We start from the raw sequence: 110,826 nt of genomic DNA on the forward strand, positions 1-110,826 counted from the left end.
CCATGGCGGCGCGGGTGTCGAACAAGGTGGGGCTGGAGTCCAACCCCCACAACTTCCTGCTGATGCACGCCATGGGGCCCAACGTGGCCGGCGTGATCGGCTCGGCGGTGGCCGCGGGCGTAATGATCAAGTACCTGGGCTGAGGCCATCGCCGCTCGAGACACCGCACGGCGCGGCCCGGTTGCTGGCGACTCAGGCGCCGAGGCCGCTCTCGCGCAGCAGCTGGTCGATGGAGCGCTCGGCGCGGCGCAGGCCGGCGCCCTCGACCATCAGCTCGGTCTCGAGCGCGGCGAGACCCTCGGCCACCAGGCGTTCGAGCAGTTCGGTGCGCGACAGCCCGCAACGCTCGGCCAGCCGGTCGAGGCGGATCTCCTGGTCGCGGGTCAGGCGCAGCAGGTGGGGCATGGGCATGACGGTCTCTCCTCTGGGGGATAACGGGAGTCTCGCACCTCGCCGTGACAGCCCCATGACGTCGAGCGACATTGGCGTGCCGGATCCGGACAGTCGGGCGACACGCGGCGATAGGCCGACTAGGCCAGTCCCCGCTGCTGCATGATGTCGAGGATGATCGGCACCGGAGTCATCAGGTGCTCCCGCATCATCGCCCGCGCCCTGCCGGCGTCGCGAGCCAGGATGACCTCGACCAGGGCCGCGTGCTCCCGGCGCTTGCGCTCCAGGGCCTCCTCCGAGAACACCGTGGCCTGCAGCCAAAGATGGCGATAACGCTCGACCTGGTCGAACAGGCTCTCGCGCAGCTGCATCAGGTGTGGCGAGTTGCAGCCGGCGGCGATGGCGGTATGGAACGCCTTGTGGCGGGCATCCCAGATATCGAGCATCTCGTCCGGGGTCCTGACTTCCATGACCTTGGCCAGAGTATGGGCCTTGGCCAGGATCTCCGCCTCCCAGCTGTCGTCGCCGCGCTCGATGGCCAGTTCCAGCACCAGCCCCTCGAGTTGGGCCCTGGCGTCATAGAGATCGGCAAGCTCCTCGCGGGACATGGGCGCGACCCGATAGCCCCGTTGGCTGATGGCCACCACCAGCCGTTCGGCGACCAGCTGCGAGAGCGCCTCGCGCAGCGGCCCGATGCCCAGATCGTAGCGCTCCTTGAGCCGGCTCATCAGCAGCTTTTCGCCCGGCTGGAAGATGCCGCGGATGATGTCGTGCTTGAGCCAGGTGTAGGCGCTGATGCCGAGGTTCTGTTTCGGGGTGCTGTCCATGGTACTGCCGTTCCCTGAAGTAGACGCCCATGATACCCGATCATCGTCAGGCCCGATAATCGTCGTCACTTTCTGAGGATACTCCGCATCCTGGCAAATGATGGACATTGTTCGCGCCCGTCCCTGCGCCGGACCAGTACCCTGTAGCATCAGCGCTTGCCAGCCCCCGAAACAGGGCACTAGAGCCGCAGGGACGCCCCGCGGACCGGGGTCAGTCGGCCATGGTCGATGATCGGGCCGGTCGGCTTGCCCTCGGGGGCGCCGCCCGCCGGCTCGACGCTGACCGCCAGGTCGGCGTCCATGAGCTGCTCGCGCAGGGCCGCCCCCGGCGACAGGATTCGCTCACCGGACGCGGGCAGCAGCCCCAGGGAGGTCGGGGTGCCATCGGCGATCAGCCACAGCTCGCCGGTCTGGTCCTTGCCGACCTGGCGTGGCTGGACGGCCTGGACGTAGAGCTCGCCGCGATCGGAGGCCCGGATGATCCAGCCCGGCGTGCGGGACTCGCCGAGCACCACATAGACGGCCGCCTCCGGCGGGGGATCGCCGAGGGGCGACCACCAGAGCAGGCCCAGCGCCAGGGCCAGCGTCGCCAGGGCGCCCGAGAGGGTGCGCCACAGGGGCAGCGAGCGCCACCAGGAGGTGTCGCCGCCGGTGCGTGCGGCGATCGCCTGCCAGACCCCGGGTGGCGGGGTGACGGGGGCGAGACGGTCGTTGAACAGCTGCAGGTGCTCCTGCCACTCGGCGAGTTCGCGCTGCAGGTCGGGGCTGACCGCGAGCAGCGCCTCGAAGCGGACGCGTTCGCTCGCGCCCATCACCCCCAGGGCGTATTCGCCCGCGGCGAGATGGCGCTCCTCGGGCTGGCTCAGGTCCCACTGGTCAGGCATGCCTTCAACCTCTCGAGTCCGCGTCGAATCCAGCTCTTCACTGTGCCGAGCGGCTGCACCACCCGCTCGGCCAGCTCGCCGTGGGTCAGGCCCTGGAAGTAGGCCAGTTCCATGACCTGGCGCTGCTCGGCGCTCAGTGTCGCCAGGCAGTCGTGCAGGGCCGCGTCACGCTCCGCCGCCAGGCTCTCCGGTTCCGGGGCGCGGCCGCCGGTGAGGCTCTCGAGGCCGTCATCGCCGTGTTCGGCATCGGGACGTCGTCGCCGCAGCCAGTCGATGCCGATGTTGCGCGCCAGGGTGGAGAGCCAGGTCATCGGCTGGGCACGGTTCGGGTCGTACTGGCCGGCGGCCTGCCAGGCCCGCACATAGACCTGTTGCAGGCAGTCCTGGGCGGCGGCCTCCTGCCTGACGATACGCAGCAACTGGGCATACAGACGCGGACTGGTGGCGCGATAGAGGTGCTCCAGGGCGCGGTGCTCACCGCGGCCACAGGCCGTGAGGGCATCGATCAGGCCTTGAGTGGGATCGCTCATGCCGCTTCCTTGCGCTTGCCGAGAGAGGCCCTCCCATGGTGTCGAGGCCACCTCGGGGAGTAAAGCGCCGCTCTCAACGCAATCCGCTGCATCCAATCGTCGATCGGCCGCGTATCTCTGCCTGAGCCTTCCCCACGGAAGGCATGTCAATTCCGACAGGAGAGATCGCCATGAAGACCAGAACCCTTTTCCTTGCCGCTTGTCTCGGCGCTGCCACCCTCGCCATCGGCCAGGCCCAGGCCGCCCACGGGCCCACCGATGTCGGCGGCGCCACCATGCTGCCCGAGCGCAACATCGTCGAGAACGCCGTGAATTCCGCCGACCACGAGACCCTGGTGGCCGCGGTACAGGCGGCGGGACTCGCCGAGACCCTGCAGGGCGAGGGCCCCTTCACCGTCTTCGCCCCGGTGGATGCCGCCTTCGAGCGGCTGCCCGAGGGTACGCTGGCCTCGCTGCTCGAGCCCGGCAACCGGGGCCAGCTGCAGAAGGTGCTGACCTACCATGTGGTGCCGGGGCGGATGACCCGCAAGGACCTCCAGGAAGCGGTCATGGAGCGCGGCGAGGCCGCGAGCTTCGCGACCGTCCAGGGCGAGCGGCTCACCGTGATGCGCAACGGCAACAATCTGGTGGTGATGGATCCCCAGGGCAATGCCGCCAACCTGACGGTGGTGGATGTAGGCCAGTCCAACGGCGTGATCCACGTCATCGACCGTGTGCTGATGCCCTGAGCCTGATCCGTCATCTTCGCGACGAGGCCGGCCCGGGTGCCGGCCTCACTGCGTCGGTCGGCGCAGTTCGGTCCACGCCGAATAGGTGCTGAGAAAGACCCGCCCGGCGAGTGCATCGAGGAAGTCGCTCTTCTTGAGCTGGTCCATCACCGGGCCCTTCACCTCGGCCAGGTGCAGGGTGACCCGGGAGTCCTTCAGCCGGGCATTGATGGCGTCCAGGCTCTCCAGGGCCGAGGCATCGATGAGGTTCACCGCGGAGCAGATCAGCACGACATGCTCCAGTTCGGGGCGGCTTGCCACCAGGGCATAGAGGGTGTCCTCCAGGTAGCGGGCATTGGCGAAGTAGAGGCTCTCGTCGATGCGCAGCAGGGCCAGGTGGCTGACCGTCTCGGTGTCGTGGCGCACTACGCTGCGAAAGTGCTCGGTGCCGGGGATGCGCCCCACCAGGGCGCTATGGGGACGGCTGGTGCGATACAGGAACAGCATGATCGACAGCAGCACACCGCTGATGATCCCGGCCTCGACCCCTTCCACCAGCGTCAGCAGCATGGTCACCGCCATGGCCGAGAAGTCGCTGCGCGAATAGCGCCAGGTCTGGCGGATCAGCGGGATGTCGACCAGGGTCAGGATGGCCACGGTGATGGTGGCGGCCAGGGTCGCCACCGGCAGGTGGTAGAGCAGGGGCGTCAGGGCCAGCGTGACCAGGCCGATGCCGATGGCCGCGAAGAGGCCGGCCATGGGCGTGCGCGCTCCGGATTCGTAGTTGATGACGGTCCGCGAGAGCCCACCGGTGACCGGCATGCCGGCGGAGAAGGCCGCCGCGAGGTTGGCGCCGCCCAGCCCGATCAGCTCCTGGTTGGGCGAGATGCGCTCGCGGCGCTTGGCGGCGAGCATCTGGGCCATGGAGATCGATTCGACGAAGCCCACCACGCTGATCAGCAGTGCCGGCACCAGCAGCTCCCGCCATAGCGACGCCTCGAAGCGGGGCAGGGTCAGCGGCGGCAGGCCGGCCGGCACGCTGCCGACCACCGCCACCCCCCGCTCGGCGAGCCCCAGCCACCAGCTGATCAGGGCGGTGGCGATGACCGCGAAGACCGGCCCGGCCCGGGTGAGCAGCCCGGAGAGGCCCTTGGGCAGCCCCAGGCGCGACAGGGTCGCGCGCCCCAGGTGTCGCACGCCGACCAGGAAGGCCAGGGTGCCGATCCCGACGGTCAGGGTCGGGCCATGCAACTCGGAGAGGTGTCGCGCCAGGCTCGCCAGCAGGGTCAGGGCATCGTAGCCGCCGGCATCGATGCCCAGCAGGTGGGAGAGCTGGCTGGTGGCGATGAGCAGGCCCGAGGCGGACAGGAAGCCGCCGATCACCGGGTGGCTCAGGAAGTTGGCGAAGAAGCCCATGCGCAGCAGGCCCATGATCGCCAGCATCGCCCCGGAGAGCAGCGACAGCACCAGGGCGGCCTGCAGGTAGGCCGGCGAGCCCGGGGGCGCTACGCCGGCCAGGGCCGCGCCGGTCATCAGGGCGATGATGGCCACCGGCCCGACCGCCAGGGTGCGGCTGGTGCCGAGCAGGGTGTAAGCCAGCAGCGGCAGGATGCTGGCATAGAGCCCGACCACTGCCGGCAGGCCGGCGAGGATGGCGTAGGCGAGCGACTGGGGAATCACCATGACGGTGACGATGGTGCCGGCCAGCAGGTCGGCGCCGCACAGGCGGTGGTTGTAGTGGGGCAACCAGGTCAGAATCGGCAGGTAGCGTTTGAGCATCCGGGCCTTTCGTTGTCAGGGGTGGACGGGGCGATGCCAGACTAAACGATATTGGTGGTTCCGATCAGTCTTGGCTAGCATCGGGGGTTGGCCTCAACAATCCGACTCGCAAGCAAGCGCAAGGAACCGTCATGAAACCCGAGACCCTCGCCCTTCACCACGGCTATGCTCCCGACGACCAGCATGCCGTCGCCGTGCCGATCCACCAGAGTACCTCCTTTGCCTTCGATAGTGCCCAGCACGCGGCGGACCTGTTCGACCTCAAGGTCGAGGGCAACATCTATTCGCGGATCATGAACCCCACCTGTGCGGTGCTCGAGCAGCGCCTGGCGGCCCTCGAGGGCGGGATCGCCGGGCTGGCCGTCGCCTCGGGGATGGCGGCGATCACCTATGCCATCCAGACCATCGCCGAGGCCGGAGACAATATCGTCTCGATCAGCGAGCTCTACGGGGGGACCTATAACCTCTTCGCCCATACCCTGCCGCGCCAGGGCATCACGGTGCGCTTCGCCGACAAGGACGACCTCGAGGGCATCGCGGCGCTGATCGACTCGCGCACCAAGGCGGTGTTCTGCGAGAGCGTGGGCAATCCCTCCGGCGGCGTCGTCGATCTGGCGGGCCTGGCCGAGGTCGCCCACCGACACGGGGTGCCGTTGCTGGTGGACAACACGGTGCCCACGCCCTTTCTGTGCCGCCCCATCGAGCACGGCGCGGACATCGTCATCCACTCCGCGACCAAGTACATCGGCGGCCATGGCACCACGGTCGGCGGGGTGATCATCGATTCCGGACGGTTCCCCTGGGCCGACCATCCCCTGCGCTTCGCGCTGCTCAACGAGCCGGACCCGTCCTACCACGGCGTCTGTTACACCCGCGACCTGGGCGAGGCGGCCTTCATCGGCCGGGCGCGGGTGGTGCCGTTGCGCAACATGGGGGCGGCGCTCTCCGCGCAGTCGGCCTGGAACCTGCTGCAGGGCCTGGAGACCCTGGCGCTGCGTATCGAACGCGTCTGCGACAATGCCGTGACAGTGGCCCGCTACCTGGAGGCCCATCCCCGGGTCACCTGGGTTCAGTATGCCGGGCTGGAGAGCCACCCGGACCATGCGCTGGCCCAGCGCTACATGGACGGTCGGGCGTCGGGCATCCTCAGCTTCGGGATCCAGGGAGGCCGCGAGGCCGGCGCTCGCTTCTATGACGCCCTGGGGCTGGTGCTGCGCCTGGTCAACATCGGCGATGCCAAGAGCTGCTCGTCGATTCCCGCCGCCACCACCCATCGCCAGCTCAACGACGCGGAGCTGAAGGCGGCCGGCGTCACCGCCGACATGGTGCGCCTGTCGATCGGCATCGAGCATGTCGACGATATCATCGCCGATCTCGACCAGGCCCTGGCGGCCGCGCTCTAGGGCGCGGGCGGCCCGCCTCGGCGGTAGCCGGCCAGGAAGCGGGCATCCAGCCAGCGCTTCCAGAGCATGGCGAGCCGGCCGCCCCACCAGCGCCGGCCACGGATGGCCAGGGCCTGGCCCTGGCCGAGGTTGAGGATGGCCAGGGCGCGAGGCTGGGGGCGATAGGCCTGCAGGGGGCCTCCCATCAGGTGGGCGGCGATATTGGCCCGCAGCACCGGTGCCTGGCGGACGCCGTAGACGCCGAGGCGGGGCAGGCGCTGGTGGAGCATCGCGGCACAGTCCCCCGCGGCGAAGGCCCATGGCGCCTGGGGGCTCTGCAGGGTCTCGGTCACGGCCAGGCCCCGCCCGGCCAGGGTCGGCAGTCCCAGGCAGTCGAGCACCGGTGGAGGTGCCAGCCCCGCGGCATGCACCACGTGGTCGGCCTCCAGGTGGCGGTAGCTGTCCTCGCCCCAGGGCTGGTCGAGGGAGGCGACCATCAGGCCGCCGGCGGCATGGCCGCGCACCTCGAGACTGGTGGAGACACGGATCCCGCGGCGCGCGAGGTAGCCCGCCAGCCAGCTCACGGCGCCCCGGGGCGCGCCTTCCAGCAGCCGCTGGCCACGGGTCACCAGTCGGATATCGACCTGGCCCCGATGATGGCGTGCCTGGGCCCAGAGGTTGCAGGCCACCTCGACGCCGCTGGCGCCGCCGCCGACCACCACGATGCGCGGCTGACGCCCCGCCTCGAGCTCGCGCGTCAGGCGATGGCGCAGGGCCACCAGGCAGGGAATCGGCTTCACCGGCCAGACGGCGGGCCCCTGCGGGTGGGGAGCGGGACAGGGCGTCCGCGAGCCGAGGTTGAGCGACAGCACCGAGAAGGGGAGGCGTCGGCCATCGTCGAGCAGGGCCTCGCGGCGCCCGACATCGAGCCCGCTCAGACGGCCGCGCAACGCCTCGACCCCATGCCGGCGAGCCAGGCGCCTGGGGTCCAGCCGGTCCTCGCCGGGCGAGTACTGGTGGCCGAGGACCCCGGTGGCCATGCCGGAGTACCAGAAGCCGCCCGGATCGACCAGCATGACCTCCGCGGCCGGCAGGCGTTGGCGCTGCTGGATCAGGTGGAGGTGGGCATGACCGGCGCCGATGAGCAGCACCGGCCCCCGGTCGACGGGCGAGACAGCGTGAGTCATGGCGCGATGGTAGCGGAGTGGTTCCGGCCAGGCGAGCCCGGCGTTGTCTGCCAGTTGAATGCCTCGAGGTTGACGCCTGGCGGGGCTCCCCTTTTGATGGAAGGCCTGTCAACGAGGGGATAGTGGGTGTGCGGCGAGGGAGAGGGACGGCAACACGCGTGAGGCTCGGGCCGCGCGGCATGTGGTGGCTGGGGCTGCTGGTGTTGCTGTTCGGCGCCTGGCCGGCCCTGGCGGCAGCGCAGGCGCCTCCGGCGCGCATGCTGGTGCTGGCTTCGTACCACAGCGGCAACCCCTGGACCAACGAGCTGGTAGAGCGCATCGACGCGGCGGCGGAACGCCTGGCGCTCCCGGCCCTGGACGTCGACTACCTGGATGCCCGCCGCCTGGGCGAGGCCGAGGCCTTCCGCCTGGAGCTCAGCCGCCTCGAGGGGCGTCGCGCGGTGTCGCCGGCCGATCGCCTGCTGCTGCTGGACGACGCCGCCGTGCGCTTCTATCTGCAGCATGTCGATGCCCTGGGCGAACCGTCCCGGGTCGTGGCGCTGGGCGTCAATGATGACGCCCTGCGTCGCCGGGCGGTGGCCCGCGGTGTCAAGCTGATTCTCTATCCGGACCTGGCCAGCGAGTCGCTGCGCTTCCTGGCCGATGCCTTCGGCGGTCCCCTGCCCGTGCTGGTGCTGGGGGATCGCACCCCGGTGGGCGTCGATCTGACCACGGACTTCCTGGCGAGCCTGTCCCGCGCCGAGGCCGCGCATGCCGTCGACGTGCTGTGGGACTGGACCCCGGCGTCGGTGACCCGCGCCCTGGCGGACCTGCCAGCGGACACCCGGGTCTACCTGGTGGAAGGGCAGACCACCGGCGCGGGTGACCTCGATCTCCGGCGACGGGGCTGGCTGCCGGATCTGCAGGCGAACGGGATTCCCGTGTTCTGCCATCTGCCCTACCAGGTCGCGCTCGGCTGTAGCGGTGGGGCCATCCTGGATACCCGCCGCCTGGGCACACTGGCCGTCGAGGCCCTGGTCAGCCCCGCCTTCGCGCGGCTGCCGGCGCGACAGGCAGTCGGTGCAGGGCGACGCGTCCTCGATGCCCGCTGGTCCGGCCGCGTGCCGGCGCGCCTGGCGTCGCGGGTCGAGTGGCTGGCGGTGGGGGCGACGCTGCAGCGTGCCGAGCTTTCCAGCCAGCGACTGCTGTGGGCCAGCGTCGGGGTCGGCGGGGTGCTGGCTGGTAGCGTGCTGGTGCTGGCCTGGTCGCGGGGGCGCGCCCAGCGCGCCCGCCGGCAGCTGATGGTCGACCGCCTCACCGGCCTGCCCACCCGTCAGGTGCTCGAGAGCGACTTCGACAACGCCCAGGCGGCCCGGGATGGCTGGATGTTCGAGCTGAGCTCGCCGATGCTTCGCGATTATCGGGTGCGACTCGGACTCCCGGCAGCCCAGGCGATGTTCCTCGAGCAGCTGGCGCTGATCCGCGAGGCCATGCCGCCGCACTGGTCGCTCTACGCGGGCAGCGGGTTCAACCTGCTGGGTGTGATCCCTGACGGCCAGGACGTGGCCAAGGGGGAGCAGCACTTCGATGCCATGCTGGCACGGCTCGATGGTCTGCTGCGCACCGACGCCACCCATCGCCTGGCCTGGCATGCCAGCCTGCTGCGGCTGGGCGGTCACCGGGCGGATGTCACCCAGTGCTGTGCCGCCCTCGACGACGGTCTGGTGCGCCTGGAGCGCCAGGGCTGGCGGCAGCCGGTGATGCCGGTCGAGCCCCTGGCTGCCCAGGCGGCCACCCGTTTCCGGCGCCTGGCCGATGCAATCGAGACGCTGATCGCTGCGCCGGAGGCCCAGTGGCGGCTGGTGCTGCAGCCCAAGGTCAGGCCGAGTGACCACGCCCTGCTCGGAGTCGAGGCGTTGATCCGCTGGCGGCATCCGCAGCTGGGCGACATCGCGCCGGGAGAGTTCCTGCCGGTGGTCGAGAGCCTCGGGCACTCGGCGAGGCTTGATCGCTGGGTGATGGAGACCAGCCTGGCCTGGCTCGAGGCCCATCGCGATCGGCTGTCGACGCTGCCCAGCCTGGCCATCAACGTCAATCTCGCCACCCTGGAAAGCGAGGGGTTCCTGCTGGCCCTGGCGGCCCAACTCGAGGCGCGGGGCCTGCCTCCGCAATGCCTCGAACTCGAGGTCACCGAGCATGCGGACTTCAGCGACCTGACCCGGGTCGAGGCGGTGCTGGACCGGCTTCACGACCTGGGGGTGCGGGTGGCGTTGGATGATTTCGGCACCGGCTATACGGCTTTCCAGCTGCTCCAGCGCCTGCCCTTCGACGTGGTCAAGCTCGACCGGACCCTGTTGCTGGCGGCGGGGGAGCACGGCCGGGCCTTCGAGGCCTACGAGGCCATGGTGCGCTTCTGTCGTCAGCTGGGTCTGGACGTGGTGGCCGAGGGGGTGGAAACGTCGGCCCAGGCCACCTGGCTGGCCGGCCAGGACATCCAGGCCCTGCAGGGCTTCGGGCTCGCCCGTCCCCTGGAGCTCGACGACTACCTGGCCCGCTACGCTGGCGGCGGTCGCTGAGCCATACGCTCAGGCGCCGGCGGCCTGCCGCGGGCGCCCCTGCCAGGCCGACCAGGAGTACAGGGCCAGGCCGATCCAGATCAGGCCGAAGGTCGCCAGCTGGACCGAGGTCAGCGGCTCGCGGAACACCAGCAGGGCGATGAAGAACTGCAGGCTCGGGTTCAGGTACATCAGGAACCCCAAGGTCGCCAGGCGAAGGCGTCGCGCCGCCCCCGCGAAGGCCAGCAGCGGCAGGGCGGTCAGCACCCCGCTGGTCACCAGCAGGACAGTGGTTCGGCCGTCGTCCAGGAAGTGGGACTGCCCGGCCTGGCCGAGCCAGGCCAGCGCCAGCAGCCCGAAGGGCAGCAGCAGCAGGGTCTCGACGAACAGGCCGGACAGGCCGTCCAGGGGGACCTGCTTGCGCAGCAGCCCGTAGGTGCCGAAGGACAGCGCCAGGGTCAGGCTGATCCACGGCAGCTCGCCGAGCATCGCCAGCTGCAGGGCGATGGCCACGCCGGCCAGCACCACTGCCAGGGCCTGGAGGCGCGCCATGCGCTCGCGCAGCACCAGCATGCCCAAGGCCACGTTGACCAGCGGCGTGAGAAAGTAGCCGAGGCTGGCCTGGAGCACCTGGCGGCTTTCCACCGCATAGATATACAGGCCCCAGTTGAGGGCGATCAGCAGCGCGCAGCCGAGCACCCGGCCGAGCCGCCTTGGCTGGGCCAGGGCCTGGCGGACCGGCGACCAGCGGCGCAGCAGGACGATCACCCCGGCCAGGAAGAGGCACGACCAGAGGACCCGATGGACGAGGATCTCGTAGGCCGGCACGCCCTCGAAGAGGGCGAAGAACAGCGGGAAGCAGCCCCACATCAGGTAGGCGGCAAGGCCAAAGCCGACCCCCTTGGCGGCCTCGGCGTCGGTGGCAGTCGGGATCATGCTTATCGTCCTAACAAAACGCCTAGGCTAGCACACACCGGCCGCGGTGTGCCGAGGCGGTCATCGAGGTGATCTCGGGATAGTGGCCGGTGCCGCGGCGTTTGACCTTGCAACCGGCGGATAGAAGGGAGGGTAGATGCTGAAGGTAGCCGCTGGCCTGCTGGCCGCATATTCCCTGGTGCTGCTGTTGGCCTGGGCCTTCCAGGCACGCCTGCTCTACCTGCCCCATGTGGGGCGCGAGGTCATGGGGACGCCGACCGACATCGGCCTTGACTGGGAAGCGGTGAGGCTGCGGACCAGCGACGACCTCACCCTGGCGGCGTGGTGGATACCGGCCGAGCCGGCGCGCGCCACGCTGCTCTTCTTTCATGGCAATGCCGGCAACATCTCCCACCGCCTGGCGTCGATCCGCCAGTTTCACCGCCTGGGGCTCTCGGTGCTGATCGTCGACTACCGCGGTTACGGGGAAAGCGAAGGGCGCCCGTCAGAGGAAGGCACCGCGCGGGATGCGCGGGCCGCCTGGCAGTGGCTGGTTGAGGAACGCGGCCTCGCCGCCGAGGAGATCGTGCTCTTCGGCCGCTCCCTCGGGGCGGGCGTGGCCGCGGAACTGGCCGCTTCGTTGCCGCCGGGCGAGGGCCCGGGGGCGCTGATCCTGGAGTCGGCGTTTCGCTCGGTGCCCAAGCTCGGCCAGCGACTCTATCCCTTCCTGCCGGTTCGCTGGCTGTCGCGTTTCGAATACGATGTCGAGCGCTACGTGACCCAGCGCTCGGCGCCGCTGCTGGTGATCCACAGCCGGGAGGACGAGATCATTCCCTTCGGCGAGGGCAAGGCCGTCTATGAAGCCGCCCGCGAGCCCAAGGAGCTGCTGGTCATCCACGGCGGCCACAACACCGGCTTTCTCGACAGCGAGCCCGAGTATTCCGCCGGCATCGCCGCCTTCCTGGACGAGCACCTCGAGACGTGGCGTCCCTGATCCCCGACGAACCCAGCGAGTGGCGGGTGCAGATAAGGAACCGCCCATTCCATACCGTCCCTCGATGTCTTGCCTGCTGGCGATGCTGCTCACGCCGGTGATGCGCAACAATCGCCTGGTGGCGGCCTAGCCGTCGCCGGTGGGGGGAGTATGGCCGTGGCCGGTGGGCAGGAAGTGCAGGAGGCGGCCTCCCGCTCCCTAAAGACGGCCTTCTTCGTCGCCGTCGGGCTGATGGCGCAGTTCCGGGTCATTCAGTTCAACAGCCTCTACCATGCGGCGCTGGTGCTCGCGGTGATCATCTATTCCACGGTGGGCATGCTGCTGAGGCTGCTGGCCAACAGTGAACCTTTCGGCATCCTCATGGGGGGCATGGCCATCATTGCCCTGGCGGGAAGCGTGGTGAACAACATTCCAGCAGGCGGTCTCGCACCAGGAGGGTCGTAAGGTGCGCGGTGGCCAAGAAAACTCGCTGGTAGCACTGACTCGCCGTCAACCGGGTGGTTCAGGAGGCAAGGGGGGCTTGCCCAGTATCAGGTCGGCCGCCTTTTCCCCGATCATCAGGGCGAGCGCATTGGTATTCGCCGCCGGCATCGTCGGCATGATGGAGGCATCGGCCACACGCAGTCCCTGCACGCCGTGAACCCGCAGCTGGTCATCGACCACGCTGTCCGTGCGCTTCGCTGGCCCCATGCGGCAGGTCCCGATCGGATGATAGGTGGTATTGCCGGTGTGGCGAGCATGGTCGAGCAGTTCAGCATCGCTCTGTGCCCGGTTGCCGGGCCAGACTTCCTGTTCGACATGCCGCGAAAAGGGGAGGCTGCCGATCAGCTGGCGGCCGAGACGCATGGCGGCGAGTAGGGCCAGACGATCCTCCTCCTCGGCCAGGTAGTTCGGCTGGATCTCGGGTGGTGCGAAGGGGTCGGCCGACAGGGCGCGGACATGTCCCCTGCTGGCCGGTCGCTGCTGCCAGCAAGCGATGGTCGCGCCGGGAAGCTTGTCCAGCCCGTTCCAGATTCCCGCCGGATAGCTGGCGGGAGTGAAGGAGACCTGGATATCGCCGTGGTCCGATTTCCAGAAACAGTAGACCAGGGTCGGAGTCAGGGCCAGGGCACCGCGCCGGCTGAAAGCGTAGCGGGCGACTTCCCTCACCAGCTTGAGCCCGCGCACGCGCTCGTTGATGGTTTCGATGCCACGAATGCGCATCACCAACCTTGCCGCATAGTGGTCGCATAGATTCTCACCGACCCCGGCGAGGGAGTGAACCAGAGGTACGCCGATGTGCTGCAGCAGGCTCGGGGCCCCGATGCCCGATAGCTGTAGCAGGTGTGGTGATGCGATGGCGCCGCCACAGAGGATCACTTCCCGGTTCGCGAGTACCACCTGGTCACGGCCGCCCCGGTGGTAGCGCACACCGACGGCACGCCTACCCGCCAGGAGAACCTGCAGTACTCGGGCCCGGGTTCGTACCTCGGTGTTGCCACGCTTCATCGCTGGATAGAGGAAGGTCCGTGCAGGGCTGACCCGACGCCCCCGATGAATGCTGCGCTGGACGTAGGCGATGCCCTCCTGCGATGCACCGTTGTAGTCGGGGTTGCGTGGAATGCCGAGTGACTCCGCCCCGTCCATGAAGGCATCACAGAGTGGATCAGATTGATCGATATCGGTGATGGTGAAGGGGCCGGCCCTCCCCCGATAGCGGTCATCGCCGTCGCCGATACGCCGTTCGCAGCGCTTGAAATACGGCAATACCTCCGCATAGCTCCAGCCGCGGTTGCCCATCGCTGCCCAGCGGTCGAAGTCGGAGCGGTGACCTCGGGTGTAGACATGTCCGTTGATCGATCCCGACCCACCAAGCGTCTTACCGCGCGACTGGATGATGCAGCGTCCTCCCGTCCCCCAACTGGGTGCCGTGCGGTACATCCAGTTGATGCGGGGATTATCGAGGGTATGCACCACGGCGGCCGGCACATGGATGGACGGGTGACAGTCTCTTGGGCCGGCTTCGAGCACGCAGACCGAGCCCTGCCCCGATTCCGATAGCCTACCAGCGACTACCGAACCGCCGCTGCCCGCGCCAATGACGACATAATCGAAGCGATCAGTCATGGTTAGAGGCGGATGCCGACATTCTTGGTCTGAACATAGCCGAGCAGGGCTTCCTGCCCCTTCTCCCGGCCATACCCCGACCGCTTGGTGCCACCGAAGGGGGTCTCTACGCCACCCGTCCACCATTCATTGACATAGACTTGCCCGGCGACCAAACGGTCGGCCGTCCAGTGGGCCAGCCTCAGGTCGTTGGTATATACCCCGGCCGCCAGGCCGTAGTCTGTGCCGTTGGCAACGGCGATGGCCTCCTCCGGCGAGTCGAAGGGGAGGACCACGATCACCGGGCCGAAGAACTCCTCCTGGGCGATCCGCATCTCGGGACGCACCTGGGTGAAGATGGTGGGCGCCATGAAATGTCCTGGCATGCCGGCGATACGTGCCCCCCCGGTGACCAGTGTCGCGCCCTCCGAGACTCCGATACGGCAGAGGGACTCGACCCGATCAAGTTGCCGCGCGGAAATCAGGGGACCCATGTCGCAGCCGTCGATGCCCGGACCGACGCTAAGCGTTTCGGCCTCGTCCTTGAGCCGTGCCACCAGCTCGTCATGGATCGAACGGTGCACGATCAGGCGAGAGCCGGCCGAGCAGATCTGTCCGGCATGATGAAAGATTCCCCGCGCGGCGCTTTTTGCCACCTGCCCCAGGTCCGCATCCGGATAGACGATCCCGCCCGACTTGCCGCCCAGTTCCATGATGCAGGGGACGATCCGTTCCGAGGCGGCCCGCAGCACGCTTCGGCCGGTTTCGACGGAACCGGTGAAGACGATGTGGTCGATATCGCCATGCGCGGTCAGGCTGGCGCCGGCATCATGCCCGTAGCCGCAGATGATATTGACGGCCCCCCGAGGGATGCCGGCCCGCTCGCACGCCTCGGCAAACAGGAACAGGCTCAACGGGGAGTCCTCCGGTGACTTGAGGACGACGGTATTGCCCGTGAGGAGAGCGCAGGTGATGGAGCGCACCCCCACCGGAAGCGGCCCGTTCCACGGCACGATCTGGGCCGAAACCCCGAATGGCATATGGGTGGTGTAGTCGAGCACCCCCTCGCCCAGAGGGATCTGGCGGCCCTCCAGCTTGTCGGCCATGCCAGCGTAGTAGTTCAGGTAGCGCTGAGCCAGGGTGACATCCTCGTATCCCCCCTTCAGTGTCTTGCCATTGTCGAAGCACTCGACGTTGGCGATCTCGTCAGCCAGTTCACCGAGCCGGAGGGACACCTCCCGCATCATCTCTCCCCGCTGATGAGGCGGTATCTCGGCCAGGTTTCGATTGTCGAAACAACGTCTCGCAGCTGCCACGGCCCGATCCACATCGGCGGGCATGGCGCGGGCGACTTCGGCAATGGGGTCGCCGGTCGCCGGGTTGGTGATGACGAGGCGCTCGTTGCTGGCGCCATCCGTCCATTCGCCATCGATGAAATTCTTCCAGTATGGCCTGATGGTGGTCACTGTCTCCCCCATGGTACTCGTCTGTCCGGCACAACTGTCGAAACGGGTCACTGAAGACATCATTGCGAGTCGGCGTACCCTTGGCGAATGCCGGTTCGGGATCGAATCATGCGTGATTTGCATGCCTACCGCAGTCGGGCCATGATCGGTGTTCAATGGGCTGATTCGGCCTGGCCATGCCGGAGTCTCCTGCGATGGAAATCAAGTGGCTGATGGACTTCCTGTCCCTGGCGGATACGGGCAACTTCTCGCGCTCGGCCGAGTCTCGTGCCACCACCCAGCCCGCCTTCAGCCGGCGCATCAAGGCACTGGAAGAGTGGGTGGGCGCACCACTGTTTGATCGTGGCAAGCAACCCATCACGCTGACGCCGGCGGGCGAACGCTTTCATCCGGTTGCCGAGGGTGTGCTGCGTCGGCTCTTCCAGGCACGTGACGAGATTCGCCAGATCGGTCAGTCGAGCGAGAACACTATCTCGTTCTCCTCCACCCACAGCCTGTCCCTGACCTTTTTCCCCGACTGGATTCGACATATCGAGGAGCGAGCCGGCGTGTTGCTGATCCGTCTGGATTCCAATCAGGTGGGCAGCTGTGTGCAGTCGCTGTTGCGTGGTGAGTGCCACTTCATGATGTGCCATACCCACCCCTCGGTGGATATCCCGCTGCCCGAGGACCGTTACCAGTCGGTGAAGGTCGGTGAGGACCGTCTGCTGCCGGTCTCGGCACCGGACGAGCAGGGGCGGCCATCGCAGCCGCTGCCAGGTTCGACGGCATCGCCACTCGCGTATCTGGCCTATGCGGAAACCTCCGCCATCGGGCGCGCAGTGGATTTCATGCTGGCGCACCATCCCGCTCGCCCGGTCATGAAGCGGGTCTTCGAAACCCACCTGGCGGCCGTACTGAAAACCATGGCCCGCGACGGGCGAGGCCTGGCGTGGCTGCCCGAGAACCAGATCCTTGCGGAGCTGGAGGCGGGAACACTGGTGCTATCCGGAGACGCCTCCTGGTGCATTCCCGTCGACATCCGAGTGTTTCGCTCCCGGGAGCCCCTCCCTCATGCCGCGGAAGAGTTCTGGGCGGTGCTCGGTGATACCGCTACGGCATCGGACTAGGCCGAGGTAGCATTGGGGGCCCGGGAAAGGTCCCATGTAAGCTGTAATCTCCATCAGAAGGGGATTGATCAGATGACGGGGACGTATTCGCGGCGTGTCGCCATCCTGGGCCTGATGCTCGAAAGCAACCGTTTCGCGCCGGTGACCACCGAGGATGACTATCTCAACCGGGTCTATCTGGCGGGTGATGAAATCCTGGCAGACCTGAGCAGTTCCGACCCCAAGCTGCCCGCGGAGATCCGTGGCTTCAGTAGTACCATGAATTCACGCTGCGACTGGACGCCTGTCCCCATCCTGGTGGGCCTGGTGGAGGCCGGAGGCCCCCTGGATCATGCCTTCTACCAGGCGACTCGCGATGAGATGAAGCGCCGTCTCGAAGCCGCCATGCCGCTCGACGCCGTCTACATTGCCAATCATGGCGCTATGATCACCACCGAAGTGTATGATCCGGACGGCGATATGTTCGCGATGGTCCGCGCCATCGTCGGTTCCCATCTGCCTGTCGTGGCGACCCTGGACCTGCACGGCAACGTCTCCGAGCGCATGGTCGAGGCGGCCGACGTCATCGTCGCCTATCGTACCAATCCGCATGTGGACATGCGGGAGCGCGGGCGGGAGGCGGCGGGTATCCTGTTGGAGATGTTTGCCGGCATGCATCCTGAGATGGCCTTCATCCGCTTGCCACTGACGCCTCCGACGGTGACTCTGCTGACCGAGTCCGGACCCTATGCCGACATCATCGAATACGGTCAGACCTTCATCACCGCGAAGATCGCCAATGTCTCCATTCTCGGTGGCTTTGCCTTTGGCGATACACCAAAAAACGGGATGGCCATTCTCGTGACCGCGAGGGACGATGGCGAGGCAGCCAGGGCAGTAGCTCGCCTGATCGCCAGCAAAGCGTGGGATGACCATGAGCGCTATGTGCCGCACCTGACCTCGCTGGAGGAGACCGTAGCCCGGGTCGTGGAGGCGGGAGAACAACCCCGTCTGCCGGCTCTCATCCTGGCCGATGTGGCCGACAACCCGGGTGGCGGGGGGCGAGGCAACACGATGTGGATTCTCGAAGCCCTGCACAATGCCGGGGCCACGGGGGTGATGGTCGGTGTGATCCACGACCCCGAGCTGGCCCGCGAGGCGCATGACCTTGGGGTTGGGGCAACATTCAGCGCTGTCTTCAACCGGGTCGAGCCCGATCATTTCTCGCTACGGTTCCAGGGACCTGCCAGAGTGGCATGTCTCAAGGACGGGGACTGCGTCGGTCGTCGGGGTTTCTATGCCGGACGACGCATGAACCTGGGGCCGACGGCCCTCCTGGACCTGGGCGGAATTCAGGTTGTTGTGATATCGATTCGCACCCAGTGCGCCGATCCGGTCTTCCTGGAGATGATGGGGCTGGACATCGCCAGTGCCCGCGCCGTGGTGGTTAAGTCACGAGGCCACTTCCGGGCTGGCTTCGACGAATTCTTTGGCCCTGACCAGGTCATCGAAGTCGATGCCCCAGGCTTGACTTCGCCGATCCTGACGAGGTTCGATTTCAGGAATCTTCCACGCCCTGTCTTTCCCGTCGATAGCCGGGTCGATTGGCAACCGCCGGCATGAGCATGCCCTTGAACGTAGCGTATGTTCGCGATCACTTGATCAGAATCGCTGATTATTTCGTCGTATCTATACGCCAGCGGTATTGACCTATCATGTCTTTGCATTCGCCCTGTGACCATAAAGCAATTAACCTGTAATTGTGACTGAAAGACCCTCTTATCTACAACAAATAGTGGGGATTAATATGAATATGTTTGTGAAGTGGGCCATGGCGGCCACCACCGCAGCAGTGGTGTTGGGAGCAGCAGGTCCAGTGATGGCCACCACCATCAAGTTCGGTATGAATGCCCCCCAGGGTGACAACCCTGAATGGAATGCATTGGTTGCCTTCAAGGATCACGTCGAGTACAAGACCGAAGGCGACATAACGGTCCGGCTGTTCCCGAGCGCCCAGCTGGGAGCCGAACGCGCATGTGCCGAACAGGTGCAGCAGGGTGCTGTCGAGGTGTGTCTGGTGGATACCGGTGCCCTGGCCGGTTTCTATAATGATATCCAGGTGCTTTCGATTCCCTATCTCTTTAAATCTTCGGCACATGCCTGGGCCGTTTTCGATAGCCCGTTCTTCAAGGATCTCGCCGAGAATATGCGACAGGATACCGGTATTCGGGTCATGTCTTGGGGAGAGAATGGGTTTCGCGACTTCACCAACAATGTTCGACCGATTCGCACGCCTGAGGATCTCAGGGGGTTGAAGATGCGAGTAATGGAAAGCCCTGTTTTCATTCGTTTTGTGGAGTCATTTGGGGCTGCGGCTACGCCAATGCCAGGCTCCGAGATTATCATGGCTGCCAAGCAGGGCGTCATTGATGGGCAGGAAAACCCCGCCCAGGTTAACTATGATTACAACTTGATGGACGTACAGAAATACATGTCCACCGACGAGCATATTCTTGGGGTTCACGCCTATATCATCAACGACGACTTCTTCAATGGCCTGAGTGACGATGAGAAAGCGGTGGTGCTGGAAGCAGCAACACTGGCTGCACGCATTGAGAACACTCAGAAGCTGGCAGGGGCCAAGCGATATATTGACCTGATCAGGGATAAAGGCGTCGACATCCATATGACCACCATGGCAGAGAAGGCCGCTTTCGCGGAAGTGTCGCAGGAGCCGGTGCTGGAATACCTGAGGGAGCAGGTCGGCGAGGATCTGGTCCAGGGCTTGCTGGATACTGCTGCATCCCAGGAGCCTGCTCTCTACGGACGATAGGAAGGTAACAGGGAGCATGTGAATCGATGGCCAGCTGGGGCGGGAGGCAGGCACTGCCTTCCCCCTCTCTTGTTGCTGAAGGTGTCGATACCGAAATGATGGATGATCCCGTTTCGCCAGTCGCCCCAAGTACTCGTCAACATCATCAGGAGAAATCCAGCATGAGGGGACGCGTATTCAATCTTGCCATGGGGCTTACCCATGCGACGGAGGCCATCGCTGCCATCCTGCTGGTCGCCATAATCCTGATGAACGTGGCCCAGGTCTTCTTCCGCTATGTGCTGGTGGACCCTCTATCGTGGAGTGAGGAGACCATGCGCTACTCCACCACCTGGATGGTCATGCTGGCCGGCAGTGCCGCCCTATTCCGGGGCGAGCATATGGTAATCAGCCTGTTCACGAGTGTGCGCTCGCCACTCTTCCGTCGTCTGGTTCACCTCTCGGTGCTGACCTGCATCGCTGGCTTCTGTCTGCTGCTGATATGGGAGGGCTTCCCGGCGGCCATCAACAACATGCGGCAGGTATCGCCTGCGACCCGGATCCCGATGACCATTCCCTACATGGCCATTCCCGTGGGGGCTTCACTGATGCTGGTCAAGGTCCTGTGCCTGATGATACTGCCTGAGGATGCGCTGCAGCGAGAAGAAATCGAGGAGAACCGACCATGATCGCGATGTCCATCGCCTTCGTCATCATGCTCACCATTGGCGTACCGATCGTGTTTGCCTTGGGCATCGCGGGTGCCATTGGCCTGTGGTCCCTCGATCTGAACCTGATCTCGGTGCCCACGCGGCTGTTCACCGGCATGGACAATTTCGTCCTGCTGGCCGCCCCTTTCTATATCTTCGCCGGGGAAATCATGAACCGGGGAGGCATCACGACACGGCTGATACGGCTGGCGGGACTGGTCACCCGGGGTGTGCCGGGTGGCACGGCCTATACCAATGTCTCCTCGTCGGTCCTGTTCGCGGGGATCTCGGGCGCTGCCGTCGCCGATACCGCTGCGCTCGGACAGATCTTCATCAAGGGGATGCCGGAGGAGGGCTACGACAAGCACTATGCGGCGGCCGTCACGATCGCCTCCTCGATCATCGGGCCCATCGTCCCCCCTTCCGTCATCATGATCATCTATGCCGCCGTCACCCGCCAGTCGGTGATCGACCTGTTCATCGCTGGGATCGTCCCTGGCCTGATGCTGGCCGGCGTCATGTGGCTGGTGATCTGGTGGCAGGCACGTGGCGAGCGACTCCCTCGCTCCAGCTACAAGGTGGAGAGGCATGAGATCGCCACCCTGGTTCGGGACGGGGTGTTGGTGATGGGGCTGCCGGTCCTGATCGTCGGCGGGACGCTGCTGGGGGTCTTTACCGCCACCGAGGCGGGTGGCGTGGCCGTCGTCTATGCACTGCTTATCTCCTGGTTCGTCTTCAGGACCATGGATCTTGCCAGCCTGTGGGACGCGCTGAAGCGCAGTGCCAGGGTCACGGCCACCATCTACCTGATCATCGCGGCCGCGACGGTGGTGTCCTATGTGCTGACCATTGGCGGGATCGGTGGCTGGGTCCAGGGGTTTGCACTGCAGTTTGCCGACAACCCCACCTTGTTCCTCATGGTCCTCGTCGGGGTCCTGTTGTTGATCGGGACCTTTCTCGAGCCGGGGGCTGCCATCGTGCTGATCGTCCCCATGCTGATGCCGGTCACGGCGACTATGAATATCGACCCGATGCAGTTCGCCATGATCGTTATCCTGCCCCTTACCCTGGGACTGATTACCCCGCCGGTGGGTGTCTGCCTCTTCGTAGCCTGCCGAATCGCTGAAAGCCCCGTCTTTCCCATTTTCCGTGCCGTGCTCCCGTTCCTGGTGGCGGAAATTGGGGTCGTCATCATGCTGGTGCTCATTCCCGGCCTGTCTTCCTTCCTGCCGACGCTCCTGCGCTGAAGCACGTAACAAAGGGACCCGAAGATGCTTGTGATTTCAGAGAGTCTTGCCCGCGAGCTGGTGAGCGTCGAAGACGCGATCAGAGAGGTGGAGCGTACCTTTGCCGCCATGGCGAGAGGGGAGGCACGGAACTACCCTGTCGTGCGTGAAGAGGTCGGATATCTGGATGCCGTTTATGGGGTGAAGTCCGGTGGGGACGTGATGACACCGATTCTCGGGCTCAAGGCTGGTGGATACTGGCCGAACAATGCTGGGAAGGGCCTGGGTAACCACCAGTCCTCGACACTGCTGTTCGACCTGGAAACTGGACGAGCCACTGCTCTGGTCAGTGCGAACTACCTGACCGGCGTCAGGACCGGGGCGGTGAGCGCCATCGCAACCCGTTACCTCTCGCGCGAGAATGCAAGTATTGTCGGGATCATTGGTACCGGGGTTCAGGCCGAGTACCAGCTCAAGGCCACCATGGCGGTGAGACGGCTGGAGCGGGTCCATGCCTGGGACCCTACGGAGCAGAGCCTGGCGACCTTCAGGGAGACGATCGCCGGGTTCGGGCTGGAGTGCATCACCGAGCCTAGTTGTGAAGCCGTGGCCCACGAGGCGGAAATCCTGATCACGGCAACGCCCTCCCGCAGGGCCCTAGTGGAACAGGGGTGGGTGCGTGCGGGCACCCATATCAGTGCCATGGGGTGCGATACCAGGGGCAAGCAGGAATTGGATCCGGAACTGGTTGCTGCCAGCGCCCTGTTCGTGGATGAGGCCGAGCAATCCATCAGCATCGGCGAGTTCCAGCATGCCTACGCCAGCGGCTTGATTACCAGGGAGAGTCTTCGCGGTAGTATCGGTCAGGTCATCGAAGGACACCGTGAGGGCCGGCGCGATGCTGATGAGATCACGATTTTCGATGGTACCGGGGTGGCCTTGCAGGACCTGGTAGTGGCAGCGCTGGCCGTACGCCTGGCGAAGGAGCTCGGCCACGCTGTGGCGGTGGATTACTGACTTCCCCTCCTGGTTCAAGAGGGGCCCAGGGCGCCCCTCTTGAACCAGCCTTCACCATCCGTTGACTCGTGGCCAGGTGGCGATGACCTCGCACCCGTCACCCTTGTCGCTGTCGACGAGATGATAGTGGTTGTACATGGCCGCCGTCATGCAGACATGGTTGGGATAGACGCGAAGTCGCGTCCCGACCGGCAACTCTTCGTACGATACGCCTTCTACCAACGGAACCTGGCCGTGCTCCTGATAGACTCTGGCCACCTTCATCTTATGCTTGAGGAGTTGTCCTCTTGCATCGGTCACCAGTCCGAAGCCGACATCATTTGGCATGTTCTCCGTACTGCGGTCCTTGGACAGGGCCAGTGCCCCGGCGTTGATCAGTAACCTGTCCAGCGAGGCGTGATGGCTGCAGACCTCGGTGATCACGGAAACGGCCAGGTCATCGACACCGCAGGAGTTGATCTGTGCCTGGAACATGTCGCCGAACATGTAGACCCCCGGACGTACTTCCGTCACGCCATCCAGCGAGCGAGCATGGAGCGCTGTCGGGGTGGAGCCAATGCTGACCGTGGCGCACGGGATGCCATGGTCACGGATTCGTTCGGCTGCCCTGACCGCGGTAGAACGCTCCACTTCGGCGACCTTCTCGATCTCGGCAATCGAGCGACACTGGTAGGAATGGCCGGCATGGGTCATGACGCCAGCAAAGCGTGCATGAGAGGCCTCGTGGGCAAGGCGGGCGATCTCGATAAGCTCCTTACTGTCGGGAAAGACGCCCGAGCGGCCTTCCCCACAATCCAGTTCGGCCTGTACCAGGAAGTTCGCGCCGAGTTCCTTGCCCCTCTCGCAGATCGCTCGGGTAACCGCAACGCTGTCGGTGATCAGGGTGAGATCTGCGCCCTGTTGCTGAATGCTGGCGACTCGCTCCAGCTGATCCGGCAGGATACAGACGGCATACTGGATGTCCATGATGCCATGACTGGCGAAATACTCGGCCTCTTTCAGCGTGGATACAGCGACGCCACCGGCTTGTCCTTCCATGGCCAGGCGTGCCACATCAATGGACTTTGCGGTCTTCAGGTGGGGACGTAGTGCGACATTCTTGCTCCTGGCCGCATCGGCCATTCGCTGGATGTTCCTCACGAGTTTCGCTCGATCGAGAATCAGGCTGGGCGTGGGAATGTCAAATATGGTAGTGGGAGGCATGGGGGCTTCGAGACCTCTTCGGTCGCATCAATGAAAGCATCTGACTGTTTCATTGCTACACTATGCAAATTGCGATAAGCCGGCCAATGCCGCTTTCTCCTAGTACGATGCCCAAGACGAAAGATGTGGAGTAACGTCGCGGCAATCCGAGACCGATGACAGTACGCAAGGCGCGTGAGGCGACTTCGCGCGGAGTTTGGATTTGCCTCAAAAATGGCGCCAAGGTGTCATGATGTCGGCTATCATCAGGTGAATCGTCGGAAGGCCTCAGGACAACCGCAGCGAGCAGCGTATCACAGCGCTCGCCCTGTGCCGTCGATGGCTGCGTGGCACGGCCGTCTCGGTTAGGCTGGGGAGATTACCCCTGCGCCGATGGAGACCCCGATGAGCGAACTTCGAACCACCCTGGTGCAGTGCGACCTGCGCTGGGAAGACCCCGAGGCCAACTGCCGGATGCTCGAGGAGACCCTTGGTGACCTCGGTGGGGCCGAGACGGACCTGATCGTGCTGCCGGAGATGTTCGCCACCGGCTTCACCATGAATTCCCGGGAGATGGCCGAGCCGATGGCCGACAGCGCCAGCGTGGCCTGGCTGCAGGACCAGGCGCGGCGTCGCGGCTGCGTGATCACCGGCAGCGTGGCCGTGGTGGAGGACGGCGACTACTTCAACCGGCTGGTCTGGGCGCGTCCCGATGGCAGCCTGGTGCACTATGACAAGCGCCACCTGTTCCGCATGGCCGGCGAGCATGAGCGCTATGCCATGGGCCATGAACGGGTGATCGTCGAGCTGAAGGGCTTCCGGCTGCTGCTCAGCGTCTGCTATGACCTGCGCTTCCCGGTCTGGCTGCGTCAGCAGCCGGCCCCCGGCGAGCACTTCGAGTACGATGCGCTGCTGTGCGTGGCCAACTGGCCGGCCCCCCGTCGCCACCCGTGGCGGGTGCTGCTGCAGGCCCGGGCCGTCGAGAACTTGTGCCCGGTGATCGGCGTCAACCGGGTGGGCGAGGACGCCAAGGGCATGGCCTATGCCGGCGACTCCATGCTGGTGGATGCCAAGGGCGAGCCCCTGATCGACGAGCCGCGGGACACGCCCTTCGTCAGGACCGGCCGCCTGTCGCTGGACGAGCTCGCCGCCTTCCGCGAGAAGTTCCCGGCCTGGCGTGACGCCGACCACTTCGCTCTGGCCGACGGGGTGGGGAGCTGATGCGCCTGGACCGTTTCCTGTCGGAGAGCACCGAACTCACCCGGGGCCTGGCCAAGCGGGCGCTGTCCCGCGGCGAGGTGACCGTCAACGGCGAGCCCGAGAAGAAGGGCGCCAGGCATGTCGGGGACGAGGACCGCGTCACCTGGAACGGCATGCCCCTGGCCCTGGTGGGGCTGCGCCATATCATGCTGCACAAGCCGGTCGGTGTGGAGTGCACGGCGCGCCGTGGCCTGTATCCCCGGGCGGTGGACCTGGTCGAGGCGCCCAAGGCGGAGCGGCTGCAGCCGGTGGGGCGGCTGGATGTCGAGACCACCGGCCTGCTGCTGCTGACCGATGACGGCCAGTGGTCCCATCGGGTCACCTCGCCGAAGCGGGCCTGCGCCAAGGTCTATGTGGCGACCCTGGCGCGCCCCTTGGCGGAAGAGGAAGCCGAGCGGGCGGTGGCCGCCTTCGCCGAGGGGCTCTGGCTCGAGGGCGAGGAGGCCGTGACCCGACCCGCCGAGCTCGAGCTGCTCGATGCCCGGCAGGCCCGCCTGACCATCACCGAGGGGCGCTATCACCAAGTGCGGCGGATGTTCGCGGCCATCGGCAACCATGTCGAGGCCCTGCATCGCGAGTCGGTGGGGCCCCTGCGTCTCGACCCGACGCTGGCGCCCGGCGAGTGGCGGGAGCTCACCGAGGGCGAAGTGGCGCTGTTCTGAGCCGGCGTCAGGCGTAGACGTGAGTGCGTCCCGCCCCCCGTGCTTGGCGGCATACAGGGCCTTGTCGACGAGCCCGACCAGGGTCAGGGGCTCGTCGGCATGGGACGGGTAGGAGGCGATGCCGCAGGAGACGCTGATTGGCCCCAGGGTCGCATCGCGGTAGTGATAGACGGTGCCGGCCAGCCGGGCCATCAAGGCATCGACCCGGCGCCGGGCGGCGTCGGCATCGGCGCCGGTGAGTAGCATGACGAACTCCTCGCCGCCCAGCCGGCAGACCACGTCGGCCTCGCGAAAGTGCTGGACCAGGCAGCTCGCGACCCCGGCCAGCACCGTGTCCCCGGCCTCGTGGCCGAAGTCATCGTTGAAGTGCTTGAAATGGTCGATGTCGATCATGATCAGCGTCAGGGCATGGCCGTGGCGCCTGGCCTGGGCGGCTTCGTGCTCCAGCAGCTCGGCGCGTTCCATCAGCTTGACCTCGCCCCACAGGCCGATGTCGGTGTAGTCGGAGAAGACCCGGAAATACAGGGACCGGCCGGCGAAGTCTTGAGGCAGTTCGATCATGTGCCAGGGCCAGCCGGCGAAGAGGCCCTCACCCTCGGCATCGAAGGAGCCATGGCGGTAGATCCGCTGGCCGTCGAGGTAGGCCTCGACGTTCAGGTCGACGCTGTAGATGTAGAGCACCGGATCCCGCCAGGCCCCGTCGGGCAGCGGGACGCGGAACCAGACATGCTGCCGGTCCCGGCGATCCGGTGGGTTGGAGGGGAAGGCGATCGGCCGCCAGGCGGCCTCGCCGGCACCGGGCCTTGTCCAGGCCGGAGTGCCGTCGGCGAGCCGGGGCGAATCGCCCCAGCGGTATTCCCATCCCGTCTCGAGGGGCTGCGCCGAGGCCAGGGCCGGCGCCATGGGGGCCACCGACAACAGCCACAGCAGGGACCAGCAGAACGAGAGCGAGGTTCGGCGCATGGATCCCTCCAGGGCGGTGCCGACAGGAGCCCAGTATAGGCCAGGCCGGAGCATGCCGCCCGGCGGCAGGCGTCGTGGGGCTAGGCGGGGCAAGACCGTCAGGCCTGTGACGGCGCTGTGGCTGCCTGGCCAGGCCATCGCCGAGGGGACCGGGGCGTCGTGCACGTCCGGGATATTTATACCGTTATCTTGCGGCCTTGCCGAGCGTCATGTGCGGCTACCGTGACAACGGGCCGGGCGTCATCACGCCAAGCCCGGGCATGTCTGTCGGCCCTGCGCGCCTGGCGCAGGATGCCGGCGGTGGCCTCGCAGGGCACGGAGGAAAGGGCGGTGGCGCGAACCCAGCCGGGTGACCTTGGCCCCTCAGGCCCGGACGGGCGTCAAGCCGGCGGCCTCCACCAGGGCGCGAGTGTAGTCGGTGGCAGGGTGCTCCAGGACCTCCAGGCAGTCACCGCTCTCCATGACCTCGCCGTCCTTGAGCACCAGGATGCGGTGGGCCATGGCGCGGACCACCGCAAGGTCGTGGCTGATGAACAGGTAGCTCAGCCCGCGGCGCCGCTGCAGCTCCCGCAGCAGGGCGACCAGCTGCTTCTGCACGGTGCGGTCCAGGGCGGAGGTGGGCTCGTCGAGGACCAGCAGCTCGGGTTCGAGGATGATGGCCCGCGCGACGGCGATGCGCTGGCGCTGCCCACCGGAGAACTCGTGGGGGTAGCGGGCGGCACACTGCTCCGGCAGGCCGACCTCGCGCAGGGTGTCGCGGACCCGACGCTCGACCTCCTCCCGGGACAGCTCCGGGTGGTGGAAGCGCAGGCCCTCGCTGACGATGTCGGCCACGGGCAGGCGAGGCGACAGCGACCCATAGGGGTCCTGGAAGACCACCTGGAGGCGCCGACGGCGTCGGCGCAGGGCGTTGCCGTGGAGCCGGTCCAGGCGTTCGCCGTCGAAGTCGATCTCGCCCTGGCTGCCGGTCAGGCGCAGCAGCGCCAGCGCCAGGGTGGTCTTGCCCGATCCCGACTCGCCGACGATGCCCAGGGTCTCGCCGGGGGCTACCGTCAGGTCGAGGGGCTTGACGGCCTCGAAGGCCGGGGGGCGGCGACGGAACAGGCGCTTGGGGCGCTCGAAGCGCACCCCGAGGCCCCGGGCGCTGAGCAGCGGCGCCTGGGCGCCGACGGGCTCGGGGCGTCCGGCGGGCTCCGCCTCCAGCAGGTCCCGGGTGTAGGGGCTCTGGGGCGCGGCGAAGACGCTGGCCACCTCGCCGCTCTCCTGGAGCCGGCCATGATGCATGACGCAGACCCGGTCGGCATGGCGGCGGACCAGGTTGAGGTCATGGGTGATGAACAGCATGCCCATGCCATGGGCGTCGCGCAGCTCGGCGAGCAGCGCCAGGATCTCGCGCTGGACGGTGACGTCCAGGGCCGTGGTGGGCTCGTCGGCGATCAGCAGCCGGGGGCGGTTGGCGATGGCCATGGCGATCATCACCCGCTGGCGCTGGCCTCCGGAGAGCTGGTGGGGCCAGGCCTCGAGGATTTCCTCGGCGCGGGGCAGCCGGACCTGCTCGAGCAGCTCTCGGCAGCGTCGCCGGGCCGCGGGGCCCGACAGGCCCTGGTGCAGGCGCAGGGTCTCAGCGATCTGCTTGGCCACGGTCTGCAGGGGGTTCAGCGAGGTCATCGGCTCCTGGAAGACGAAGCCCACCTGGCCGCCGCGCAGCGCCTGCCACTGGCGGCGTGTCAGGCGGGCCAGGTCGGTGTCGCCGAGGTGGCGCCCGCCGCGCACCTCGGCGTTGCGGGGCAGCAAGCCGAGGGCGCCGAGGGCCGAGACCGACTTGCCGGAGCCGGACTCGCCGACCAGGGCCAGGGTCTCGCCAGGGTGCACGGCCAGGGAGAGGTCCTCGACCACCGGCGAGCCGTCGAAGGCAATGGTCAGCGCATCGAGGCGGAAGAGGGGCGTATCAGGCATCGCTTGGCGTCCTTTGGCGTGCGTCGCCGGCATGCTGGATATGCCGCGGGTCGAAGGCATCGCGCAGCCCCTCGCCGATGAACACCAGCAGGGACAGCATCACCGCCAGGGTCAGGAAGGCGGTGATGCCGAGCCAGGGGGCCTGGAGGTTGTTCTTGCCCTGGGCCACCAGCTCGCCGAGCGAGGGCGAGCCCGGCGGCAGGCCGAAACCCAGGAAGTCCAGGGCGGTCAGGGTGGTGATGGCACCGGTGAACAGGAAGGGGATGAAGGTCAGGGTGGCGACCATGGCGTTGGGCAGCACGTGGCGCCACATGATCAGGCGCGAGGGCAGGCCCATGGCCCGGGCGGCGCGCACGTATTCCAGGTTGCGCGCGCGCAGGAACTCCGCACGCACCACGTCGACCAGCCCCAGCCAGGAGAACAGCAGCATGATGCCCAGCAGCCACCAGAGGTTGGGCTCGACCAGGCTCGCCAGGATGATCAGCAGGAAGAGCACCGGCAGGCCGGACCAGATCTCGATCAGCCGCTGGCCGATCAGGTCGACCTTGCCGCCGAAGTAGCCCTGGACGCCGCCGATCACCACCCCGAGGATCATCGAGCCGATGGTCAGCACCAGGGCGAAGATTACCGAGAGGCGAAAGCCGTAGATCACCCGGGCCAGCACGTCGCGGCCCTGGTCGTCGGTGCCCAGCCAGTGCCGGGCGTCCGGCGGGGAGGGCGCCGGATGCGACAGGCCCATGTCCAGGGTGTCGTAGGCGAAGGGGATGGGCGGCCAGAGGATCCAGCCCTCGGCCTCGATGGTCTCCTGGATGTAGGGATCCCGGTAGTCCGCGGGGGTGGGCAGGAAGCCGCCGAACTCGGTATCGGGGTAGTCGACGAGCAGAGGGACGTACCACTGCCCCTGATACTGCATCAGCAGCGGCCGGTCGTTGGCGACCAGCTCGGCGCCGAGGCTGACCACGAACAGGAGCAGGAAGACCCACAGCGACAGCCGGGCGCGACGGTTGCCGTGGAAGGTGGCGAGGCGGCGACGGGCGATCGGCGACAGCCGGGCGGAGAGGCGCGTCATGGTCAGGACTCCCGGGTCTCGAAGTCGATGCGCGGGTCGACCCACACGTAGGTCAAATCCGAGATCAGCTTCAGTACCAGCCCGATCAGGGTGTACAGGTAGAGAGTGCCGAAGATCACCGGGTAGTCGCGCTGCATCACCGCCTCGAAGCCGAGCAGGCCGAGGCCGTTGAGGGAGAAGATCACCTCGATCAGCAGCGAGCCGGTGAAGAAGATGCCGACCAGCGCCGAGGGCAGGCCGGCGATGATGATCAGCATGCCGTTGCGGAACACGTGGCCGTAGAGGACCCGGCGGTCACTGGCCCCCTTGGCCCGGGCGGTCAGCACGTACTGCTTGTGCACCTCGTCGAGGAAGCTGTTCTTGGTCAGCATGGTCAGGGTGGCGAAGCTGCCTATCGCCGAGGCCACCACGGGCAGGGTGATATGCCAGAAGTAGTCCTTCACCTTGCCCCAGGGGCCGAGGTCGGCGAAGTCCGGCGAGGTCAGGCCGCGCAGCGGGAAGACGTCCCAGTAGCTGCCGCCGGCGAACAGCACGATCAGCAGGATGGCGAACAGGAAGCCGGGGATCGCGTAGCCGACGATGACCAGCCCCGAGGTCCAGACGTCGAACCGCGAACCGTGGGTCAGGGCCTTGCGGATGCCCAGCGGGATGGACACCAGGTAGACCAGCAGGGTGGTCCAGAGCCCCAGCGAGATCGAGACCGGCAGTCGGTCGAGCATCAGGGTGGTGACCTTCTGGCCGAGGAAGAAGCTCTCGCCGAGGTCGAAGGTGGCGTAGTCGGCGAGCATCCCGAAAAAGCGCTCGTGGGCCGGCTGGTCGAAGCCGAACTGGGTCTCCAGGCGATCGATGAACGCCTGGGGTACCCCTCGCGCGCCCCGCGACTCGCCGCTGGCGGTGACGTCGCCGCCGCCGCCCTCCAGGCGCGTGCTGGCCTGGCTGGAGAGACCCTCGAAGCGGGCCAGCATCTGGTCGATGGGGCCGCCCGGGGCGGCCTGGACGATGATGAAGTTGAGCAGCATGATGCCCAGCAGGGTGGGGATCATCAGCAGAATGCGGCGCAGTACATAGGCGGCCACGGCGTGTCCTTAGCAATTATGTCCAGATGTCGTACGTCAAGGGCACGGGGCACGGTGAAAGGAGCGAGGCGTGAAGAGTGAGGGGATGCCCGCCCCGTGCCTCATGCTCTGGTACACCTCACACCTCACACCTCACACCTCACACCTCACACCTCACACCTCACACCTCACACCTCACACCTCACACCTCACACCTCACACCTCACACCTCACACCTCACACCTCGCACCTCGCACCTCACTCACCGATTGCGCTGTCGGCTCTCGATCTCGGCGGCGCGCTGGGGATCGACCCACCAGGCATCCAGGTCCAGGTTGTAGTGCGGGAAGGGCTCCTGCCAGCCGAACTTGTCCCACACGGCGATGCGCGTCGCGTCCAGGTGCCACTGGGGGATCACGTAGAAGCCCCAGCGCAGGACCCGGTCCAGGGCCTGGGCGGCGGTGTCCAGCGCCTCCCGGGAGTCGGCGGCGATCAGCCGGTCCACCAGGTCATCGATCACCGGGTCCTGCAGGCCGATCAGGTTGCGGCTCTGGGGGGCGTCGGCATACTCGCTGCCCCAGAACTCGCGCTGCTCGTTGCCGGGGTTGGCGGACTGCGGGAAGCTGCCCACGATGATGTCGTAATCAAAGCTGCGCAGGCGGTTGAGATACTGGTTGACGTCGACGATGCGGATGTCGCCCTGGACCCCGAGCCGCGCGAGGTTGCGCAGCAGGGGCTGGACGACGCGCTCGAACTGGGTGTCGAACAGCAGCACCTCCAGGGTCAGGGGCTGGCCGCTCTGCGCGTCGACCAGGGTGCCGTCGCGGGACTCGTAGCCGGCCTCGCGCAGCAGGTCGAGGGCCCTCCTCAGCCGTGGACGCAGCCCGTCGGGGTGCTCGACCGGCAGGGGGCCCTCGAAGACCCGCTCGGGCAGCGCCTCGCGGTGCGGCTCGAGCAGCGCCAGCTCGCCCTCGCCGGGCAGGCCCTCGGCGGCCATCTCGGAGTTCTCGAAGTAGCTGCGGGTGCGCTCGTAGGCCCCGTAGAAGAGGTTCTGGTTCAGCCACTCGAAGTCGAAGGCCAGGTTGAGGGCCTCGCGGACGCGCATGTCCTGGAACTTGTCCCGGCGCAGGTTGATGACATAAGCCTGCATGCCCGCCGGCTGGCCGTCCGGCACCTCCAGGCGCTGGACGAAGCCGGCCTCGGCAGCGGGGAAGTCGTAGGCGGTGGCCCAGTTGCGGGCGCTGGACTCGATGCGCATGTCGAGGTTGCCGGCCTTGAAGGCCTCCAGGGCCACGGTCTGGTCTCGGTAGTAGTCGAACACCAGGCGCTCGATGTTGTGGCGGCCGCGGTTCACCGGCAGGGCCTGCCCCCAGTAGTCCTCGACCCGCTCATAGACGATACGCCGGCCCGGGTCGACCTGGGCGATCCGGTAGGGACCGGAGCCCAGCAGGGCCTCCCGGGTGGTGGCCTCGAAGTCCCGCCCCTCCCAGTAGTGGGCCGGCAGCACAGGCAGCTGGCCGAGGATCAGCGGCAACTCCCGGGACTCGCTGGCGGCCAGGTCGAAGTGCACGGTGTCCTCGTCCACCGCGCGGACCTCGGTGACATCGGCGTAGTAGGCCCCGTAGAAGGGCTGGCCCTTCTCGGTGAGGGTCTCGAAGCTGAAGATCACGTCCTCGGCGGTCACCGGGGTGCCGTCGTGGAAGCGCGCCTCGGGGTGCAGGTCAAACTCGAGCCACTGGCGGTCGGGGTCCAGCCGGATGCCCTCGGCCAGCAGCCCGTACATGGTGAACGGCTCGTCCGGGTTGGCGACCAGCAGGGTGTCGTAGATCGCGTTGAGGCCCGTGGCCGGCGTGCCCTGGATGATGAAGGGGTTGGTGGAGTCGAAGCTGCCGGTGGCCGCCCGGGTCAGGGTGCCGCCCACCGGCGCGTCGGGGTCGGCATGGGGGAAGTGGGAGAAGTCCGCGGGAAGCGCCGGCTCGCCGTAGAGGGCGAGGGCATGGCGAGTGGGTACCTCGTCGGGACTGGCGGCCAGGGCAGGGCCGGCCGCCAGGGCCGTCATCAGCAGCACGGTCGATCGCATCGGAAGATCCTTGTTCCAAGGAGGGGGCGAGCCCCGTCATCATCTACCGGAAAGTGTCAGCTGCTGGCCGGGTTGTAAAGCGTCGACCCGCTGGATGTCGTTCCAGCGGGCCAGGTCGGAGATGGCCACGGCATGCCGGGTGGCGATGGCGGACAGGGTGTCGCCGCGCTGCACGACATGGATCGCGTCGCCACCCCGGGACGGGGGAGTGACCGTGTCCAGGGCCGTCACCAGGCGCTCGGCGCCGTCCACCGGCACCAGCAGTTCGCGGACCTGGCCGGGGCGGGCCGATTCGCTGCGCAGGCCGGGGTTGAGGTCGGCGAGCTGGCCGCGGGGCACGCCGGCCAGGCGGGCCGCCTCGCCGAGCCGCAGCGTGCGGGTGACGCGCACCCGGGCGAAGGCCGGCTCGGCAGCGATCTCCGGCAGGGCGACATCATAGCGCTCCGGCTCGGCGATGATCGCGGCAATGGCCAGCAGCTTGGGGACATAGTCCATGGTCTCCGCCGGCAGCTCGAGGTCCCAGTAGTGGCCCTCATGCCCCCGGGACAGCGCGATGCGCCGCGCCCGGTTCACCGTGCCCGCGCCGGCGTTGTAGGCGGCCAGCGAGAGCTCGATATCGCCCTCGTACCACTGGTCGGCCTGCAGCTCGATATAGTCGAGCGCCGCCTGGGTCGAGCGCACCACGTCGAGGCGTCCGTCCCAGGCACCGTTGCGCCGCAGGCCCAGGGCGTCGCCGGTGCGTGGCATGATCTGCCACAGGCCGGCGGCCCCGAAGCGGCTGCGGGCGTGGGGGTCGAAGGAGCTTTCCACGAAGGGGATCAGGGCGATCTCGCCGGGCAGTCCCCGGGACTCGACACGCTCGAGGATCCAGGCCAGCCACGGGCGGGCCCGCTTGGTGATCGCGACGATGTTGTGGGGGCTGGCGCTGTACTCGTCGATCCAGTGCTGGACCCGCGCATGGCCGGCGCCATACTGCCACTGGTCCTGCCACTGGAAGCTCTCGCGCAGGCGCGACCAGGCATCGCTGGGCTCCAGGTCGAGGCTGTTCCAGAAATGCCGACCGCCGGCGGGCTTGCCACGGGAGCCGCTGGTAAAGGCGGGGGTGTCCGCGGCCAACCGGTCCTTCGGCAGGGTCGACGCCTGACTGTAGGCGCCATTGGCCAGCAGGGCCCCGGTCATGGCGAGGGTGCTGGCGAATCCGAGGAGTCGTCGGCGGGTATGATAGGTCATTCGCTGGCCTCCTGGGCGCACGCCGGCCCGCCGGCCTGCGGCGGGGGCGGCGTCCATCGGGTGTGGTGTCTCAGAAGGAATCTTTCCAGGCGCGCAGGGTGGCGAAAGTGGCGACGGGGCTGTCGGTGTCGCCGTGGGCCGAGGCGGCCCGGCGCACGCCGGCGTCGTCACAACGCAGGAAAGGGTTGATGCGCCGCTCGCGCCCGATGGTGCTGGGCAGTGTGGGGCGATCGAGCTCCCGGGCCCGCCGGCATTCCTGCTCGGCGGCATCCACGTCGGGGTTGTCCGGGTCCGCGGCCTTGGCGAAGCGCAGGTTCGCCAGGGTGTACTCGTGGGCCGCGAAGACCAGGGTGTCCTCGGGCAGGCCCTGGAGGCGTGCCAGCGAGGCGTGCATCTGCTCGGGAGTCCCTTCAAACAGACGTCCACAGCCGGCGCTGAACAGGGTATCGCCGCAGAGCAGCAGCGGCGGGATACCGGCGGTGAAGAAAGCGATATGATCCAGGGTGTGGCCGGGCACCTCGAGGACTTCGAACAACCGGCCCATCACGCGCACCTCGTCCCCGGCGCCGACCCGCTCGTCGATGCCCTGGATATCGGGATTGTGGGGGCCGATGACCCGCGGCGCGTAGCGCTGGATCAGCGCCGGCAGGCCGCCGGTATGGTCGGGGTGGTGGTGGGTGATCAGCACGCAGCCCAGGTTGAGCCCCTCGCGCTCCAGCCACTCGATCACGGGGTCGGCATCACCGGGGTCCACGACGCAGACATCGGCGCTCGTGTCCTGCCGAAGCATCCAGATATAGTTGTCGCTAAAGGCGGGAATCGGTGTCACGCTCAACATGGGCTCGGAGTCCTCGCGCCTAGGCTGGTCTCGACGGAGCCGCTGGCGCCTTGAATCGATGTTTTGCAAAATCGAGTACTTTGGAGAGAAGAGCGCAACATGTCAAATTCGCAGGATGCGATGGCCCTGGCCCGCCTGGTACGCGAGGGACGCCGTTACTGGGCGAGTCCCGGTGGGCGGAGCGTCTGGCGCGCCGAGCGCGCTTGCCTGGGGCCGCTGTGCGAGCGCTGGTTCGGCGCCCACGGCCTGGAGCTCGGCATGGCCCCGGCCCTGGCCGACATGTGCCCGGTGCGCCACTTCCTGCGCTGGTCGCCCACGGTCGAACTGGCGGAGGGGGACGCGCCCCTGGTCTGTCCCCCCGATGCCCTGCCCCTGCCCGACGGCTGCCTGAGCCTGGTGGTGATTCATCACCTGCTCGAGGTGGTCCCGGATCCCCATCACCTGCTGCAGGAGGCGGCGCGGGTGACCGACGATGACGGCCACCTGATCCTGTTCGGCTGGGCGCCCTTCGGTGTGGCCGGCTGGAGCCGCCTGTGGCCGGGGCGTCGCCGGCACCTGCCCTGGCGGGGGCGCTGGCGGACGCCGGGGCGGCTCAGTGACTGGCTGGCGTTTGTCGATTTCGAGGCCCAGCGGGTAGACTACTGCGGCTTTCGTCTGCCTGGCGGCACCGCCCATAACGCCATGCTGGAGACCCTGGGCCGGCGGCACAATCTGCCGCTGGGCGACTGCTACATGATCCATGCCCGGCGCCGCTCCCAGCTGGCCCAGACACGCCGCGACCGGGTGGTCTTCCCGGGGCCCCTGGCCGGCTCCGCGCTGGGCAATGCCTCGCGGCAGTTCGGACCGCAACCGGAAAGGGTGACCGAGGGTGACTGACAGACCACAGCGCGTGGCGCTCGGCGAGGTGACGATCTATACCGATGGCGCCTGTCGCGGCAACCCGGGGCCGGGCGGCTGGGGTGCGCTGCTGCGCAGTGGGCGTCACGAGAAGGCCCTCAAGGGGGCCGAGGCCGAGACCACCAACAACCGCATGGAGCTGATGGCCGCCCTCATGGCCCTGCGCGAACTCAAGCGCCCCTGTCATGTGGCGCTATGGACCGATTCCGAGTACCTGCGCCGCGGCATCACCGAATGGATCCATGGCTGGATCAAGCGGGGCTGGAAGACCGCCTCGCGACAACCAGTCAAGAATGCCGAGCTGTGGCGTTCCCTCCACGCAGAGACCCATCGCCACGCCATCGACTGGCACTGGGTCAAGGGCCACAGCGGCCACCCGGGCAACGAGCGGGCCGATGCCCTGGCCAACGAGGCCATCGACGAAATGCTGGCCGGGGCCTGACGGCCCCGGTGTCCCTTTGAACATCGAGCACGAGACGCAACGCCATGCGGCAGATCATCCTGGATACCGAGACCACCGGCATCGACCCCAAGGACGGCCACCGGCTGATCGAGATCGGGGCGGTGGAGATGGTCAACCGCCGCCTGACCGGCAATACCTACCACCAGTACATCAATCCCCAGCGCGACATCGAGGCCGAGGCGATGGCGGTCCACGGCATCACCAACGAGCGGGTCGCCGATGAGCCGGTGTTCGCCGAGGTCGCCGATGCCTTCTGGGCCTTCATCGAGGGCGCCGAGCTGGTGATCCACAACGCGCCCTTCGACGTGGGCTTCATCGACCACGAGCTGGGCCGGCTCAATGCCGTCCGGGGCGAGCCGCGCCTGGGGCCGGTGGCCGACCACTGCCGGATCCTCGATACCCTGCAGATGGCCCGCGACAAGCACCCCGGCCAGCGCAACAATCTGGATGCCCTGTGCAAGCGCTACGAGATCGAGAACGGTCACCGGGTGCTGCACGGCGCCCTGCTGGATGCCGAGATCCTCGCCGACGTCTACCTGGCGATGACCGGCGGCCAGACGGCATTGTCGCTTGATGCCTCCGCCGGCGGCGAGGGCGAGCTCGACAACAGCGGCGGCATGGCGATCCGCCGGCTGTCGCTGTCGCCGGGGCAGCTGCGCGTGCAGGCCCCCGACGAGGCGGAACTCGCGGCTCATCGCGACAAGCTGGCGCGCATCCGCGAGGCCGCCGGCGAGTGCCGCTGGGACGGCCTGGAGGGCTGGCCCGCCAGCCCCGAGGCGCCGGCCTGATGCTGCGTCGGGAATTGCCCCACGCCGAGGCCTCGGGGCGGGTGATCCGCCTGGCCGAGGGGCGCATCGCGCCCGGGCCGGGGGGCGGCCCCCTGCAGGCGGAGCAGCCGTGGACGGCCGCGATGCAGCCGCTGTGCTGGTGGCGGGACGAGCCCGTGGCGCTTTCCCTGGAGGCGGCCGCGGGGGACGACTGGCCGGAAGGGCGCGCCTGGCTGGCGCAGCTGCCGGAGTCCTGGTACCCGCTGGTCTCCACGGCCCTGCAGGTGGGCGCCTGGCTCCGCCATCACCGCTTCTGTGGCTGTTGCGGGGCCCGCGCTGCACGCCTGGATCGCGAGTTCGCCATGCACTGTGCGCACTGCGGCCATCGCAATTACCCGCGCATCTCGCCGTGCATCATCACCCTGGTGACTCACGGCGATGCCCTGCTGCTGGCCCGCAGCCCGCGCTTCCCGCCGGGGCGCTATTCCACCCTGGCCGGCTTCATCGAGCCGGGGGAGGCCGCCGAGGAGGCGGTCCGGCGGGAGATCCACGAAGAGGTGGGGCTGGCGGTGGGGCGGCTGCGCTACTTCCGCAGCCAGGCCTGGCCGTTTCCCCACTCCCTGATGCTGGGCTTCTTCGCTGAGGCGGCCAGTCGCCGCATCCGCATCGATGGCCAGGAGATCAGCGACGCCGCCTGGTTCTCGCCGACGCGGCTGCCCCAGCTGCCACCGCTGTACTCCATCTCGCGGGCCCTGATCGAGACGCATCTGGCCGAGGTCGGGGCCCGTCGCTGAGGACGGGCGGCGTCAGTCGGCCGGGAACAGGCTACCCAAGCGAGTGGCCAGCATGACGTTGCCGGTGGCCTTCAGCTTGCCGCTCATGAAGGCGCCCATGCCGCTGATCTCGCCCTTCATCACGCCGCGCAGGGTCTCGGTACTGAGGCTGAGGCTCACCGAGGGGTCGTCGTGCTCGCCTTCGCAGACCTCCAGGGTGCCCTCCTTGACCACCAGGTAGTGGTCGCCGGCATCGCTGAAATGGAACTGAAAGACCTCGTCCATGCCCTGGGCGGCTTCAGGATCGAAACGGGCATGGAGCTTGTCGAGGGTGGTGTCGGACATCGGTGCGGTCTCCGCGGGTCGTCGGGGGCATGCGTTCAGGGAGCCTATTTAAAACATCTGTTTTAATCAAGGCGGCTTGTGCGGTGGCGGCACCATGGGCAGGATGGAAGCGGACTTCGGGAGGAGGTGAGCGGTGAACGAATGGCTGACGGATTACGGCATGTTCCTGGCCCAGTTGCTGGCCGTGGCGGGCATCACCCTGCTGGTGGTCCTGGCGGTGTTGCGCGCCCGTGGCGCCGAGGGCGAGCGTGTCCGCCTGCGGGTCGAGGAACTCAACGACAGCCGCCGGCGGCGCCACCGGCGGCTGCAGCTGGCGGCCAGTGAGCCGGGTGCGAGGAAGCGGCTGGTCAAGGCCTTCCGGCGTGACGACAAGGCCCGCGGCAAGCGCCATGTTCCCGCCGAGTCCGGGGCCACCCCCACGGTCTGGGTGCTCGACTTCCACGGCGATCTCAAGGCCAGTGCCACCGGGCGGCTCGCCGAGGAGGTCTCGGCGGTGCTGGATGTTGCCGGCGAGGCCGACGAGGTGGTCGTGCGGCTGGAGTCGGCCGGCGGCCTGGTCCATGCCTATGGCCATGCCGCCGCGGAGATGGACCGGCTGCGGGAAGCCGGGCTCACGACCACGGTGTGCGTGGACAAGGTGGCCGCCAGCGGCGGCTACCTGATGGCCTGCTGTGCCGACCGGCTGCGCGTTGCGCCCTTTGCGGTGCTGGGATCCATCGGCGTGGTGGCACAACTGCCCAATGTGCACCGCTTGCTGAAACGCCATGACATCGATGTGGAGGTGCTCACGGCGGGGCGCTACAAACGCACCCTGACGGTGCTCGGCGAGAATACCGAGGAGGGCCGCGAGAAGTTTCTCGAGGACCTCGAGACCATCCATGGCCTCTTCAAGCGCTATGTGGCCGAGCGTCGCCCGGCGCTGGACATCGAGGCGGTGGCCACCGGCGAGGTCTGGTACGGGCAGGATGCCCTGGCGCGAGGCCTGGTCGACGAGCTTGGCACCAGCGAAGCCTACCTGGCCACGCGGCTGGAGGACGCCCGGGTGGTGTCGGTGCGCCTGGAGCGTCGCCAGAGCCTGTCCGAGCGCCTGGGGCTGGCGATTTCCCGGGGCGTGGAACACGGGGCCCAGCGCGGGCTGGAGCTGCTGGATGCCAGCGGCTGGCAGAAGCGCTGAGCCCGGCCGGGAGCCGCGTCAGTCCGGCAGGCCGAGCCGTCCCAGGGCGTCGAGGATGATGCGCGCCCGCTCGCCGTTGAGGGAGTAGTAGATGGTCTGGGAGGCCCGCCGGGTGGTGACCAGGTCCTCGCGCCTGAGGATGGCGAGGTGCTGGGACAGCGCCGACTGGCTCAGGGCCAGGCGGCGGTTGAGTTCGGTCACCGACAGCTCCGTGCCGTCCAGCAGGCAAAGGATGCGCAAGCGGTTGTCGTTGGCCATCGCCTTGAGCAGGGCGCTGGCCTGATCGATCACCACGTCACCCCCCTCCAGCAGGTGCGATACCCGGCGCTGCGAGTCGCTCATCTTGTGTCACCCCCGCGTGTTCGGGCCCGCGGCGCGTGATCCCTGTTCGCCGGCGAGGCCCCCCGATGTCGTGATGGTTCGGCGTCCTGCTGGCCGGTGGTTCCCTTCCTTTTCGTTTCCTGATTCAGCCATCACTCAATTATAGCGCACCGTTGGCCGCGCCACCGGTTGCGTCCATGTCGGTTTCCCGGCGGTGTCGTGGTCGCTCCAGTGGTCGTTGTCGACAATGGTCGTCGGTCTGTCGTTCTTTTGTCGAAGATTAGCCCTTTGTCTGAGGTTTTTCTCGATACGCTGTTCTAGAGTGTCAACAATCCATCGAGCCACCCGCGCAACAGGCAGGATGTCCATGACCGCATATCGCAGCGAATTCCGTCGTTCTATCGACCAGCCCGAGGCCTTCTGGGCCGAACAGGCCCGACGACTCCCCTGGTTCACCCCGCCGCAGACCGTGCTGGGCTATGACGACCAGGGGCATGCCCGCTGGTACGAGGACGGCGAGCTCAACCTCTGTCACGCGGCGCTGGACCACCACGTCGAGCAGGGGCGGGGGGACCAGGCGGCCGTGCACTGGGACTCGCCGGTCACCGGCAGCAAGCGGACCCTGAGCTATCGCGAGATGCGCGACGAGGTGGCCCGTTTCGCCGGCGCCCTGAGGCAGCTCGGCGTCGAGAAGGGCGACCGCGTCATCATCTACATGCCCATGGTCCCCGAGGCCCTGGTGGCCATGTTCGCCTGTGCCCGTCTCGGGGCGGTGCATTCGGTGGTCTTCGGCGGCTTCGCGCCCCACGAGCTCGCCGTGCGCATTGAGGACGCCGAGCCGAGGGTAGTGGTTGCCGCGTCCTGCGGCATCGAGGTCGACCGGGTGCTGCCCTACAAGCCCATCGTCGACGAGGCCATCGCCCAGAGCGCGCACAAGCCCGAGGCCTGCGTGGTGTTGCAGCGCGAGCAGCATCGGGCCGAGCTCGGGGCCATCGACCATGACTGGGCCACCCTGGTGGAGGGTGCGACGCCGGCGGAGTGCGTGGCGGTGAAGGCCACCGACCCGCTCTACGTGCTGTATACCTCGGGCACCACCGGCAAGCCGAAGGGCGTGGTCCGGGATACCGGCGGCTACGGCGTGGCGCTGCACTACTCCATGGAGGTCGTCTACGACATGGTGCCGGGGGAGGTGTTCTTCTCTGCCTCCGACGTGGGCTGGGTCGTCGGCCATTCCTATATTGTCTATGCGCCCCTGTTGCGGGGCTGTACCACCGTGGTCTACGAGGGCAAGCCGGTGCGCACCCCCGATGCCGGTGCCTTCTGGCGATTGATCGCCGAATACCGGGTGAAGGGGTTCTTCACCGCGCCCACCGCCTTTCGCGCCATCAAGAAGGAGGACCCGGAGGGCAAGCGGCTCGCCGAGCACGATATCTCCTGCCTGAAGGCGCTGTACCTGGCCGGCGAGCGCCTGGATCCGCCGACCTTCCACTGGCTGGAGGACCTGCTGCCGGTGCCGGTGGTCGACCACTGGTGGCAGACCGAAACGGGCTGGCCGATCGCCGCCAACCTGCAGGGGCTCGAGCCGATGCCTACCAAGGCCGGTTCGGCCACCGTGCCGGTGCCGGGCTTCGACGTGCAGATCCTCGACCGGGAGGGCCAGCCGGCCCCGGCCCTGGAGCAGGGCAGCGTGGTGATCAAGCAGCCCATGCCGCCCGGTTGCCTGACGGGCATCTGGCGCGATCCACGGCGCTTTCACAGCGCCTACATGGCAGCCTTCCCCGGCTACTACCTGACCGGTGACGGGGGCTACTTCGACGAGGACGGCTACCTGTTCATCATGGGGCGCACCGACGACGTCATCAACGTGGCCGGTCACCGGCTCTCCACCGGCGAGATGGAGGAGGTGGTCGGGGCGCACCCGGCGGTCGCCGAATGCGCCGTGATCGGCATCCACGACGCCCTCAAGGGCCAGGTGCCGGTGGGGCTGGTCATTCCCAAGGACGGTTTCGATGGCGACGAGCTGGCCCTCGAGAACGAGCTCATCGAGCGGGTACGGGAGCGCATCGGCCCCATCGCCTGCTTCAAGCAGGTGCTGGTGGTGGATCGCCTGCCCAAGACCCGCTCCGGCAAGATCCTGCGCAAGCTGCTGCGCAATATCGCCGATGGCCAGGAGTTCGGCATTCCCTCGACCATCGATGATCCCGCGAGCCTCGAGGATGTCCATGAGGCGATGAAGGGCCGGGAGCTGGGGGCGGCCCACCAGGCCCGCCAGGTCTAGGGCGACCTCGGCCGCTGTCGGGGCCGCGCGGCCCCGACAGCACGAGGTTAGCGCCGATAGCGGTATCCCTCGGGGTGGCTGCGTCGACAATCCCCCGGAGCCGGACCCTCGAGGAGGCGCCGTGTAATACCGGCGGGTACGCTAGCGACGCCGTCCTGGCGTAGCCCCTCCTCTACGGCTTGTGGCCGGCGCCTCGCCTCAGGCCCGGCCGAGATCGCCCTGCGCGGCAGGGGCGGGTTTTGCCGCGGCGCGGCGGCTGCGTATAATGCGCGCGTCGTCCGCCGGCTACCGGCCTCACGAGGGTTCCCTCACCCCTCCCGCAAGAAGGTGCGCCCGATGTTCGTGCTCTCCGCCGCCCAGACCCGTCGCTGCCTGGCGTTGATGGTCGGCTTCCATATCCTGGTGATCACCGCCAGCAACTACCTGGTGCAGCTGCCGTTCACCCTGTTCGGCCTGCATACCACCTGGGGGGCCTTCAGCTTCCCCTTCATCTTCCTGGCCACCGACCTGACCGTGCGGCTGTTCGGCAAGGCACCGGCACGGGCCATCATCCTGCGGGTCATGTTCCCCGCCCTGGTGGTCTCCTACGTCGTCTCGGTGATCTATCCCCGAGGCAGCTTCGCCGGTTTCTCGGCGCTGGCCGATGTCGACCTCTTCGTGGCGCGCATCGCCCTGGCGAGTTTCATGGCCTACGTGCTGGGGCAGTTGCTGGACGTGACCATCTTCGACCGCCTGCGGCGGCTGCGCGCCTGGTGGGTGGCGCCGGCGCTGTCCACGCTGCTCGGTAACCTGGCGGATACCTTCGCCTTCTTCTCCATCGCCTTCCACCGCAGTCCCGATCCCTTCATGGCCGCCCACTGGCCGGAAATCGCCTGGGTGGACTATGGCATCAAGCTGGGCATCAGCCTGGCCCTCTTCCTGCCGCTCTACGGCGTCCTGCTGGCCGGGCTGACCCGCCGGCTGGTGGACGTGACCGGGGGCGCCGACCTGGCGCCGGCCTCGGCCCAGCCCCGTTGCTGATCCCAAGGAGACCCTGATGTCCATCGCGCTCAACCATCTCGACACCGGCGGCGAGGGGACGCCGCTGGTGGTCATCCATGGCCTGCTGGGCAGCGCCGACAACTGGCGCTCCCATGTCAGGAAGTGGCAGGCCGAGCGTCGTGTCATCGCCGTGGACCTGCGCAACCACGGCCGTTCGCCGCATGTTGCGGGGATGGGCTACGCCCAGATGGCCGATGACGTCCTGGCCCTGCTCGACCGGCTCGACGTGCCGCGCGCCCACCTGCTCGGCCATTCCATGGGCGGCAAGGTGGCCATCAGCCTGGCGCGCCTGGCCCCCGAGCGGGTGGCCTCGCTGATCGTCGCCGATATCGCCCCTCGGGCCTACGGTCATGGGCATGATGCCATCTTCGCCGCGCTGCGCCGGGTCGAGGCGGGGACACCTGCCAACCGGGGCGAGGCCGATGCGCTGCTCGCCGAGCATGTCGCGGAGCGCCCGATTCGCCTCTTCCTGGCGACCAACCTGGAGCGCGATGCCGCGGGATACCTGGGCCTGCGCATCGGCCTGGACGAGATCGAAGGGGATTACGATGCCATCATGGCGGCGCCGGCCGGCGAGGGCGCCTTCCCGGGGCCGACCCTGGTGATCCGCGGCTCCCGCTCCGACTATGTCACCGATGCCATGCTGCCGGCGCTCCATGATGTCCTGCCCGGGGCCCGCGTGGAGACCCTGGAGGCCGGCCACTGGCTGCATGCCGAGCAGCCCGAGGCCTTCCAGGAAGTGGTCAATGCCTTTCTCGCCGAGCAGCGCGACTGACCCTCACGGCCTTGCCCCGGGGTCGACGGCCAGGCGTCCGACCGGTTTGCGTTCGTCGGTGACCCCGGTCTCGAACAGGAAGCGCTCGAAGCCGGCATAGCGGGTTCGCGACAGGGCGGCCGGCGCCAGGCTGAGGCGGGCGCGGATTTCCGGCCAGGCGGCGCGGTTGGCCGGCGTGTCCAGCGTCGGCTCGGCCGCCGCCAGCAGCGGCCAGCTCTCCTCGGGGTGCTCGAGAATCCAGGCGGTCGCCTCCTCCAGGGCCTCCACGAAGTGCTGGATGGCGTCCCGCTGTCGGCTCAGGTGATTCCGGTTGGCCACCAGGATCAAGCCGTCGTGACGCGGCACGCCGAAGGCCTCCACCGGCAGGGTCGTGGTGGCGAGGCCCTCGTCGGCCAGCGCCCGGGCCAGCAGGTGGCGCTCCGCCCCGATCACCCCGTCCACGCGATCCTCGCGCATGGCCTGCTCCAGGCGGAAATGCAGGTCGGGACTGTCGACCGACTCGCGGGAGACATCCTGGCTGTCCAGCAGGGTGGCCAGCAGGACCGCCTCACCATCCAGGTCGGCATGGCCGATCCGTGCCCCGGCCAGGCTGGTCGGGGAGGGGAGGTCGGCGTCGGCGCGCATCACCAGCGCCGTGAGCGGCAGGCCAACCAGGGTGGCTACCCGTACCAGCGGTTGACCGCGATGGACGAGCAGGTGCAGCAGCGGTTGCCGGGTCAGGGCCAGGTCGATCCGCGAGGCGGCAAGCAGCTTGGTGGGCACATCCGGGTCGGCCGGGGTGACGATCTCCACGGCCAGGCCCCGGTGGGCGAAGAGATCCCGCTCCCGGGCCACGAAGAGTGCCGCATGACGGGGGCTCGGGTACCAGTCGAGCATCACCGTGAGGCGGCGTACCGGCGGCGGCTCGATGGGCTGCGCCGGTCCCACGGCCACGGCGGGCGCAGTGGGGCGCGTCGGCGTGTCCACCGCCGGCCCGCTGGGCAGGCGGCGAAAGCGCGCCAGGGGATCCGTGTCCGGGGCGTCGGCCGGACGCGCCAGTTCGGGGACCATGACCTCGGTATCGAGGGGCGGGAAGCGCGATGGCGCCTCGTCGGTCTCCTGCGCGGCCACCACGGGCGCAAGGACGAGCAGGCCGCAGGCGAACAGCAGCAGGGCCCGTGCCCGGGCCGACCGGCGGCGGGAAGATGACAGCATGGCAGAGGCTCCAGCGACGTGACGCGCGTCGTGCGACGTCCGGCGCTAGTCTATCGGCGCCGGGCAGGGGCTGGCCAGCATGCGGCTCAACGCTGTCACGGTCTTCGCGACCCGCCGGCGGTCGTGAGATAATCCCGATCCTCTCCCGAGGCAGGACGCCATGGATTCGATCAATACCCTCTTTCTTCTCAGCGGCTTCCTGATTGCCCTGAGCATCCTCGCCAGTCGACTCTCCACTCTGGTCGGCGTGCCGCTGCTGCTGATCTTCCTCGGGCTCGGCATGCTGGCCGGCGAAGAGGGCCTGCTGGGCATCCAGTTCGACGACTATCCGCTGGCCTTTCTGATCGGCCATCTGGCCCTGGCGATGATCCTGCTCGACGGCGGGCTGCGCACCCGGCTCAAGACCTTTCGCGTGGGCTTCAAGCCGGCGCTGTCCCTGGCCACCCTGGGGGTCTTCGTCACCAGTGCCCTGGTCGGGGCGATCGCCATGTGGGTCTTCGAGCTGACCCTGGTCCAGGGGCTGCTGGTCGGCGCCATCGTCGGCTCCACGGATGCCGCCGCGGTCTTCTCGATGCTCGGCGGCCGTGGCATCAACCTCAACGAGCGGGTGGGGGCGACGCTCGAGATCGAGTCGGGGACCAACGATCCCATGGCCATCTTCCTGACCCTGATGCTGGTGGAAGTCCTGGTCGGGGACATCGGCGGCGTGGTGGACACGGGGCTCTTCTTCCTTCGCCAGTTCGGGCTGGGGATCGTCATCGGGGTGGGGGCCGGCTGGCTGATCGCGCGACTGATCAGTTGGCTGGACCTGGCGCCGGGCCTGTACTCGCTGCTGGCACTGGCGCTGGGCTTCTGCGTCTTCGGTCTGACCAGTGCCCTGGAGGGCAGCGGCTTCCTGGCCATCTACCTGGCGGGGCTGATGATCGGCAACCGGCCCGGCCGCCATCTCAACTTCATCCTGCCGGTGCATGACGGCCTGGCCTGGCTGAGCCAGATCGGCCTGTTCCTGGTGCTGGGCCTGCTGGTGACCCCCAGCGAGATGCTGGAGTATGCGCTGCCCGCCGCCGCGGTGGCCCTGGCGCTGATCTTCGTGGCGCGCCCACTGGCCGTGCTGGTGGCCATCAAGCCGTTCTTCCGCTTCCGCTGGCGGGAGATCGGCTTCATCGCCTGGGTGGGGCTGCGCGGGGCGGTGCCCATCGTGCTGGCGATCTTCCCGGTGATCGGCGGGGTCGAGAACGCGTCACTGTACTTCAACGTCGCCTTCGCGGTGGTGCTGCTGTCGCTGCTGATTCAGGGCGGCACGCTGCCGTGGATGGCCCGGCGCCTCAAGGTCCAGCTGCCGCCGACGGTGACCCCCAACCGGCGAGGGCCGCTGGGCATCCAGGCGAACAACGACTTCGAGATGTTCGTCTATGTGGTCGAGAATGCCGACCTCGAGGATGTGCCGATCCGCCTGCTGCGCTTTCCCTCGGGGGCCCTGATCGCCTCGCTGTTCCGCCAGGGCGTCATGCTGCATCCCAAGGGCAGCACCCGACTGTGTCGCGGCGACGTGCTCTGCGTGATCGGTCGCACCGACGACCTGCCCGCCCTCAACCGGCTGTTCAACGGCGACGCCACTCTCAAGCGCGAGCGAGCCTTCTTCGGCACCTTCACCTTCGACGGCGCGGCGCGCCTGGGCGACGTGGCCGATGCCTACGGCCTCACGCTCAGCCCCGGCGAGCAGGACATGACGCTGGCCGACTTCATCTCGCTGCGGGTCGGCGGCCACCCGGTGGTGGGCGATGACGTCGACTGGCATGGCATCCACTGGGTGGTCAGCGAGATGGACGGCAACCGGGTGACGCGGGTGGGGCTGCGACTCTATTAGGTGTCCCGGCTTGGGCCGCAAACCCTGCTCCGGATCAAGTCGGGGCGAGACCGGCGCCGAGCGTCTTCGGGTGACGTGCGCCCTTTGCTAGCATCCCCGCATCGATACCGGTAACAGAGGAGCCCCGCCATGCCCCGCCAGGATTCCCGGCGCGTCTTTGTCGCTTCGGTGACGGCCATCCTCGGGGTGGTGATCGCCGGGGCGAGCGCTCCCGACACCATCAGCGAGCTGGCCGCGTCCGGCCTCGAGGCCGTCACCCGGCTGTTCGGCTGGTTCTACCTGGCCTCGTTGTTCGGCTTCGTGCTGCTGCTGGTGTGTCTGGCCCTGAGCCGCTATGGCAAGGTGCGGCTGGGCCCCCAGGACGCCACTCCCGACTACGATGCCTTCTCCTGGATCAGCATGCTGCTGGCCGCCGGGCTGGGCGTCGGCCTGGTTTTCTATGGCATGGCCGAGCCCATGCGTCACTACCTGGAGCCGCCCTACGGTGGGGTCCCGGCACAAAGCCCCGAGGCCGCTCGGCTGGCGATCCAGTACAGCTTCTTCAACTGGGGGGTGCACCAATGGTCGGTCTTTGCCCTGGCCGGACTGATCGTTGCCTATTTCCAGTTTCGCAAGGGGCGGGCCGGCCTGGTGTCCTCGGTGCTGTCGACCGTGACGCCCCGACGTCCCCATGGCCGACCCTGGGCGCCCTGGCTGGACGTCTTTGCCGTGGTGGCCACCGTGATGGGGGTCGCCACCTCCCTGGGGCTCGGGGTGCTGCAGGTCAACGGCGGCCTGAGGGCGGTCTTCGGCCTGCCCGAGAGCGCCCTGTCTCAGCTGCTGATCCTGCTGGTGATGTTCGTCGCCTACATGGCCTCGACCCTGGCGGGGCTCGACAAGGGCATTCGACGGCTCTCCAATCTCAACATGCTGCTGTGCCTGGCGATGCTGCTCTACGTGCTGGTCAGCGGCCCGACCCTGAAGATACTCGAGACCCTGACCCTGGGGTTCGGCGACTACCTGCAGAACTTCATCGGCATGAGCCTGCGCACCACGCCCTATTCGGAGGATGGCTGGGCCAGCGAATGGACGCTGTTCTACTGGTCCTGGGCGATCGCCTGGTCGCCCTTCGTGGGGACCTTCGTGGCCCGGGTCTCGCGGGGGCGCACGATACGGGAATACGTGCTGGGCGTGTTACTGGTGCCCTCCCTGCTGGCCTGCCTGTGGATGGGCGTGTTCGGCGGCGCGGCCATCCACCTGGAACGGGCGGGGGGCGCGGGCCTGGCCGCCGCCACTCAGGCGGACATGAACGTGGCGCTGTTCGAGATGCTGGCGCTGCTGCCGCTGTCCGGCCTGACGTCGGTGATGGCCATGATGCTGATCCTGGTCTTCCTGGTGACCTCGGCCGACTCGGCCTCCTATATCGTGGCCCAGATGACCGACGGGGGCTCCATCAACCCGCCTGTCTTCAAGCGGGTGGCGTGGGGGATCCTGATTGCCGCCAGTTGCCTGACCCTGATCGTGCTGGGCGGCCTGGATGGCCTGCAGTCCGCCTCCGTACTGGCCTCCCTGCCATTCTCCTTCGTGCTGTTCGCCATGGCCGCCGTGCTGGTCCGGACCCTGCGCCAGGATCATGACGCCCTGCTCGGCCTGCTTTATCGGCGCCATGGCGAGGTGCCGGTGGGGGCCGACGCCATCGAGGCGGAATCCCTGGTCAGGCAGCGCCATGCCCGTCCGTTGCCGCTGACCGCCAAGGGCGCCGCCGGCCAGGCCTGTGAGTCCCGGCGCCGGTCGCCGACCCGTGAAGCGGCGCCGGTTGACGCGGAGGAGGGAGTGACTGCGCCATGAGCGCGGGCCTCGCTGGGGGCGGCAGCTCCGCCGGCAGCGTGACAGTGGCGGAGGGATGGTCGACACTGTGACGAATGGGCAGCGGCGGAGGTCGTCAGATGAACGTCCTTGTGGTCAGCTATGCACCGGGCAGCGATCTGCTGCTCTCTCTGTCGGTCGATCGCCCCCCGCATCCCGGCGAGGTCCTGCACGTGGCGGGGCAGAGGGTGCGGGTCCTGCGGGCCATTCCCCTGGTCGACTTTCACGATCATGCCTACTCCGTGGTCGTCACCGAGATGCCGGGTCCGGCCGCCGAGGCCTTCCCCCTGGCGGGGGAATCACCGGTGACGATCGATGAGCCCGCGGTGCTTGGCGCGCCCGGCGGGAGTGTCTCGCCCCCTTCCTAGCCGATCCGGCGTCAGCCGATGTCGGGTCTCGCCGGGCCCTGCGGTGGAGGGCGGGGCCTGCTCAGGCATCCGCCCTCGGCGGCTTGCCTAGCCCCCGCCGCCTGCCCGTTTGCCGGGGCCGCCGTCTGCCCCGGCCGTGTCGCGGCGATGCCTGGCATGCGCTCGTCGCGACCGCAGCCCAGATGCGGCCCTTGCCGGGAATGGTCGCCGGCGTCGAGCCATCGGGGAGAGCGACATGATCCGCCATGCAACCAATCACCGAGGACGCGATTTCTTTGTCGGCGACCTGCACGGCGAGTATGACCTGCTGATGGCTCAGCTGAGCCGGGTCGCGTTCGACCAGCGCGTCGATCGCCTGTTCTCGGTGGGTGACCTGATCGATCGGGGGCCGGCCTCGCTGTCGTGCCTGCGGCTGTCCTGCCAGCCCTGGTTCCATGGCGTGCGTGGCAATCACGAGATGCTGGCGCATGATGCCCTCTTCGTGGATGGCGCCGGCATGGCCCTGTGGCGGATCAATGGTGGCGCCTGGGCCCTGGACAAATCGCTCGATGAGGTCCGGCGAGTCCTCGAGGCTGCCCTGCAGCACTTGCCTTATGCCCGTGAGGTGCGGGTGGGCGAGCGGCGGATCGGCATGGTGCACGCCGAGCCGCCGGCCGACTGGTCAGGGATCGAGGAGTGCGATCGGCATGCGCTGGTGTGGGGGCGAGAACGCATCCGGCGGGGCGATACCACCCCGGTGACCGGTATCGATGCCGTGGTCGTCGGCCATACCATCGTGGAAGCGCCCCGGGTGCTCGGCAATGTGCACTACCTCGATACCGGCGCCTTCCTTACCGGGCGCCTGACCCTGGTCGAGGCGCGTGAGCTGTTGCCGGGATGATGCCGACGAGCAAGGAGGGATGGCCGGTGCCGGCGGCCGGAAGGATCACCCTTGGCATTAAAGACCGCCGCGACCCGGCCGATGTATACTTGTCGCCGTTTGTGGACAAGAGCGTCGCGGCCGGTGGCGGTGTGGCCCTCGCAAGGCCTGCCTCTCCAGGAGGCGTTGTAATGGCAGCATGTCAGGGAGTGCAGGCAAATGATGAAGACACCGCTGTGGCAGGGCTGGTGGCGCCTCGGCGATGATGCCGGTCTGGGGGCGGACTCTCGACGGGCAGGGCTGTCCAATTGCTTCCTGATCATCATCGCGCTGACGTCGCTCGTCTATGCGCTGGTCAATGCCGTCTACTTCGAGGCCTTCCCCCTGGCGGCGGTCGAGTTGGGCGTGTTCGTCATCGTCCTGCTGGCGCTGGTCGACATGCGGATCAACCGGAATGTCGAACGCGCGTCCTGGGTGACGGTGCTCTCCTGCGGGGGGCTCTCGGCCTTCTTCTACTGGTACGTGAAGGCCGATGTCTCGGCGGCGGTATGGACGGTCTTCTTTGCCATCATCAACTTTTTCCTGCTCGGGACGCGCAAGGGGTTGCCCGTCTACCTGGTCTTCTCCGCGGTCCTCCTGTCGATGATCGTCTATTACCGTGACACCTGGCCGGCACTGGCATCGGGGGCTGCCTGGATCAATGTGCTGGGGGCCATGCTTGCCTGCGGCGCAGCGGCCTATTATCAGGAACGCTCCCGGGAAGCCGCCCATGAGCGCATCGAGGCACTGGCCAACCGGGACAGCCTGACCGGTATCTCGAACCGGCGCCATTTCATGCAAGGCTTCGCTCAGGCGCGGCAGTTGCTATGCCACAGCGGCGGGAAGTACTCGCTGGTGCTCATCGATATCGATCACTTCAAGGCGGTCAATGACACCCATGGCCATGCCGTCGGCGATCAGGTGATCAAGGCCATCATCCGGCGCATCGTCTCGGCCGTTCGCGCCGAGGACCTGGTGGCACGCCTGGGCGGAGAGGAGTTCTGCGTCCTGCTCCTCGACTGCGAGGGTGACGATGCCCTGCGCCGCGCCGAGGGCCTTCGTCGGGTCGTGGCCTCGGAGCCGGTGACCGTGGGAAGCCTCGGCGTATCGGTGACGATCAGCGTCGGGGTCGCCGACGGGAATCCCCGGACCCGGGGGTTCAGCGAGATGTTCGCGGATGCGGACAGGCGGCTGTATGTCGCCAAGTCCCAGGGCCGCAATCGGGTGATCGCGTCGGGCTCTCAGGGGCAGTGACATGACGCATCGGATACCGGGAACGCCATTCAAGTGACGGCGCAGGCTGCCGATACCTGCCTTGCTGGCGGACCGGCCTGCCGTCGATGACGGTTGTGTCCGGGCGTGCGGAGGGAGGGGTGGCATGATGCCGGCCTATCGACCACGCTACATCAGAAGAACCACATAAGAAGAAGCATGCAATACGCAGGGCCTGCGCCCGGGCCGTTGCCGGTGTCAGGTCCGTTTACGCAGGAGAGTTATCATGACAGTGACCGTTCGGATCGTCGTTCGCTATGCCCTGAAGGCGATCACCTGGATCGCCTTCCTGGTCTTTTTGGGCCTGGCGGCGGGCATGATCATGGCCCACGGAGAGACCGCGCAAAGCCTCGGTGACTTCCTGGCGCCGATCATCGTGGCGGGCCTGTTCCTGATCGCGCTGGTCTGGCTCAGCGGCAAGGGGCAGCAGGCCCTGACAGACTCGCGCTAGGAGGGGCAACGCCCCATGTCCAGCGGGCCCGGCAGGTGCCGGTCGCCCGCTGGGACGCGCCGGAACAGGCGACACTCATGACGCCATGAGCCAGCGGGGTGCGGATGCCGTAGAAACGAAAAAAGCGCCCGCAGGCGCTTGATTCTGAATAGGAAGTGGCGGAGGGACAGGGATTCGAACCCTGGGAAGGCTCTCACCTTCGCCGGTTTTCAAGACCGGTGCATTCAACCGCTCTGCCATCCCTCCGGCTCACGGCGATGTATCCTACCAGCTTTTCCGTGGAGGTCAAGACCGTCGTGCGATCAAGGTGTTATCCCAATGCCGTGCCACCAGGCGGCCGCTGGCGCCGGGGGGCGTCATGACAGGGGAGCGGTGGCCCGTGGTCGCGGTGGCGGCGGCGGTAGTGCGCGACGCCCGTATCCTGCTGGTGCGCCGTGCCCGTGCCCCCAACGCCGGCCGCCTGGCTCTGCCGGGCGGCAAGGTCGAGCCCGGCGAGTCGCTGCAGCAGGCGGTGCGGCGTGAACTGCGTGAGGAGACCGGTCTCGTGGGGCGGGCAGGCGAGGTGATCACGGCGCTGGAGGTGGTCGACCGGGACGATCAGGGCCGGCTGCGCGCCCACTTCGTCATCGTCGTGCTGCGGGTCGACGTGCAGGGCGGCGAGGCGGCGCCCGGCGACGATGCCGAAGCGGTATGCTGGCTGGATCTCGTCGGCCTGGAGGCCGCGGGCGATGCCGTCTGCACGCCGGCCGCCGAGATCGCCCGGCGGATGCTGGCCGACGCGTCGGCGCAGAATTGTCGTTGAAACCCGACAAGGCCGGCGCTTGCGTCGGGAACCGGCAGGCGGCATCCTGTGTCCATGAGAAGGATCCACTAATAGGGAGCACTGGATCAATGGCTTTCCAAGACACGCAAGTGACGAGTCAGCAGACACAGGCCGTCAGTACCAACAAGGTGTTGCGAAACACCTACGGTCTGTTGGCGATGACCCTGCTGTTCTCCGCCGTCACGGCGGGGGCCGCCATGGCCCTGGGCATTCAGCAGATGAATATCCTGGTGTTCTTCATCGGAGCCTACGGCCTGATGTTCCTGGTCCACAAGACCGCCAACTCCGCGGCCGGCCTGCTGGCGACCTTCGCCTTCACCGGCTTCATGGGCTTCACCCTGGGGCCGATCCTCAGTGCCTACCTGACGCTGCCCAACGGCGCCCAGCTGATCATGACCGCCCTGGGCCTCACCGGCCTGACGTTCTTCGGCCTGTCCGCCGTGGCGCTGGTGACTCGCAAGGATTTCAGCTTCCTCGCCAACTTCCTGATGGCGGGCGCCATCGTGCTGGTGCTGGCGATGGTCGCGGCCCTGGTCTTCCAGATCCCGACTCTCTCGCTGATGGTCTCTGCCGGGTTTGTGCTCTTCGCCTCCGCAGCCATCCTCTACCAGACCAGCGAGATCGTGCACCGGGCCGGCGAGACCAACTACATCCTGGCCACCATCACCCTCTATGTATCGATCTACAACCTGTTCGTCAGCCTGCTGTCCCTGCTGGGGATCATGAGTCAGGACTGACCACCGCGGTTCCCCGCGGTACGCGCAAGGCTGGCCCCGCTACGGCGGGGCCAGCACGTTTATACGAGGCCCTCCATGCGATATGCGATCCTGCTGATGGGTGCCCCCTACAGCCATCAGGCCAGTCACTCGGCCCTGCGCTTCGCCCGCGCCGTGCTGGCACGGGGGCACCGTCTCGAGGCGGTGTTCTTCTATCATGACGGCGTGCACAACGCGGCGCGTCTGGCCTCGCCCCCCCAGGACGAGCCCCACCTGGTGGACGCCTGGGCGGTTCTCGGCAGCGAGCATGACGTACCGCTGCAGGTCTGCATCGCCGCGGCCCTGCGTCGGGGGCTGCTCGACTCCCGCGAGGCGAGCCGCCATGGCAAGGCAGGCCACAGCGTCGAGGCGCCCTTCGAGCTGACCGGCCTCGGCCAGCTGGTCGATCTCGGGCTGCGGTGTGATCGGCTCGTGACCTTTGGGCCCTGAGCATGAACGAGGGGGATGCAATGAAGAGCGACCTTGACCTCGAGCCCGGCGATCTGCTGGTGATCTTGCGCCACGGCCCGCACGGCACGAGCTGGCTGCGGGAGGGACTGGATGCGGCCCTGGTGGCGGCCGCCTTCGGTCGGCGGGTCTCGCTGCTGTTCATGGGCGAGGGGGTGAGCGCCCTGGTGACCGGTCAGCAAGCCGGCCCGCTGGGCCAGAAGGGCACCGCGCCGACACTCGAGATGCTGGCGATGTATGATATCGAGACCCTGTGGGTCGAGGACGAGGCACTGTCGAGCCTTGGCCTCGCGGAGGGCGACCTGATGCTGCCGACCCGTCCGCTGGCCGCCGAGGCCATCGAGCGGGCGGTGGCGGCGCATCCGCTGGTGCTCACCTTCTAGCCGGCTCGAGGAGTCCGAGGATGAAACTGCATATCGTGAACCGCTCGCCGGCCAGCAGCCAGGTGTATGCCCAGGCGGTAACGGCCATGGGGCCGGATGATCGCCTGCTGCTGATCGAGGACGGGGTCCAGGGCGCGCTGCCTCAGCTGGTCCGTTATTACGAGGACATCCCGGGTCGCCTCTACGTCCTGCGCGAGGACCTGGAGGCACGTGGGCTGCTCGGCCGTTGCGATGGGTCAGTGCTGGTAGTGGACGTGGATGGCTTCGTGCAATTGACCGAGGAAGCCGAACAGACGGTGAGCTGGTACTGATGGCAACCACGGAAATATACCGTTATCTATCCGTTGCTGACCAACAGGTCGGGCTTGACCCGGAGGGTTACCTGGTCGACCTTGATCAGTGGTCACCCGATGTGGCGGCAGCGCTGGCGGACGAGGAGGGCATCCTGCTCGAGGACGATCACTGGGAGGTGCTTCGGGTGCTGCGCGACTTCTACGCCCGCTACGAGATGGCCCCGGCCATGCGTCCCCTGGTCAAGGCGGTGGGCATGGCCCTGGGAGCGGACAAGGGGCGCTCGATCCACCTGATGCGGCTCTTCCCCGGCAGCCCGGCCAAGGTCGCGGCTCGGCTGGCGGGGCTTCCGAAACCCACCCATTGCCTGTGACATGAACTTTCTTGCCCACGGCTGGCTGGCGCGGGGAGGTAGTGACGACTTCCTCTACGGCAACCTCGTTGCCGACGGCGTCAAGGGCGGCGACCTGGGCGGCTGGCACGCCGCGGTCGCCGAGGGCATCCGCCACCACCGGCGGGTCGATGCCTTTGTCGATTCCCATCCCGCAGTGCGGCAGGCCCGCGCCCTGGCACCGGATGGCCGGCGCCGCTATGCCGGCATCGCCCTCGACCTGCTCTGGGATCACTTCCTGGCCATCCGGCTGCCGCGCCAGGAGCGGGATGTCCTCGTCCAGCGCTGTTACCGGCTGCTCGAGGAGCGACCGGCCCCCGCCCGCCTGGCGGCGATGATGCCGGTGCTGGTGCGCCAGGACTGGCTGCGGGCCTATGCCGAGTTCCGCTTCACCTGTCGCGCCGTGGAGGGCATCGGCCGACGCCTCTCGGGGCCGAACCGCCTGGCCGAGCTGCTGCCCTGGCTGGAGCGCGACTACGACCGGCTGGAGGGGGCCTTCACCCGGCTCTGGGAGGACGTGACCCCGGCCCTGGAGATCCCCCCGGGCCGCGACCTCAATCGCCCCTGAGCCACAGGCAATCGACGGCCGCACCCGGCGCGATGGTGGTGTCCGGCGGGATGACCGCCAGGCCGTCGGCGCCGATGCAGGACGACAGCACCCCGGAATTCTGGTCCCGGAAGGCCCGGGCCACGATGCCCTCGGCGGTGAAGTCCAGGGCGACCCGCATGTAGTGCTGCCGTGGCCCGGTCTGGGTCGCAAAGTCGGCGCGCGCCATCAGCCGGGGCAGCTCTGCCAGGGCCGGGCAGGCGAGCAGCGCGCCGGTCAGCGGTCGCAGGAACAGCCAGGCGCCGACAAAACAGGATACCGGGTTGCCGGGCAGGCCGACGAAGCGCGCCTCCCCGGTGCTCGCCGCCTGCCGGGGCAGGCGCCCCAGGGCCAGCGGCTTGCCGGGGCGGATGGCCAGCCGCCACATGTCGAGCCGGCCCAGGGTCTCCAGGGCGGCCTTGACGTGATCCTCCTCGCCGACGCTGACGCCGCCCGTGGTTACCACCACATCGGCGTTCTCGGCGGCCTCCTGCAGGACGCGGCGGGTGCCCTCGGCGTCGTCCGGCACCGTCGCGACGCGCACCACTTCGGCCCCGAAGCGGGTCAGCAGCGTCCGCAGCATGGGCCGGTTGGAGTTGTAGATCTGCCCGGGGCCCAGCGGACGACCGGGCTCGACGATCTCGTCGCCGGTGGAGAGCAGGGCGACGCGTGGGCGGCGACGGACCTCGACCCGGGTGATGCCCTGGCCGGCGAGATGCCCGAGGGCCGCGGCATCGAGACGGGTGCCGGCCGCCAGCAGGCGAGCGCCGATGGCCACGTCGCGGCCGCGGCGGCGCAGGTTGTCGGCGGCCGGGATCGTGCCGGGGATCCAGGCCCGGTCACCCTCGACCTCGACCCGCTCCTGCATCACCACGCAGTCGGCCCCGGCGGGCACCTCGCCGCCAGTGAAGATCCGCGCGCAGCCGCCGGGCGAGAGGGGGGCGGCGTGCGTGCCGGCGGCGATACGCTGGACGATAGGCAGCCACTGGCCGGCATCACGGTGATCCAGGGCATAGCCGTCCATGGCGCTGTTGTCGAAGGGCGGTACGTCGAGTCGGGCCATGACATCCTGGGCCAGCACCCGGCCCGCCGCCGACTCGCTGGAAACGGTCTCGGCGGGCAACGCGCCGACGCCGTCGAGCAGAGTGGTGAGGGCCGCCTCGACGGGCTGTAGCTTGCCGTGCTTGTCAGCCATGCTGGCCTCGCTCGGGAATCACCGGGTTGGCCGGAAGGGGCAGAGAGCTGCAGGGCTTGTGCCGGCCGTCGGCCGTCATGTGGTTGTCAGCCATGCTGGCCTCGCTCGGGAATCACCGGGTTGGCCGAAAGGGGCAGAGAGCTGCAGGGCTTGTGCCGGCCGTCGACCGTCTTGTGGTTGTCAGCCATGCTGGCCTCGCTCGGGAATCACCAGGTTGGCCAGAAGGGGCAGAGAGTTGCAGGGCTTGTGCCGGCTGTCGGCCGTCTTGTGGTTGTCAGCCATGCTGGCCTCGCTCGGGAATCACCGGGTTGGCCGGAAGGGGCAGAGAGCTGCAGGGCTTGTGCCGGCTGTCGACCGTCTTGTGGTTGTCAGCCATGCTGGCCTCGCTCGGGAATCACCAGGTTGGCGAAGTTACATGGCTTGTGCCGACTGTCGAGCTGCTCGGCGAGGATCCCGTCCCAGCCGGTGCGGCAGGCCCCGGTGGAGCCGGGCAGGCAGAACACCACGGTGGCGTTGGCCAGGCCGCCCAGGCAGCGGCTCTGCACGGTGGAGCTGCCCACCTCGTGCCAGGACAGCTGGCGGAACAGCTCGCCGAAGCCCTCGATGCGCTTGTCGAGCAGCACCGACACGGCCTCGGGGGTGGAATCGCGGCCGGTGAAGCCGGTCCCCCCGGTGGTGAGGATGACCTGGACATCGGGGTCGGCGATCCAGGCCGCGACCACCGCACGGATGCGGTAGACGTCATCGGGGACGATGCGCTTGTCGGCCAGGCGGTGCCCGGCGTCGGTGAGGCGTGCCACCAGGGCCTCACCGCTGCGATCGGTGTCCTCGGTGCGGGTGTCGGAGACGGTGAGTACCGCCACCGACAGGGGAATCATCGGCTCGCTCATCTCAGCCCCGCCCCTGCTTGGCAGCCTGGCGGGCCTCGAAGGCGGCCTGCTGTTCCGGGGTGGCCTCGGCCTGGTACTTCGCCTTCCACTCGGTGTAGGGCATGCCGTAGACATATTCCCGGGCGCTCTCGTAGTCCAGTGATTCGCCGCGCTCCTCGGCGGCGGCCACCAGCCACTTGGACAGGCAGTTGCGGCAGAAGTCGGCCAGGATCATCAGCTCGATGTTCTGCACCTCCTTGTGCTCGTCCAGGTGGCGCAGCAGGCGACGGAAGGCGGCGGCCTCGAGTTCGGTGCGGGTGCTGTCGTCCAGGTGTTGCATCGCGTTGGCTCCATGCTGGTGTCGGGCCCCTCGGGGGCGATTCCCCAGCTTATCAAAAGACACCGCCCGTGGGCGGTGTCATGAGGGGGTGGTGGGAGCGATCAGCCGGGGGGGCGGGAGGCGGAGGGGGCGTCGCTCTTCTCCTCCTCCGGGGCGGCCTCGTCGGTCTTGCCCTTGACCTCCTCGTACCAGAGGTTGTGGTGCTGCCTGGCCCAGCTCTCGTCCACGTAGCCGTGAGTCATGCCCTCCAGCACGCCTTCCGTGCCGATGGTGCCGATATAGATATGACCCAGCGCCACGGCAGTCAGCCCCAGGGCGCCGAGGGCATGGATGACATTGGCCCACTGCATGGTGTCGCGGGCCTGGTCGAAGTTGGGGAAGTCCAGCACCAGGCCGCTGACCACTACCACCAGGCCGACACTGGCCAGCAGCCAGTACCAGAGCTTCTCGCCGGCGTTGGCGAAGCCGGCATCCGGGTGCCCCTTGCCGACCATGCCCCCGCCCTGGCGAAGCCACTCCAGGTCGTGGCGCTTGGGCAGGTTGTGGCGCAGGAAGCGGGCCAGCACCAGCAGCAGCATGATAGCGAACAGTGGGCCCAGGTAGTTGTGGAGGGTCTTGGTGCCGGTCATCAGGCCGGCCCAGGCGCCGTCACCGAACACCGGGCGCAGCAGGGCCTTGCCGTAGAGCAGCAGCAGGCCGGTCAGCCCGAGCAGGATGAACAGGCTGGCCACGCTCCAGTGCAGGGCGCGGTCCAGCACCGGCCAGCGCAGCAGCTTGCGCCCGGTGCGGGGCTCGTCGAGCCGCTGGCGGCCGACGACGAGATAGAACACCAGGAGCACGGCCAGCATGCCGAGAATGGCGATGGCACCGAAGGGCGAGACCCAACGGTCGCGGATCTGCCGCCAGGTCTCGCCACTGGCATTGATCAGGTTGTAGGTGCTCTCTGCCCGGCTGTCGCGGAAGTTGGCGTCGGTCTCGCCGCTGCGGATCTGCCGCCAGGCGTCGGCGTCCACCGCGGGTACGGCGAAGGCGGCTTCCTGCCCGGGATTCGCCTCGCCGGGTGTGGCGTCCTGAGCCCGGGCCTGCTGGCCCAGGGCGACCAGCATCAGCGCCACCAGCAATGCCGTCAGCGCGAGCCGCCAGGAGTCTCGCATCGCGATGCTCATGGTCTGCCTCCTTAGCCCTGCTGGGTGGCGTCATAGGCCAGCGAATCGGCATCGGCCCGGGGATTGCCGGACCAGCCACCATCCTCGTGCCCCCGCCGCACCACCCGCTGACGGAAGATATCCGCGATCTCCTGGGCATCACCGGCGAGCAGCGCCTTGGTGGAGCACATCTCGGCACACAGCGGCAGCTTGCCCTCGTCGATGCGGTTGGCGCCGTACTTGGCGTATTCCTCCTCCTTGCTGTCGGCCGGCCCCCCGGCGCAGAAGGTGCACTTGTCCATCTTGCCGCGCTCGCCGAAGGCGCTCTGCTGGGGGAACTGCGGCGCGCCGAAGGGGCAGGCATAGAGGCAGTAGCCACAGCCGATACACAGGTCCTTGTCGTGGAGCACGATGCCGTCGTCGCGCTGGTAGAGGGTCTCGGTGGGGCAGACGGCGATGCAGGGGGCGTCGTCGCAGTGCATGCAGGCCACCGAGATGGACACTTCGCTGGGCTCGCCGTCGTCCAGGGTCACCACGCGGCGCCGCTGGATGCCCCATTCCACCTCGTTGGCGTTCTTGCAGGCGGTGACGCAACCGTTGCATTCGATGCAGCGCTCAGCGTCACACATGAATTTCATCGTTGCCATGATGTCCTCCCGTGGGCCGTCAGCCGGCCTTCTCGATGCGACAGAGCGTGCACTTGGTTTCCTGCATCTGGGTCACCGAGTCGTAGCCGTAGGTAGTGGCCGTGTTCGCGGCCTCGCCCAGTACATAGGGGGCCGACCCCTCGGGGTAGCGGTCATGGAGGTTCTCGCCCTGGAACATGCCGCCGAAGTGGAAGGGCATGAACACCACCTCGCGGGCGACCCGCGGGGTGACCAGGGCCTGCACCCGCACGCGGCCCCCCTCGGCACCCTCGACCCAGACCATCTCGCCGTCGGCGACGCCCAGGTCGTTGGCCAGTGCCGGGTTGATCTCGACGAACATCTGCTGTTGCAGCTCGGCGAGCCAGGACATGGAGCGTGTCTCCTCGCCGCCGCCCTCGTACTCCACCAGCCGCCCGGAGGTGAGAATGATCGGGTAGGTGGCGGTCACGTCCTTCTGCTGGATGGAGCGGTAGAGGGTCGGCAAGCGGTAGTGGGAGGCCACGTCGTCCCAGGTGGGGTAGTCGCTCACCAGGTCGCGGCGGCTGGTATAGAGCGGCTCGCGGTGCTTGGGGATCGGGTCCGGGAAGGTCCAGACATTGCAGCGGGCCTTGGCATTGCCGAAGGGAGCACACTCATGAGCAATGGCCACCCGCTGGATGCCGCCGGACAGGTCGGTCTTCCAGTTCTGGCCCTCGGCGGCCTGCTGCTCCTGCGCCGTGAGTTCGCCCCACCAGCCCAGATCCTTGAGCATGGCCGCGGTGAACTCCGGGTAGCCGTCGTCCAGCTCCGAGCCGCGACTGAAGGAGCCGTCGGCGAGCAGGGACACGCCATCGCGCTCGATGCCGAAGCGGGCTCGGAAGGTCAGCCCCCCCTCGGAGACCTTCTTGCTGGTGTCGTAGAGGATGGGGGTACCGGGGTGGCCCATCTCGGCGGTGCCCCAGCAGGGCCAGGGCAGGCCGTAGTAGTCGCCGTCGGCGGCCCCGCCCTGGGCCTGCAGGGTCTCGAAGTTGAAGGTATGCCAGTTCTGCTGGTGGGCCTTGAGGCGTTCCGGGCTCTGGCCGGTGTAGCCCACGGTCCACATGCCGCGGTTGAACTCCCGGGTGATGTCCTCGATCAGCGGCTCGCTGCCCTCGACACGGATGTTCTTGAACAGCTGCTCGGCGAAGCCCAGCTTGCGGGCCAGCAGGTACATGATCTCATGGTCGGGCTTGGACTCGAACAGCGGTTCGATGACCCGGTCGCGCCACTGGATGGAGCGGTTGGTGGCCGTCACGCTGCCGGTGGTCTCGAACTGGGTGCAGGCGGGCAGCAGGTAGACGCCGTCGCTGCGATCGTGCATGACCGCGGCCACGGTGGGATAGGGGTCGACAATGACCATCATCTCCAGTTGCTGCATGGCCCGGCGCATCTCGGGGCCGCGGGTCTGGGAGTTGACCGCGTGCCCCCAGTAGAACATCGCCTTGAGGCGGGTGCGCTGGGCGATGGCCTCCTCTTCCTCGAGGACTCCGTCGATCCAGCGGGACACGGTGATGCCGCTGGAATTCATCGGCTTGCCGTCCACGTATTCGGCGGGGTCGAAGCGGCTGACGAGCCAGTCGTAGTCCAGGTCCCAGACCCTGGCCCAGTGCCGCCAGGCGCCCTCGGAGAGGCCGTAATAGCCGGGCAGGGAGTGCGACATCAGGCCCAGGTCGGTGGCGCCCTGGACGTTGTCGTGTCCCCGGAAGATGTTGGCGCCGCCGCCGGAGACGCCGATATTGCCCAGGGCGAGCTCCAGGATGCAGTAGGCCCGGGTGTTGTTGTTGCCGGTGGTGTGCTGGGTGCCGCCCATGCACCAGACGATGCAGCCGGGGCGATTCTCGGCCAGGCGGCGGGCCGTGTCGCGCATGGTCGCCTCGGGCACCCCGGTGATGTTCTCCACCACCTCCGGCGAGAAGGCCGCCACCTCGCTGCGCACGTCGTCCATGCCGTAGACCCGCTGGGCGATGTAGTCGCGATCCTCCCAGCCGTTCTCGAAGATGTGCCACAGCAGCCCCCAGATGAAGGCCACGTCGCTGCCGGGACGCAGCCGCACATAGTGGTCGGCCTTGGCGGCGGTGCGGGTGAAGCGGGGGTCGACCACGATGATCTCGGCCTGGCTGCGCTCCTTGGCCAGCAAAATGTGCTGCATGGCCACCGGGTGGGCCTCGCAGGGGTTGGAGCCGATGAACATGATCGCCCGGCTGTGCTGGATATCGTTGAGCGAGTTGGTCATCGCCCCGTAGCCCCAGGTGTTGGCCACCCCGGCCACGGTGGTGGAGTGGCAGATGCGCGCCTGGTGGTCGGTGTTGTTGGTGCCCGCCAGGGCGGCGAACTTGCGCAGCAGGTAGGCCTGTTCGTTGTTGAACTTGGCCGAGCCCAGCCAGTAGACGCTGTCCGGGCCATGCTGCTCGGTGAGCTCGAGGACCCGGTTGCCGATCTCCTCGATGGCCTGGTCCCAGCTCAGCCGTTGCCATTCGCCGTCGACCAGCTTCATGGGGTACTTCAGTCGCCGGGTGGAATGGCCGTGCTGGCGCAGGGAGGCACCCTTGGCGCAATGGGCGCCGCGGTTGATGGGATGGTCGAAGGCCGGTTCCTGGCCGCTCCAGACGCCCTCCTGCACCTCCGCATAGACCCCGCAGCCCACCGAACAATGGGAGCAGACCGTACGCTTGGTCTCGATGGGGGCGTCGGAATAGGGCGTCTTCTCCGCGGCGTCGACCCGGCGCATCATCGGTGCGCCCATGAAGCCCGCGGCGGCCAGCCCGCCGGTGGTGGCACCGCTGCGCTTGAGGAACTGGCGGCGGGAGATGCCGAGGCCGCCGGCCCTGGGAGTGGAGGAGCTTCGCGTCAGTCGCATGGTATCGGTCTCCTGGCGGGCGCGGACTCAGTCGCGCAGGGTGGCGTAGTAGGCGCGGATGTGGGCGGTCTCGCGGTAGCCCCGCGGAGTCTCGCGCCGCGCAGCGTCCTGCGGGGTGGCCTCGGCCCGCACCAGGGGCACCTGGCCGAGGCCGGCGGTGGCCCCCGCCGCGACGGTGCCGAGGCCAAGGGTCTTGAGGAAGCGGCGGCGCTGGGGATTGCGTTCGGTGGACATGGGAGTCTCCTCGTTCAGGGCGCAGGCGGGGTGACGAATCGCACGGGGGTTTCGCCGTCGGTCGCCGCCAGGCGACGCGACTCCTCGGCGAGAAAGCCCCGGCCGAGCTCACCGAGCCGGGCATAGAAGGGGGTGTCGACGGCGGCCAGATCGGCCAGGCAGACATCCGCCCAGGGGGCCAGGTGACGGTGGTAGAAGCCGGCCTCCTCGTGGGCGGCGGTGTCCACCAGCAGGGCCATGACCTCCAGTTCCGCCGCCAGGTGGTCCTCAGGGTCGCGGCTGTGCTCGGCGCGGGCGATTCCCAGGCGCCGCAGATCGCGGCGCAGGGCGACCAGCGCCTCGTCCATCAGGGCACCATTGCGGTACCAGGAGGCATAGGGGGTGACGTCGCCCTCGATGACGCCGACCAGGTGGCGGAAATGCGCCCGAGTCAGGGCCGCCGGAGAGGCCTTGCCGGCGGCCTGGGCCAGGCCCTGCCAGGCTTGGGCCAGATCGCCATCGTCCTCGGGGTCGAGGGTCGCCAGCCAGGCGAGTAGCGCCCCGTCGGGTGGCTCACGCAGCAGGCGGCCCAGTAGCCGATAGATATCGGCGCGCAGGGCCCGCGTCTCGTCGCGGGGCTCGGCCGTGGGCAGTTCCTGGGTCATGGTCATACCTTCAGTTGCGCGTCGGGGTCGCGGGCCATGGCCCGCCAGGCATCGCGAACGCGGCAGTCCTCGCACATCTCCAGCCGCCGGGCGGCGTCGCCGGCAAAGTGGGGATGATCGGCCAGCTTGGCCTTGATGGCGGCGATGGTGCCGGCGCTGGCGAAGGGCTTGCCACAATGGATACAGGGGAAGGGCGCCTCCTCGTGAAGCACGCGTCGCTCGCCGCGTGCCGGGTCGGTCAGCAGTCCCGGGGTCAGGCGGATGGCATCCTCCGGACAGGCGGCCTCGCACAGGCCGCACTGCACGCAGTCGGCCTCGCGGAGGTCGAGGCGCGGAGCGTCCCGGCCGGCCCCCAGCGCCGGCGTGGGGCAGGTCGCCACGCAGGCCATGCACAGGGTGCAGGTCGCCTGGTTGACCGTGATCCCTCCATAGGGCGCGCCCGCCGGCAGGGCATGGCGCTCGCCATCCGGGGTGCCGAGCTCGGCGAGGCGGTCGAGCGCCTGGTCGAGGCGGGCTCGCTTGTCGTCGCCCGTCAACACGAGGGGCGTGGCGGTCAGCGGCGGCAGGGCGGATGGGGCATCGCGGCCGGCAGTATCGCCGGGCGCTAGGCACACCAGCCGCTCGGGGGCATGGCCCAGGGCCGAGAGCAGGCCCCGCGCCAGCGCCAGCTGGTCGTCGAGGAACGTCCTCAGCCGGTCGGGCATGTCGGCGTGGTACTGCAGGCGTACCTCCGCGGCGCCGCCGGCCAGCGCGGCGAGCCACTGGTCGTGACCGGCGGCGCCGAGCTCCTCGAGAGGAATGTCGATCACATGCCCGGCGGCGTCCTCGAGCAATGTCTCGGCCTCCAGGAAGCGCACGACGGGCGTGCGACCTCCGGCTGTCAGGTAGGCCGACAGCCAGCCCAGCAGGGTGTCCAGCTGGCGCGGGGCGGTCGGCTGGCGGTAGCTGATGGCGCCGGTGGGGCAGGCGCTGGCACAGCTGCCCACGCCGTGACAGCGATAGGGATCGATCTCGATCCATGCCTCGATGCGGCCCTGGCGACTGGCGATGGCATCGGCGGGACATACCTCGAGGCAGCGCGTACAGCCCGGTTGGCCATTGGCGGCATGGGCGCAGCGCTGGGCATCCACCTGGACGTAGCGGGGTTTGTCGAACTCGCCCACCAGGTCGGCGGCCTCGGTCAGGCGCGTGTCGCGCGCCGCGTCCTCCCAGTGGAAGGCGAGGTAGCCGGGCGGCGGGAGTTCCAGTCCCAGGCAGGGGACTTCCCCGAGGTCGATGACGAGGTCGAAATGCGTGCGGTCGGCCAGTGCCTTCGCCAGGTCCAGGGGCCCCTGGGGGGTGTCCAGGGACGCGGTGAAGCACCCCAGGTAGCCCGACAGGCGAAGACGGCGGCGCTGTTCCCGGCTGAGGGAGTGCTGGGAGAGGTGGTCGGTGGCGGCCAGCAGGGCCTCGTCGTCGTTCGCGCCGGCGGCGACGGGCTCGGTGATGAGCAGGCTCAGCGACCCCAGCCCCCTGTTGGCGAGGGCCCTGGCGGCGCGCCTGACATCCCGCTCGTTGCCCAGCAGCAGGGCATGGCCCTCGCTGACATAGCTCAGGGTCTCCGGGGCCAGGTTGACGGGCCAGGAGAGTTGACGACGGGCAAGGTCCCGTGCCTGGCGATTACGGGGCTCGTCCGCCTCGTCCACCGGCAGCAGGTCGATTCGCTGGTTCATGCAGCCTCACGGTCGAAGTTCGTTATTATTATGAAACGCTCATTCATGAAGTCTTGGTGGCTTTTTCATTCCGCGCCAATGGTCCTTGGTCTAATGGGGCGGCGCCGGGGCCTGGCGATGGCGTGTGCGCTGCCTCGTTGGCGACGCGGCGGACGCTGTCGTCATCCTGCTTGGCGTTCTCTTCTGTTTCGGCCGGGGGCGGGGCCTGCCGGGCACCCTCGTCCCCGGGGGTATCGCCGGGGGAGGGGAGGGCGTCATCGGCGACCTCGGGAGGCTCGCCCACCGCTCCCTCGTCATGTGCGTCGCCAGGTTCGCCGAGCCAGCGGCGCAGGCGTTCCGCGGCCTGGCCCGCCAGCGGGGTCAGGGTCCGGCGGAAATCCTGGTCGTAGTCATCGAGGCCATCGCGGATGGCGTAATGGTCGGCGGCGAAGAGGCGCTTCAGGGCGCGGCGGCGCAGGCCGGCGCTGATGCCCGGGGCCATGAAGGCGGTGATATCGCTGCCCGGCGGCAGGCTGTCGGGGTCGGGCAGGTCCGCCTCGGCCGCTGCCGCCGGGGTGGCGACGGCGTCGGGGTCGGCGATGTCCTCGGCTGCCAGGCCCTCCCCATGCGCGGGGGGCGCCGCCGCATCGCCGACCTCGTCGCCGGTGATGCCCCGCTTGCGCCGGGACCAGCGTTGCCAATGGCTCATGGGGTGTGCTCCCGGGCGCGGCCGGCGCCCTTGCGCTTCTTCTTGCGTCCCTCGTCGGGGGCCTCGCCATGGCGGGCCATGTAGGCCTCGAGCCAGGCCTGGATCGCCAGGGGCATGGCGACCTCCAGCACGCGCTGCTCGCCGTCCAGCCAGGCCGCGGCGACCTCCTGGCTGGCGGAGATGGACGCCGGGCATGGTTCCCCGTCGGCGTCGCCGGCGTTGACGAACAGCCGCGGTGCGTCCGAGGTCAGGTTGAAGCGATAGGCGGCGCGCTCGGTGAGGGTGAGCTGCAGGTCCAGAGGGTGGGGGCCGCCATCACCGGACTGGAGGTCGGCGACCCGCCAGCGGGTTGCGGCGAAGCCCTTGCTGGTGACGCGGTCGGCCTGCAGGGAGACGCTGAGTCGTCGGGTAGTGCCGGAGGTCATGCCGTGACTCCTGAGGGTTCACCTTCAGTAAAGACACGACGGGCGGGGAATGCCATCATCGGCATCAACGCAATCGCTGGAGTCCGCCCGCATGCACGACATCAGCCTGAGCCGCGCCCGGTTGCCGGCCACGCTCGAGATCACCGTCGTCGACGAATTCGGCGAGCTGCGTCCCCAGGCGATCGCCGCGGAACGTGCCCTGACGGTGTACCTCAACAAGCGCGAGATCGTCACCCTGATGACCCTGGGGGCGGATCCCGAGGCCCTGGTGGTGGGCTACTTGCGCAACCAGGGCTTGCTGGGCCGCCTCGAGGATCTCCAGGCGGTGCAGGTGGACTGGGAGGTGGAGGCCGCCGCGGTGGTGACTCGCCACCTGCCCGAAGACCTGGAGGAGCGGCTCGGCCAGCGCACGGTGACCACCGGCTGCGGGCAGGGCACCGTCTTCGGGCGCCTGCTGGAGGCCACCTCCCTGTCGCCGTTGCCCCGCACCCGGCTGCGTCAGTCGGTGCTCTACGAGCTGCTGGAGAACCTCGGCGCCTACAACGAGACCTATCGCAGCGCGGGCGCGGTGCACGGCTGCGCCCTGTGTCGCCAGGCCACGGTACTGGATTTCGTCGAGGACGTGGGGCGGCACAATGCCGTGGATACCCTGGCGGGGCGCCAGTGGCTGGGCCGCGAGGAGGCTCCGGCGGCGCCGGACATCTTCTACACCACCGGCCGGCTGACCTCGGAGATGGTGCTCAAGGTGGCCCAGATGGGCATCGGCGTGCTGGTGTCACGCTCCGGCGTGACCCAGAAGGGGGTCGAGCTCGCCGGGCGTTTCGGGGTGCTGCTGGTGGCGCGGGCCAAGGGCCGTCACTTCCAGGCCATCGGCGGCGAGGGGCGCCTCGAGCTCGATGCCATGCCCGCGCGCCGCCCCGGCGACCGCCCGCGCACGGGGAAGCGGTGATCGTCGCCGCTACTGACCATCCCGGGGGGTGCAGACCGACAGCACCACTGCATCTTCCTCGCTCACCGACACCAGGGCGTGCCCCATGTCGCTGTCGAAGTAGATGCTGTCGCCCTTGACCAGGCGCAGCGGCTCGTAGAATTCGGAGAACAGCTGGATCTCCCCCTCGAGCACCATCAGGAACTCCTCGCCGTCGTGACGCACCCACTGGCAGAAGTCCTCGAAGCGTCGGGCCCGCACGATCGTCTTGAAGGGGATCATGCGCTTCTGGGCCAGCTCGCAGCTCAACAGCTCGTGCTCGTAGGTCGGCGTGGGGTGCTGCTGCCCCTCGCCCCGGCGGGTCAGGTCGCGACGCCCCATGGTGCGCGTCTTGGACTTGGGTTGGGAGAGCAGCTGCGGAAGGTCGATATCGAGTCCGCTGATCAGCTTCTGCACGGCACTGAAGGTCGGCGAGATCTGGTCGTTCTCGATCTTGGACAGGGTGGAACGCGCCAGGCCGGTGCGTTCGCTGACGTCGCCCAGGGTCCACTGGTTGGCCAGGCGGATCTCGCGAAGGCGTTCACCGAGGCGCTGGGGCTCGACGAAGGGTTTGCGCCCTGAGGCGATACGCAGGGCGGCGTCCTGATCGTTGGTGGCGGGCATGCGGCATTCACTATCGGAAACAGAGTTTCCCCACAGGATACCATATCCCCGCCCCCCGTCGGTCATGGAAGCGACGCCTGCCAGGGCGATGGCGACAGGCGTCATTGCGGCCGGGGTTGCCCCGCGACGTTTCCCGCCCCGGGGAAACCTGACGGGTCGGTCAGGCGAACGGCAGGCCGAGCAGCGCCTTGACGTGGGCCTCCGCGCCGCGGCCCAGGGCGGCCGGGTCGTAGCCCCCCTCGAGTACCGAGACCAGACGATTGTCGGCATAGAGGGCGGCGATCTCCATGGCCAAGTGGGTCACCCAGTGATAGTCCTCGTCCTCGAGGCACAGCTCGGCCAGCGGATCCTCCCGGTGCGCATCGAAGCCCGCCGAGACCAGCACGAGCTCGGGCTTGAAGGCGTGCAGGGCCGGCAGCCAGTCGTCCTCGATGGCCTGGCGGAAGGCCGGCCCGTCGGTGCCGGCGGCCAGCGGGGTGTTGATCACGTTCTGCGACTCGCTGCGCAGGTAGCGCCAGGGGTAGAAGGGGTACTGGAAGCTGGTGCAGACCAGCACCTCGGGATCGTCCTTGAAGATATCGATGGTACCGTTGCACTGATGCACATCGAAATCGAGGATCGCCACCCGGCGCACGCCGTAGCGGGCCCTGGCGTGAGCGGCGCCCACCGCCACGTTGTTGTAGAAGCAGAAGCCCATGGCGTCGGTGGCCTCGGCGTGATGGCCGGGCGGGCGCACGGCGCAGAAGACGTTGTCGGCCTGCTGGCGAAACACCAGGTCGACGCCGCGCACCACCGCGCCGGCGGCGAGCCGGGCCGCCAGCAGGGTATCGGGGTTCATCAGGGTATCGCCGTCCAGGGGCACGATGCCATGGTCGGGGAGGCACTTGTCCAGGGCGCGCAGATGGCGCAGGGGGTGGACCCGGGCAAGCTGCTCCTCGCTGGCTTCACGGGCATCCGACTGCATGGTCTGCTGGAGGGTGCCGCCGAGCATCAGCCGCGCGCGGATCGCCTCGAGGCGCAGCGGACTCTCCGGATGCTCGGGGCCCATATGGTGTCGCTGACAGTCGGGATGGGAGATGTAGGCCGTTATCATGCACGCGCTCCGGGTCGATTAAGATCACCTTATGCGTGGCAGGGCCTTGCAGGACAGTGTCAATAAGTCGTACACAGGGGACTGCCCGAACCCGATGGAGGACCCCATGAGCACCCGCTTCCTGCACCACTTCTTCGAGCCGCGCACCATCGCGGTGATCGGTGCCTCCGAGAAGCCCCATTCGATGGGCGGGCTGGTGATGCGCAACCTCCGCGAAGGCGGCTTTCCCGGCACGCTCTGGGCCGTGAACCCCAAGGGGTATGATCGGGTCTTCGGCGAACCCTGTGTCACGCGAGTCTCCCAGCTGCCGGAGGTGCCCGACCTGGCCGTGATCTGCTCCCCGGTGGAAACGGTCCCGCGACTGATCGACAGGCTGGGCCGGCTCGGTGTCCGCGCCGCCCTGGTGCTGTCCGGCGGCGCCCATCTGGACGACGAGCGTGGTGGCGAGGGCTCGATCCGCGGGCGGATGCTGGCGGCGGCCCGGGCGTCGGGTATCCGCGTGCTGGGCCCGGAATGCATGGGGCTGATCGTGCCGGGGCGCCGGCTCAACGCCTCCTATGCCAGCCAGCCCGTGAAGAAGGGTCGCGTGGCCTACCTGGGGCAGTCCGGCATGCTCGGCAACGCCATGATCGACTGGGCCGCCGGCCGCGGCATCGGCTTCTCGCACCTGCTCACGGTGGGCGATAGCGTTGATGTGCTGCTGCCCGACCTGATCGATTACATCAACCAGTTCGCGCCGACCCAGGCCATCCTGCTGCACCTCGAGCGCATCCTCGACGCCCAGCACTTCATGACCGCGCTACGCGATGCCTCGCGCCATCGGCTGGTCCTGGCCATCAAGAGCGGACGAACCGCCGAGTCGGACATCTCCGGGTTGCCGCCGACCCCGGGTATCGCCAACCGCGACCAGGTCTTCGATGCCGCCTTTGCCCGGGCCGGGGTGGTGCGGGTCGATGATTCCGATGAGCTCTTCGACGCCCTCGAGACCCTGTCGCGAATGAAACCGCTGCGCGGCGATCGCCTGGCGGTGGTCGCCAACGGCCTGGGGCCGGCCATGCTGGCCATCGACAAGCTGATCCGTGCCGGGGGCCGGCTGGCGGTCTTCACCGAGGAGACCCGTCGGGCGCTGCGCCGCGACGACGTGGATGTCAGCAAGCCCGGCGAGAACCCGGTGGACCTGGGAGGCAATGCCACGCCGGAACGCTTCGTCGAGGCGCTGGAGCTGGTCGCCGCCGATCCCGGCGTGGATGCGGTGCTGGTGGTCCATGCGCCGACCCGCCTGGCGCCCTCCAAGGCCACGGCCCAGGCGATCATCGCCGCCCGCAAGCGCTTTCGCCGTAACCTGCTGACCAGCTGGATGGGGCTCGAGGAGGCGCTATCGGCGCGCCACGAATGCAACCTCGCCGGCATTCCCACCTATATCTCGCCCGAGAAGGCGGTGAAGGCCTTCATGCACATGGTCGACTACCAGCGGGTTCAGGCGCTGCTCCAGGAGACCCCGCCGAGTCTGCCGTTCGCCACCACGCCGGAGATCCGCCGCCGCTGCCGGGCCCTGCTCGACGAGGTCCGCGCGCAGCAGCGGGAATGCCTGTTGCATTCCGAGACCGCCCGAGTGCTCGAGGCCTATGGCATCCCGGTGGCGCCGCGCCGCTATGTCGGCACGCCGGAGGAGGCCGCCGCCGCGGCCGAGTCCCTGCAGGGAGCCATGGCCTTGAAGGTGGTGCATGACGGCAACTGCCGGCCGTTCCGCTATCGTCAGCATCCCCACAAGATCTCCGCCGGCCTGCTCCAGGACCTGACCACCCCGGCCCAGGTGGCCGAGGGCGTCACGCGTCTGGGCGACAAGGTCGCGGAGAAGTTCCCCGAGTTTCACGTGCGGGAGTATTGCCTGCAGCCCATGCAGCGGGGCAAGCACTCCATGCAACTGTGTGCCGGCATCACCCGCGACCCGGTCTTCGGCCCGGTCATCGTGTTCGGGATCGGCGGCTACAAGGTCAATATCCTCGCCGATCGCCAGGTCGCCCTGCCACCGCTCAACATGAGTCTGGCGGCCGACCTGGTGAGCCACACCCATGCCGCGCGGCTGATCCGCGAGCATTCCAGCGACCCCGAGCGGGACCTCGAGCGGATCGGCAAGCTGCTGGTCACCCTGTCGCAGATGGCCAGTGACCTGACTGAGCTGCGCGGCCTGGAGCTCAACCCCCTGCTGCTCAATCGTGATGGCCTGTTGGCGCTGGACTTCGCCATGGACCTGGGGCGGCCCGCCCGCTTCGCGATCATGCCCTATCCCGAGGAACTGCGGGAGTGGGTGACCCTGAAGAATGGCTGGGACGTGGAAGTGCGTCCCATCCGTGCCGAGGACGCCCCCCTGATCACCCGCTTCCATACCCGGCTCTCCGAAGAGAGCATTCGCTTTCGCTACTTCCACAACAAGGCCGACCTGACGCAGCGAGACTTGTCGATGCTGTCGCACATCAACTATGACCGCCAGATGGCCTTCATCGCCGAACACCTGCTGGAGGATGGCAGCAAGGAAATGCTGGGGGTGGTGCGTGTCTGGAACGATGCGGACAACATCCGTACCGAGTTCTCGATCATCATTCGCGACGACCTCCAGGGGCTGGGGATCGGCAGTCTGCTGATGGAGAAGATGATTCGCTACTGCAAGAGCGTGGGTACCCTGGAGATGATCGGCAAGATCATGGTGGACAATCACCCGATGCGCTCGCTGATGAAGCATCTGGGCTTTACCCAGCGCTACAACATGGAAGAGCAGGTGATCGATGCCGTGCTGCGCCTGAACGAGCCGCAGAGCGACTGGCAGCGCCACCGGCTGGAGAGCCAGCCGGATTGATGGCAACCCATGGTGCATGACGGCGCTCGATGATCCCCCCCGGTGGTGGAAGTGCGTCGGGCGCGCACCTGGCTCGGCTGGCATCCGGCGGCGCCCAGGCTCGGCGCCACCGTCTCTCGTCACTCGCTGGATGCATCAGCGCCGGCTTGGCACGGGCTTGCGGGGCTCAAGGGGCCAGGCGGAAACGCTGCCAGTGGCCGTCGCGACGCTCGTAGCGGATGCGGTCGTGCAGGCGACTGGGCTGCCCCTGCCAGAACTCGATCATCTCCGGGACCAGCCGGTAGCCGCCCCAGTGGATGGGCCGGGGAATCTCCTGGCCCTCGTAGGCCTGCTCGAAACGCTGCTCGCGTTCCTCCAGCCAGGTCCGATTGGGGATGACCACGCTCTGGGTGGCGACCCAGGCGCCCAGCTGGCTGGCCCGCGGCCGGCTGGAGAAGTAGGCGTCGGACTCCTCTTCGCTGACCAGCTCCACGGCCCCCTCGACGCGTACCTGGCGGGACAGCGATGGCCACCAGAAGACCAGGGCGGCATGGGGCACGTTGGCCAGCTCGCTGCCCTTGTGGCTGTGATAGTTGGAATAGAAAACCAGGCCCCGCTCATCGGTCCCCTTGAGCAGCACCACCCGGGCATGGGGCAGTCCCTGACTGTCCACGGTGGCCAGCGTCATGGCATTGCCATCGTCCCCCTCGGCCTCCAGGGCCAGGGTCAGCCACTCGCTGAACAGGGGAACAGGCTGGTCGGGCATCTGGGACTCCTCCAGGCGCCCGCCTTCATAGTCGCGCCGGATGTCGGCGATATCACGTGTCATGGCGTTCTCCTCGAATTCACTCTCATGGTCGCCGCTTGGCGGATCGACCTCAACACCCGTTTCGGGTCGGTCAGGGGATATTGTCCGTTAAGCTTATGGCGTCCAGCCCAGCTGGACCATGGTCATGTAGGCGGCGGTGCCGCCGACGATCGACAACAGGGCATGGCGGCGCCAGAGATGCAGCGTGACCACCACCAGCGAGGCGACGATCATCGGCCAGCCATCGGCACCGGCATTGAGCTGACCCTCCGCCAGGGGGCGGAACTCGCGCAGGGCATAGATCACCAGGATGGCCATGACCGCCGGCGGCAGGTAGCGTCCCAGGTGCAGGGTCAGCGGGTGGTCCGTCTGCCGCGCCAGGGCGATAAAGGGCACCAGCCGGGTCGCGAAGGTGGCCAGCGCGCAGACCGCGATGAAGATCAGCAGCGACACAGAGGTCATGGACGGGACTCCCGCGGTGGCGTGCACCAGCGATAGTGGGCGAGCAGCAGCAAGCAAGCCGCACCGATGGCGCCCAGCAGTAGATGGCGCTCCGGCAACAGGAACAGGGCCGCGAGTCCGCTGACCAGGGCAATGACGAAGGGCAGCCCGCGTCGTAGTCGACGGGCCTGTTCGAGGGTCAGGACCAGGAACAGCGCGGTCAGGGCGAACTCGATGCCACGACTGTCGAACGTCAGGCTGGCGCCGGCCACGGCGCCGGCCAGGGAGCCCAGCACCCACCACGCCTGGTTCAGCAGGCTGATGCGCAGGGCCTGGTCATGGTCCTGGCGGGGAAGCGTGGCCTGGCTGGTCAGCAGGGAATAGGTCTCGTCGGTCAACGCGAAGATCAGGTAGGGCTTGCGCCAGCCGGCCCCGTCGAAGCGCTTGAGTAGCGAGAGGCCGTAGAAGAGATGGCGGGAGTTGAGCATCAGGGTCGCCACGGCGACCTCGGCCAGACCCGCCCCGGCCCCCAGCAGGGCCACGGCGAGGAACTGGCCGGCGCCGGCGTAGATGACCAGCGACATCAGCAGCGCCCCCCAGACGGGAACGCCGACCTCGATAGCCAGGATGCCGAAGGCCGCACCCAGGGGAAGATAACCGAACAAGACCGGCAGTGTCGTGACCAGGGCCTCATGCCAGGCCCGGCGATTCCCCATGGGGCTCCTCCCTGTCTCGCGTGGCCACCGGGTCGCTCCCCGTTGAACGTATCGTCTGTCGGCGGCTTGTCTGATGGTCCCGCCAGCTGATGAATCTCGAGCCGGTAGAATAACTTGTTGTTGCGGCGCGGTGCCAGCGAATGCCGAGCGCGCCGTGCCTGCCCCGGCGTGATCCTTTCGCGCCGGCTGTGGTCTCAGTCGCTGCGGGATCGAGAGACATGGTCCGGAAACGGGAGGAGCATCATGGAAGAGCGGGGCCTGTCGTCCCCCGGAACGCAGATCGCAGGGCTGCAGGGATATCATGGGCGGCGCACTGCGGTGGGCGTCGCGCTGGCGGGGTTCTGGATAGCGCTGCTGGCGGTCCCTCAAGGCTATTTCCTGGTGCCGCTGCTGCTGGCGGTGGGTGGCCTGTACTGCCGGAGGCCCTGGCAGGCGGCGATGGGCTGTGTCGCGCGCGACCGGCTGCTGGTGCTGGCCCTGGTGCTGCAGGGGGGCGTCTGGTTGGCGGCCGGCCTCTGGCATGGCGAGATCCGCCATGCCCTGGGGGGCGCCGCCGCCACCTGGATGGCGTTGCCACTGCTGGTCCTGCTGCGCCGGCTGCCGCCGTCGACGGCGTGGTTATGGGCCGGCATGGCGCTGGGGGGTGTCGGCGCCGGCGCCTGGGCGCTATGGCAGCGACTGGTGGACGGTGTGCTGCGTGCCCATGGTCATGAGCCCCTGCATGCCATCCTGTTCGGCAACCTGGCGCTGCTCACCGGCCTGAGTTGTCTGGCCGGGCTGGTGTGGGCCGGGTCCCGCGCCCGTCGTCACCTCTGGCTCCCCCTGCTGGCCGGCGGCGCGTTCAGTGGCATCCTGGCTTCCCTCCTGTCCGGCTCCCGGGGGGGCTGGATCGGCCTGCCGCTCGCCCTGCTGGTGATCTATCGCGCCCAGGGGCGCCGTCTGGCGGGACGCTGGCGCGTGATGGCGCTGGCCGGCCTCCTGGTGGTAGCGGCCGGCCTCTACGCCGTCCCCCAGACCGGCGTCCAGGCCCGGGTCGACCATGCCGTGTCGAGCCTGCACCGGTATCTCCAGGGGGACGAGGAAGTGACGTCGATCAGCGCGCGGCTCGACCTGTGGCGGGGGGGCCTGGCACTGATCGCCGAGCGACCCGGGCTGGGGTGGGGCAGCGAGGGGTATCGAGCCGGCAAGGCCGAGCTCATCGAGGAGGGCGAGCTGGCCCCCGAGCTGTCACGCTTCTGGCACGCCCACAACGACCTGCTCGATGCCTGGGTCAAGCGCGGCCTGCCCGGCCTGGTGGCCCTGCTGGTGCTGTACCTCACGCCACTGAGGCTGTTTGCCGGGGGGATTCGGGATGCCTGCCCACGCCAGCGCTCGCTGGCCATCGCCGGCACCTTGCTCCCCGTCGCCTTCATGGACTTCGGCCTGACCTACAGCTTCCTCGCCTATGCCGCAGGCTTGACGATCTATGCCACCTGGCTGGCCGCGCTATGGGCACTCTATCGCCCCCGCCCTGCCATGGCCTGATCTACCCGAGAGGGCCGACCGCGTCACGCGGTCGGCCGGGCGACTCAGGGCAGGGCCGCGTCGTAGTCCTCCCAGTAGCGCGCCATATCGCGCTCGCGGGTCAGGCCGTATAGCCCGAAACGCCGTCCCAGGCGGGCGCCGCCATCCCGCGTCAGCGGTTGCCAGGCGATATTGGCGCGCTGGCGCGTCGAGTTCACGAAGAAGGCATTGAGCGGCAGCGACACATAGATGCCCTTGTCGAAACTGCCTTCGCCGTAGTCGCTGCCGGCATCCGTGAAGGTGGCCCAGCCACCGAGCCGCACGCCCGAGGCGAATTCCCGCGACAGGTCGAAGGTCGCCCCCAGGTCGCCGGCCAGGTAGCGGCCCACGCTGACCTTGGCCAGGGTGTCCTCGATGCCGGTCTGCCAGTAGCCGCTCAGGTGCCCGGTCCAGGTGCTGTAGTCGCGAAGCCCGAATCCCTGATCGAAGGCACGCTGGCGTACCCAGTTGAGGTCCAGGCCGATGGCGAGGTCGCTGTCGAAGGGCCGGTACAGCACCTCGCCCCCCACTCCGGCGTACATGGTCTCGAGCACCCCACCATAACCCATCGCATACCAGTCGTCGGCCACTCGTGCCGTGTGGGTGTACTGCAGGTTGGTCAGGCCCAGCTCCGTTTCCGCCAGGTAGTCGCCGATATGGGTACGTACCCGAGGCAAGTCGGAGTCGGCGATATAGTCGTAGTTCTCCAGGTTGTCGGCCAGGCCATAGGCCACGCTGCCACTGACCCAGCCGTTCTCGCTGCTGCGATACTCCGCATCCAGGTTGGCCGAGATCCGATAGAGATAGCCATCCGGGCCACCGAAGTTCTGCTCGAGCATGGGCCCCAGGCTGTAGGACAGCCCGCGGGGATTGTTCTCGAACAGGACCTTGCCACGCGCCGGTGTCAGGGCACCGTGGGCATAGATGCCGTGGCGATGATCCACCCGATGGGCCGCCGAGCGCACGGCATCGGTCAACGCCTGGCGGTCATGCACGCTCTCCCTGAGGGGCATGCCGCGCTGCTGCCAGCGGAAACGGAAGGTCTCCACCTCGCGGCCCAGCCGATTGTGCAGCAGGCGGCCGGCGCGGAGCTCGCTCTCGGCGAGGGACGGGTAGCGAATCGGCTCGCCCTCGACGGTCACCTCGTCGCCGGCCTGGCGAAGCCGGTGCACCCGGATGCCGGCATTGTCCTTGAGGGCTCGATTCAAACCCTGCCAGTCGCCGTCGGGCTCCGTCGGGGGCGTGGTCAGGCGAGCCGGTCGCGGGTCGCGCTTGGCCTGCGACAGGGTCGCCAGGTTGGCGGCGAAGGAGACGCCCAGCATCGCGGTGTTGCCGCGCTCCCACCCCGCCTGCAGTTCGATATTGTCGGTCAGGCGAAGGCGGGCGCCGAAGTTGAAACGGCTGTCGTGGACCTGGTCGTTGCGCTGGGGTTCCTGCTGGTAGTCGTTGCCTTCGAACTCGAGTTGCAGCGCCAGGGGCTCCCAGGGGGTCTGATACTCGATGCCGCCGAACAGCGCCGTGGAGCCGCTGAACAGTCGCGAGACGCTCACCGAGCCGCCATCGCCTCCCGACTGGAAGCCGCCACGCGTCTCGAAGCGGTCGAACACCCGCCCGAGGGGATTGGCGAAATCCGACTGGTTGCCGAGGTAGCCCCAGCCCAGTCCCAGGGTGACATCCAGGTCGTGCCAGCGCTTGCTGGCCACCAGGTACTCGGCGCCGAACAGTCCCGTGCCCGCCAGGTCGCGGACCCCAACGGCCAGCTGGGGCCGAAAGCGGGTCTCCTCCAGCAGGCGCAGCTTGAAGTCGAGTCCCTTGTCGAGGTTGTTGCGGTCCTCGTCGGCGGCCAGGTACTGGCGGTTCTCGATCTCGACATAGCGGAAGCCGGCTTCCAGCCAGTTCGTGGGCTGAAAGAACAGGTTGTAGCGTCGGTAGGGCGCCGTCCGCGAGAGGGTCAGGGCGGCATGGCCGAGTGGCGGCATCCGGGCCGTGGGAATCTGCATCAGGCCGGTGTCGCCGAAATCGCTGCGCCCCGGCGTGGCCGCATGGCTCTTGGCCGGGGCGACCAGGCCGAGGACCAGCGCCAGCGAGAGCAGCGGCGGCGCCGGGCGGAAAAGAGTGTGCATCATGACGAACGGTCCCGCTGCGAGTCCGGGGGAGTGCGGCCGAGGGACGTACAGGGCTCCCCGGGCAGGCGGCTGGCAAGAAAACCGGGCAGGTGGCGGTTGATCCAGGCGGCGGCCGGCACGTCGTCGGTCAACTCGAGGACGATGCGGCTGCCCGGTACGAGCTCGGCATCCCGAGCGTTCCAGGCGGCGATGCCGAGGCGCCGGGGTGCCTGATGCGGCGAGACCAGCCAGGCCGCTTGTGCCGTGCCGACCCGCTCCGTCGGCAAGCGCGCCAGAAGATCGTGCAGGTGCATCCCCGTCGTCCAGGCAACGCGTGCGACGTCGTCTCGGCTCCAGATCTCAACCCAGTCGGGGGCTTGGCACACGCCGACAGTCTCGAGGGAGGCCAGGGCGGGGTCATGTCGGGGGCTCGCCAGCAAGGCCGCCAGGTCGGCGCGGCCCGGCGTGCGGCCGCCCCGGGCGAGCCCACCCTGGATGGCCTGCTGCCAGCTCCTGAGGCCGGCACGGCTGATGCCGGGGCGGCCGAGGGAGGCCTGGCCGAGCAGGGTGCTCAATTCCGCCTCCAGGCGTCGTCCCAGGCGCTGGTGTGCCGTGGCATCGGTCCTGAGCAGGTAATAGGGTCGGGTATCCGGGGCGGGGAGCGCCTCCTGCTCCAGCCACCAGTCGGAAAGGCGGGGCGCGGGTGTCATGGCCGGTGCCAGCGCCGGGCACAGGCCGAGGCTCGTCACCATGACCCAGCGCGCGGCGCGCCGGACTATCCCCTGGGAAAGAGGTCGCTTGTTGGGCATCGGGTAATCTCGTGTTGCAGCACGGTCAGGGGGCAGGCACCGGCGCATTCTCGCGGGGCCAGGGCCGTGCGACCTGCCAGGCCAGTCGCTGGCCGTCCGGCCAGAGGGCTACCTCGCCGGCCCAGAGCCGGCCGGTATCGGGCGCTCGCCACAGAACGTTGGTGCTGCGTGCGCCGCCTTGCCAGTGGAGCCGCTCGGTACAGCGCTCCAGCGGCTTGCTCATCAGGGGAAGCTCGACGGGGCGGGGGGCGTCGCACTCGAGGCGCGCCAGGGCCACATCCCGGTGTTCCCGGCCGTCGTCGTCACGCCAGTGGGCATGCAGGCGATAGCGCTCGGGGGCTGCCAGGGGCTCCTGCCAGCTGCCCAGCAGGCTCGCCTCGAAGCCGGCCGTGACCACCGGTCGCCCATCGCGCAGCTGGAGGGTGGCGAAGTCCGCCGCCTGCCAGAAGGTGTCACGTCCGTTCTTGCCGGCCTGGTAGGCCATCACCAGCAGGGCCTCGTTGCCCAGGGTGTCGACCGACAAGGAGGCGTAGGGCAGCGCCTCGGCACGGTCGGCGGGATCGGGGGCTCGCCAGGGGGCTACCAGGGTGGCCCCCATGGCGGTGAAGCCTCCCCCGCTCGTGCATCCGGCCAGCAGGGTGCCCGTCAGCAGTGCCGTCAGCAGGCGACAACGCAGTAGGACCGCCTTGCGGCGGCCCTGGCTCTCCTTCGGTGTCGTCGTGGCGTGATGTCGCCGAAGCGTCAATTCGGCTTGCCTCGTCCGGTGCCCGTGGTCCCGGAGCCGGTGCCGGTGCCGGGCCCCGTGCCGTTGGCCCCGGTCACCACCCCGACGCCCACGGCGCCGTTGTCAATCGCGTTGCCGATGGCGCTACCGGAATTGCCCGGTGCCTCGCCGCCGGCGCCGCCTCCTGTCGCCACGCCGCCATTGGCAACGGCGTTACCGACGGTGGACGTGTTGGCGTTGCCCGTCGTGATGGTGGCGTTGGCATTGGCCGATGCGCCGGCCTGGCCCTGGGCACTCTGCTGCGCCAGCGCCAGCGGCGAGAGGGTCATGGTCAGCGCGGCCATGATGGCGGCCGGTCGCACCACTGTGCTGAAAAGTTTCATCGTCTTGCTACTCCTGTGTGCCTGAAGGCTCCGTTTGCTGCGCCGCCAGGCAGCCGCGGCCTGCGTCCTGCCTGGCCCACACCCTCACTGGCGACGACCTCTCGCCGCATTCTCGCGCATTGCCGAAGGCAAAAAATCACGGGAATCAATGAGGGGATATACGTCTTACAGAAAGGTAAGAAACCACTAAAGAAAATCTTTTTGTTTTATCTTTAAGAAATGTAAAGAACAGTAATGAAATGAAAAAACGCGGAATCAGGGGTGACATCAAGCGATAAATGATTATGCTCTCAAGCTGTTGTAACCGCCGGGCCTACGGATAGGCTTTGCGGCATCTCATCTCGAAGTCACAGAAGAAATACTGATCATAGCCATAGGGAGTGGCGGTCAATGTGTTGCCAAAAAGCAACAGCCTGGAAGAAAGCTTCTCGCGAAGTGCAACTTTAAGGTATTGATACAAATGGATAAAACCTTTCATTTGTCCTGTGCTTATATACAGGATAAAGGGAGGTGTTGCGCACGAAAGCTTGGGATAATGTGTAGCAAATCGGCGACATCTTATATTTCGATTGTCGATTCTATGCTTTGTTAGTCTCCCAATTATTGCGTGCGAATCGTGTGGATTGGTGTGTCTGTTGTGGGTATATGACCCATATTTGATGTCTCTTTTTCGCGATATTTCGTGCTGCTATTGGGCGGTTTGCCTGATGCAGTAGAGGGGGTCAGCATGGTCGAGAGAGTGAGATAATGACGATAGCGAACGGGTGGCGCCCGATCCGGGCGGCACTACCAGTCATCGGCTGGATGCTGCTGCAGGGGTGTGCCTTCGCCCCGGGCGGGCACATCGACTACGACACCGCCACGGCGCCCATCGATGAGCTGGTGGATATCGAGCCCATCACGTTCGGGCTGGTCCGGACGCAGCACCAGACGGTCGATACCCCGATTGCCGCCGACGCGGCGACGCCCCCCGCCAAGGAGTACCAGTACCGGATCGGCAAGGGGGATGTGCTCAGCATCATCGTCTACGACCATCCCGAGCTGACCATTCCCGCCGGCAGCGAGCGCAGCGCCGCCGAATCCGGCAATACGGTGCACAACGACGGCACCATCTTCTATCCGTATGTCGGCCAGATATCGGTGCTGGGTCAGACCGTCGGCGAAGTCCGCGCGCGCATTGCCCAGGCCCTGGAACCCTATGTCGCCATGCCCCAGGTCGAGGTGCAGGTGGCCGAGTTCAACTCCCAGAAAGTCAACGTTACCGGTCAGGTCGCGACCCCGGGCTCCCTGCCGATCACCAATGTTCCGCTGACCGTCCTGGATGCCATCAACGCCGCCGGGGGACCCAGCGAGCTGGCCAACTGGCACCGTGTCGTGCTGACCCGTGACGGCGAGGAGATCGACCTGTCGCTCCACGCCATGCTCAACGAGGGGCGGCTGGACAACAACCTGCGGCTGCGTGATGGCGACGTGCTGCATGTGCGTGACCTGGCGGGCCAGAAGGTCTACGTGATGGGCGAGGTCGGTGAGCCGGGCAGCCTGCCGATGGGGCGAAGCCGCCTGACCCTTGCCGACGCCCTGTCGGAGGCGGGGGGCATTGACGAGAGCAGCGCCGATGCCTCCGGCATCTTCGTGATCCGGCGTCGTCCTCCCCAGAGCGACAAGCTGGCGACCGTCTACCAGCTGGATGCCCGCAATGCCGCGGCCATGGTGCTCGGTACCGAGTTCCGGCTGGCACCCAGCGACATCGTCTACGTCACCACGACGCCACTGGGGCGCTGGAACCGGGTGATCCAGCAGCTGCTGCCGACCGTCAGCAGCCTCTACCAGAGCACGCGCATGACCGGCGAGCTCGAGGACCTGGCGCGATGACATCGACCGGCACCTTTCAGCAGCTACTGGTGGTCTGTACCGGCAACATCTGCCGCAGCCCGGTGGGCGAGGCCCTGTTGCGCCGGGCGTTGCCCCATTGCCGGGTGGCATCCGCCGGCCTCGGGGCCCTGGTCGGAGAGGGGATGGAGCCCCGGGCGCGCCGGCTCGCCGAGGCCGATGGGCTGGATGTCGGCGGGCATGTCGCTCGCCAGCTCGACGCCAGCATGGTGCGGGCGGCGGACCTGGTCCTGGTGATGAGCGAGAGCCAGCGTCTCGCCATCGCCGAACGCTATCCCTTCGCCACGGGCAAGGTCATGCGCTTCGGCCACTGGCTGGCACCGGGCGGGGTGGACGTGTCCGACCCCTACCGGGGCAGCGACGAACTCTTCGCGGCGGTCCATGCCCGCCTTGTCGTGGCCGCCGATGGCTGGGGCCGTCGCCTGGCTCCCGCAGCCCCTTGATCACAAGGCCGCGTCTCTACTCGATCAGCAGGATTTCTCAATGGTGAAACAGATGAGCAATGGTGGGCGATCCGGACAGGATGACATCGATATCGCCCGCCTGGCCGGGGCGTTGCTGGACCACAAGTGGTGGATCGCGCTGGTCACCCTGGCCTTCGCCGTGGTCGCGGTGATCCATGTCCAGCTCGCCACCCCCATCTATCGTGCCGATGCGCTGGTTCAGGTGGAGGGGAACCCCGGGCTCAGCAACCCCTTGTCCGAGGTCCGCTCGATGCTCGACCAGCAACCCAAGGCCGAGGCGCAGCTCGAGATTCTTCGCTCGCGCATGGTACTCGGGCAGGCGGTCGACCGCGAGCAGCTCGATGTTGTGGTCACCCCGGCGCGTCTGCCGCTGGTGGGGGAGTTCCTGGTCCGGCGCGGCGTGGCGCGTCCCGGTTTTGCCGACCACAGCGTCTGGGCCGGCGAGTTCCTCAACGTGGGCAAGCTGCGGGTGGACCAGGGCTGGCTCGGTCGCCCGCTGCGCCTGGTCACCGGGACCGGAGGGGGATACCGCCTCTACCACGAGGATCGCCTGCTGGGCGAGGGGCGTGTCGGCGAGGACGAGCAGTTCGCCAAGGGCCAGATCGACCTGCGGGTCGCGGAGCTCGAGGCCGGGGAGGGCGCCGAGTTCACCCTGGTCCGGCGGTCCCGGCTTGCCGCCATCAACGGCTTGAGCGCCCGTTTCAGCGTGGCCCAGCGGGGGCGTGACAGCGGGGTGTTCCGCCTGGCGCTGCGCGACTCCCGGGCGGATCGCGCCGAGCGCACCCTGAGCGCCATCGCCGAGATCTACCTGACCCAGAATATCCGCCGGCAAAGCGCCGAGGCCGAGAAGAGTCTCGAGTTCCTGCGCGAGCAGTTGCCCCAGGTGCGAGAGGAGCTGGTGCAGGCCGAGAATGCCCTCAACCGCTACCGCACCCAGCGCGACAGCGTCGATCTCTCCATGGAAACGCGCTCGGTGCTCGATCGCCTGGTACAGCTCGAGTCCCGGATCAAGGAGATGGAGCTCGAGGAGGCCGAACTGTCTCATCGCTTCAACGACGCTCATCCCACCTACGCGGCCATGCTCGACAAGAAGCAGAACCTGCAGCGCGAGCGCGAGCGACTCAATGACAAGATTTCCGACATGCCCGAGACCCAGCAGCATGTGCTGCGCCTGTCCCGGGACGTGGAGGTGACCCAGGAGGTCTATGTCCAGCTCCGCAACAAGATCCAGGAAATGAACATCACCAAGGCCAGCACGGTTGGCAATGTGCGCATCCTCGATGACGCCGTGGTTCAGCCGGTCCCCGTGGCGCCCCGCAAGCCGGTGACCGTGGTGTTCATGACCCTGGTCGGCGGCTTCCTGGCCGTGGGCGTCGTGCTGGTGCGCAGCATCTTCAGTCGCGCAGTGGAAAGTGCCGAGCAGATCGAGGAGCTGGGACTGCCGGTCTATGCCACGGTGCCGCTGTCCGATGAGCAGCAGAAGCTGGTGCGGCGCTTCAAGCATCGCCACCACAAGCGCGGCCGCGCCGTGACCAGCGGCGTGCTGGCGAGGCGCGAAGCCGACGATACCGCGATCGAGGCCCTGCGCGGCCTGCGCACCAGCCTCCACTTCGCGATGCTCGAGAGCCAGGACAACCGGCTGATGATCACCGGCCCGAGCCCCGGGGTCGGCAAGAGCTTCGTCACCATCAACCTCGGCGCGGTCTGTGCCCAGGGGGGGCAGCGCGTGCTGGTCATCGACGCCGACATGCGCAAGGGGCACCTGCATACGGCCTTCGGCGTGTCGAGCGAAGGCGGTCTGTCGGAGCTGCTGTCCGGCAAGTGCCCCCTCGCCGAGGCGATCCGCCCGTCGTCCGTGGAGGGCCTGAGCTTCATCACCCGCGGCAAGGCACCACCCAACCCGGCCGAGCTGCTGATGGGTGATCGCTTCACGGCGCTGCTGGACGACCTCGGCGAGCGCTTCGACCTGGTCATCATCGACACGCCGCCGGTGCTGGCGGTGACCGACGCCGCCGTGGTCGGCAAGCAGAGCGGGACCACCCTGATGGTGGCGCGCTATGGCCTGAATCCGGCCAAGGAGATCCGGGTCGCCCTCGGCCGGCTGGAGAGCAGCGGTGTCCCGGTCAAGGGCGCGATCCTCAATGCCGTCGAGGCCAAGGCCGCGACCAGCTTCGGCTACGGCTACTACCACTATGCCTACAAGGCTGGTGGTTGATCCCTGGCGGTCCCCGCGCGGCCGGGGCCTTTCATAACCCTTCTGTCTGAAAACATGGATGCGTCATGACCAACTTGAAAGATCGTCTGGTGGAGCGGCTGGAATGCAAGGAAGCCGTGATCGGGATCGTCGGGCTCGGCTATGTCGGCCTGCCGCTGATGCTGCGCTACAGCGATATCGGGTTTCGCGTACTCGGCATCGACATCGACCCCGGCAAGGTGGCGCGGCTCAATGCCGGGGAAAGCTATATCGAGCACATCCCCGCCGAGCGGGTCGCCGCGGCGCGGGATGGCGGTTTCGAGGCCACCAGTGACTTCGCCCGCGTCGCCGAGGCCGATGCAGTGATCCTGTGCGTGCCGACCCCGCTCAACAAGTACCGTGAGCCGGACATGAGCTACGTGATCAACACGGTCGAGGCGCTCACCCCCCATCTGCGCGAGGCCCAGGTGGTCTCCCTCGAGAGCACCACCTATCCGGGCACCACCGAGGAGGAGCTGCTGCCGCGCATGGAGGGCCAGGGCCTGACCGTCGGCGAGCAGCTCTTCCTGGTCTACTCCCCGGAGCGCGAGGATCCCGGCAACCGCGATTTCGAGACCCGCACCATTCCCAAGGTGGTGGGCGGCCATACGCCGGCCTGCAGCGAGGTGGGCCTGGCGCTCTATCGCCCGGCGATCGACCGTGTGGTCCCGCTCAGCTCCACCCGGGCGGCGGAGATGACCAAGCTGCTCGAGAACATCCACCGGGCGGTGAACATCGGCCTGGTCAACGAGATGAAGGTGGTGGCCGATCGCATGGGCATCGACATCTTCGAGGTGGTGGATGCCGCGGCGACCAAGCCGTTCGGCTTCACCCCCTACTACCCGGGTCCCGGCCTGGGCGGGCACTGCATTCCCATCGATCCCTTCTACCTGACCTGGAAGGCCCGCGAGTACGGCCTGCACACCCGCTTCATCGAGCTGTCCGGCGAGATCAACCAGGGCATGCCCGAGTACGTGGTCGGCAAGTTGATGGAGGCCCTCAACCAGCAGGGCAAGGCGCTCAAGGGGAGCCGCGTGCTGGTCCTCGGCATCGCCTACAAGAAGAACGTGGACGACATGCGCGAGTCGCCGTCCGTGCACATCATGGAGCGCCTCCGCGACCGCGGCGCCGACCTGGCCTACAGCGATCCCCATGTCCCGGCCTTTCCCGCCATGCGCGAGCACCATTTCGACCTGGAGAGCGTGCCGCTGAGCCCGGCGTCGCTGGACGAATACGACGCCGTGGTGCTGGCCACCGACCATGATCGCTTCGACTACGACATGATCCTCGCCCATGCCCGGCTGATCGTCGACACCCGCGGCATCTACCGTGGCACCCCCGCCGACACCGTGATCAAGGCCTGAGGCCGACCGGGCCTCCCACAAGAAACGACAGAGGGAAAACGCCATGAAGTACTTCGGACTGATCGGCGCCGCCGGCTACATCGCCCCGCGGCACATGAAGGCCATCAAGGAGACCGGCAACCGCCTGGCGGCCGCCTACGACATCAACGACTCGGTCGGCATCATCGACTCCATCTCGCCGGACAGCGAGTTCTTCACCGACTTCGAGCGTTTCCTGGAACATGCGCACCGCTGCCGCCGCGATCCCTATACCGCACTGGACTACATCGCCGTCTGCTCGCCGAACCATCTGCACCATGCCCATATCGCCGCCGGCCTGCGCCTGGGCAGCGATGTGATCTGCGAGAAGCCGCTGGTGCCCACCCCGGCGCTGCTGGACGAGTTGCAACGGGTGGAGGAGGAGACCGGGCGGCAGGTCTACAACATCCTCCAGCTGCGTCACCACCCGGCGATCCTCGCGCTCAAGGAACAGGTGGCCACGACCCCGCGCAGCGACAAGCACGAGGTCGAGCTGACCTATATCACCTCCCGCGGCCAGTGGTACCAGGAGAGCTGGAAGGGGGATCCGCGCAAGTCCTTCGGCGTCGCGACCAATATCGGTGTGCACTTCTTCGACATGCTGCACTTCGTATTCGGCAAGCTGGAGCGCAATGTCCTCCACCACGTCGATGACCAGAAGGCCGCCGGCTACCTGGAGTACGAGCGGGCGCGGGTTCGCTGGTTCCTGTCCATCGATGCCGAGGACCTGCCGAGCAGCGTCAAGGGCCAGCAGCCCACCTATCGCTCGATTCTCTGCGAAGGCCAGGAGATCGAGTTCTCCGGTGGTTTCACCGACCTGCATACCGTGAGCTACCAGGAGATCCTCGCCGGGCGTGGCTACGGCATCGAGGACGCGCGCCACTGTATCGAAACGGTCGATCACCTGCGCCGTGCCCGTCCCCAGCCGCCGGCCCATGGTGAAGGACATCCCTGCCTGAAACGCTTCGCCCAGTGAGGTCGCCCATGAGCACTTGCATTCATCCCAGTGCCATCGTCGACGAGGGCGCCGTGCTCGGCGAGGGCACGAAGGTCTGGCATTTCGTGCACGTCTGCGGCGGGGCCCGTATCGGTCGCCAGGTGTCCCTCGGCCAGAACGTCTTCGTCGGCAATCGCACGGTGATCGGTGATCACTGCAAGGTCCAGAACAATGTCTCCGTCTACGACAACGTGACCCTCGAGACGGGCGTGTTCTGCGGTCCCAGCATGGTCTTCACCAACGTCATGAACCCCCGGGCGCGGGTCGAACGCAAGGACGAGTTCCGCGACACGCGGGTGCGGGAGGGCGCCACCCTGGGCGCCAACTGCACGGTCGTCTGCGGCGTCACCATCGGTCGTTATGCCTTCGTCGGCGCCGGCGCGGTGATCAACCGGGACGTGCCGGATTTCGCCCTGATGGTCGGCGTGCCGGCTCGCCAGCTGGGCTGGATGAGTCGGCACGGCGAGCGCCTCGACCTGCCGCTGACGGGGGAGGGCGAGGTCCGCTGCCCGCATACCGGCGACCGCTATCGGCTGCAGGGCAACACCCTGGCCTGTGATCCGGCCTGAGTCTCGAACCACCAGGAAGACGATACATGGAATTCATCGATCTCGAGTCCCAGCAGGTGCGCATCCGCGAGCGCATCAACGATGGCATCCGTGGGGTGCTGGCCCATGGCAAGTATATCCTGGGGCCGGAGGTGGCCGAGTTGGAGGCCCGCCTGGCGGCCTATGTCGGCGTCAAGCACTGCATCAGCTGCGCCAACGGTACCGATGCCCTGCAGATTGCCCAGATGGCACTGGGAATCGGGCCGGGTGACGAGGTGATCACGCCGGGCTTCACCTATATCGCTACCGCCGAGACCGTTGCCCTGCTGGGCGCGCGGCCGATCTACGTGGACATCGATCCGGCGACCTACCTGCTCGACCCGGCGCGGATCGAGGCGGCGATCACTCCCCGCACCAAGGCGATCATCCCGGTCTCGCTGTACGGCCAGTGTGCCGACATGGACGCCATCAACGCGATCGCCGAGCGCCATGGGCTGACGGTCATCGAGGATGCCGCGCAGAGTTTCGGTGCCACCTACAAGGGGCGGCGTTCCGGCGGCCTCTCGACCATCGCCACGACCTCCTTCTTCCCCAGCAAGCCGCTGGGGGCCTATGGCGACGGGGGCGCGCTGTTCACCGACGACGACGCACTCGCCACCGTTCTCCGGCAGATTGCCCGTCACGGCCAGGACCGCCGCTACCACCATGTCCGGGTCGGCATCAACAGTCGCCTGGATACCCTGCAGGCGGCGATCCTGCTGCCCAAGCTGGAGATCCTCGACGACGAGCTGCAGCTGCGCGAGCAGGTAGCGGCGCGCTACGGCCGGCTGCTCGCGGCGGCAGGCCTCGTGGCGCCGCACATCGAGAGCCACAACACCAGCGCCTATGCCCAGTACACCGTGGAAGTGGAAGACCGCGAAGTGGTGCTGGCCCGGCTGGCGGAAGCGCAGATTCCCACAGCGGTCCACTACCCGATACCGCTCAATCGCCAGCCGGCGGTGGCCGACGAGCAGGCACACCTGCCGGTGGGCAACAACGCGGCGCGGCGCGTGATCAGCCTGCCGATGCATCCCTACCTCGACGGCGAGGATCAGCATCGCATCGTCACGGCATTGCTCGAAGCGCTGCAGTGAGGGCGAGACGACAGGGAGGATGCGCGTGTTGAGTCGACTGGCCAGTCCCGTTCGCCGTCTGCTGCCGACCAACGCCTTCGCCCGCGGGGTCGGGGTGCTGGTCGGTGGCACGGCCGGGGCGCAGCTGCTGATGCTGCTGGCGGCGCCGGTGCTGACGCGCCTCTATGGCCCGGATGACTTTGGCCTGCTGGCCGTCTTCACCGCCTGCCTGGCGCTGTTCACGGTGGTGGCGGCGGGGCGCTACGAACTGGCGATCCCGTTGCCCGAGGCCGACCACGAGGCGGCCTGCCTGGCGCTGCTCGGCATGGTGTGCGTGCTGCTGACGGCCGGACTCGCGCTGCTCGCGGTGCTGCTGTGGTCGGCGCCCCTCGCGGCCCTGCTGGGGGCACCGGGGCTCGTCGACTACCTCTGGCTGCTGCCGGTCGGGGTGGCGTTCGTGGGTAGCTACCAGGTGTTCAACAAGTGGGCAGTCAGGACCCAGCGGTTCTCCCATGTGGCCCGCACCCGCATCTGGCAGGCCCTTGGCACCCTGGGCATCCAGGTCGGCGCCTCGGGGCTGGGGCCGGTGGCCCTGCTCGGGGGCCAGGCGGTAGGGCAAGGGGTGGGGACCACCGGCCTGACCCTGGCGGCGCTTCGCCATCCGGCGTTCCGCCGCGTCTCGCTGGCCGGGATGGCCCGCCAGGCCTGGCGGCATCGGCGCTTTCCGCTCTACTCGACATGGACCGGCCTGTTCAACACCGGCAGCCTGCAGCTGGCCCCGATCGTCCTGGTCGCCCTGTTCGGGGCGCCGGTGGCCGGGCTCTATGCCCTGACCCTGCGCATCCTGACCATGCCCGTCAGCCTGGTCGGCAATGCCATCGGCAGCGTCTTCCTGGCCCATGCGGCCCAGGCGCGGCGTGACGGGGAGCTGGCCGGCCTGGTCGGGGGCCTGCATCGCAAGCTGGCCATCCTCGGCATCCCGCCCCTGGTGGCGCTGATGGTCGTCGGCCCCGAGCTCTTCGCGGTGCTGTTCGGCGAGCAATGGCGCAAGGCCGGCCTGTATGCCCAGTGGATGCTGCCGTGGATCTACATCCAGTTCCAGTGGTCGCCGCTGTCCATGCTGGCGAGCGTGCTGGAGCTGCAGCGCGACGCCCTGGTGGCGCAGCTCGGCATGCTGGTGGCGCGCTTCGGGGTGCTGGTCGGGCTGTACCTCGCCGGGGCCGGCGCGGATACCGCCATCCTGGCCTTCTCGGTGACCAGCGCCCTGGTCTACCTGCTGCAGCAGGGCTGGTTCTTCCGCAAGGCAGGCCTGTCGCTGTGGCGCTGCGCGGCCGAGGAGCTGGGTCACCTGCTGATGTTCATCGTGCTGAGCCTGCCACTGGTACTGCCTTACCTGCAGGAGGCGCTGCCCCTGGCCGGCCTGCTGGCGGCCCTGGCGCCCCTGGCGGTCGCCTGGACCTGGTGGCGGCTCAGGCCCGGACGTGGAGGGAAGCATTCGTGAAACGATACCTCAATCGCCTTGGCGCCGCCGCGGGCGGCGGCGTCACCCTGGCCCACAACCTGATCGTCTCGCGGCGCCACTCGCCGATGCCGGCCCAGCAGGGCGCCGTGGCCGTCTACCGCGGCATGGCCGCCGACGAGTACGCCCAGGTCCTGGCCCTGTATGCCGACTTCCATCGCGGCCGTCGGCCCGACTGGCTGAAGCGCGCGCTGTGCCGGTTCGCCGGCGACCGGCTGGTGCTGGTCGCCGTGCTCGAGGAGCAGGCGGGCCCGCGCGTGGTGGGCATGGACCTCTTCTATGCCACGCCTCGGGATCGCCGCGAGGGCACCATCCACGAGGGCTTCATCGGCGTCCATCCCGAGGTGGCGGGCCGCGGCGTGGCCACGGCGCTTCGTGGGGCGGCGATCGCGCACTTTGCCGCCCAGGGCTATCGCGGGATCTCGACGCGCATTTCCCTCGACAACCCGGCCTCGCTGGCATCGGCGGCCCGGCAGGGCTTCATGCCCCGGGAACGCTATCGCGACCCGGCCACGGGGTGCGAGCGGCAGTACCTGGTCCGCTGGCTCCGCGATGCTTACTGAGTGAAAGGATTCCACATGCACATTGATCCCCTGTTTCACCCCGGCTGGATCGAGTTCAACCAGCGTCGCTGGCAGCTCACCGCCGAGACGCTCGTGCTGGGGCCCGAGAAGGGAACGGGCTGGGAGCTGCAGACGGTGCTGTACCGCAATCGTCGCGGTCGCCTGGTCACGCCGCCGCGCAACCCCCACCTGCCGATCGACTTCCGCTGCGCCAGCGACCGGCCTGCCGCGATCAATCGTCGCCGTCGCCTGGCGTTGACCCGGCTGGCGTCGGCGTTCCAGGAGCGGGGCCTGGGCGGCAGCCTCAGCCTGTCGGCCGAGGCCTGCGATGCGCGGCCCTTCGAGTGGGCGGGCATGGCGGCGCGGCCCCGCTTCACCTACCACCTGGAGATCGCCGAGCGGGAGGCGCGCATCGACCCCAGCGCGAGGAAGAAGGCCCGCAAGTGCCATCGCCTGGGCTACCGCTGCGAAGTCAGCGAGGACTATGCGGCCGTGGCGGAGTGCCTGGCCGGCCCCGAATCACGCAAGGGCTTCGACTATCGCCTCGACGCGGCCGAGCTCGAGCGCCTGGCCGGCTTGCTGGGTCCCGACCATTTCGTCTGCTTCCTGGCGCGGGATGCCGAAGGGCGCCCCCAGGGCTGCCGGGTCTGCCTGTTCATGCCCGGTGGCCACGCCCTGGCCTGGTCGGCCGGCATGAAGACCCCGGCGCTCAAGGACGGCGTCAACAACCTGGTGGCCGAGTATGCCCTCGAGCACTTCGCCGCCCGGGAATGCCGGGTCTTCGACTTCATCGGCGCCAACATCCCCCCGGTGGCGGAAATGAAGGAAGCCTGGGGCGGACGCCTGGTCTGCCACTACGCGATCAGTGAACGCGGCCCGCGCCACCTGGCTCGGGAAGCCTATGCCACGGCCAGCATGCTGCTGAAGAGGAACCACAAATGAACGAGATGCGCATCGCCGAACAGGGAGAGGCCACCGCAACGGCCCAGCGTGCCGCCAGCGCAGGGCCCCCGGTCCGCGACGCCCGTGTTGCCGGCGACCCGGCGGCCGGCGACCCGGTACTCCGCTGGCTGTCCCGGGTGCTGGTGGAACGCTATGGCCTGCCGGTCAGCCTGCGGCGAGAGGAGGCGGACCGCCTGTCGCTTCGCCTCGAGGGCGAGGCAGGGCGGATCCTCTTCGACCGCCGCCAGCCGGACTTCTTCCTGGTGGGGGCCGAGCTGCCCCACGGCCAGTGGGCGGCCGAGGCCGAGGGATTCCGGCCGCCGCTGGGCATGTCGCTGCCGGCCCCGGGCGACGCTGGCCTGCCCACGCCCCTGGTCGAGCAGGATGCCGAGGGCTGGGTCGTCCACTACGATATTCCGGGACTGACCTACTGGATGCTCAGCCGCCAGGAAGAGGTCGATGCCGAGGCCCGTGACCGACACGGCCGTTTCCCCGCCGGCGCCTCCCATGCCGGGCGATACGGCTACCTCGACCGTCCGGTCGTGGACGAGTGGCTCGACATCCTGGGCCAGGTCATGCAGCGCCAATGGCCGGGGGTGGCGTTGCGCGAGCACCGCTTCACCACCCGGCCCACCCATGACGTGGACCGGCCCAGTCGGTACGGTTTCGCCGGCGATGTCAGGTTGCTTCGGGTGATGGCCGGTGACACCCTGCGCCACCGGCGTCCCCAGGCACTGCTGCTCGGCCCCTGGGTGTGGTTGACCACCCGGCGGGCGCTGCACCCCCTCGATCCGCTGAACACCTTCGACTGGTTGATGGCCACCTCGGAGCGTCATGGCCTGACGAGCGCCTTCTACTTCATCTGCGGCCGCACCGACCCGCGGATGGATGCCGACTACGAGCCCGAGCACCCGGCCATCCGCCACCTGCTCCGGCGCATCCATGCCCGTGGCCACGAGATCGGCCTGCATCCCAGCTATCACACCTACCGCAACCCCAAGGAACTGACCAACGAGGCCGAGCGGCTGCGTCGAGTATGCACCGAAGAGGGGATCGAGCAGGCGGCCTGGGGCGGGCGCATGCACTACCTGCGCTGGCATACCCCGCTGACCCTGCAGGGCTGGCAGCAGGCCGGCATGAGCTATGACAGCACCCTGGGCTATGCCGAGATGCCGGGGTTTCGCTGCGGGACCTGCTTCGAATACCCGGCCTTCGATCCGGTCAGGGGCGAGGCGCCAGGGCTGCGCATCCGTCCGTTGATCGCCATGGAATCGTCGGTGATCGGGGCGTCCTACCTCGGATTGGGGACCGGCGAGGCCGCCTTCGAGCGCTTCGTCACCCTCAAGTCCCGCTGTCGCGCGGTGGGGGGAAGCTTCACTCTGCTCTGGCACAACTCCGAACTGGTCACCACCAAGCAGCGCGCGCTCTATGAGCGGGTGCTGGCGGCCTGAGGGGGAACCGGCGCGTGCTGTTGTCGTCCGATGCGCTCGCCGCCCGGCTCTCCGGGGCGGGCCTGCTGGTGCTCTATCCCGGCTACATGTTCTACCACACCCTGGTGGCCCTGGGCCTGATCCCGGCCTTCCTGGGGGGCATGTTCGGCCTGGTGACGGTGCTGCTGGCGGCCCTTTACCTGCCGCTGCTGCCCTACCTGCAGCGGGATCTGCTGCGCCTCGCGCCTGGCTATGCGCTGGGCGTTGCCGGCCTGCTCGGCTTCGTGCTGGTCTGGTCGGCCGCCGGCTATGTCACCGAGGGCGGCACGGCGATGCGCGTGGCCGCCACCCAGTCGGTGGAGACGGTCGTGCTGTGGCTGGTGCTGTTCCTGCTGGCCTACCGCCTGCCGCTGGAGGCGCGCTGGCTGGTCGCCGGCATGTGGATCGCCCTGGCGATCACGGTGATCTACCTGGCCGTCTTCGTGGCCACCACGGGCCAGGTGATGTTCTTCGCCCGTGGGCTGGGCGAGTCCACCGAGGACGTCTCGACCTACCAGGGCTATGCCCGCAGTGCCCTGGTGATGCTGGTGTTCCTGATCGCGGTGTCGCGCTCGGCGTTGACCCGTGCTGCGGTAATCGGCCTGGGCAGCTTCGTCATGTTCCTGCTCGGTGCGCGCTCCGAACTCTACGGCTTTCTGCTGCTGGCCATGAGCCTGCTGATGCTCTGGTCGGGGATGAGCGCGCGCTACCTGCTGATCCTGCTGGCCATCCTGGGCCTGGGGGTCGCCACGGTGGCGAGCCAGTTCGATGCCATCGCCGAGAGCCGTCAGTTCCAGGTGCTGAACCTGGCCGGCGACAGCTCCTGGCAGGCCCGTCAGCAGCTCGAACGTGCGGCGGTGGAGCAGCTCCTTGCCCATCCCCTGATCGGGGTGTTCGGCGGTCATGTCAGCGCCAGCGGCAGCGCCGGCGGCTATGCCCACAACGTGCTGTCGGCCTGGGTCAACTATGGCCTGCCAGGGTTTGTCCTCTACCTGGGCCTGACCCTGACAGCCCTCTGCGGAGCGGCCTATCGCATGATCCTGTGTCGCGACCTGTCGGCCTGCTGGATCCTCGCCTTCAGCCTGAACGCGGTCTGCCTGCTGCTGATGCTGATCGCCAAGCCGGTCTTCTGGCCCCTGCCGGCACTGGGCTGGGGGGGCTTCGCCAACGCCCTGGCCCGCAGCCGTCGGCTGCTCGACGACGACGCCCACGTCCCCGCGGGATGTGACGAGACCTCACAAGGAAGAGACAACCATGAAAGTGGCACACCTGACCTCCGCCCATCCGCGCCTTGATACCCGGATCTTCCACAAGCAGTGCCGGTCGCTTTCGGCGGCGGGGCACCGGGTCCACCTGGTGGTGGCCGACGGCAAGGGACAAGAGCAGCGCGACGGCGTCGACATCCTCGATGCCGGCCAGCTGCCGGGACGCCTCAACCGCGTCCTGAGAACGACGCGCCGGGTCGAGCGCCTGGCCCGATCGCTGGATGCCGATGTCTACCACCTGCATGACCCGGAGCTGCTGCCGGTGGGGCTGCGCCTCAAGCGCCAGGGCAAGAAGGTGATCTATGACGCCCACGAGGACCTGCCACGCCAGGTGCTGGCCAAGCACTACCTGAGTGCGCCGGCTCGCCGGGTGATGTCGCGGGCCGTGGAGGGCTACCAGCGCCATGCCTGCCGACGCTTCGACGCGGTCGTGGCCGCGACGCCCCATATCCGCGACCTGTTCGGCGCCTTCCATCCCCGCGCCGTGGACGTCAACAACTTCCCGTTGCGCGACGAGCTGGTCGCCGGTGAGGCGCCGCCGGCGACGCGGCCCGAGGCGGCCTCGGTGTGCTACGTGGGAAGCATCGGGTCGATCCGCGGCATTCGCGAGATCGTCAAGGCCATGGAGTGCCTGTCGTCACCGTGCCGTCTGCAACTGGCCGGGCGCTTCAGCGAGGCGAACGTCGAGCAGGAGGTCCAGGGGTATCCGGGGTGGTCCCGGGTCGACGCCCTGGGTCACCTCGACAGGGCCGGCGTGCGGCGGGTCATGACCACCGCCACGGCGGGGCTGGTGACCCTGCATCCGGTGATCAACTACCTGGATGCCCTGCCGGTGAAGATGTTCGAGTACATGAGTGCCGGCCTGCCGGTGATCGCCTCCGACTTCCCGCTGTGGCGGGAAATCATCACCACCAGTGACTGCGGGCTCTGCGTCGACCCCCTCGACCCGTCGGCCATCGCCGAGGCCATCGATTACCTGCTGGCGCATCCCGAACGCGCCCGCGAGATGGGCGAGAACGGGCAGCGTGCGGTGGCGGAGCGCTTCAACTGGGCGCAGGAGGAACGAAAGCTCCTGGACACCTATCACGCGCTGTCCCGGTGAGGAGCTACCCATGAAGCATGTATGGATCCTCAATCACTACGCCAACCACCCCGGCGGCTCGGGGGGGATGCGGCACTACCAGCTCGCCCGTTACCTGCCGGCACATGGCTGGCAGGCGACCCTCATCGCGGCCAGCGTCGAGCACCCCAGTGGCCATCAGCGTCTCGCGCCCCGGGAGACACGTCGGCTGGAGCACTGTGACGACGTGCGTTTCCTGTGGCTCCGGACGCCGGGCTATCGCGGCAACGGCGGCGGCCGGATGAAGAACATGCTGCACTACAGCCTGCAGGCGCTGCGCCCCGGCCGCCTGCGGGACCTGCCGGCCCCGGACCTGATCATCGGCTCGAGCGTCCACCCCTTCGCCGCCCTGGCCGGCTGGTGGCTGGCTCGTCGCCACGGCGTGCCCTTCGTCTTCGAGGTGCGCGACCTCTGGCCCCAGACGCTGATCGACATGGGACGCCTGGCCGAGGGCAGCCCGACCACTCGGGTGATGCGCGCCCTGGAAACCTTCCTCTACCGCCGGGCCCGACGGGTCTTGACGCTGCTGCCGCGGGCGGTGGACTACGTGGCGCCGCAGGGGGTACCCGCCGAGCGGGTGGTGTGGCTATCCAACGGCGTCGACCTCGACGACTACCCGGCGCCGGACACACCGGGGGCCCCGCCGGCCGAGTCGCCCCTCACCCTGATGTATTTCGGTTCCCACGGCGATGCCAATGGCCTGGACGTGCTCATCGACGCCATGGGCCGGGTGCGGGACCGCCTGGCAGATGGCGGGCCCGCCATCCGGCTGCGCCTGATCGGAGACGGGGCGCTCAAGCCGGCGCTCAGGCGGCAGGCCGAGGCGCTGGGGCTCGACGGCCGCTGGGTGTCCTTCGAGGAGCCCGTGCCGCGGCGAGAGATCCCGGCCCTGGCCCGCGAGGCGGATGCCTTCGTGATCACCGTCCGCGACCTGCCACAGCTCTACCGCTTCGGCATCAGCATGAACAAGCTCTTCGACTACATGGCCGCCGCCCGCCCGGTGGTGATCGCCTCCGGGGCCGCCAACGACCCGGTGGCCGAGGCAGGGGCCGGGATCAGCGTGCCGCCGGAAGACCCTCAGGCGCTGGCCGAGGGCATCCTGGCCATGGCGCGCCTGTCGCCGGAGGAGCGGGCGCGGATGGGAGCGGCCGGACGTCGACATATGGAAGCAACCTACAGCTACAACATCCTCAGTGGCCGGCTGGCCGACGTCATGGATGAAGTCATGGAGGAGGCGTGATGAAAAGAGGGATGGACATCCTGGTGGCCCTGGTGGCCCTGATCCTGCTGTCGCCGCTGTTGCTCGTGGTGGCTCTGGTGGTGCGGCGTACCCTTGGCGCCCCGGTGCTCTTCCGCCAGATGCGCCCGGGGCGTCACGGCCGTCCCTTCCAGATGATCAAGTTCCGGACCATGCGCGATGCCGAGGATGCCCAGGGGCGGCCGCTGCCGGATGCACAGCGGTTGACGCCCTTCGGCGAGACGCTGCGGGCGACCAGCCTCGACGAGCTGCCCGAGCTGTGGAACGTGCTCAAGGGCGACATGAGCCTGGTGGGGCCCAGGCCGCTGCTGATGGATTACCTGCCGCTCTACGACGCCGAGCAGTTCCGCCGCCACGAGGTGCGCCCCGGCGTAACCGGCTGGGCCCAGGTGAACGGCCGCAATGCCCTAAGCTGGGAAGAGAAGTTCGCCCTCGACGTGTGGTACGTCGATCACCGCTCGCTGTGGCTGGACTTGAAGATCCTGGCGATGACCGTCGCCAAGGTCTTCGCCCGGGAGGGCATCGCCCACGACGGCGAGGTGGCCATGCCGCGTTTCCAGGGAGCGAGAGATGACTAGACGGGGCGCCCTGGCGATTCTCGGGGCCAGCGGCCACGGCAAGGTGGTGGCGGATATCGCTGCCCACTGCGGCTGGCAGCGGCTCCTGTTCTACGACGATGCCTGGCCGGAACGGGACCGCCTGGCGCATTGGCCCGTGGTCGGGGATCTGGAGGTCTTGCTGAGCGATCTCGATGAGGTCGATGGCGTCGTCGTGGCGATCGGCGACAACGGCATCCGCCAGGCCAAGCTGGCGGCCCTGCAGACGGCGGGCGCGCCCCTGGTCTCGCTGGTCCACCCGCGGGCCTCGGTCAGTCCCCACGCCCGGCTGGCGGAAGGCTGCGTGGTGGCGGCCGGGGCGGTCATCAATGCCTTCGCCGCGCTGGGGCCGGGCTGCATCGTCAACACTGCCGCGACGGTGGATCACGATTGCCGTCTGCAGGCCGGGGTGCACGTGGCACCGGGCGCCAACCTTTCGGGCAATGTCGCGGTCGATCGCGAGGCCTGGATCGGCGTCGGGGCCGCGGTTCGCCAGGGCGTGACCATCGGGGCGCACGCCGTGATCGGTGCCGGCGCCGCGGTGGTGGACCATATCGACCCTCGACTGACGGTGGTCGGCGTTCCGGCTCGGCCGCTGCGCTGCGAGAGCGGGGCGACGCCCGCCGGCGCTGTCCAGCCGCATCACCTTCAACCGGAATCACAAGGAACCTAGCGATGCTCAACGGACCCTTTCCCCCCTGGCCGGACTTCTCCGAGGAAGAGGTAGCGGCGGTGTCCCGCGTGCTGCGTTCGAATCGCGTCAACTACTGGACCGGCGAGGAGGCGCGCGCCTTTGAAGAGGAATTCGCGAGCTTCGCCGAGACCCGCCATGCGGTTGCGGTCTCCAACGGCACTACCGCCCTCGACCTGGCGCTGCATGGACTGGGCGTGGGCGAGGGGGACGAGGTCATCGTCACCCCGCGGACCTTCCTGGCCTCGGTCTCCAGCATCGTCAATGCCGGGGCGGTCCCGGTGTTCGCGGATGTGGATCCTGACAGCCAGAACATCACGGCGGACACGGTGGCGCCCAGGATCACCCCGCGGACGCGGGCCATCCTCGCCGTCCACCTGGCCGGCTGGCCCTGCGACTTGGCCCCCCTGACGGCACTGGCCCGACAGCACGGGCTGGCCATCATCGAGGACTGCGCCCAGGCCCACGGGGCCCGCTATCGGGGCCGCAGTGTCGGGGGGCTCGGCGATGTGGCGGCCTGGTCGTTCTGCCAGGACAAGATCATGAGCACCGGGGGCGAGGGCGGCATGGTCACCACCAACGACCGTGACCTGTGGCAGCGCATGTGGGCGTACAAGGATCACGGCAAGAGCTGGGAGGCGGTCTACGAGCGCGAGCACCCGCCCGGTTTCCGCTGGCTGCACGAGTCCTTCGGCACCAACTGGCGACTGACCGAGATGCAGGCGGCAATCGGCCGCATCCAGCTCGAGCGGATGCCCGACTGGTCCCGCCGGCGCCGCCACAACGCCGAGACCCTGTGGCAGGCCGCCCGAGGGATGCCGGGGCTGCGGGTGCCGAGCCTGCCCGACGACATCCAGCATGCAGCCTACAAGGCCTACGTGTTCGTGGACCCCGCCGGCCTGGCCGAGGGCTGGGATCGGGATCGCATCCAGCAGGCCGTTGTCCAGGGCGGGGTGCCATGCTTCTCGGGCTCCTGCTCGGAGGTCTATCGCGAGCGCGCCTTCGATGGCACAGGCTGGCGTCCCGCCGAGCCGCTGCCGGTCGCCCGGGAGCTCGGCGCGACCAGCCTGATGTTTCTCGTGCACCCGACCCTGGGAGAGGCCGAGATGGCCCTGACGGTGGCGGTGCTGGGAGATGTCATGGCCCGGGCGACGCACCGGCCCTGACCGATCAACACGGCCGGGCAGGTGTCCGGCCCCGGAGGGTTCCATGGCAGGAACCCGGGAGACCACGATGTTCGAGTTGCTGCAACCGCTGTTTCGCCTGCCGAGGCGTCGCAAGCGGATCATCCAGGTCCTGGTGGACTGTGTCTTGATCGCGATGAGCTTCCTCGCCGCCATGCTGCTGCGCCTCGAGGAGTGGGGTCGGCTGGCCCAGGTCGAGACCTGGGCGGCCCTGCTGGTGCTGATCCCGGTGAGCCTGGTGATCTTCATCCGCCTGGGCTTCTATCGTGCGGTGATCCGCTACATGGGCTCCAAGGCCATTCGTGCCGTGCTGGTCGGGGTGGTGGTGTCGGCGCTGTCGCTGCCCATGGCCAGCTACCTCTTCCATCTTGGCGTGCCGCGTTCCGTGCCCTTCATCTACGCCCTCGTGGCGCTGATGACGATCGGCGGCGTGCGCTTCGCCCTGCGCGCCTTCTACCTGCGCAGCCAGGTGCTGCACAAGCCGCGCGTGGTGATCTATGGCGCCGGGGCGGCGGGCCGGCAGGTGGCTGCCTCGCTGCGCCACGGCAGGGAGTACCTGCCGGTGGCCTTCGTCGACGATGTCCAGGGCCTGCATAACACCTTCATCGAGGGCATGAAGGTCTACCCGCCCAAGCAGCTTGGCTACCTGGCGGACTGCTACGGCGCCGAGCGGGTGCTGCTGGCGATGCCCAGCGCCAGTCGCGGGCGTCGCCGCGAGATCCTGGCCGAGCTCGAGCCCCAGGGCTTCACCGTACAGACCGTTCCCGGCATCGCCGACGTGGTGTCGGGGCGGGCCAGCATCAGCGAGATCCGCGACGTGGCGGTGGAGGACCTGCTCGGCCGCGACCCGGTCCCTCCCAACCAGTCGCTGATGGACGCCAACATCCGCGGCCGGGTGGTCATGGTCACCGGGGCGGGCGGCTCCATCGGCTCGGAGCTGTGTCGTCAGATCCTGCGCCAGGCTCCCGCCCGGCTACTGCTGCTGGAGCTCTCGGAATTCAGCCTGTATCGCATCGAACACGAGCTGCGGCAGATGGCCGAGGCGCAGGGCCTGGATATCCCCATCGAGGCCCTGCTCGGCTCGATCCAGCACCAGCAGCGCCTGCAGGCCGTGATGATGGCCTTCGGCGTGCAGACGGTTTACCACGCCGCCGCCTACAAGCATGTGCCGATGGTCGAGCACAACGTGGTGGAGGGCATCCGCAACAACGTCTTCGGTACCCGCGAAGCCGCCAAGGCCGCGGTCGCCGCCGGCGTCGAAACCTTCGTGCTGGTCTCGACCGACAAGGCGGTGCGCCCGACCAATGTCATGGGGGCCACCAAGCGCATGGCCGAGCTGGTCTGCCAGGCCATCGCCTCGGATGCCCCGGCCACTCGTTTCTCCATGGTGCGGTTCGGCAACGTGCTGGGCTCGAGCGGCTCGGTCGTGCCGCTCTTCCGTCGCCAGATCCAGGCAGGGGGGCCGATCACCGTCACACACCCGGAGATCACCCGTTACTTCATGACGATTCCCGAGGCGGCGCAGCTGGTCATCCAGGCGGGGGCCATGGCCCGTGGCGGCGACGTCTTCGTGCTGGACATGGGGGAGCCGGTGAAGATCGCCGAGCTGGCGCGTCAGATGGTGCGTCTCTCGGGGCTGCGAGTGAGTGACGAGCAACACCCGGAGGGTGATATCGAGATCGCCTATACCGGTTTGCGCCCCGGCGAGAAGCTCTACGAGGAGCTGCTGGTCGGCAATGACGTGGCGGCCACCTCGCACCCCCGCATCATGACGGCCAGCGAGGTGTGCTGGACCTGGGACCGCTTGCAGCCGTTCCTGGAGGAGCTGTTCCAGGCGTGCCTGGCGTTTCGCCACGACCGGATCCGCGAGCTGCTGCTCGAGGCCCCCACGGCCTATCGCCCCCAGGGCGCGATCGTCGACCTGGTGTGGCAGGCCGGCGGCGTGCCCGGGGAGGCCTCGCCGTCGGTGGTCCCCCTGCGTACCGGGGGGCGGCGCCGGGCCGCCAGCCAGCAACCCGTCACGCCCTAGGACTTCGCCAGGCGGAGTCGCGTCAATCAATGTACCCCCGGGGACCCCCGGGGATGGTCAGGGAGGAACCAAGATGTGTGGCATCGTAGCAGCCGTGGGGACCGAGGATATCCTGCCGGTCCTGGTGGAAGGCCTCAGGCGACTGGAATATCGCGGGTACGACTCGGCCGGCGTGGCGCTGGTCGAGGCGCCCGGCGTCCTGGAGCGCCGGCGTGAGGTCGGCAAGGTGGCGGCGCTGGAGGCGGCGCTGTCTCGCCACCCGCTGTCGGGCAACAGCGGCATTGCCCACACCCGCTGGGCGACGCACGGCGCCCCCAGCCAGGGCAATGCGCACCCCCATGTCTCCGGCAAGATCGCCGTGGTCCACAATGGCATCATCGAGAACCACGGCGTGCTGCGTGAGCGCCTCGCGTCGGCCGGCTATCGCTTCGTCTCGGAGACGGACACCGAGGTGATCGCCCATCTCATCGACGAGGAGCTGGCGGTCGCGGAGGATCTCGCCGACGCCGTGGCCCGCGCCGCGGACCAGCTGGAGGGCGCCTACGCGATGGGCGTGATTCATGCCGATGAGCCCGGGCAAATGGTCGGCATGCGGCAGGGCAGTCCCCTGGTCGTCGGCGTCGGCGAGCAGGGCCACTATCTCGGCTCGGATCCCCTGGCGCTGCTGCCGGTCACCTACCGCTTCATCTACCTGGAGGACGGCGACCTGGTGGTGGCCAGCCACGGGCAGTGCCGGGTGCACGGCTTCGCCAACGCCAGCGTTCGCGGTGACGTCCCGGTGATGGCCGGCGACGCCCCGGAGGCTGGCGAGGCGCTCCAGGCCGCCGGTCGCGTCTGCCTCGAGCGTCCCGTGGTGCGTTACGAGCATGATGATCAGGCGATCGACAAGGGCGAGTTTCCCCATTACATGCTCAAGGAGATCCATGAACAGCCCCTGGCGGTAGCCAATACCCTGGAGGGTCGCCTGGGCGAGGACGAGGTGCTGGTCGATGCCCTCGGGCCTTCGGCGCGGACGCTGCTGGGGGCCACGCGTCAGATACACCTGGTGGCCTGCGGGACCAGCTACCATGCCGCCCTGGTGGCTCGCTACTGGCTCGAGGAGCTGGCGGGGGTGCCCTGTCAGGTCGAGGTGGCCTCGGAGTATCGCTACCGCCGGGTGGTGGCTCCGAAGGGCACGCTGTTCGTGACCCTCTCCCAGTCGGGGGAGACCGCCGATACCCTGGCGGCCCTGCGGCATGCGCTGTCCGCTGACGCCGCGGCGGGGGGAGCGTCCTACCTCGGCAGTCTGGCGATCTGCAATGTTCCCGGGAGCTCCCTGGCAAGGGAGGCGACCCTGGCCCTGCTGACCCATGCCGGACCGGAAATCGGCGTGGCCTCCACCAAGGCCTTCACCACCCAGCTGACTGCCCTGATGCTGCTGACCCTGTCGCTACGCCAGGTAAGAGGGGGCGAGCCGGGGTTGACCGCCCGCCTGGTACGTCGTCTGCGCTACCTTCCCACGGTGCTGGGAGATGCCCTGGCGCTGGACGAGGAGACCGCCGGCCTGGTGGATCGGTTCACGGAGCGCGAGCACAGCCTCTTCCTGGGCCGGGGCGTGCACTTCCCGATCGCTCTGGAAGGGGCCCTGAAGCTCAAGGAGATCTCGTATATCCATGCCGAGGCCTTCGCCGCGGGCGAGCTCAAGCACGGCCCCCTGGCGCTGATCGCCGAGGGCATGCCGGTGGTCACGGTGGCGCCGATGGATGGCCTGGTGGAAAAGCTGGCCTCGAACCTGCAGGAGGTCCGGGCCCGGGGCGGCAAGGTGCTGGCCTTCGCCGACCCGGATACCGGCCTGGCCAGCGCGGAGGGACTGGAGGTGATCTGGGTGCCGGCGGTGTGCCGTTATATCGCCCCCATCGTCTACAGCCTGCCGTTGCAGTTACTCTCCTATCACGTCGCGGTGGCGCGGGGCACCGACGTGGACAAGCCCCGCAACCTGGCCAAATCCGTCACCGTGGAATAGGCGGCAGGTGCAGCCGGGCGCCTTTCGGGGCGCCCGGCACCGTCAGGCGCGTTGCTGTCGGCTGCGGAAACGGGCATAGCCCATGCAGCCGGTGAACAGCGCCAGGGCCACCAGCGCTTCGAGGATCCCGCGAGGGGCCTGGCCGGGCAGGGTGGCGACCATCACGCCCTGGGTGAAGTAGAGCAGGCTGACGAAGGCCAGCCAGGCATGGCCTCGAGCGCGACGCGCCAGGATCGAGGGCAGGAACAGCAGCAGGGGCAGGACGAAGGCCACCAGAGGGCCGACGGCGCTGCCAGTGCTGTCGACGGCCAGGCCTCGGTAGACCATCATCAGCAGCAGCAGCGCATAGCTGACTACCACCAGCTTGCGGGACCCGTCGGTCAGGGTGTCGAGGCCGCGACGGGCCTCGAGGTCTTCCAGCCACTGTCTCATGAGCGCTCTCCCGGCTGATGGGCGAGAGCCAGGGCGAGTCGCGCGAGGCGCTTGCCCTGGGCGAAGGCGAGCTGGCGCTCCTGGTCATCCAGCGGGCGATCGCTGCGCTTGCCGGCCACGTGGCTGGCCCCGTAGGGGGTGCCGCCCGCCTGGGTGTCCATCAGCTCGATCTCGCTGTACGGCAGCCCGGCATAGACCATGCCGTGGTGCAGCAACGGCAGCAGCATGGAGATCAGGGTGGTCTCCTGGCCGCCGTGAAGACTCGAGGTGGAGGTGAAGGCGGTGGCGGGCTTGTCCACCAGCGTCCCGCCCAGCCAGAGTTCGCTGGTGGAGTCGACGAAGTGCTTGAGCGGTGCGGCCATGTTGCCGAATCGCGTCGGGCTTCCCAGGGCCAGCGCCGCACAGTGGCGCAGGTCGTCGAGGCTGGCGTAGACCGCGCCCTCGGCGGGAATCTCGGGGTCGACGGCCTCGCAGGTGGCGGAGACCGGCGGGACGGTGCGCAGCCGCGCCTCGATGCCGCGGCAGGACTCGACGCCGGCGGCCAGGCGCTCGGCCATGGCTCGGGTGGCACCGTAACGGGAGTAGTAGAGAATCAGGACATAGGGCAAGGGATCGGACATGGGACTTCCTGGTGCGGGAGAGGACGGATCAGTCGAGCAGGGCGAGGACGTCTTCCGGCGGGCGGCCGATCACCGCACGGGTTCCGTCGTCGGCGATCGGCCGCTGCAGCACCCGCGGGTGGGCGACGATGGCCCGGACGACCTGATCCGGATCCATGGGATCGGCATCGAGGGCCTGCCACTCGGCCTCGTTGGTGCGCACCAGGGCCTGACCGTCGGCATCCAGCCGCGCCATCAGGGCGCGCAGTTCCTTCTCGTCGAGGGGGGCGTCGAGGTAGCGGCGGACCTGGACATCGACCCCGCGCTCTTCCAGCAGCGCCAGGGCCTGGCGAGACTTGGAGCAGCGCGGGTTATGGAGGAGGGTGATCATGACACAGGGTCCTTGTGGTCGGTCGTGATGAACGCGGCTCATTGTAGGCCGTGCTCGAGCGCCGCCACAACCGGCGGGGCGGGGACGTCGCTCAGTCGCCGCGATGGTGATGGGGCAGGGTGCGTTCGATGGCCCCGAGGACCGTCATGATCACCAGGGCCAGCCCGGTGACCATGGCGGCCAGGGCGAAGTTGTTGACCCCGGCGGCAATGCCGATGGCGCCGGCCAGCCAGATGGAGGCCCCCGTGGTGATCCCGTGGACACTGGAGCCGCTGCGGATGATGCTGCCGGCACCGAGGAAGCCGATGCCGCCGATCACGCCTTCGATGATCCGGGTCGGGTCGATACGTGCCGAGGGATCGCCCTCGGCGGTGGCGAAGAGGATCTCCAGGCCGACGATCAGGAAGGCGGCGGCCCCCAGGGCGACCAGCATGTGCGAACGGAGCCCCGCCGGCTTGCCGCGCAGCTCCCGCTCGAGGCCCAGCACCATGGCCAGGCCCGCCGCCACGGCGAGTCGGGTCAGCATGTCCAGCAGGCTGATTTCGGCCTCCATGGGGGCTCCTTGGTTTTGCATACCCGCCCTGATAGTGCCTGACCGGGCCCTCGCGAGGGAAGCCCGAATGAGTTTTATACCGTTATCTATGTTGCAAACCTATCTGACCTTCCGATCCCGTGGGCGCCTCAGTCCAGGCGTCGGTAGGTCCAGACATCACGCCCGTCGGCGAGCCGGATGCGCACCCGTCGGTAGCGAATCCCCAACCGCTCGTAACGGTCGAGGCGCCTGAGTTCCTCGGCATTCACCCGCAGCAGCAGGCCCTCGACGCTGGCACCGTCGGTGGGGACCAGGTCCAGCCCTTCGCGGCGATAGCCGGAAACACTGACCGGCTCGGGGTCACCGACGCGGCCATACACCAGCCAGCGGACCGGCGCATGGCGCAGGGTGCCGTAGACGAAGAGCTGGTGCGTCCCCGGAGACACCGGCGTCAGGTGCTCGGGACGCTCATAGGTCCAGGGACTGAGCAGGGTCAGCCATAGCCATCCAGCGAGGGCGAGGGGCGAGGCAACCAGGGAGAGGGTGATCAGTCGGCGTGGCATGGGCGGCTCGTGACGGTTCCAGACGAAGGGGCCATCCTGCCATGCCGGCCTCCGGGACTTAAGGCCCCTGGCCGGCTTTGCTAGGATGGCAACGAGATCATCCGCGCCGGAGATGTGCCATGACCCAGTCCCGCCATGACGACCTGGACTTTCGTGCCCTCGTCGGGGAGGTGCGCCCGCTGCGCCACGGCGCGGGGCGTGCCGATGCCGGCCGGCCTCGCAGCGGCCCCAGCGAAGCGCAGCTCGCCCGGCGCGAGAGTGCGGCCGGGGGGGATAGGGGGCGCGACATCCTCTCCGACGACTTCGTCGACCTGATCCCGCCCTTCGACCCGCTGGCCTTCCGCCGCGACGGCATCCAGCAGGGCGTGATGGATCGCCTGCGTCATGGCGGCTATCCGGTGCAGGCCAGCCTCCACCTGCTCAGGCGCCCTGTCGAGGAGTGTCGCCGCGCACTGCCGGCGTTCCTGCGCGAGGCGTGGGAACATGACCTGCGCTCGGTGCTGATCATCCACGGGCGAGGGCGCGAGATCGACAGCCCGCCCAATGTGCTGCGCTCCTACCTGGCCAAGTGGCTGCCGACCTTCGACGAGGTCCAGGCCTTCGCCTCGGCGGGGCAGGCCGACGGTGGCCTGGGAGCCACCTGGGTGATGCTGCGCAAGAGCGACCGGGCCCGGGCCGCCAATCGGGAGCGACAGCAGAAGCGGCGCGGCTGAGGCAGCGGGGGCGCAACCACGACGAAGCCGGCCACGGGGCCGGCTTCGTCGTCTTCGTCGGGGGAGCCGCGGATCAGGCCACGGCCCGATCCGCCTTAGTCTTTCCCGGCTCGCGCAGTCGCCGACGGAACAGCGGCTCCGGATCGTCGGTGCCCGGTTGATAGCTGCGGCTGAAGGCGCTGAGCGCGTTCAGCGCATCCTCGACGATCTGGTCCTCGCGCAACGAGAAGGCGTCGAAGCCACAGCGCGACATGTAGAACAGCTGGTCGATCAGCACGTCCCCCACGGCGCGGATCTGGCCGGTGTAGCCATGGCGCTCCCGCAGCAGCCGGGCGATGCTGTAGCCACGACCGTCGGTGAACTTGGGAAAGTCGATGGCGACCAGCGGGGCGACCTCGAGTTCCTCGGCCAGCGCCGCGGTCATTTCGGTGTCGCTGGCCAGCCAGGGGGCGATGTCCCGGCCCTTGTCGGAGGCCTGCCAGGCCTCCAGCGGCACGATGCCGGGCTGGCCCTCGGGACGCGCCTCGGCGGAGTCGCAGAGCACCCACTCGTCGCTCACGACACGACGCTCGGCGATCAGGGGACGGCTGGGGGTCTGCTCAGGCATAGACACGCTCCTTGAAGGGTTTGAGGCCGATGCGGCGATAGGTGTCGAGGAAGGTCTCGTCGGCGGTACGCTCACCGACATAGACCTGCAGCAGCTTGTCGATCACGCTGGGCACGTCCTCGCGATAGAAGGACGGGCCGAGGATCTTGCCCAGGGAGGCGCCGTTGCCCTGGCTACCGCCCAGCGAGATCTGGTAGTACTCCTCGCCCTTCTTGTCGACGCCGAGGATGCCGATGTGGCCGACGTGGTGATGGCCGCAGGCGTTCATGCAGCCAGAGATGTTGAGCTCCAGTGGGCCCAGGTCGTAGAGGAAGTCGAGATCCTCGAAGCGTTCCTGGATGGCGTGGGCGACCGGGATCGACTTGGCGTTGGCCAGGCCACAGTAGTCGCCCCCGGGGCAGCAGATCAGGTCGGCGAGGGTGCCCACGGTGGGGTTGGCCATGCCGAGGGCCTCGAGGCGCTGCCAGAGGGTCTCCAGGCGGTCCACTGGCACATCGGTCAGCACCAGGTTCTGCTCGTGGGTGACCCGCAGCTCGCCGTAGCCGAATTCGTCGGCCAGGTCGGCGATGGCGCTCATCTGCTCCGAAGTGACATCGCCCGGCGAGTGCTCGCGACGCTTCAGCGACAGGGTCACGGCCTTGTAGCCGGACACCTTGTGGTCGGTGACATTGTTGGTCACGAAGCGGGCGAAGGCGCGGTTCTCCGCCCGCAGGCGCTCGTAGGCGTCGATGGCCTCCTGGCTGACCTCGCGACGCTCGGGGTCGACGAAGTGCTCGGCCACCGTCGCCACGGCCTCCTCGGTGAGGGTCTGGGAACCATCCTTGAGGTGCGCCCATTCCTCCTCGACGCGGCGACGGAACTCCTCGATGCCCAGCGCCTTGACCAGGATCTTGATGCGCGCCTTGAACTTGTTGTCGCGGCGGCCGAACTGGTTATAGACCCGCAGGATCGCCTCCAGGTAGGTCAGCAGGTGCTGCCAGGGCAGATCCTCGCGGACCACGTCGCCGATCATCGGCGTCCGCCCGAGCCCGCCACCGGCCAGCACCTTCACGCGCACCTCGCCGTCGGCGTCACGCCACAGCCGCAGGCCCACATCGTGGACCTGGATGGCCGCGCGATCCTCCTCGGCCCCGGTCACCGCGATCTTGAACTTGCGCGGCAGGTAGGCGAACTCGGGGTGGAAGGTCGACCACTGACGGATCAGTTCGCACCAGGCGCGCGGGTCGACGTCCTCGTCGGCGGCGACGCCGGAGAACTGGTCGGTGGTGGTGTTGCGGATGTCGTTGCCGCTGGTCTGGATGGCGTGCATCTGCACGCTGGCGAGTTCCGCCAGCATGTCCGGCACGTCCTCGAGCTTCGGCCAGTTCAGCTGGAGGTTGGTGCGGGTGGTGAAGTGTCCGTAGCCCCTGTCATAGCGCGCCGCGATCTCGCCGAGCTTGCGCAGCTGATAGGACGCCAGCATCCCGTAGGGAATGGCGATGCGCAGCATCGGCGCATAGCGCTGGATATAGAGACCGTTCTGCACGCGCAGGGGCAGAAACTCCTCGTCGCTGATCTTGCCCTCGAGGTAGCGACGCATCTGGTCGCGGAACTGGGCGACGCGTTCGTCGACCAGGGTCTGATCATGGGTGTCGTAACGGTACATTCAGCGCTTACCTGCAACTTGGAAGTGGCGGAGCTTGGCGCCCACCTTAATGGGTCGGGGTTATTCTATAAAAGAATAAATCTTCATAGTTTATATTCGAAATGGAATGAGCGGGCCGTCATACCGCCAGCCTCAGCCAGCGGCGTCGCTGCCAGATCAACACGAACCCGGCGGAGTTCAGGCAGCGGTAGCCGAGCTGGACCCACCAGATGCCCACCAGGCCGTGGCCCAGCTCCACGCCCACCCACCAGGCCAGCGGCAGGAACACCAGCCACTGCAGGGTCAGGGTGGTGGTCATCACCGTACGGTTCGCCCCGGCCCCGAGCAAGGCCTGGGCCAGCACCAGGGCCGCGGCATCGAGCACGATCATCACGGCGGTGAGCTGCAGCGGCACCCGGCCCATGGCGGTGAGCGCCGCGTCGTGGAGAAAGAGCGCGAGCACCGCCTCGGGGAAGAGGACCATGGGCAGGGCGATCAGCGCCAGGCACAGCCAGGCCAGGCGCACCACGTCCCAGCCCCAGCGGTGAGCATCGCGGTGGTCCTGGCGCCCCAGCGACTCGCCGACCAGGCTCATCGCCGCCATGCCCAGTCCCACGCCGGGCAGGATCAGCAGCAGCGAGAGGTTCACCAGCACATGGCCCACCGCTACACTGGCGATATCGATCCGCCCGAGGATCGCGAACAGCACCGCATAGCCCGCGGCGAACCAGATCTGCTGGAACGAATGCGGCACGGCGAGGCGCAGGGTGGTGACCAGGGTCCGGGGGCAGGGCAGTCCCGCCAGGAACCCGCTGCCGGTGGCATGCCGGCGGCTCAGTCCCGCCCAGATGGCGAGTCCCGCATACAGTGAGAGGCTGGTGCCGGCGCCGGCACCGGCGGCCCCCATGGCGGGCAGTCCCAGCCAGCCGAAGATCAGCAGCACGCTGGCCACCACGTTGACCAGGTGCATAACCAGGATGATGCGCAGGTACACGCCGGTCTGCTGGATGCCGTTCCAGTAGCCGCGGAAGCAGAAGATCATCGCCACCGGCACCAGCGACACCACGCGCCAGCGAAAGTAGGCCACGGCCTCGGCATTCACCAGCGGGTCCTGGTTGATCAGCGCCAGCAGTCGCGGCGCCTGCCACAGGCACAGCATCGCCAGGGGCAGGGCGACGGCCAGGGCGATCGCGAGTCCGGCATTGAGGGCCTGGGCGCGCCGCCCCCAGTCCCCTTCGCCGTGACGGCGCGCAGTCTGGGCCTGGACGCCGGACGACAGGCCGAACACCACGGCGGTGATCAAGAAGATCGCGTAGCCGCCAATGCCCACGCCGGCCAGCGGCACCTCGCCCAGCGAGCCCACCAGCGCCGCGTCGATCAGGTTGAGCAGGCTCTGGCTGAGCATGCCGCCGATGATCGGCAGGGCGAGACGCAGGATGGTCTGGCGACGAGAGGACTCAGGCAGCATGGCGTCGTCCATCGGGACCGGGGCCGGCCCCCCGAGGGGAGGCCGGGGAGACACGCGGTGCCATCAGCTGGGGTCGTAGGAAAGTACCGGCGCCAGCCAGCGTTCCAGCTCGGCGACCGGCATGCCCTTGCGGTTGGCCAGCACCTCGACCTGGTCGCGGGTGATCTTGCCGGTGGAGAAGTACTTCGACTGGGGATGGGCGAAGTACCAGCCGGAGACCGCCGCGGCGGGCCACATGGCAAAGCTTTCGGTGAGCTCGAGGCCGGCATTGGCCTCGGCCTGGAGCAGGCGAAACAGCGTGGCCTTCTCGGTATGGTCCGGGCAGGCGGGGTAGCCCGGCGCCGGACGGATGCCCTGGTATTTCTCGGCGATCAGCGCCTCGTTGTCGAGCGCCTCGTCGGCCGCATACCCCCAGTATTCCTTGCGCACCCGCTCGTGCATGTGTTCGGCGAAGGCCTCGGCGAGCCGGTCGGCCAGTGCCTGGACCATGATGGCGTTGTAGTCGTCGCCGGCCGCCTTGTAGCGGTTGGCCAGCTCCTCCACGCCGTGCCCGGTGGTCACCGCGAAGCCGCCGATCCAGTCGGGCTTGCCGCTGGCCTTGGGCGCGACGAAGTCGGCCAGGCTGTAGCAGACGCCCTCGCGGTTCTTGGTGGTCTGCTGGCGAATATGGTGCAGCCGCTCGACCACCTCGCCCCGGGACTCGTCGGCATAGACCTCGATCACGTCGTCGTCGACGCTGTTGGCCGGCCACAGGCCGATCACGCCGCGGGCCTGGATGAGCCGCTCGTCGATCATCCGCGCCAGCATCGCCTGGGCGTCGGCGAACAGGCTGCGCGCCGCCTCGCCGACCTTGACGTCATCGAGGATCTTCGGGTACTTGCCGGCCAGCTGCCAGCTCATGAAGAAGGGTGTCCAGTCGATGCGCTCGACCAGCTGGGTCAGGTCATAGTCATCGAAGACCCTGAGGCCCTCGAGGGACGGGCGCGGCGGCGTGTAGTCCGCCCAGTCGATGGCCGGCTTGTGGCGACGCGCCTCGGCATAGCTGATCTCCGCGGCCTTGGGGCGACGCTTGGCGTTGCGCTCGCGGACGGTCTCGTACTCGGCGCGGATCTCGGCCACGTAGGCCTCCTTGAGCCCCGGCGAGAGCAGCTTGCCGGCCACGCCCACGGCTCGGGAGGCATCGGTCACGTAGATCACCGGGTGCTCGTAGCCCGGCTCGATCTTCACCGCGGTATGCGCCTTGGAGGTGGTGGCCCCGCCGATCAGCAGCGGAAGCGTAAAGCCCTGGCGCTGCATCTCCTTGGCGACGTGGACCATCTCGTCCAATGACGGCGTGATCAGCCCCGACAGCCCGATGATGTCGGCGTTCTCGTCGCGGGCGGTCTTGAGGATCGTCTCCGCCGGCACCATCACCCCGAGGTCGATCACCTCGTAGTTGTTGCACTGCAAGACGACACCGACGATGTTCTTGCCGATGTCGTGGACGTCGCCCTTGACCGTGGCCATGACGATCTTGCCCTTGGCCTGGGTGTCGGCGCTCTTCTCCGCCTCGATATAGGG

General features: G+C 68.2%; 107 protein-coding genes, 1 tRNA gene and 1 pseudogene (1 of these 109 only partly in view). 58 read left to right on the forward strand and 51 right to left on the reverse strand.

The window, feature by feature from the left end; all coding sequences use genetic code 11:
* The coding region (locus EKG36_RS07465) for a sodium ion-translocating decarboxylase subunit beta (protein WP_148113485.1) at positions 1-143 on the forward strand (143 nt) is incomplete at its 5' end.
* A gap of 49 nt (positions 144-192) precedes the next feature.
* Here the strand turns inward: EKG36_RS07465 and EKG36_RS07470 are convergent.
* From EKG36_RS07470 to EKG36_RS07485, 4 genes are all read right to left on the reverse strand, one after another.
* Positions 193-411 carry a DUF1062 domain-containing protein gene (locus EKG36_RS07470; RefSeq protein WP_126482650.1) on the reverse strand — a complete coding sequence of 73 codons (219 nt, stop codon included), beginning with the start codon at positions 409-411 and terminating at the stop codon, positions 193-195.
* Positions 412-530: 119 nt separating this feature from the next.
* Positions 531-1,217, reverse strand: a complete 687-nt coding sequence (csiR, locus tag EKG36_RS07475; protein ID WP_126482652.1) for a DNA-binding transcriptional regulator CsiR — start codon at positions 1,215-1,217, stop codon at positions 531-533.
* A gap of 179 nt (positions 1,218-1,396) precedes the next feature.
* Positions 1,397-2,101, reverse strand: a complete 705-nt coding sequence (locus EKG36_RS07480) for an anti-sigma factor (protein ID WP_126482654.1) — start codon at positions 2,099-2,101, stop codon at positions 1,397-1,399.
* On the reverse strand, positions 2,080-2,631 hold the full coding sequence (locus tag EKG36_RS07485; protein ID WP_126482657.1) for a sigma-70 family RNA polymerase sigma factor: 552 nt from the start codon (positions 2,629-2,631) through the stop codon (positions 2,080-2,082). The genes EKG36_RS07480 and EKG36_RS07485 overlap by 22 nt, the downstream gene beginning before the upstream one ends.
* Positions 2,632-2,801: 170 nt before the next feature.
* Between EKG36_RS07485 and EKG36_RS07490 the strand changes: the two genes are divergently transcribed.
* Positions 2,802-3,359 carry a fasciclin domain-containing protein gene (locus EKG36_RS07490; protein WP_126482659.1) on the forward strand — a complete coding sequence of 186 codons (558 nt, stop codon included), beginning with the start codon at positions 2,802-2,804 and terminating at the stop codon, positions 3,357-3,359.
* A gap of 45 nt (positions 3,360-3,404) precedes the next feature.
* On the opposite strand, the gene EKG36_RS07495 is transcribed toward EKG36_RS07490, so the two are convergent.
* A complete protein-coding gene (locus EKG36_RS07495; RefSeq protein ID WP_126482662.1) occupies positions 3,405-5,117 on the reverse strand; it encodes a SulP family inorganic anion transporter in 1,713 nt (570 codons plus the stop codon).
* Positions 5,118-5,248: 131 nt separating this feature from the next.
* Here EKG36_RS07495 and EKG36_RS07500 point away from each other — a divergent pair, with 131 nt between their 5' ends.
* Positions 5,249-6,520 carry an O-acetylhomoserine aminocarboxypropyltransferase/cysteine synthase family protein gene (locus tag EKG36_RS07500; RefSeq protein ID WP_126482664.1) on the forward strand — a complete coding sequence of 424 codons (1,272 nt, stop codon included), beginning with the start codon at positions 5,249-5,251 and terminating at the stop codon, positions 6,518-6,520.
* Here EKG36_RS07500 and EKG36_RS07505 read toward each other — a convergent pair.
* Positions 6,517-7,686 carry an NAD(P)/FAD-dependent oxidoreductase gene (locus tag EKG36_RS07505; protein ID WP_126482666.1) on the reverse strand — a complete coding sequence of 390 codons (1,170 nt, stop codon included), beginning with the start codon at positions 7,684-7,686 and terminating at the stop codon, positions 6,517-6,519. The genes EKG36_RS07500 and EKG36_RS07505 overlap by 4 nt on opposite strands.
* A gap of 158 nt (positions 7,687-7,844) precedes the next feature.
* Here EKG36_RS07505 and EKG36_RS07510 point away from each other — a divergent pair, with 158 nt between their 5' ends.
* Positions 7,845-10,241: an EAL domain-containing protein gene (locus tag EKG36_RS07510; RefSeq protein WP_126482668.1), complete on the forward strand. Its 2,397-nt coding sequence runs from the start codon at positions 7,845-7,847 to the stop codon at positions 10,239-10,241.
* Positions 10,242-10,250: 9 nt separating this feature from the next.
* On the opposite strand, the gene rarD is transcribed toward EKG36_RS07510, so the two are convergent.
* Positions 10,251-11,156 carry an EamA family transporter RarD gene (gene rarD, locus EKG36_RS07515; RefSeq protein ID WP_126482670.1) on the reverse strand — a complete coding sequence of 302 codons (906 nt, stop codon included), beginning with the start codon at positions 11,154-11,156 and terminating at the stop codon, positions 10,251-10,253.
* A 136-nt stretch (positions 11,157-11,292) separates the two neighbouring features.
* Here rarD and EKG36_RS07520 point away from each other — a divergent pair, with 136 nt between their 5' ends.
* A complete protein-coding gene (locus EKG36_RS07520) occupies positions 11,293-12,129 on the forward strand; it encodes an alpha/beta hydrolase (protein ID WP_126482672.1) in 837 nt (278 codons plus the stop codon).
* Positions 12,130-12,279: 150 nt separating this feature from the next.
* The gene (locus EKG36_RS07525; RefSeq protein ID WP_126482674.1) at positions 12,280-12,573 is read left to right on the forward strand and encodes an efflux RND transporter permease subunit; all 294 of its coding nucleotides are present in this window, start codon (positions 12,280-12,282) and stop codon (positions 12,571-12,573) included.
* A 45-nt stretch (positions 12,574-12,618) separates the two neighbouring features.
* On the opposite strand, the gene EKG36_RS07530 is transcribed toward EKG36_RS07525, so the two are convergent.
* Positions 12,619-14,235: a GMC family oxidoreductase gene (locus EKG36_RS07530; protein ID WP_126482676.1), complete on the reverse strand. Its 1,617-nt coding sequence runs from the start codon at positions 14,233-14,235 to the stop codon at positions 12,619-12,621.
* A gap of 2 nt (positions 14,236-14,237) precedes the next feature.
* On the reverse strand, positions 14,238-15,692 hold the full coding sequence (locus EKG36_RS07535; protein WP_126483028.1) for an aldehyde dehydrogenase family protein: 1,455 nt from the start codon (positions 15,690-15,692) through the stop codon (positions 14,238-14,240).
* A 182-nt stretch (positions 15,693-15,874) separates the two neighbouring features.
* Between EKG36_RS07535 and EKG36_RS07540 the strand changes: the two genes are divergently transcribed.
* The 6 genes from EKG36_RS07540 to EKG36_RS07565 all read left to right on the forward strand — a co-directional run bounded on the left by EKG36_RS07540 (position 15,875) and on the right by EKG36_RS07565 (position 22,533).
* Positions 15,875-16,789, forward strand: coding sequence for a LysR substrate-binding domain-containing protein (locus tag EKG36_RS07540; protein ID WP_185827509.1), 915 nt, complete (start codon positions 15,875-15,877; stop codon positions 16,787-16,789).
* 72 nt (positions 16,790-16,861) lie between these two features.
* Positions 16,862-18,391, forward strand: a complete 1,530-nt coding sequence (locus tag EKG36_RS07545; RefSeq protein ID WP_126482680.1) for a M81 family metallopeptidase — start codon at positions 16,862-16,864, stop codon at positions 18,389-18,391.
* 184 nt (positions 18,392-18,575) lie between these two features.
* Positions 18,576-19,601 carry a DctP family TRAP transporter solute-binding subunit gene (locus EKG36_RS07550; protein ID WP_126482682.1) on the forward strand — a complete coding sequence of 342 codons (1,026 nt, stop codon included), beginning with the start codon at positions 18,576-18,578 and terminating at the stop codon, positions 19,599-19,601.
* 26 nt (positions 19,602-19,627) lie between these two features.
* On the forward strand, positions 19,628-20,269 hold the full coding sequence (locus EKG36_RS07555) for a TRAP transporter small permease (protein ID WP_126482684.1): 642 nt from the start codon (positions 19,628-19,630) through the stop codon (positions 20,267-20,269).
* A complete protein-coding gene (locus EKG36_RS07560) occupies positions 20,266-21,537 on the forward strand; it encodes a TRAP transporter large permease (protein ID WP_126482686.1) in 1,272 nt (423 codons plus the stop codon). Before EKG36_RS07555 ends, EKG36_RS07560 begins: the two co-directional genes overlap by 4 nt.
* A 24-nt stretch (positions 21,538-21,561) precedes the next feature.
* Complete coding sequence (locus EKG36_RS07565; protein WP_126482688.1) at positions 21,562-22,533, forward strand: ornithine cyclodeaminase family protein; 972 nt, start codon at positions 21,562-21,564, stop codon at positions 22,531-22,533.
* Positions 22,534-22,584: 51 nt separating this feature from the next.
* Here the strand turns inward: EKG36_RS07565 and EKG36_RS07570 are convergent, their stop codons facing one another.
* Positions 22,585-23,736: an alanine racemase gene (locus EKG36_RS07570; RefSeq protein ID WP_126482690.1), complete on the reverse strand. Its 1,152-nt coding sequence runs from the start codon at positions 23,734-23,736 to the stop codon at positions 22,585-22,587.
* Between the two features lie 384 nt (positions 23,737-24,120).
* Here EKG36_RS07570 and EKG36_RS07575 point away from each other — a divergent pair, with 384 nt between their 5' ends.
* Together EKG36_RS07575 and EKG36_RS07580 are read left to right on the forward strand one after the other, a co-directional pair.
* The gene (locus tag EKG36_RS07575; protein ID WP_126482692.1) at positions 24,121-24,936 is read left to right on the forward strand and encodes an amidohydrolase; all 816 of its coding nucleotides are present in this window, start codon (positions 24,121-24,123) and stop codon (positions 24,934-24,936) included.
* A complete protein-coding gene (locus EKG36_RS07580) occupies positions 24,936-25,637 on the forward strand; it encodes a pseudouridine synthase (protein WP_126482693.1) in 702 nt (233 codons plus the stop codon). Before EKG36_RS07575 ends, EKG36_RS07580 begins: the two co-directional genes overlap by 1 nt.
* 81 nt (positions 25,638-25,718) lie before the next feature.
* On the opposite strand, the pseudogene EKG36_RS21005 reads toward EKG36_RS07580, so the two are convergent.
* From EKG36_RS21005 to gloB, 7 genes and pseudogenes are all read right to left on the reverse strand, one after another.
* Positions 25,719-26,738, reverse strand: a pseudogene (locus EKG36_RS21005) (GGDEF domain-containing protein); the annotation flags it as partial.
* A gap of 225 nt (positions 26,739-26,963) precedes the next feature.
* Entirely contained in the window at positions 26,964-28,556 is a 1,593-nt protein-coding gene (locus tag EKG36_RS07590) for an ABC transporter ATP-binding protein (RefSeq protein WP_126482695.1), read from the reverse strand.
* Entirely contained in the window at positions 28,549-29,625 is a 1,077-nt protein-coding gene (locus EKG36_RS07595; protein WP_126482697.1) for an ABC transporter permease, read from the reverse strand. Before EKG36_RS07595 ends, EKG36_RS07590 begins: the two co-directional genes overlap by 8 nt.
* Positions 29,626-29,627: 2 nt before the next feature.
* Positions 29,628-30,701 carry a microcin C ABC transporter permease YejB gene (locus EKG36_RS07600; protein WP_126482699.1) on the reverse strand — a complete coding sequence of 358 codons (1,074 nt, stop codon included), beginning with the start codon at positions 30,699-30,701 and terminating at the stop codon, positions 29,628-29,630.
* A gap of 241 nt (positions 30,702-30,942) precedes the next feature.
* Entirely contained in the window at positions 30,943-32,760 is a 1,818-nt protein-coding gene (locus EKG36_RS07605; protein WP_126482701.1) for an extracellular solute-binding protein, read from the reverse strand.
* A 39-nt stretch (positions 32,761-32,799) separates the two neighbouring features.
* A complete protein-coding gene (locus tag EKG36_RS07610) occupies positions 32,800-33,990 on the reverse strand; it encodes a transglycosylase SLT domain-containing protein (RefSeq protein ID WP_126482703.1) in 1,191 nt (396 codons plus the stop codon).
* 70 nt (positions 33,991-34,060) lie between these two features.
* Positions 34,061-34,828: a hydroxyacylglutathione hydrolase gene (gene gloB / locus EKG36_RS07615; protein WP_126482705.1), complete on the reverse strand. Its 768-nt coding sequence runs from the start codon at positions 34,826-34,828 to the stop codon at positions 34,061-34,063.
* A 99-nt stretch (positions 34,829-34,927) separates the two neighbouring features.
* On the opposite strand from gloB, the gene EKG36_RS07620 reads away from it, so the two are divergent.
* Genes EKG36_RS07620 through nudC form a run of 4 tightly spaced genes read left to right on the forward strand, consistent with a single transcriptional unit; the run spans position 34,928 to position 37,749 of the window.
* A complete protein-coding gene (locus EKG36_RS07620) occupies positions 34,928-35,704 on the forward strand; it encodes a class I SAM-dependent methyltransferase (protein ID WP_126482707.1) in 777 nt (258 codons plus the stop codon).
* A complete protein-coding gene (gene rnhA / locus EKG36_RS07625; protein WP_126482710.1) occupies positions 35,697-36,167 on the forward strand; it encodes a ribonuclease HI in 471 nt (156 codons plus the stop codon). The genes EKG36_RS07620 and rnhA overlap by 8 nt, the downstream gene beginning before the upstream one ends.
* Positions 36,168-36,211: 44 nt before the next feature.
* Positions 36,212-36,976 carry a DNA polymerase III subunit epsilon gene (gene dnaQ / locus EKG36_RS07630; RefSeq protein ID WP_126482712.1) on the forward strand — a complete coding sequence of 255 codons (765 nt, stop codon included), beginning with the start codon at positions 36,212-36,214 and terminating at the stop codon, positions 36,974-36,976.
* Positions 36,976-37,749 carry an NAD(+) diphosphatase gene (gene nudC, locus EKG36_RS07635; RefSeq protein ID WP_126482714.1) on the forward strand — a complete coding sequence of 258 codons (774 nt, stop codon included), beginning with the start codon at positions 36,976-36,978 and terminating at the stop codon, positions 37,747-37,749. The genes dnaQ and nudC overlap by 1 nt, the downstream gene beginning before the upstream one ends.
* Before the next feature lie 12 nt (positions 37,750-37,761).
* On the opposite strand, the gene EKG36_RS07640 is transcribed toward nudC, so the two are convergent.
* Positions 37,762-38,073: an SCP2 sterol-binding domain-containing protein gene (locus EKG36_RS07640; protein WP_126482716.1), complete on the reverse strand. Its 312-nt coding sequence runs from the start codon at positions 38,071-38,073 to the stop codon at positions 37,762-37,764.
* A gap of 133 nt (positions 38,074-38,206) precedes the next feature.
* On the opposite strand from EKG36_RS07640, the gene sohB reads away from it, so the two are divergent.
* Positions 38,207-39,247, forward strand: a complete 1,041-nt coding sequence (gene sohB, locus EKG36_RS07645) for a protease SohB (RefSeq protein ID WP_126482718.1) — start codon at positions 38,207-38,209, stop codon at positions 39,245-39,247.
* An 18-nt stretch (positions 39,248-39,265) separates the two neighbouring features.
* On the opposite strand, the gene EKG36_RS07650 is transcribed toward sohB, so the two are convergent.
* Both EKG36_RS07650 and EKG36_RS20715 read right to left on the reverse strand, forming a co-directional pair.
* Positions 39,266-39,589 (reverse strand): ArsR/SmtB family transcription factor, encoded by a 324-nt coding sequence (locus tag EKG36_RS07650; protein ID WP_126482720.1) that lies wholly within the window; start codon positions 39,587-39,589, stop codon positions 39,266-39,268.
* A gap of 135 nt (positions 39,590-39,724) precedes the next feature.
* A complete protein-coding gene (locus EKG36_RS20715) occupies positions 39,725-39,937 on the reverse strand; it encodes a hypothetical protein (RefSeq protein ID WP_246007453.1) in 213 nt (70 codons plus the stop codon).
* Between EKG36_RS20715 and EKG36_RS07655 the strand changes: the two genes are divergently transcribed.
* The 3 genes from EKG36_RS07655 to EKG36_RS07665 all read left to right on the forward strand — a co-directional run bounded on the left by EKG36_RS07655 (position 39,936) and on the right by EKG36_RS07665 (position 43,662).
* Positions 39,936-41,846, forward strand: coding sequence for a propionyl-CoA synthetase (locus tag EKG36_RS07655; protein ID WP_246007454.1), 1,911 nt, complete (start codon positions 39,936-39,938; stop codon positions 41,844-41,846). The genes EKG36_RS20715 and EKG36_RS07655 overlap by 2 nt on opposite strands.
* 336 nt (positions 41,847-42,182) lie before the next feature.
* Complete coding sequence (locus EKG36_RS07660; RefSeq protein ID WP_126482724.1) at positions 42,183-42,866, forward strand: 7-cyano-7-deazaguanine/7-aminomethyl-7-deazaguanine transporter; 684 nt, start codon at positions 42,183-42,185, stop codon at positions 42,864-42,866.
* Between the two features lie 16 nt (positions 42,867-42,882).
* Positions 42,883-43,662: an alpha/beta fold hydrolase gene (locus tag EKG36_RS07665; RefSeq protein ID WP_126482726.1), complete on the forward strand. Its 780-nt coding sequence runs from the start codon at positions 42,883-42,885 to the stop codon at positions 43,660-43,662.
* Positions 43,663-43,665: 3 nt separating this feature from the next.
* On the opposite strand, the gene EKG36_RS07670 is transcribed toward EKG36_RS07665, so the two are convergent.
* Positions 43,666-44,856, reverse strand: coding sequence for an ABC transporter substrate-binding protein (locus tag EKG36_RS07670; protein ID WP_126482728.1), 1,191 nt, complete (start codon positions 44,854-44,856; stop codon positions 43,666-43,668).
* A gap of 160 nt (positions 44,857-45,016) precedes the next feature.
* Here EKG36_RS07670 and EKG36_RS07675 point away from each other — a divergent pair, with 160 nt between their 5' ends.
* From EKG36_RS07675 to EKG36_RS07700, 6 genes are all read left to right on the forward strand, one after another.
* Positions 45,017-46,723 carry a potassium/proton antiporter gene (locus EKG36_RS07675; RefSeq protein WP_126482730.1) on the forward strand — a complete coding sequence of 569 codons (1,707 nt, stop codon included), beginning with the start codon at positions 45,017-45,019 and terminating at the stop codon, positions 46,721-46,723.
* Between the two features lie 129 nt (positions 46,724-46,852).
* On the forward strand, positions 46,853-48,550 hold the full coding sequence (locus EKG36_RS07680; RefSeq protein WP_126482732.1) for a BCCT family transporter: 1,698 nt from the start codon (positions 46,853-46,855) through the stop codon (positions 48,548-48,550).
* A gap of 98 nt (positions 48,551-48,648) precedes the next feature.
* A complete protein-coding gene (locus EKG36_RS07685) occupies positions 48,649-48,936 on the forward strand; it encodes a hypothetical protein (protein ID WP_126482734.1) in 288 nt (95 codons plus the stop codon).
* Between the two features lie 235 nt (positions 48,937-49,171).
* Positions 49,172-49,816 (forward strand): metallophosphoesterase, encoded by a 645-nt coding sequence (locus tag EKG36_RS07690; RefSeq protein WP_126482736.1) that lies wholly within the window; start codon positions 49,172-49,174, stop codon positions 49,814-49,816.
* Positions 49,817-50,014: 198 nt separating this feature from the next.
* Entirely contained in the window at positions 50,015-51,088 is a 1,074-nt protein-coding gene (locus EKG36_RS07695) for a GGDEF domain-containing protein (protein WP_126482738.1), read from the forward strand.
* Between the two features lie 244 nt (positions 51,089-51,332).
* Entirely contained in the window at positions 51,333-51,557 is a 225-nt protein-coding gene (locus EKG36_RS07700; protein WP_126482740.1) for a hypothetical protein, read from the forward strand.
* Between the two features lie 156 nt (positions 51,558-51,713).
* On the opposite strand, the gene EKG36_RS07705 is transcribed toward EKG36_RS07700, so the two are convergent.
* A tRNA-Ser gene (locus EKG36_RS07705) sits at positions 51,714-51,803 on the reverse strand.
* Positions 51,804-51,915: 112 nt separating this feature from the next.
* Between EKG36_RS07705 and EKG36_RS07710 the strand changes: the two genes are divergently transcribed.
* From EKG36_RS07710 to EKG36_RS07740, 7 genes are all read left to right on the forward strand, one after another.
* Positions 51,916-52,359, forward strand: coding sequence for an NUDIX hydrolase (locus EKG36_RS07710; RefSeq protein WP_126482742.1), 444 nt, complete (start codon positions 51,916-51,918; stop codon positions 52,357-52,359).
* A gap of 89 nt (positions 52,360-52,448) precedes the next feature.
* Entirely contained in the window at positions 52,449-53,117 is a 669-nt protein-coding gene (locus EKG36_RS07715) for a Bax inhibitor-1/YccA family protein (protein WP_126482744.1), read from the forward strand.
* 75 nt (positions 53,118-53,192) lie between these two features.
* Positions 53,193-53,585: a sulfurtransferase complex subunit TusD gene (gene tusD, locus EKG36_RS07720; protein ID WP_126482746.1), complete on the forward strand. Its 393-nt coding sequence runs from the start codon at positions 53,193-53,195 to the stop codon at positions 53,583-53,585.
* Between the two features lie 20 nt (positions 53,586-53,605).
* Positions 53,606-53,986 carry a sulfurtransferase complex subunit TusC gene (gene tusC / locus EKG36_RS07725; RefSeq protein WP_126482748.1) on the forward strand — a complete coding sequence of 127 codons (381 nt, stop codon included), beginning with the start codon at positions 53,606-53,608 and terminating at the stop codon, positions 53,984-53,986.
* Between the two features lie 20 nt (positions 53,987-54,006).
* Positions 54,007-54,297: a sulfurtransferase complex subunit TusB gene (gene tusB / locus EKG36_RS07730; protein WP_126482750.1), complete on the forward strand. Its 291-nt coding sequence runs from the start codon at positions 54,007-54,009 to the stop codon at positions 54,295-54,297.
* Positions 54,297-54,650 carry a TusE/DsrC/DsvC family sulfur relay protein gene (locus tag EKG36_RS07735; protein ID WP_126482752.1) on the forward strand — a complete coding sequence of 118 codons (354 nt, stop codon included), beginning with the start codon at positions 54,297-54,299 and terminating at the stop codon, positions 54,648-54,650. Before tusB ends, EKG36_RS07735 begins: the two co-directional genes overlap by 1 nt.
* 1 nt (position 54,651) lies before the next feature.
* Entirely contained in the window at positions 54,652-55,236 is a 585-nt protein-coding gene (locus tag EKG36_RS07740) for an acyl carrier protein phosphodiesterase (RefSeq protein ID WP_126482754.1), read from the forward strand.
* Here EKG36_RS07740 and EKG36_RS07745 read toward each other — a convergent pair.
* The 11 genes from EKG36_RS07745 to EKG36_RS07795 all read right to left on the reverse strand — a co-directional run bounded on the left by EKG36_RS07745 (position 55,223) and on the right by EKG36_RS07795 (position 66,028).
* Positions 55,223-56,449 (reverse strand): molybdopterin molybdotransferase MoeA, encoded by a 1,227-nt coding sequence (locus EKG36_RS07745; protein ID WP_126482756.1) that lies wholly within the window; start codon positions 56,447-56,449, stop codon positions 55,223-55,225. The genes EKG36_RS07740 and EKG36_RS07745 overlap by 14 nt on opposite strands.
* A gap of 368 nt (positions 56,450-56,817) precedes the next feature.
* Positions 56,818-57,339 (reverse strand): molybdenum cofactor biosynthesis protein B, encoded by a 522-nt coding sequence (gene moaB, locus EKG36_RS07750; protein ID WP_126482758.1) that lies wholly within the window; start codon positions 57,337-57,339, stop codon positions 56,818-56,820.
* A 1-nt stretch (position 57,340) separates the two neighbouring features.
* On the reverse strand, positions 57,341-57,658 hold the full coding sequence (locus tag EKG36_RS07755) for a DUF1244 domain-containing protein (RefSeq protein WP_126482760.1): 318 nt from the start codon (positions 57,656-57,658) through the stop codon (positions 57,341-57,343).
* Between the two features lie 101 nt (positions 57,659-57,759).
* On the reverse strand, positions 57,760-58,824 hold the full coding sequence (locus tag EKG36_RS07760; RefSeq protein WP_126482762.1) for a formate dehydrogenase subunit gamma: 1,065 nt from the start codon (positions 58,822-58,824) through the stop codon (positions 57,760-57,762).
* 11 nt (positions 58,825-58,835) lie between these two features.
* Positions 58,836-59,450, reverse strand: coding sequence for a formate dehydrogenase FDH3 subunit beta (gene fdh3B, locus EKG36_RS07765; protein ID WP_126482764.1), 615 nt, complete (start codon positions 59,448-59,450; stop codon positions 58,836-58,838).
* A 19-nt stretch (positions 59,451-59,469) separates the two neighbouring features.
* Positions 59,470-62,325, reverse strand: a complete 2,856-nt coding sequence (locus EKG36_RS07770) for a molybdopterin-dependent oxidoreductase (RefSeq protein WP_126482766.1) — start codon at positions 62,323-62,325, stop codon at positions 59,470-59,472.
* Between the two features lie 27 nt (positions 62,326-62,352).
* Positions 62,353-62,559 (reverse strand): twin-arginine translocation signal domain-containing protein, encoded by a 207-nt coding sequence (locus EKG36_RS07775; RefSeq protein WP_126482768.1) that lies wholly within the window; start codon positions 62,557-62,559, stop codon positions 62,353-62,355.
* Between the two features lie 14 nt (positions 62,560-62,573).
* Complete coding sequence (locus EKG36_RS07780; RefSeq protein WP_126482770.1) at positions 62,574-63,203, reverse strand: TorD/DmsD family molecular chaperone; 630 nt, start codon at positions 63,201-63,203, stop codon at positions 62,574-62,576.
* Between the two features lie 2 nt (positions 63,204-63,205).
* Entirely contained in the window at positions 63,206-64,915 is a 1,710-nt protein-coding gene (locus EKG36_RS07785; protein ID WP_126482772.1) for a 4Fe-4S dicluster domain-containing protein, read from the reverse strand.
* 43 nt (positions 64,916-64,958) lie between these two features.
* The gene (locus EKG36_RS07790) at positions 64,959-65,603 is read right to left on the reverse strand and encodes a DUF3306 domain-containing protein (protein WP_126482774.1); all 645 of its coding nucleotides are present in this window, start codon (positions 65,601-65,603) and stop codon (positions 64,959-64,961) included.
* Positions 65,600-66,028, reverse strand: coding sequence for a DUF3305 domain-containing protein (locus EKG36_RS07795; RefSeq protein WP_126482776.1), 429 nt, complete (start codon positions 66,026-66,028; stop codon positions 65,600-65,602). Before EKG36_RS07795 ends, EKG36_RS07790 begins: the two co-directional genes overlap by 4 nt.
* Before the next feature lie 91 nt (positions 66,029-66,119).
* On the opposite strand from EKG36_RS07795, the gene EKG36_RS07800 reads away from it, so the two are divergent.
* Positions 66,120-66,977, forward strand: a complete 858-nt coding sequence (locus tag EKG36_RS07800) for a formate dehydrogenase accessory sulfurtransferase FdhD (protein WP_126482778.1) — start codon at positions 66,120-66,122, stop codon at positions 66,975-66,977.
* A gap of 9 nt (positions 66,978-66,986) precedes the next feature.
* Here the strand turns inward: EKG36_RS07800 and EKG36_RS07805 are convergent, their stop codons facing one another.
* Together EKG36_RS07805 and EKG36_RS07810 are read right to left on the reverse strand one after the other, a co-directional pair.
* The gene (locus tag EKG36_RS07805) at positions 66,987-67,619 is read right to left on the reverse strand and encodes a helix-turn-helix domain-containing protein (RefSeq protein WP_126482780.1); all 633 of its coding nucleotides are present in this window, start codon (positions 67,617-67,619) and stop codon (positions 66,987-66,989) included.
* A 160-nt stretch (positions 67,620-67,779) separates the two neighbouring features.
* The gene (locus tag EKG36_RS07810; protein ID WP_126482782.1) at positions 67,780-68,712 is read right to left on the reverse strand and encodes a histone deacetylase family protein; all 933 of its coding nucleotides are present in this window, start codon (positions 68,710-68,712) and stop codon (positions 67,780-67,782) included.
* A gap of 106 nt (positions 68,713-68,818) precedes the next feature.
* Here EKG36_RS07810 and EKG36_RS07815 point away from each other — a divergent pair, with 106 nt between their 5' ends.
* Positions 68,819-71,566: a bifunctional acetate--CoA ligase family protein/GNAT family N-acetyltransferase gene (locus EKG36_RS07815; protein ID WP_126482784.1), complete on the forward strand. Its 2,748-nt coding sequence runs from the start codon at positions 68,819-68,821 to the stop codon at positions 71,564-71,566.
* A gap of 166 nt (positions 71,567-71,732) precedes the next feature.
* Here EKG36_RS07815 and pdxH read toward each other — a convergent pair whose 3' ends face one another.
* The 3 genes from pdxH to EKG36_RS07830 all read right to left on the reverse strand — a co-directional run bounded on the left by pdxH (position 71,733) and on the right by EKG36_RS07830 (position 73,510).
* The gene (gene pdxH, locus EKG36_RS07820) at positions 71,733-72,374 is read right to left on the reverse strand and encodes a pyridoxamine 5'-phosphate oxidase (protein ID WP_126482786.1); all 642 of its coding nucleotides are present in this window, start codon (positions 72,372-72,374) and stop codon (positions 71,733-71,735) included.
* A gap of 93 nt (positions 72,375-72,467) precedes the next feature.
* The gene (locus tag EKG36_RS07825; RefSeq protein WP_126482788.1) at positions 72,468-72,815 is read right to left on the reverse strand and encodes a branched-chain amino acid transporter permease; all 348 of its coding nucleotides are present in this window, start codon (positions 72,813-72,815) and stop codon (positions 72,468-72,470) included.
* Positions 72,812-73,510 (reverse strand): AzlC family ABC transporter permease, encoded by a 699-nt coding sequence (locus EKG36_RS07830; protein ID WP_126482790.1) that lies wholly within the window; start codon positions 73,508-73,510, stop codon positions 72,812-72,814. The genes EKG36_RS07825 and EKG36_RS07830 overlap by 4 nt, the downstream gene beginning before the upstream one ends.
* 243 nt (positions 73,511-73,753) lie before the next feature.
* Between EKG36_RS07830 and EKG36_RS07835 the strand changes: the two genes are divergently transcribed.
* On the forward strand, positions 73,754-75,034 hold the full coding sequence (locus tag EKG36_RS07835; RefSeq protein WP_126482792.1) for an O-antigen ligase family protein: 1,281 nt from the start codon (positions 73,754-73,756) through the stop codon (positions 75,032-75,034).
* 44 nt (positions 75,035-75,078) lie between these two features.
* Here the strand turns inward: EKG36_RS07835 and EKG36_RS07840 are convergent, their stop codons facing one another.
* From EKG36_RS07840 to EKG36_RS07855, 4 genes are read right to left on the reverse strand one after another with little or no spacing between them, the layout of a single operon-like run.
* Positions 75,079-77,178 (reverse strand): YjbH domain-containing protein, encoded by a 2,100-nt coding sequence (locus EKG36_RS07840; RefSeq protein ID WP_246007455.1) that lies wholly within the window; start codon positions 77,176-77,178, stop codon positions 75,079-75,081.
* Complete coding sequence (locus tag EKG36_RS07845; RefSeq protein WP_185827511.1) at positions 77,175-77,966, reverse strand: capsule biosynthesis GfcC family protein; 792 nt, start codon at positions 77,964-77,966, stop codon at positions 77,175-77,177. Before EKG36_RS07845 ends, EKG36_RS07840 begins: the two co-directional genes overlap by 4 nt.
* Positions 77,967-77,991: 25 nt before the next feature.
* Positions 77,992-78,711, reverse strand: a complete 720-nt coding sequence (locus EKG36_RS07850) for a YjbF family lipoprotein (protein WP_126482796.1) — start codon at positions 78,709-78,711, stop codon at positions 77,992-77,994.
* On the reverse strand, positions 78,708-79,073 hold the full coding sequence (locus tag EKG36_RS07855; RefSeq protein ID WP_126482798.1) for a hypothetical protein: 366 nt from the start codon (positions 79,071-79,073) through the stop codon (positions 78,708-78,710). Before EKG36_RS07855 ends, EKG36_RS07850 begins: the two co-directional genes overlap by 4 nt.
* Before the next feature lie 747 nt (positions 79,074-79,820).
* Here EKG36_RS07855 and EKG36_RS07860 point away from each other — a divergent pair.
* The 19 genes from EKG36_RS07860 (at position 79,821) to glmS (ending at position 102,337) form a co-directional block, all read left to right on the forward strand.
* Positions 79,821-80,945, forward strand: coding sequence for a polysaccharide export protein (locus EKG36_RS07860; RefSeq protein WP_126482800.1), 1,125 nt, complete (start codon positions 79,821-79,823; stop codon positions 80,943-80,945).
* Complete coding sequence (locus tag EKG36_RS07865; protein ID WP_126482802.1) at positions 80,942-81,406, forward strand: low molecular weight protein-tyrosine-phosphatase; 465 nt, start codon at positions 80,942-80,944, stop codon at positions 81,404-81,406. The genes EKG36_RS07860 and EKG36_RS07865 overlap by 4 nt, the downstream gene beginning before the upstream one ends.
* 40 nt (positions 81,407-81,446) lie before the next feature.
* On the forward strand, positions 81,447-83,642 hold the full coding sequence (locus tag EKG36_RS07870) for a polysaccharide biosynthesis tyrosine autokinase (RefSeq protein WP_126482804.1): 2,196 nt from the start codon (positions 81,447-81,449) through the stop codon (positions 83,640-83,642).
* Positions 83,643-83,707: 65 nt separating this feature from the next.
* Positions 83,708-85,024 carry a nucleotide sugar dehydrogenase gene (locus tag EKG36_RS07875; protein WP_126482806.1) on the forward strand — a complete coding sequence of 439 codons (1,317 nt, stop codon included), beginning with the start codon at positions 83,708-83,710 and terminating at the stop codon, positions 85,022-85,024.
* Between the two features lie 43 nt (positions 85,025-85,067).
* Positions 85,068-86,018 (forward strand): Gfo/Idh/MocA family oxidoreductase, encoded by a 951-nt coding sequence (locus tag EKG36_RS07880; protein ID WP_126482808.1) that lies wholly within the window; start codon positions 85,068-85,070, stop codon positions 86,016-86,018.
* 8 nt (positions 86,019-86,026) lie between these two features.
* The gene (locus tag EKG36_RS07885; protein ID WP_126482810.1) at positions 86,027-86,608 is read left to right on the forward strand and encodes an acyltransferase; all 582 of its coding nucleotides are present in this window, start codon (positions 86,027-86,029) and stop codon (positions 86,606-86,608) included.
* A gap of 26 nt (positions 86,609-86,634) precedes the next feature.
* Positions 86,635-87,720 carry a DegT/DnrJ/EryC1/StrS family aminotransferase gene (locus EKG36_RS07890; RefSeq protein ID WP_126482812.1) on the forward strand — a complete coding sequence of 362 codons (1,086 nt, stop codon included), beginning with the start codon at positions 86,635-86,637 and terminating at the stop codon, positions 87,718-87,720.
* A 25-nt stretch (positions 87,721-87,745) separates the two neighbouring features.
* Positions 87,746-89,200 (forward strand): lipopolysaccharide biosynthesis protein, encoded by a 1,455-nt coding sequence (locus EKG36_RS07895; protein WP_185827512.1) that lies wholly within the window; start codon positions 87,746-87,748, stop codon positions 89,198-89,200.
* On the forward strand, positions 89,197-89,781 hold the full coding sequence (locus tag EKG36_RS07900; protein ID WP_126482817.1) for a GNAT family N-acetyltransferase: 585 nt from the start codon (positions 89,197-89,199) through the stop codon (positions 89,779-89,781). The genes EKG36_RS07895 and EKG36_RS07900 overlap by 4 nt, the downstream gene beginning before the upstream one ends.
* Positions 89,782-89,796: 15 nt before the next feature.
* Positions 89,797-90,723, forward strand: coding sequence for a GNAT family N-acetyltransferase (locus EKG36_RS07905; RefSeq protein ID WP_126482819.1), 927 nt, complete (start codon positions 89,797-89,799; stop codon positions 90,721-90,723).
* Positions 90,720-92,174: a polysaccharide deacetylase family protein gene (locus EKG36_RS07910; protein WP_221766058.1), complete on the forward strand. Its 1,455-nt coding sequence runs from the start codon at positions 90,720-90,722 to the stop codon at positions 92,172-92,174. Before EKG36_RS07905 ends, EKG36_RS07910 begins: the two co-directional genes overlap by 4 nt.
* A gap of 14 nt (positions 92,175-92,188) precedes the next feature.
* Positions 92,189-93,487, forward strand: coding sequence for a hypothetical protein (locus EKG36_RS07915; RefSeq protein WP_126482821.1), 1,299 nt, complete (start codon positions 92,189-92,191; stop codon positions 93,485-93,487).
* The gene (locus EKG36_RS07920) at positions 93,447-94,559 is read left to right on the forward strand and encodes a glycosyltransferase family 4 protein (protein WP_126482823.1); all 1,113 of its coding nucleotides are present in this window, start codon (positions 93,447-93,449) and stop codon (positions 94,557-94,559) included. Before EKG36_RS07915 ends, EKG36_RS07920 begins: the two co-directional genes overlap by 41 nt.
* 10 nt (positions 94,560-94,569) lie before the next feature.
* Positions 94,570-95,817 carry a glycosyltransferase family 4 protein gene (locus tag EKG36_RS07925; RefSeq protein ID WP_126482825.1) on the forward strand — a complete coding sequence of 416 codons (1,248 nt, stop codon included), beginning with the start codon at positions 94,570-94,572 and terminating at the stop codon, positions 95,815-95,817.
* Positions 95,817-96,413: a sugar transferase gene (locus EKG36_RS07930; protein WP_126482827.1), complete on the forward strand. Its 597-nt coding sequence runs from the start codon at positions 95,817-95,819 to the stop codon at positions 96,411-96,413. Before EKG36_RS07925 ends, EKG36_RS07930 begins: the two co-directional genes overlap by 1 nt.
* Positions 96,406-97,104, forward strand: a complete 699-nt coding sequence (locus tag EKG36_RS07935) for an acetyltransferase (protein WP_126482829.1) — start codon at positions 96,406-96,408, stop codon at positions 97,102-97,104. Before EKG36_RS07930 ends, EKG36_RS07935 begins: the two co-directional genes overlap by 8 nt.
* A 2-nt stretch (positions 97,105-97,106) precedes the next feature.
* Positions 97,107-98,288 carry a DegT/DnrJ/EryC1/StrS family aminotransferase gene (locus tag EKG36_RS07940; protein ID WP_126482831.1) on the forward strand — a complete coding sequence of 394 codons (1,182 nt, stop codon included), beginning with the start codon at positions 97,107-97,109 and terminating at the stop codon, positions 98,286-98,288.
* 43 nt (positions 98,289-98,331) lie between these two features.
* On the forward strand, positions 98,332-100,335 hold the full coding sequence (locus EKG36_RS07945) for a polysaccharide biosynthesis protein (RefSeq protein WP_246007456.1): 2,004 nt from the start codon (positions 98,332-98,334) through the stop codon (positions 100,333-100,335).
* Positions 100,336-100,408: 73 nt separating this feature from the next.
* Positions 100,409-102,337, forward strand: coding sequence for a glutamine--fructose-6-phosphate transaminase (isomerizing) (gene glmS / locus EKG36_RS07950; RefSeq protein ID WP_126482833.1), 1,929 nt, complete (start codon positions 100,409-100,411; stop codon positions 102,335-102,337).
* Positions 102,338-102,379: 42 nt separating this feature from the next.
* Here glmS and EKG36_RS07955 read toward each other — a convergent pair whose 3' ends face one another.
* The 5 genes from EKG36_RS07955 to EKG36_RS07975 all read right to left on the reverse strand — a co-directional run bounded on the left by EKG36_RS07955 (position 102,380) and on the right by EKG36_RS07975 (position 104,854).
* Complete coding sequence (locus EKG36_RS07955) at positions 102,380-102,769, reverse strand: DUF2069 domain-containing protein (RefSeq protein WP_126482835.1); 390 nt, start codon at positions 102,767-102,769, stop codon at positions 102,380-102,382.
* On the reverse strand, positions 102,766-103,389 hold the full coding sequence (gene wrbA / locus EKG36_RS07960; protein WP_126482837.1) for an NAD(P)H:quinone oxidoreductase: 624 nt from the start codon (positions 103,387-103,389) through the stop codon (positions 102,766-102,768). Before wrbA ends, EKG36_RS07955 begins: the two co-directional genes overlap by 4 nt.
* A gap of 28 nt (positions 103,390-103,417) precedes the next feature.
* A complete protein-coding gene (gene arsC, locus EKG36_RS07965; protein ID WP_126482839.1) occupies positions 103,418-103,759 on the reverse strand; it encodes an arsenate reductase (glutaredoxin) in 342 nt (113 codons plus the stop codon).
* Positions 103,760-103,850: 91 nt separating this feature from the next.
* The gene (locus EKG36_RS07970) at positions 103,851-104,312 is read right to left on the reverse strand and encodes an MgtC/SapB family protein (protein ID WP_126482841.1); all 462 of its coding nucleotides are present in this window, start codon (positions 104,310-104,312) and stop codon (positions 103,851-103,853) included.
* Positions 104,313-104,440: 128 nt separating this feature from the next.
* Positions 104,441-104,854 carry a gamma-glutamylcyclotransferase family protein gene (locus tag EKG36_RS07975; RefSeq protein ID WP_126482843.1) on the reverse strand — a complete coding sequence of 138 codons (414 nt, stop codon included), beginning with the start codon at positions 104,852-104,854 and terminating at the stop codon, positions 104,441-104,443.
* Positions 104,855-104,973: 119 nt separating this feature from the next.
* On the opposite strand from EKG36_RS07975, the gene smrA reads away from it, so the two are divergent.
* Positions 104,974-105,567, forward strand: coding sequence for a DNA endonuclease SmrA (smrA, locus tag EKG36_RS07980; RefSeq protein WP_126482845.1), 594 nt, complete (start codon positions 104,974-104,976; stop codon positions 105,565-105,567).
* Between the two features lie 73 nt (positions 105,568-105,640).
* Here the strand turns inward: smrA and EKG36_RS07985 are convergent, their stop codons facing one another.
* The 4 genes from EKG36_RS07985 to metH form a co-directional block, all read right to left on the reverse strand.
* Entirely contained in the window at positions 105,641-106,174 is a 534-nt protein-coding gene (locus tag EKG36_RS07985; RefSeq protein ID WP_126482847.1) for a DUF934 domain-containing protein, read from the reverse strand.
* Positions 106,167-107,819, reverse strand: a complete 1,653-nt coding sequence (locus EKG36_RS07990; RefSeq protein ID WP_126482849.1) for a nitrite/sulfite reductase — start codon at positions 107,817-107,819, stop codon at positions 106,167-106,169. The genes EKG36_RS07985 and EKG36_RS07990 overlap by 8 nt, the downstream gene beginning before the upstream one ends.
* Positions 107,820-107,937: 118 nt before the next feature.
* Entirely contained in the window at positions 107,938-109,266 is a 1,329-nt protein-coding gene (locus EKG36_RS07995) for an MATE family efflux transporter (RefSeq protein ID WP_126482851.1), read from the reverse strand.
* 63 nt (positions 109,267-109,329) lie between these two features.
* On the reverse strand, positions 109,330-110,826 hold the end of the coding sequence (gene metH / locus EKG36_RS08000; protein WP_126482853.1) for a methionine synthase. The gene runs 2,205 nt beyond the window's last position; the window shows 1,497 of its 3,702 coding nt (coding positions 2,206-3,702); its start codon lies off the right edge, out of view; the stop codon is at positions 109,330-109,332.

Origin of the sequence: Halomonas nitroreducens (genome assembly GCF_003966155.1) — a bacterium.
GTDB classification, from domain to species: Bacteria; Pseudomonadota; Gammaproteobacteria; order Pseudomonadales; family Halomonadaceae; genus Halomonas; species Halomonas nitroreducens.

What these genes read in the sequence shown, in the direction of transcription:
- EKG36_RS07470 (WP_126482650.1), bottom strand. Translation starts at nt 411, where the DNA reads ATGCCCATGCCCCACCTGCTGCGCCTGACCCGCGACCAGGAGATCCGC.
- csiR (WP_126482652.1), bottom strand. Translation starts at nt 1,217, where the DNA reads ATGGACAGCACCCCGAAACAGAACCTCGGCATCAGCGCCTACACCTGG.
- EKG36_RS07480 (WP_126482654.1), bottom strand. Translation starts at nt 2,101, where the DNA reads ATGCCTGACCAGTGGGACCTGAGCCAGCCCGAGGAGCGCCATCTCGCC.
- EKG36_RS07485 (WP_126482657.1), bottom strand. Translation starts at nt 2,631, where the DNA reads ATGAGCGATCCCACTCAAGGCCTGATCGATGCCCTCACGGCCTGTGGC.
- EKG36_RS07490 (WP_126482659.1), top strand. Translation starts at nt 2,802, where the DNA reads ATGAAGACCAGAACCCTTTTCCTTGCCGCTTGTCTCGGCGCTGCCACC.
- EKG36_RS07495 (WP_126482662.1), bottom strand. Translation starts at nt 5,117, where the DNA reads ATGCTCAAACGCTACCTGCCGATTCTGACCTGGTTGCCCCACTACAAC.
- EKG36_RS07500 (WP_126482664.1), top strand. Translation starts at nt 5,249, where the DNA reads ATGAAACCCGAGACCCTCGCCCTTCACCACGGCTATGCTCCCGACGAC.
- EKG36_RS07505 (WP_126482666.1), bottom strand. Translation starts at nt 7,686, where the DNA reads ATGACTCACGCTGTCTCGCCCGTCGACCGGGGGCCGGTGCTGCTCATC.
- rarD (WP_126482670.1), bottom strand. Translation starts at nt 11,156, where the DNA reads ATGATCCCGACTGCCACCGACGCCGAGGCCGCCAAGGGGGTCGGCTTT.
- EKG36_RS07520 (WP_126482672.1), top strand. Translation starts at nt 11,293, where the DNA reads ATGCTGAAGGTAGCCGCTGGCCTGCTGGCCGCATATTCCCTGGTGCTG.
- EKG36_RS07525 (WP_126482674.1), top strand. Translation starts at nt 12,280, where the DNA reads ATGGCCGTGGCCGGTGGGCAGGAAGTGCAGGAGGCGGCCTCCCGCTCC.
- EKG36_RS07530 (WP_126482676.1), bottom strand. Translation starts at nt 14,235, where the DNA reads ATGACTGATCGCTTCGATTATGTCGTCATTGGCGCGGGCAGCGGCGGT.
- EKG36_RS07535 (WP_126483028.1), bottom strand. Translation starts at nt 15,692, where the DNA reads ATGGGGGAGACAGTGACCACCATCAGGCCATACTGGAAGAATTTCATC.
- EKG36_RS07540 (WP_185827509.1), top strand. Translation starts at nt 15,875, where the DNA reads ATGGAAATCAAGTGGCTGATGGACTTCCTGTCCCTGGCGGATACGGGC.
- EKG36_RS07545 (WP_126482680.1), top strand. Translation starts at nt 16,862, where the DNA reads ATGACGGGGACGTATTCGCGGCGTGTCGCCATCCTGGGCCTGATGCTC.
- EKG36_RS07550 (WP_126482682.1), top strand. Translation starts at nt 18,576, where the DNA reads ATGAATATGTTTGTGAAGTGGGCCATGGCGGCCACCACCGCAGCAGTG.
- EKG36_RS07555 (WP_126482684.1), top strand. Translation starts at nt 19,628, where the DNA reads ATGGCCAGCTGGGGCGGGAGGCAGGCACTGCCTTCCCCCTCTCTTGTT.
- EKG36_RS07560 (WP_126482686.1), top strand. Translation starts at nt 20,266, where the DNA reads ATGATCGCGATGTCCATCGCCTTCGTCATCATGCTCACCATTGGCGTA.
- EKG36_RS07565 (WP_126482688.1), top strand. Translation starts at nt 21,562, where the DNA reads ATGCTTGTGATTTCAGAGAGTCTTGCCCGCGAGCTGGTGAGCGTCGAA.
- EKG36_RS07570 (WP_126482690.1), bottom strand. Translation starts at nt 23,736, where the DNA reads ATGCCTCCCACTACCATATTTGACATTCCCACGCCCAGCCTGATTCTC.
- EKG36_RS07575 (WP_126482692.1), top strand. Translation starts at nt 24,121, where the DNA reads ATGAGCGAACTTCGAACCACCCTGGTGCAGTGCGACCTGCGCTGGGAA.
- EKG36_RS07580 (WP_126482693.1), top strand. Translation starts at nt 24,936, where the DNA reads ATGCGCCTGGACCGTTTCCTGTCGGAGAGCACCGAACTCACCCGGGGC.
- EKG36_RS07590 (WP_126482695.1), bottom strand. Translation starts at nt 28,556, where the DNA reads ATGCCTGATACGCCCCTCTTCCGCCTCGATGCGCTGACCATTGCCTTC.
- EKG36_RS07595 (WP_126482697.1), bottom strand. Translation starts at nt 29,625, where the DNA reads ATGACGCGCCTCTCCGCCCGGCTGTCGCCGATCGCCCGTCGCCGCCTC.
- EKG36_RS07605 (WP_126482701.1), bottom strand. Translation starts at nt 32,760, where the DNA reads ATGCGATCGACCGTGCTGCTGATGACGGCCCTGGCGGCCGGCCCTGCC.
- EKG36_RS07610 (WP_126482703.1), bottom strand. Translation starts at nt 33,990, where the DNA reads ATGACCTATCATACCCGCCGACGACTCCTCGGATTCGCCAGCACCCTC.
- gloB (WP_126482705.1), bottom strand. Translation starts at nt 34,828, where the DNA reads ATGTTGAGCGTGACACCGATTCCCGCCTTTAGCGACAACTATATCTGG.
- EKG36_RS07620 (WP_126482707.1), top strand. Translation starts at nt 34,928, where the DNA reads ATGTCAAATTCGCAGGATGCGATGGCCCTGGCCCGCCTGGTACGCGAG.
- dnaQ (WP_126482712.1), top strand. Translation starts at nt 36,212, where the DNA reads ATGCGGCAGATCATCCTGGATACCGAGACCACCGGCATCGACCCCAAG.
- nudC (WP_126482714.1), top strand. Translation starts at nt 36,976, where the DNA reads ATGCTGCGTCGGGAATTGCCCCACGCCGAGGCCTCGGGGCGGGTGATC.
- EKG36_RS07640 (WP_126482716.1), bottom strand. Translation starts at nt 38,073, where the DNA reads ATGTCCGACACCACCCTCGACAAGCTCCATGCCCGTTTCGATCCTGAA.
- EKG36_RS07650 (WP_126482720.1), bottom strand. Translation starts at nt 39,589, where the DNA reads ATGAGCGACTCGCAGCGCCGGGTATCGCACCTGCTGGAGGGGGGTGAC.
- EKG36_RS07655 (WP_246007454.1), top strand. Translation starts at nt 39,936, where the DNA reads ATGACCGCATATCGCAGCGAATTCCGTCGTTCTATCGACCAGCCCGAG.
- EKG36_RS20715 (WP_246007453.1), bottom strand. Translation starts at nt 39,937, where the DNA reads ATGGACATCCTGCCTGTTGCGCGGGTGGCTCGATGGATTGTTGACACT.
- EKG36_RS07660 (WP_126482724.1), top strand. Translation starts at nt 42,183, where the DNA reads ATGTTCGTGCTCTCCGCCGCCCAGACCCGTCGCTGCCTGGCGTTGATG.
- EKG36_RS07665 (WP_126482726.1), top strand. Translation starts at nt 42,883, where the DNA reads ATGTCCATCGCGCTCAACCATCTCGACACCGGCGGCGAGGGGACGCCG.
- EKG36_RS07670 (WP_126482728.1), bottom strand. Translation starts at nt 44,856, where the DNA reads ATGCTGTCATCTTCCCGCCGCCGGTCGGCCCGGGCACGGGCCCTGCTG.
- EKG36_RS07675 (WP_126482730.1), top strand. Translation starts at nt 45,017, where the DNA reads ATGGATTCGATCAATACCCTCTTTCTTCTCAGCGGCTTCCTGATTGCC.
- EKG36_RS07680 (WP_126482732.1), top strand. Translation starts at nt 46,853, where the DNA reads ATGCCCCGCCAGGATTCCCGGCGCGTCTTTGTCGCTTCGGTGACGGCC.
- EKG36_RS07685 (WP_126482734.1), top strand. Translation starts at nt 48,649, where the DNA reads ATGAACGTCCTTGTGGTCAGCTATGCACCGGGCAGCGATCTGCTGCTC.
- EKG36_RS07690 (WP_126482736.1), top strand. Translation starts at nt 49,172, where the DNA reads ATGATCCGCCATGCAACCAATCACCGAGGACGCGATTTCTTTGTCGGC.
- EKG36_RS07695 (WP_126482738.1), top strand. Translation starts at nt 50,015, where the DNA reads ATGATGAAGACACCGCTGTGGCAGGGCTGGTGGCGCCTCGGCGATGAT.
- EKG36_RS07700 (WP_126482740.1), top strand. Translation starts at nt 51,333, where the DNA reads ATGACAGTGACCGTTCGGATCGTCGTTCGCTATGCCCTGAAGGCGATC.
- EKG36_RS07710 (WP_126482742.1), top strand. Translation starts at nt 51,916, where the DNA reads ATGACAGGGGAGCGGTGGCCCGTGGTCGCGGTGGCGGCGGCGGTAGTG.
- EKG36_RS07715 (WP_126482744.1), top strand. Translation starts at nt 52,449, where the DNA reads ATGGCTTTCCAAGACACGCAAGTGACGAGTCAGCAGACACAGGCCGTC.
- tusD (WP_126482746.1), top strand. Translation starts at nt 53,193, where the DNA reads ATGCGATATGCGATCCTGCTGATGGGTGCCCCCTACAGCCATCAGGCC.
- tusC (WP_126482748.1), top strand. Translation starts at nt 53,606, where the DNA reads ATGAAGAGCGACCTTGACCTCGAGCCCGGCGATCTGCTGGTGATCTTG.
- tusB (WP_126482750.1), top strand. Translation starts at nt 54,007, where the DNA reads ATGAAACTGCATATCGTGAACCGCTCGCCGGCCAGCAGCCAGGTGTAT.
- EKG36_RS07735 (WP_126482752.1), top strand. Translation starts at nt 54,297, where the DNA reads ATGGCAACCACGGAAATATACCGTTATCTATCCGTTGCTGACCAACAG.
- EKG36_RS07740 (WP_126482754.1), top strand. Translation starts at nt 54,652, where the DNA reads ATGAACTTTCTTGCCCACGGCTGGCTGGCGCGGGGAGGTAGTGACGAC.
- EKG36_RS07745 (WP_126482756.1), bottom strand. Translation starts at nt 56,449, where the DNA reads ATGGCTGACAAGCACGGCAAGCTACAGCCCGTCGAGGCGGCCCTCACC.
- moaB (WP_126482758.1), bottom strand. Translation starts at nt 57,339, where the DNA reads ATGAGCGAGCCGATGATTCCCCTGTCGGTGGCGGTACTCACCGTCTCC.
- EKG36_RS07755 (WP_126482760.1), bottom strand. Translation starts at nt 57,658, where the DNA reads ATGCAACACCTGGACGACAGCACCCGCACCGAACTCGAGGCCGCCGCC.
- EKG36_RS07760 (WP_126482762.1), bottom strand. Translation starts at nt 58,824, where the DNA reads ATGAGCATCGCGATGCGAGACTCCTGGCGGCTCGCGCTGACGGCATTG.
- fdh3B (WP_126482764.1), bottom strand. Translation starts at nt 59,450, where the DNA reads ATGGCAACGATGAAATTCATGTGTGACGCTGAGCGCTGCATCGAATGC.
- EKG36_RS07770 (WP_126482766.1), bottom strand. Translation starts at nt 62,325, where the DNA reads ATGCGACTGACGCGAAGCTCCTCCACTCCCAGGGCCGGCGGCCTCGGC.
- EKG36_RS07775 (WP_126482768.1), bottom strand. Translation starts at nt 62,559, where the DNA reads ATGTCCACCGAACGCAATCCCCAGCGCCGCCGCTTCCTCAAGACCCTT.
- EKG36_RS07780 (WP_126482770.1), bottom strand. Translation starts at nt 63,203, where the DNA reads ATGACCCAGGAACTGCCCACGGCCGAGCCCCGCGACGAGACGCGGGCC.
- EKG36_RS07785 (WP_126482772.1), bottom strand. Translation starts at nt 64,915, where the DNA reads ATGAACCAGCGAATCGACCTGCTGCCGGTGGACGAGGCGGACGAGCCC.
- EKG36_RS07790 (WP_126482774.1), bottom strand. Translation starts at nt 65,603, where the DNA reads ATGAGCCATTGGCAACGCTGGTCCCGGCGCAAGCGGGGCATCACCGGC.
- EKG36_RS07795 (WP_126482776.1), bottom strand. Translation starts at nt 66,028, where the DNA reads ATGACCTCCGGCACTACCCGACGACTCAGCGTCTCCCTGCAGGCCGAC.
- EKG36_RS07800 (WP_126482778.1), top strand. Translation starts at nt 66,120, where the DNA reads ATGCACGACATCAGCCTGAGCCGCGCCCGGTTGCCGGCCACGCTCGAG.
- EKG36_RS07805 (WP_126482780.1), bottom strand. Translation starts at nt 67,619, where the DNA reads ATGCCCGCCACCAACGATCAGGACGCCGCCCTGCGTATCGCCTCAGGG.
- EKG36_RS07810 (WP_126482782.1), bottom strand. Translation starts at nt 68,712, where the DNA reads ATGATAACGGCCTACATCTCCCATCCCGACTGTCAGCGACACCATATG.
- EKG36_RS07815 (WP_126482784.1), top strand. Translation starts at nt 68,819, where the DNA reads ATGAGCACCCGCTTCCTGCACCACTTCTTCGAGCCGCGCACCATCGCG.
- pdxH (WP_126482786.1), bottom strand. Translation starts at nt 72,374, where the DNA reads ATGACACGTGATATCGCCGACATCCGGCGCGACTATGAAGGCGGGCGC.
- EKG36_RS07825 (WP_126482788.1), bottom strand. Translation starts at nt 72,815, where the DNA reads ATGACCTCTGTGTCGCTGCTGATCTTCATCGCGGTCTGCGCGCTGGCC.
- EKG36_RS07830 (WP_126482790.1), bottom strand. Translation starts at nt 73,510, where the DNA reads ATGGGGAATCGCCGGGCCTGGCATGAGGCCCTGGTCACGACACTGCCG.
- EKG36_RS07835 (WP_126482792.1), top strand. Translation starts at nt 73,754, where the DNA reads ATGGAAGAGCGGGGCCTGTCGTCCCCCGGAACGCAGATCGCAGGGCTG.
- EKG36_RS07840 (WP_246007455.1), bottom strand. Translation starts at nt 77,178, where the DNA reads ATGATGCACACTCTTTTCCGCCCGGCGCCGCCGCTGCTCTCGCTGGCG.
- EKG36_RS07845 (WP_185827511.1), bottom strand. Translation starts at nt 77,966, where the DNA reads ATGCCCAACAAGCGACCTCTTTCCCAGGGGATAGTCCGGCGCGCCGCG.
- EKG36_RS07855 (WP_126482798.1), bottom strand. Translation starts at nt 79,073, where the DNA reads ATGAAACTTTTCAGCACAGTGGTGCGACCGGCCGCCATCATGGCCGCG.
- EKG36_RS07860 (WP_126482800.1), top strand. Translation starts at nt 79,821, where the DNA reads ATGACGATAGCGAACGGGTGGCGCCCGATCCGGGCGGCACTACCAGTC.
- EKG36_RS07865 (WP_126482802.1), top strand. Translation starts at nt 80,942, where the DNA reads ATGACATCGACCGGCACCTTTCAGCAGCTACTGGTGGTCTGTACCGGC.
- EKG36_RS07870 (WP_126482804.1), top strand. Translation starts at nt 81,447, where the DNA reads ATGGTGAAACAGATGAGCAATGGTGGGCGATCCGGACAGGATGACATC.
- EKG36_RS07875 (WP_126482806.1), top strand. Translation starts at nt 83,708, where the DNA reads ATGACCAACTTGAAAGATCGTCTGGTGGAGCGGCTGGAATGCAAGGAA.
- EKG36_RS07880 (WP_126482808.1), top strand. Translation starts at nt 85,068, where the DNA reads ATGAAGTACTTCGGACTGATCGGCGCCGCCGGCTACATCGCCCCGCGG.
- EKG36_RS07885 (WP_126482810.1), top strand. Translation starts at nt 86,027, where the DNA reads ATGAGCACTTGCATTCATCCCAGTGCCATCGTCGACGAGGGCGCCGTG.
- EKG36_RS07890 (WP_126482812.1), top strand. Translation starts at nt 86,635, where the DNA reads ATGGAATTCATCGATCTCGAGTCCCAGCAGGTGCGCATCCGCGAGCGC.
- EKG36_RS07905 (WP_126482819.1), top strand. Translation starts at nt 89,797, where the DNA reads ATGCACATTGATCCCCTGTTTCACCCCGGCTGGATCGAGTTCAACCAG.
- EKG36_RS07910 (WP_221766058.1), top strand. Translation starts at nt 90,720, where the DNA reads ATGAACGAGATGCGCATCGCCGAACAGGGAGAGGCCACCGCAACGGCC.
- EKG36_RS07920 (WP_126482823.1), top strand. Translation starts at nt 93,447, where the DNA reads ATGAAAGTGGCACACCTGACCTCCGCCCATCCGCGCCTTGATACCCGG.
- EKG36_RS07925 (WP_126482825.1), top strand. Translation starts at nt 94,570, where the DNA reads ATGAAGCATGTATGGATCCTCAATCACTACGCCAACCACCCCGGCGGC.
- EKG36_RS07930 (WP_126482827.1), top strand. Translation starts at nt 95,817, where the DNA reads ATGAAAAGAGGGATGGACATCCTGGTGGCCCTGGTGGCCCTGATCCTG.
- EKG36_RS07935 (WP_126482829.1), top strand. Translation starts at nt 96,406, where the DNA reads ATGACTAGACGGGGCGCCCTGGCGATTCTCGGGGCCAGCGGCCACGGC.
- EKG36_RS07940 (WP_126482831.1), top strand. Translation starts at nt 97,107, where the DNA reads ATGCTCAACGGACCCTTTCCCCCCTGGCCGGACTTCTCCGAGGAAGAG.
- EKG36_RS07945 (WP_246007456.1), top strand. Translation starts at nt 98,332, where the DNA reads ATGGCAGGAACCCGGGAGACCACGATGTTCGAGTTGCTGCAACCGCTG.
- glmS (WP_126482833.1), top strand. Translation starts at nt 100,409, where the DNA reads ATGTGTGGCATCGTAGCAGCCGTGGGGACCGAGGATATCCTGCCGGTC.
- EKG36_RS07955 (WP_126482835.1), bottom strand. Translation starts at nt 102,769, where the DNA reads ATGAGACAGTGGCTGGAAGACCTCGAGGCCCGTCGCGGCCTCGACACC.
- wrbA (WP_126482837.1), bottom strand. Translation starts at nt 103,389, where the DNA reads ATGTCCGATCCCTTGCCCTATGTCCTGATTCTCTACTACTCCCGTTAC.
- arsC (WP_126482839.1), bottom strand. Translation starts at nt 103,759, where the DNA reads ATGATCACCCTCCTCCATAACCCGCGCTGCTCCAAGTCTCGCCAGGCC.
- EKG36_RS07970 (WP_126482841.1), bottom strand. Translation starts at nt 104,312, where the DNA reads ATGGAGGCCGAAATCAGCCTGCTGGACATGCTGACCCGACTCGCCGTG.
- EKG36_RS07975 (WP_126482843.1), bottom strand. Translation starts at nt 104,854, where the DNA reads ATGCCACGCCGACTGATCACCCTCTCCCTGGTTGCCTCGCCCCTCGCC.
- smrA (WP_126482845.1), top strand. Translation starts at nt 104,974, where the DNA reads ATGACCCAGTCCCGCCATGACGACCTGGACTTTCGTGCCCTCGTCGGG.
- EKG36_RS07985 (WP_126482847.1), bottom strand. Translation starts at nt 106,174, where the DNA reads ATGCCTGAGCAGACCCCCAGCCGTCCCCTGATCGCCGAGCGTCGTGTC.
- EKG36_RS07990 (WP_126482849.1), bottom strand. Translation starts at nt 107,819, where the DNA reads ATGTACCGTTACGACACCCATGATCAGACCCTGGTCGACGAACGCGTC.
- EKG36_RS07995 (WP_126482851.1), bottom strand. Translation starts at nt 109,266, where the DNA reads ATGCTGCCTGAGTCCTCTCGTCGCCAGACCATCCTGCGTCTCGCCCTG.